The sequence below is a fragment of the Dysgonomonas gadei ATCC BAA-286 genome (assembly GCF_000213555.1).
Classification (GTDB): domain Bacteria; phylum Bacteroidota; class Bacteroidia; order Bacteroidales; family Dysgonomonadaceae; genus Dysgonomonas; species Dysgonomonas gadei.
Genome location: NZ_GL891988.1, coordinates 1 through 115,343, shown reverse-complemented (window position 1 = coordinate 115,343; position 115,343 = coordinate 1). Strand labels below are relative to the sequence as shown.

General features: G+C 38.4%; 93 protein-coding genes, 1 tRNA gene and 2 pseudogenes (1 of these 96 running past the window's edge). 40 read left to right on the top strand and 56 right to left on the bottom strand.

Translation table 11 applies throughout. The features are described from left to right. Positions 1 to 944 carry the 5' portion of a serine hydrolase domain-containing protein gene (locus HMPREF9455_RS16945; protein ID WP_006800966.1) on the bottom strand. Its footprint begins 2,131 nt before the window's first position, so 944 of the gene's 3,075 nt are visible here — the first part of the coding sequence; it begins with the start codon at positions 942 to 944; its stop codon lies beyond the left edge, outside the window. Positions 945 to 1,528: 584 nt separating this feature from the next. On the opposite strand from HMPREF9455_RS16945, the gene hisS reads away from it, so the two are divergent. The 3 genes from hisS to HMPREF9455_RS16930 all read left to right on the top strand — a co-directional run bounded on the left by hisS (position 1,529) and on the right by HMPREF9455_RS16930 (position 5,480). Next, positions 1,529 to 2,893, top strand: coding sequence for a histidine--tRNA ligase (hisS, locus tag HMPREF9455_RS16940; RefSeq protein WP_044216633.1), 1,365 nt, complete (start codon positions 1,529 to 1,531; stop codon positions 2,891 to 2,893). 316 nt (positions 2,894 to 3,209) lie between these two features. Continuing rightward, the gene (locus tag HMPREF9455_RS16935; protein ID WP_006800963.1) at positions 3,210 to 4,073 is read left to right on the top strand and encodes a helix-turn-helix domain-containing protein; all 864 of its coding nucleotides are present in this window, start codon (positions 3,210 to 3,212) and stop codon (positions 4,071 to 4,073) included. Between the two features lie 270 nt (positions 4,074 to 4,343). Then, a complete protein-coding gene (locus tag HMPREF9455_RS16930; RefSeq protein WP_006800962.1) occupies positions 4,344 to 5,480 on the top strand; it encodes a fimbrial protein in 1,137 nt (378 codons plus the stop codon). A 107-nt stretch (positions 5,481 to 5,587) separates the two neighbouring features. On the opposite strand, the gene HMPREF9455_RS16925 is transcribed toward HMPREF9455_RS16930, so the two are convergent. The 6 genes from HMPREF9455_RS16925 to HMPREF9455_RS16900 all read right to left on the bottom strand — a co-directional run bounded on the left by HMPREF9455_RS16925 (position 5,588) and on the right by HMPREF9455_RS16900 (position 15,780). After that, positions 5,588 to 6,892: an APC family permease gene (locus HMPREF9455_RS16925; RefSeq protein WP_006800961.1), complete on the bottom strand. Its 1,305-nt coding sequence runs from the start codon at positions 6,890 to 6,892 to the stop codon at positions 5,588 to 5,590. An 18-nt stretch (positions 6,893 to 6,910) separates the two neighbouring features. After that, complete coding sequence (locus HMPREF9455_RS16920; RefSeq protein ID WP_006800960.1) at positions 6,911 to 7,768, bottom strand: hypothetical protein; 858 nt, start codon at positions 7,766 to 7,768, stop codon at positions 6,911 to 6,913. 2 nt (positions 7,769 to 7,770) lie between these two features. After that, positions 7,771 to 9,975 carry a HEAT repeat domain-containing protein gene (locus HMPREF9455_RS16915; protein ID WP_006800959.1) on the bottom strand — a complete coding sequence of 735 codons (2,205 nt, stop codon included), beginning with the start codon at positions 9,973 to 9,975 and terminating at the stop codon, positions 7,771 to 7,773. 78 nt (positions 9,976 to 10,053) lie between these two features. Further along, complete coding sequence (locus HMPREF9455_RS16910; RefSeq protein WP_006800958.1) at positions 10,054 to 11,607, bottom strand: DUF6850 family outer membrane beta-barrel protein; 1,554 nt, start codon at positions 11,605 to 11,607, stop codon at positions 10,054 to 10,056. A 25-nt stretch (positions 11,608 to 11,632) separates the two neighbouring features. Then, positions 11,633 to 12,883 carry a DUF4876 domain-containing protein gene (locus HMPREF9455_RS16905; RefSeq protein ID WP_006800957.1) on the bottom strand — a complete coding sequence of 417 codons (1,251 nt, stop codon included), beginning with the start codon at positions 12,881 to 12,883 and terminating at the stop codon, positions 11,633 to 11,635. A gap of 26 nt (positions 12,884 to 12,909) precedes the next feature. Then, positions 12,910 to 15,780, bottom strand: a complete 2,871-nt coding sequence (locus HMPREF9455_RS16900; protein ID WP_006800956.1) for a TonB-dependent receptor — start codon at positions 15,778 to 15,780, stop codon at positions 12,910 to 12,912. A 292-nt stretch (positions 15,781 to 16,072) separates the two neighbouring features. Here HMPREF9455_RS16900 and HMPREF9455_RS16895 point away from each other — a divergent pair, with 292 nt between their 5' ends. From HMPREF9455_RS16895 to HMPREF9455_RS16870, 6 genes are all read left to right on the top strand, one after another. Beyond that, the gene (locus HMPREF9455_RS16895) at positions 16,073 to 16,435 is read left to right on the top strand and encodes a DUF1304 domain-containing protein (RefSeq protein ID WP_006800955.1); all 363 of its coding nucleotides are present in this window, start codon (positions 16,073 to 16,075) and stop codon (positions 16,433 to 16,435) included. Between the two features lie 103 nt (positions 16,436 to 16,538). Next, positions 16,539 to 17,018 carry a glutathione peroxidase gene (locus HMPREF9455_RS16890; RefSeq protein ID WP_006800954.1) on the top strand — a complete coding sequence of 160 codons (480 nt, stop codon included), beginning with the start codon at positions 16,539 to 16,541 and terminating at the stop codon, positions 17,016 to 17,018. Positions 17,019 to 17,021: 3 nt separating this feature from the next. Next, positions 17,022 to 17,453, top strand: coding sequence for a pyrimidine dimer DNA glycosylase/endonuclease V (locus HMPREF9455_RS16885; protein WP_006800953.1), 432 nt, complete (start codon positions 17,022 to 17,024; stop codon positions 17,451 to 17,453). Between the two features lie 30 nt (positions 17,454 to 17,483). Continuing rightward, complete coding sequence (locus HMPREF9455_RS16880) at positions 17,484 to 17,948, top strand: TspO/MBR family protein (RefSeq protein ID WP_006800952.1); 465 nt, start codon at positions 17,484 to 17,486, stop codon at positions 17,946 to 17,948. A gap of 116 nt (positions 17,949 to 18,064) precedes the next feature. Continuing rightward, positions 18,065 to 18,829, top strand: a complete 765-nt coding sequence (locus tag HMPREF9455_RS16875; protein WP_006800951.1) for an SDR family oxidoreductase — start codon at positions 18,065 to 18,067, stop codon at positions 18,827 to 18,829. Positions 18,830 to 18,860: 31 nt separating this feature from the next. After that, a complete protein-coding gene (locus tag HMPREF9455_RS16870; protein WP_006800950.1) occupies positions 18,861 to 19,769 on the top strand; it encodes a helix-turn-helix domain-containing protein in 909 nt (302 codons plus the stop codon). A 128-nt stretch (positions 19,770 to 19,897) separates the two neighbouring features. Here the strand turns inward: HMPREF9455_RS16870 and HMPREF9455_RS16865 are convergent, their stop codons facing one another. From HMPREF9455_RS16865 to HMPREF9455_RS16840, 5 genes are all read right to left on the bottom strand, one after another. After that, a complete protein-coding gene (locus HMPREF9455_RS16865) occupies positions 19,898 to 21,124 on the bottom strand; it encodes a clostripain-related cysteine peptidase (RefSeq protein WP_006800949.1) in 1,227 nt (408 codons plus the stop codon). Positions 21,125 to 21,842: 718 nt separating this feature from the next. Beyond that, entirely contained in the window at positions 21,843 to 22,877 is a 1,035-nt protein-coding gene (locus HMPREF9455_RS16855; protein WP_006800948.1) for a hypothetical protein, read from the bottom strand. 106 nt (positions 22,878 to 22,983) lie between these two features. Beyond that, positions 22,984 to 24,285: a substrate-binding domain-containing protein gene (locus HMPREF9455_RS21815; protein ID WP_148401917.1), complete on the bottom strand. Its 1,302-nt coding sequence runs from the start codon at positions 24,283 to 24,285 to the stop codon at positions 22,984 to 22,986. Between the two features lie 335 nt (positions 24,286 to 24,620). Beyond that, positions 24,621 to 27,803 (bottom strand): TonB-dependent receptor, encoded by a 3,183-nt coding sequence (locus HMPREF9455_RS16845; RefSeq protein ID WP_006800946.1) that lies wholly within the window; start codon positions 27,801 to 27,803, stop codon positions 24,621 to 24,623. Between the two features lie 177 nt (positions 27,804 to 27,980). Further along, complete coding sequence (locus HMPREF9455_RS16840) at positions 27,981 to 29,024, bottom strand: FecR family protein (RefSeq protein WP_006800945.1); 1,044 nt, start codon at positions 29,022 to 29,024, stop codon at positions 27,981 to 27,983. 265 nt (positions 29,025 to 29,289) lie between these two features. On the opposite strand from HMPREF9455_RS16840, the gene HMPREF9455_RS16835 reads away from it, so the two are divergent. The 5 genes from HMPREF9455_RS16835 (at position 29,290) to HMPREF9455_RS16815 (ending at position 36,448) form a co-directional block, all read left to right on the top strand. Then, the gene (locus HMPREF9455_RS16835) at positions 29,290 to 29,913 is read left to right on the top strand and encodes an RNA polymerase sigma factor (protein ID WP_006800944.1); all 624 of its coding nucleotides are present in this window, start codon (positions 29,290 to 29,292) and stop codon (positions 29,911 to 29,913) included. Positions 29,914 to 30,099: 186 nt separating this feature from the next. After that, complete coding sequence (locus HMPREF9455_RS16830) at positions 30,100 to 31,680, top strand: calcineurin-like phosphoesterase C-terminal domain-containing protein (RefSeq protein ID WP_006800943.1); 1,581 nt, start codon at positions 30,100 to 30,102, stop codon at positions 31,678 to 31,680. 701 nt (positions 31,681 to 32,381) lie between these two features. Then, complete coding sequence (locus tag HMPREF9455_RS16825; protein ID WP_006800942.1) at positions 32,382 to 33,467, top strand: phosphotransferase enzyme family protein; 1,086 nt, start codon at positions 32,382 to 32,384, stop codon at positions 33,465 to 33,467. Positions 33,468 to 33,506: 39 nt separating this feature from the next. Then, entirely contained in the window at positions 33,507 to 35,513 is a 2,007-nt protein-coding gene (locus HMPREF9455_RS16820) for a retaining alpha-galactosidase (protein ID WP_006800941.1), read from the top strand. A gap of 590 nt (positions 35,514 to 36,103) precedes the next feature. Next, positions 36,104 to 36,448, top strand: a complete 345-nt coding sequence (locus HMPREF9455_RS16815) for an MGMT family protein (protein WP_006800940.1) — start codon at positions 36,104 to 36,106, stop codon at positions 36,446 to 36,448. Here HMPREF9455_RS16815 and HMPREF9455_RS16810 read toward each other — a convergent pair. From HMPREF9455_RS16810 to HMPREF9455_RS16790, 5 genes are all read right to left on the bottom strand, one after another. Then, positions 36,445 to 37,686: a sugar MFS transporter gene (locus HMPREF9455_RS16810; protein WP_006800939.1), complete on the bottom strand. Its 1,242-nt coding sequence runs from the start codon at positions 37,684 to 37,686 to the stop codon at positions 36,445 to 36,447. The two genes, HMPREF9455_RS16815 and HMPREF9455_RS16810, sit on opposite strands and share 4 nt — an antisense overlap. A gap of 126 nt (positions 37,687 to 37,812) precedes the next feature. Beyond that, positions 37,813 to 39,276 (bottom strand): rhamnulokinase, encoded by a 1,464-nt coding sequence (locus HMPREF9455_RS16805; RefSeq protein ID WP_006800938.1) that lies wholly within the window; start codon positions 39,274 to 39,276, stop codon positions 37,813 to 37,815. Positions 39,277 to 39,344: 68 nt separating this feature from the next. Beyond that, complete coding sequence (locus tag HMPREF9455_RS16800) at positions 39,345 to 39,989, bottom strand: class II aldolase/adducin family protein (protein ID WP_006800937.1); 645 nt, start codon at positions 39,987 to 39,989, stop codon at positions 39,345 to 39,347. 20 nt (positions 39,990 to 40,009) lie between these two features. Then, the gene (locus HMPREF9455_RS16795; RefSeq protein ID WP_006800936.1) at positions 40,010 to 40,399 is read right to left on the bottom strand and encodes an L-rhamnose mutarotase; all 390 of its coding nucleotides are present in this window, start codon (positions 40,397 to 40,399) and stop codon (positions 40,010 to 40,012) included. 5 nt (positions 40,400 to 40,404) lie between these two features. Then, complete coding sequence (locus HMPREF9455_RS16790; RefSeq protein WP_006800935.1) at positions 40,405 to 42,195, bottom strand: L-fucose isomerase; 1,791 nt, start codon at positions 42,193 to 42,195, stop codon at positions 40,405 to 40,407. Positions 42,196 to 42,426: 231 nt separating this feature from the next. On the opposite strand from HMPREF9455_RS16790, the gene HMPREF9455_RS16785 reads away from it, so the two are divergent. Beyond that, positions 42,427 to 43,314 (top strand): AraC family transcriptional regulator, encoded by an 888-nt coding sequence (locus HMPREF9455_RS16785; protein ID WP_006800934.1) that lies wholly within the window; start codon positions 42,427 to 42,429, stop codon positions 43,312 to 43,314. Positions 43,315 to 43,351: 37 nt separating this feature from the next. Here the strand turns inward: HMPREF9455_RS16785 and arsB are convergent, their stop codons facing one another. The 4 genes from arsB to HMPREF9455_RS16765 form a co-directional block, all read right to left on the bottom strand. Next, complete coding sequence (gene arsB / locus HMPREF9455_RS16780; protein WP_044216602.1) at positions 43,352 to 44,386, bottom strand: ACR3 family arsenite efflux transporter; 1,035 nt, start codon at positions 44,384 to 44,386, stop codon at positions 43,352 to 43,354. After that, the gene (locus HMPREF9455_RS16775) at positions 44,379 to 44,804 is read right to left on the bottom strand and encodes an arsenate reductase ArsC (RefSeq protein WP_006800932.1); all 426 of its coding nucleotides are present in this window, start codon (positions 44,802 to 44,804) and stop codon (positions 44,379 to 44,381) included. Before HMPREF9455_RS16775 ends, arsB begins: the two co-directional genes overlap by 8 nt. 73 nt (positions 44,805 to 44,877) lie before the next feature. Beyond that, the gene (locus tag HMPREF9455_RS16770; RefSeq protein ID WP_199343246.1) at positions 44,878 to 45,339 is read right to left on the bottom strand and encodes a GNAT family N-acetyltransferase; all 462 of its coding nucleotides are present in this window, start codon (positions 45,337 to 45,339) and stop codon (positions 44,878 to 44,880) included. A 4-nt stretch (positions 45,340 to 45,343) separates the two neighbouring features. After that, positions 45,344 to 45,664 (bottom strand): ArsR/SmtB family transcription factor, encoded by a 321-nt coding sequence (locus tag HMPREF9455_RS16765; RefSeq protein WP_006800930.1) that lies wholly within the window; start codon positions 45,662 to 45,664, stop codon positions 45,344 to 45,346. Between the two features lie 213 nt (positions 45,665 to 45,877). On the opposite strand from HMPREF9455_RS16765, the gene cysK reads away from it, so the two are divergent. Together cysK and HMPREF9455_RS16755 are read left to right on the top strand one after the other, a co-directional pair. Beyond that, positions 45,878 to 46,825: a cysteine synthase A gene (gene cysK / locus HMPREF9455_RS16760; RefSeq protein ID WP_006800929.1), complete on the top strand. Its 948-nt coding sequence runs from the start codon at positions 45,878 to 45,880 to the stop codon at positions 46,823 to 46,825. Between the two features lie 274 nt (positions 46,826 to 47,099). Next, positions 47,100 to 48,395 carry an O-acetylhomoserine aminocarboxypropyltransferase/cysteine synthase family protein gene (locus HMPREF9455_RS16755; RefSeq protein WP_006800928.1) on the top strand — a complete coding sequence of 432 codons (1,296 nt, stop codon included), beginning with the start codon at positions 47,100 to 47,102 and terminating at the stop codon, positions 48,393 to 48,395. Positions 48,396 to 48,472: 77 nt separating this feature from the next. Here HMPREF9455_RS16755 and HMPREF9455_RS16750 read toward each other — a convergent pair whose 3' ends face one another. The 16 genes from HMPREF9455_RS16750 to dut form a co-directional block, all read right to left on the bottom strand. Then, the gene (locus tag HMPREF9455_RS16750) at positions 48,473 to 48,973 is read right to left on the bottom strand and encodes an OmpH/Skp family outer membrane protein (protein WP_006800927.1); all 501 of its coding nucleotides are present in this window, start codon (positions 48,971 to 48,973) and stop codon (positions 48,473 to 48,475) included. A gap of 56 nt (positions 48,974 to 49,029) precedes the next feature. After that, positions 49,030 to 49,545, bottom strand: a complete 516-nt coding sequence (locus tag HMPREF9455_RS16745; RefSeq protein ID WP_006800926.1) for an OmpH/Skp family outer membrane protein — start codon at positions 49,543 to 49,545, stop codon at positions 49,030 to 49,032. An 89-nt stretch (positions 49,546 to 49,634) separates the two neighbouring features. Next, positions 49,635 to 52,313, bottom strand: coding sequence for an outer membrane protein assembly factor BamA (gene bamA, locus HMPREF9455_RS16740; protein WP_006800925.1), 2,679 nt, complete (start codon positions 52,311 to 52,313; stop codon positions 49,635 to 49,637). A 74-nt stretch (positions 52,314 to 52,387) separates the two neighbouring features. Beyond that, entirely contained in the window at positions 52,388 to 53,137 is a 750-nt protein-coding gene (locus HMPREF9455_RS16735) for an undecaprenyl pyrophosphate synthase (protein ID WP_006800924.1), read from the bottom strand. A 19-nt stretch (positions 53,138 to 53,156) separates the two neighbouring features. After that, entirely contained in the window at positions 53,157 to 53,867 is a 711-nt protein-coding gene (gene porG / locus HMPREF9455_RS16730) for a type IX secretion system protein PorG (protein WP_006800923.1), read from the bottom strand. 76 nt (positions 53,868 to 53,943) lie between these two features. Further along, positions 53,944 to 55,323: a DUF6242 domain-containing protein gene (locus HMPREF9455_RS16725; RefSeq protein ID WP_006800922.1), complete on the bottom strand. Its 1,380-nt coding sequence runs from the start codon at positions 55,321 to 55,323 to the stop codon at positions 53,944 to 53,946. A gap of 77 nt (positions 55,324 to 55,400) precedes the next feature. Then, positions 55,401 to 56,468, bottom strand: a complete 1,068-nt coding sequence (gene ribD, locus HMPREF9455_RS16720) for a bifunctional diaminohydroxyphosphoribosylaminopyrimidine deaminase/5-amino-6-(5-phosphoribosylamino)uracil reductase RibD (RefSeq protein WP_006800921.1) — start codon at positions 56,466 to 56,468, stop codon at positions 55,401 to 55,403. Positions 56,469 to 56,543: 75 nt separating this feature from the next. Beyond that, positions 56,544 to 56,921: a RidA family protein gene (locus HMPREF9455_RS16715; protein WP_006800920.1), complete on the bottom strand. Its 378-nt coding sequence runs from the start codon at positions 56,919 to 56,921 to the stop codon at positions 56,544 to 56,546. 25 nt (positions 56,922 to 56,946) lie between these two features. Then, positions 56,947 to 57,687 carry a 23S rRNA (guanosine(2251)-2'-O)-methyltransferase RlmB gene (gene rlmB / locus HMPREF9455_RS16710; RefSeq protein WP_006800919.1) on the bottom strand — a complete coding sequence of 247 codons (741 nt, stop codon included), beginning with the start codon at positions 57,685 to 57,687 and terminating at the stop codon, positions 56,947 to 56,949. A gap of 5 nt (positions 57,688 to 57,692) precedes the next feature. Beyond that, a complete protein-coding gene (locus tag HMPREF9455_RS16705) occupies positions 57,693 to 59,372 on the bottom strand; it encodes an amino acid permease (RefSeq protein ID WP_006800918.1) in 1,680 nt (559 codons plus the stop codon). A gap of 366 nt (positions 59,373 to 59,738) precedes the next feature. Further along, entirely contained in the window at positions 59,739 to 60,683 is a 945-nt protein-coding gene (locus tag HMPREF9455_RS16700) for a hypothetical protein (protein WP_006800917.1), read from the bottom strand. Continuing rightward, a complete protein-coding gene (locus HMPREF9455_RS21160) occupies positions 60,673 to 61,440 on the bottom strand; it encodes a WxcM-like domain-containing protein (protein WP_006800916.1) in 768 nt (255 codons plus the stop codon). The genes HMPREF9455_RS16700 and HMPREF9455_RS21160 overlap by 11 nt, the downstream gene beginning before the upstream one ends. A 15-nt stretch (positions 61,441 to 61,455) precedes the next feature. Beyond that, positions 61,456 to 62,739, bottom strand: coding sequence for a murein hydrolase activator EnvC family protein (locus tag HMPREF9455_RS16690; protein ID WP_006800915.1), 1,284 nt, complete (start codon positions 62,737 to 62,739; stop codon positions 61,456 to 61,458). Continuing rightward, positions 62,736 to 63,584 (bottom strand): lipoprotein insertase outer membrane protein LolB1, encoded by an 849-nt coding sequence (lolB1, locus tag HMPREF9455_RS16685; protein ID WP_006800914.1) that lies wholly within the window; start codon positions 63,582 to 63,584, stop codon positions 62,736 to 62,738. Before lolB1 ends, HMPREF9455_RS16690 begins: the two co-directional genes overlap by 4 nt. Beyond that, positions 63,584 to 65,338 carry a tetratricopeptide repeat protein gene (locus HMPREF9455_RS16680; RefSeq protein WP_006800913.1) on the bottom strand — a complete coding sequence of 585 codons (1,755 nt, stop codon included), beginning with the start codon at positions 65,336 to 65,338 and terminating at the stop codon, positions 63,584 to 63,586. Before HMPREF9455_RS16680 ends, lolB1 begins: the two co-directional genes overlap by 1 nt. Before the next feature lie 23 nt (positions 65,339 to 65,361). Continuing rightward, entirely contained in the window at positions 65,362 to 65,796 is a 435-nt protein-coding gene (dut, locus tag HMPREF9455_RS16675) for a dUTP diphosphatase (protein ID WP_006800912.1), read from the bottom strand. 205 nt (positions 65,797 to 66,001) lie between these two features. On the opposite strand from dut, the gene HMPREF9455_RS16670 reads away from it, so the two are divergent. From HMPREF9455_RS16670 to HMPREF9455_RS16660, 3 genes are all read left to right on the top strand, one after another. Next, positions 66,002 to 66,076: transfer RNA gene (locus tag HMPREF9455_RS16670), tRNA-Val, on the top strand. 290 nt (positions 66,077 to 66,366) lie between these two features. After that, entirely contained in the window at positions 66,367 to 67,233 is an 867-nt protein-coding gene (locus HMPREF9455_RS16665) for a site-specific integrase (RefSeq protein ID WP_006800911.1), read from the top strand. A 375-nt stretch (positions 67,234 to 67,608) separates the two neighbouring features. Further along, complete coding sequence (locus HMPREF9455_RS16660; RefSeq protein WP_006800910.1) at positions 67,609 to 68,955, top strand: site-specific integrase; 1,347 nt, start codon at positions 67,609 to 67,611, stop codon at positions 68,953 to 68,955. 93 nt (positions 68,956 to 69,048) lie between these two features. Here the strand turns inward: HMPREF9455_RS16660 and HMPREF9455_RS16655 are convergent, their stop codons facing one another. The 6 genes from HMPREF9455_RS16655 to HMPREF9455_RS16630 all read right to left on the bottom strand — a co-directional run bounded on the left by HMPREF9455_RS16655 (position 69,049) and on the right by HMPREF9455_RS16630 (position 72,777). Continuing rightward, entirely contained in the window at positions 69,049 to 69,705 is a 657-nt protein-coding gene (locus HMPREF9455_RS16655; RefSeq protein WP_052303105.1) for a nucleotidyl transferase AbiEii/AbiGii toxin family protein, read from the bottom strand. Between the two features lie 8 nt (positions 69,706 to 69,713). After that, on the bottom strand, positions 69,714 to 70,040 hold the full coding sequence (locus HMPREF9455_RS16650) for a DUF6922 domain-containing protein (protein ID WP_006800908.1): 327 nt from the start codon (positions 70,038 to 70,040) through the stop codon (positions 69,714 to 69,716). Positions 70,041 to 70,363: 323 nt separating this feature from the next. After that, positions 70,364 to 70,663 carry a helix-turn-helix domain-containing protein gene (locus HMPREF9455_RS16645; RefSeq protein ID WP_006800907.1) on the bottom strand — a complete coding sequence of 100 codons (300 nt, stop codon included), beginning with the start codon at positions 70,661 to 70,663 and terminating at the stop codon, positions 70,364 to 70,366. Between the two features lie 4 nt (positions 70,664 to 70,667). Next, the gene (locus tag HMPREF9455_RS21155; protein WP_006800906.1) at positions 70,668 to 70,835 is read right to left on the bottom strand and encodes a helix-turn-helix domain-containing protein; all 168 of its coding nucleotides are present in this window, start codon (positions 70,833 to 70,835) and stop codon (positions 70,668 to 70,670) included. Between the two features lie 155 nt (positions 70,836 to 70,990). Further along, on the bottom strand, positions 70,991 to 71,299 hold the full coding sequence (locus HMPREF9455_RS16635; protein ID WP_006800904.1) for a DUF3408 domain-containing protein: 309 nt from the start codon (positions 71,297 to 71,299) through the stop codon (positions 70,991 to 70,993). 521 nt (positions 71,300 to 71,820) lie between these two features. Next, positions 71,821 to 72,777: a hypothetical protein gene (locus HMPREF9455_RS16630; RefSeq protein WP_006800903.1), complete on the bottom strand. Its 957-nt coding sequence runs from the start codon at positions 72,775 to 72,777 to the stop codon at positions 71,821 to 71,823. Positions 72,778 to 73,162: 385 nt separating this feature from the next. Here HMPREF9455_RS16630 and HMPREF9455_RS21445 point away from each other — a divergent pair, with 385 nt between their 5' ends. The 3 genes from HMPREF9455_RS21445 to HMPREF9455_RS20820 are packed head-to-tail and all read left to right on the top strand — an operon-like array spanning position 73,163 to position 75,004. Further along, positions 73,163 to 73,399, top strand: coding sequence for a hypothetical protein (locus HMPREF9455_RS21445; protein WP_148401916.1), 237 nt, complete (start codon positions 73,163 to 73,165; stop codon positions 73,397 to 73,399). A gap of 5 nt (positions 73,400 to 73,404) precedes the next feature. Further along, the gene (locus tag HMPREF9455_RS16625) at positions 73,405 to 73,755 is read left to right on the top strand and encodes a MobC family plasmid mobilization relaxosome protein (protein ID WP_006800902.1); all 351 of its coding nucleotides are present in this window, start codon (positions 73,405 to 73,407) and stop codon (positions 73,753 to 73,755) included. Next, entirely contained in the window at positions 73,745 to 75,004 is a 1,260-nt protein-coding gene (locus HMPREF9455_RS20820) for a relaxase/mobilization nuclease domain-containing protein (protein ID WP_006800901.1), read from the top strand. The genes HMPREF9455_RS16625 and HMPREF9455_RS20820 overlap by 11 nt, the downstream gene beginning before the upstream one ends. Positions 75,005 to 75,166: 162 nt before the next feature. Here the strand turns inward: HMPREF9455_RS20820 and HMPREF9455_RS16615 are convergent, their stop codons facing one another. The 11 genes from HMPREF9455_RS16615 to HMPREF9455_RS16565 all read right to left on the bottom strand — a co-directional run bounded on the left by HMPREF9455_RS16615 (position 75,167) and on the right by HMPREF9455_RS16565 (position 96,231). After that, complete coding sequence (locus tag HMPREF9455_RS16615; RefSeq protein ID WP_006800900.1) at positions 75,167 to 78,757, bottom strand: glycoside hydrolase family 2 TIM barrel-domain containing protein; 3,591 nt, start codon at positions 78,755 to 78,757, stop codon at positions 75,167 to 75,169. Between the two features lie 45 nt (positions 78,758 to 78,802). Further along, the gene (locus HMPREF9455_RS16610; RefSeq protein WP_006800899.1) at positions 78,803 to 80,341 is read right to left on the bottom strand and encodes a glycoside hydrolase family 76 protein; all 1,539 of its coding nucleotides are present in this window, start codon (positions 80,339 to 80,341) and stop codon (positions 78,803 to 78,805) included. Between the two features lie 100 nt (positions 80,342 to 80,441). Beyond that, a complete protein-coding gene (locus HMPREF9455_RS16605) occupies positions 80,442 to 81,407 on the bottom strand; it encodes a BT_3044 domain-containing protein (protein ID WP_006800898.1) in 966 nt (321 codons plus the stop codon). A gap of 13 nt (positions 81,408 to 81,420) precedes the next feature. Beyond that, positions 81,421 to 83,409, bottom strand: coding sequence for a RagB/SusD family nutrient uptake outer membrane protein (locus HMPREF9455_RS16600; protein WP_006800897.1), 1,989 nt, complete (start codon positions 83,407 to 83,409; stop codon positions 81,421 to 81,423). 11 nt (positions 83,410 to 83,420) lie between these two features. After that, the gene (locus HMPREF9455_RS16595; RefSeq protein WP_006800896.1) at positions 83,421 to 86,546 is read right to left on the bottom strand and encodes a SusC/RagA family TonB-linked outer membrane protein; all 3,126 of its coding nucleotides are present in this window, start codon (positions 86,544 to 86,546) and stop codon (positions 83,421 to 83,423) included. Positions 86,547 to 86,573: 27 nt separating this feature from the next. Next, positions 86,574 to 87,878 carry an IPT/TIG domain-containing protein gene (locus HMPREF9455_RS16590; protein WP_006800895.1) on the bottom strand — a complete coding sequence of 435 codons (1,305 nt, stop codon included), beginning with the start codon at positions 87,876 to 87,878 and terminating at the stop codon, positions 86,574 to 86,576. A gap of 29 nt (positions 87,879 to 87,907) precedes the next feature. Next, positions 87,908 to 89,215 carry an Ig-like domain-containing protein gene (locus HMPREF9455_RS16585; protein ID WP_006800894.1) on the bottom strand — a complete coding sequence of 436 codons (1,308 nt, stop codon included), beginning with the start codon at positions 89,213 to 89,215 and terminating at the stop codon, positions 87,908 to 87,910. 32 nt (positions 89,216 to 89,247) lie between these two features. Then, complete coding sequence (locus tag HMPREF9455_RS16580) at positions 89,248 to 91,194, bottom strand: glycoside hydrolase family 97 protein (protein ID WP_006800893.1); 1,947 nt, start codon at positions 91,192 to 91,194, stop codon at positions 89,248 to 89,250. Between the two features lie 14 nt (positions 91,195 to 91,208). Beyond that, positions 91,209 to 93,503: a GH92 family glycosyl hydrolase gene (locus HMPREF9455_RS16575; protein ID WP_006800892.1), complete on the bottom strand. Its 2,295-nt coding sequence runs from the start codon at positions 93,501 to 93,503 to the stop codon at positions 91,209 to 91,211. A gap of 30 nt (positions 93,504 to 93,533) precedes the next feature. Beyond that, entirely contained in the window at positions 93,534 to 95,015 is a 1,482-nt protein-coding gene (locus tag HMPREF9455_RS16570) for a glycoside hydrolase family 125 protein (protein WP_006800891.1), read from the bottom strand. Positions 95,016 to 95,028: 13 nt separating this feature from the next. Further along, entirely contained in the window at positions 95,029 to 96,231 is a 1,203-nt protein-coding gene (locus tag HMPREF9455_RS16565; RefSeq protein ID WP_006800890.1) for a glycoside hydrolase family 76 protein, read from the bottom strand. Between the two features lie 535 nt (positions 96,232 to 96,766). Here HMPREF9455_RS16565 and HMPREF9455_RS16560 point away from each other — a divergent pair. The 5 genes and pseudogenes from HMPREF9455_RS16560 to ribB all read left to right on the top strand — a co-directional run bounded on the left by HMPREF9455_RS16560 (position 96,767) and on the right by ribB (position 104,781). Further along, positions 96,767 to 100,777 carry a hybrid sensor histidine kinase/response regulator transcription factor gene (locus HMPREF9455_RS16560; protein WP_006800889.1) on the top strand — a complete coding sequence of 1,337 codons (4,011 nt, stop codon included), beginning with the start codon at positions 96,767 to 96,769 and terminating at the stop codon, positions 100,775 to 100,777. Positions 100,778 to 101,031: 254 nt separating this feature from the next. Then, positions 101,032 to 101,289: pseudogene (locus HMPREF9455_RS16555) on the top strand (tyrosine-type recombinase/integrase); the annotation flags it as partial. A 581-nt stretch (positions 101,290 to 101,870) separates the two neighbouring features. After that, positions 101,871 to 102,929 (top strand): aldo/keto reductase, encoded by a 1,059-nt coding sequence (locus tag HMPREF9455_RS16550; protein ID WP_006800888.1) that lies wholly within the window; start codon positions 101,871 to 101,873, stop codon positions 102,927 to 102,929. Positions 102,930 to 102,980: 51 nt separating this feature from the next. Continuing rightward, positions 102,981 to 103,871 (top strand): AraC family transcriptional regulator, encoded by an 891-nt coding sequence (locus tag HMPREF9455_RS16545; protein ID WP_006800887.1) that lies wholly within the window; start codon positions 102,981 to 102,983, stop codon positions 103,869 to 103,871. Positions 103,872 to 104,136: 265 nt separating this feature from the next. Then, a complete protein-coding gene (gene ribB / locus HMPREF9455_RS16540) occupies positions 104,137 to 104,781 on the top strand; it encodes a 3,4-dihydroxy-2-butanone-4-phosphate synthase (protein ID WP_006800886.1) in 645 nt (214 codons plus the stop codon). Positions 104,782 to 104,967: 186 nt separating this feature from the next. Here ribB and HMPREF9455_RS16535 read toward each other — a convergent pair whose 3' ends face one another. Beyond that, positions 104,968 to 105,786 carry an SDR family oxidoreductase gene (locus HMPREF9455_RS16535; RefSeq protein ID WP_006800885.1) on the bottom strand — a complete coding sequence of 273 codons (819 nt, stop codon included), beginning with the start codon at positions 105,784 to 105,786 and terminating at the stop codon, positions 104,968 to 104,970. 91 nt (positions 105,787 to 105,877) lie between these two features. Between HMPREF9455_RS16535 and HMPREF9455_RS16530 the strand changes: the two genes are divergently transcribed. Next, positions 105,878 to 106,210 (top strand): winged helix-turn-helix transcriptional regulator, encoded by a 333-nt coding sequence (locus HMPREF9455_RS16530; protein WP_044216592.1) that lies wholly within the window; start codon positions 105,878 to 105,880, stop codon positions 106,208 to 106,210. A 16-nt stretch (positions 106,211 to 106,226) separates the two neighbouring features. On the opposite strand, the gene HMPREF9455_RS16525 is transcribed toward HMPREF9455_RS16530, so the two are convergent. After that, entirely contained in the window at positions 106,227 to 106,808 is a 582-nt protein-coding gene (locus tag HMPREF9455_RS16525; RefSeq protein WP_006800884.1) for a TetR/AcrR family transcriptional regulator, read from the bottom strand. A 115-nt stretch (positions 106,809 to 106,923) separates the two neighbouring features. Here HMPREF9455_RS16525 and HMPREF9455_RS16520 point away from each other — a divergent pair, with 115 nt between their 5' ends. From HMPREF9455_RS16520 to HMPREF9455_RS16470, 11 genes and pseudogenes are all read left to right on the top strand, one after another. Beyond that, positions 106,924 to 108,027: a Gfo/Idh/MocA family protein gene (locus tag HMPREF9455_RS16520; protein WP_006800883.1), complete on the top strand. Its 1,104-nt coding sequence runs from the start codon at positions 106,924 to 106,926 to the stop codon at positions 108,025 to 108,027. 17 nt (positions 108,028 to 108,044) lie between these two features. Further along, positions 108,045 to 108,989 carry an NADP-dependent oxidoreductase gene (locus HMPREF9455_RS16515; protein WP_006800882.1) on the top strand — a complete coding sequence of 315 codons (945 nt, stop codon included), beginning with the start codon at positions 108,045 to 108,047 and terminating at the stop codon, positions 108,987 to 108,989. A 43-nt stretch (positions 108,990 to 109,032) separates the two neighbouring features. Continuing rightward, on the top strand, positions 109,033 to 110,040 hold the full coding sequence (locus HMPREF9455_RS16510) for a zinc-dependent alcohol dehydrogenase family protein (RefSeq protein WP_006800881.1): 1,008 nt from the start codon (positions 109,033 to 109,035) through the stop codon (positions 110,038 to 110,040). A gap of 18 nt (positions 110,041 to 110,058) precedes the next feature. Continuing rightward, positions 110,059 to 110,499 (top strand): nuclear transport factor 2 family protein, encoded by a 441-nt coding sequence (locus HMPREF9455_RS16505; protein WP_006800880.1) that lies wholly within the window; start codon positions 110,059 to 110,061, stop codon positions 110,497 to 110,499. A 13-nt stretch (positions 110,500 to 110,512) separates the two neighbouring features. After that, positions 110,513 to 111,661, top strand: coding sequence for an epoxide hydrolase family protein (locus HMPREF9455_RS16500; RefSeq protein ID WP_006800879.1), 1,149 nt, complete (start codon positions 110,513 to 110,515; stop codon positions 111,659 to 111,661). Positions 111,662 to 111,825: 164 nt separating this feature from the next. Then, positions 111,826 to 112,956 (top strand): SMP-30/gluconolactonase/LRE family protein, encoded by a 1,131-nt coding sequence (locus HMPREF9455_RS16495; RefSeq protein WP_006800878.1) that lies wholly within the window; start codon positions 111,826 to 111,828, stop codon positions 112,954 to 112,956. Positions 112,957 to 113,066: 110 nt separating this feature from the next. Further along, a complete protein-coding gene (locus HMPREF9455_RS21590; protein ID WP_006800877.1) occupies positions 113,067 to 113,351 on the top strand; it encodes a hypothetical protein in 285 nt (94 codons plus the stop codon). Positions 113,352 to 113,455: 104 nt separating this feature from the next. Then, positions 113,456 to 113,713 carry a hypothetical protein gene (locus tag HMPREF9455_RS20815; RefSeq protein ID WP_006800876.1) on the top strand — a complete coding sequence of 86 codons (258 nt, stop codon included), beginning with the start codon at positions 113,456 to 113,458 and terminating at the stop codon, positions 113,711 to 113,713. A gap of 131 nt (positions 113,714 to 113,844) precedes the next feature. Further along, a complete protein-coding gene (locus tag HMPREF9455_RS16480) occupies positions 113,845 to 114,201 on the top strand; it encodes a helix-turn-helix domain-containing protein (RefSeq protein ID WP_006800875.1) in 357 nt (118 codons plus the stop codon). 303 nt (positions 114,202 to 114,504) lie between these two features. Beyond that, a pseudogene (locus tag HMPREF9455_RS16475) lies at positions 114,505 to 114,861 on the top strand (BfmA/BtgA family mobilization protein); the annotation flags it as partial. 163 nt (positions 114,862 to 115,024) lie between these two features. Then, positions 115,025 to 115,343 (top strand): helix-turn-helix domain-containing protein (locus tag HMPREF9455_RS16470; protein WP_006800873.1); only part of this gene is annotated, 319 nt, incomplete at its 3' end.

Here is a 115,343-nt window from a genome sequence, read left to right as displayed (position 1 = left end):
TCTTCGCCGGAAACCCCTTTCATCTGTAACCCGTCGGTAAATATAAGTCCGGAGAAACCGAGTTCCTCCTGAAGCAGGCCGGTAACTATTGATTCTGACAAAGAACTCGGCTGTTTTTTATCGTCCAACGCCGGAATATTCAGATGAGCGATCATCATTCCCGAAAGGCCGTTTTGTATATACTCCCTGAACGGCTTAAATTCTACATCTTCCAACCGATCCTTGTCATGTGTTATCAAGGGCAGTACTTTGTGCGAATCAGTAGATGTATCACCATGCCCGGGAAAGTGTTTCGCTACGGCCATTACTCCTCCCGCCTCCAATCCTTTTGCATACATCACTCCAAGTTTGGACACATTGCCCGGATCTTCCCCAAACGAGCGATTGCCTATAACCGGGTTTGCCGGATTACTGTTTACATCCATAGCCGGAGCAAAATTCACATGAATTCCCATCAATCTGCACTGGCGGGCAACCTCCAACCCGTAATAGTAAAGCAGGGAATCGTTTTGTATTGCGCCCAGCATCATATTCCGGGGAAAACGGATTGTATTGGACAAGCGCATGGATAATCCCCATTCTCCGTCGAGAGAAATCATAAGAGGGACTTTCGCGCTACCTTGTGCCTGATTGGTCAGTTCCGCCTGATTGACGGGAGTACCTTTCGAAAAGAGGATACCTCCTACATGTTGGTCGTTCACCAATGAAAGCATCCTTCTTTTGTTAGCATCTGTATTATCGCCTGCTACGACAGGCATAAACAATTGCCCTATACGCTCCTCCGTCGACATTTGATTATATACAGAGTCTACCCATCTGTTCATCTTTACAGGGTCGGCTGTTTTGTAGAGTGTCGGGGTCTTTTTTTTATTTTCGGTGACTGGTCCGAATGAGCAAAGAACTGTAAATGATACAGCCAGTGCTGTTATATATTTGATGTTCATTCTATTTCTTGTCTAAGGATATTGTGCAGTTGTCTGCTACCTATATGCAAAAATATAACGAATATGCTTTACGGAAAGATTTAGCCCCATTAATTAAACATAGATTAACAAGTAGAATATTACCGGACAATGATTGACAAAAAAAAATCCTAAATCGACATTCAATAGTAAAAAAGGTAACACTTGCGTCAGTTATCAGTTAACAATGCCTTTCTAGTAACTTGTAACTTTCAAAAAAAGGTAACAAAAGTAACAGTCTTTTCAGCCTTTGTGCCCTTTGTGATTCCCTTCGTGTAGTTAGTAGTTGAAAACTCTTTACCACAAGGGGCACAAAGATTTACACAAAGAACACTATATAAAAAGTAACAAAGGTGACAACTTTTACGCATTTTAATTATTGAATTCTTAAACATTAAATTTTAAATACTAAATCCAACACTTCAAAGAACTTTTGGCTAACAGCTTATTGTATAGATAAACTTCTTTTGAAAAAACAAAATCCCGCTTATCCTGATGCATGACTGATTACTAAAAAAATCCTATCTTTGCAACTTAATAATATAATGCATATCAACAGTAAAACTATGTCACAACCGTCTATCCCGAAAGGAACAAGAGATTTTTCGCCGGAAGAAATGGCAAAACGCAACTATATCTTCAATACCATCCGTGAAGTGTTTAAACTGTATGGTTTCCGTCAGATAGAAACCCCGGCCATGGAGAACCTGTCTACATTACTGGGCAAATATGGAGAAGAGGGCGACAAACTACTGTTTAAGATACTGAACTCAGGCGATTACCTGAAAGATATTTCTGATGAAGAACTGTCGGAAAGAAACGTAAACCGTCTTGCAACCAGACTGAGTGAGAAAGGACTTCGTTACGACCTCACCGTACCCTTTGCCCGCTATGTGGTGATGCACCGCAACGAGATAACTTTTCCTTTCAGGCGTTATCAGATACAGCCTGTATGGCGCGCCGACCGGCCGCAAAAAGGACGCTATCGCGAATTTTTCCAGTGCGATGCCGACATTATCGGTTCTGATTCGCTTATCAATGAAGTGGAGCTGATACAAATTATAGATGAAGTATTCAACCGCTTTGGTATCAGGGTATGCATAAAGCTGAACAACCGCAAAATACTGTCGGGCATAGCCGAAATTATAGGTGAGTCGGATAAGATCACAGATATTACAGTTGCCATAGATAAACTGGACAAAATCGGTCTGCAAAAGGTAAATGAAGAACTGGCTTCGAAGGGTATTCCTCAGAAAGCTATTGAGCAGCTTCAGCCGATTATCTTGCTACAGGGCAGTAATGGGGAAAAGCTCGATACACTAAAAACAGTACTTAAAGACTCTGATACAGGAATAAAGGGTGTTGATGAACTAGGCTTTATTCTCAACAGACTAAAAATTATAGGCATTCGCTCCGAACTGGATTTGGATTTAACCCTTGCCCGCGGATTAAACTATTATACAGGAGCGATCATTGAAGTAAAAGCGCTGGATGTACAAATGGGAAGCATCACAGGCGGAGGACGTTACGATAACCTGACCGGAATATTCGGTTTGCCCGGTGTATCCGGGGTGGGTTTCTCTTTCGGAGCAGACCGTATCTTCGATGTATTGAACCAATTGGATTTGTATCCGAAAGATTCAATCCAGAATACACAGGTACTTTTTGTTAACTTCGGAGAAAAGGAGGAAACTTATATATTACCTCTAATCACCAAAATGCGTCAGGCAAATATATCTACCGAAATTTATCCGGAGCAGTCTAAAATGAAAAAACAAATGTCATACGCTGATTCCAATAAAATCCCTTATGTAGCCATTATCGGGGAAAACGAAATGAACGAAGGTAAAATAACACTTAAAAATATGGTGACCGGAGAGCAAGATTTATTGAGCCTCGAGGAATGTATATTAAGTATATCACGGATATAAGAAAAAGCTGACAATAAAATTATACGATTTAGATAATCATCCGTATTCTTAAATTAAGAATACGGATGATTTTGTTTTTTCTAGTATACATTCTCTTACCAGGATAAAAAGAAATTCTGTATCAAAATTAGAGGAATAAAGGATGGCAGACATTCTAAAACGAAACTCCCTCCAAAAATATATACAACTGATAATCAGAACACAAGCAATCTGCCAGATCACAAATAAGATAAAAATAGCCAAGGAACCTAATCCTGAACCAGAACATTCCATATTTATCGATTGTTAAAGAAGTAAATACGTTCAAATTACATATATGACCATACCAACTCCTAATCTAGAAAAAGCCTTGACCGAATATGAGAATACTCAACAAAACTATATTTTACCTTTAGAAAAAGATGATTCATTTAAGGTACATTATATAGATAATGAAAAAGAATTCACAATAGGCATACCCGGCGAAAACAGTATCATCTTTGTGATGAAAGGCAAGATACTGGTTCAGAAAGACGATTCTGAGCATAAGTTATTCGATGACAACAGTATGTTTTTTATATCCAAAGTATTCGGTCCATACAAAAGTGTCACTAAAGAAAGTACCATATATATCGAGTTAAAATCAGACAACCTTCTCCCGTTTATCGACCAGGTTTTACTGAATCAGATAGTGTCACTATATGCCCCCGATCCTATAGAATTAAATAAATTACTCATAAAAAAGACCTTACGTTATTTCTTATCGGGAATTATCTATTACAGACGAAATAAGATATTCTCAAAATATGTATATGATATCAAGAAAAAAGAGTTTGTCTTCCTGATGCGCACATTATATGACAAGCAGACTCTTGCTGCTTTCTTCTCTCCAGTACTACTTAGCCAGAATCATTTCAGGATAGGTGTACTAACTAATTACACACATAACAGCACGGTAAAAAGCCTGGCTGAGAACTGCTTTATGACTACCAAAACATTTACGAGAAAATTTAAATCCGAATTCGGGACCACCCCTCATAAATGGATTGTACTTCAGAAAGTAAAAGGGCTGGAATATTATCTGGCTCATCAAACCGTATCGATAGATACTATCCTGTCTGAATTCCACTTCTCTAATATGGCAGAGCTTCTTCAGTTTTGCGACAAACATAACTTAAAGGCTAAATTACTAAGCAAATAGACGTTTCTATCTTTGTCCCTTTTAATAGATATTTTGTCCCTTTTTCTTATTATGTGGCATAAGTATTCGCATTACTTTTGTGCTGTAATGTAAGTATAAGCACATTGATTTTTGCGGACAAACTGTAACCCTCTTTACAAATTATAAAAGAGAATATTTTCCGAATCCGTTAAAAAAGGAGCAGAGAAGAACCGGCCATTCATCTCAGGAAAGTCATTGTCTCAAAACTCACAAGGAAAATCAAAAAAGTATCTATTAAACCTATTCAAAATGAATTCAAAAAAACTATTTCTATTTGCAATTATTATTGCACTTCTCTCTGTGTCATGCGATAAAATAGAAGAAAGCGATGCGCCTGTTGTAGTAGCAGGACAAAAAGCAAGCATAAGTTTACAAATTTCAGGAACATCACAAACCAAAGCTTCAGGCAATCCTACTCAGGAAGATAAAGTGCTCAAATTAGATGCGTTTGTTTTTAATGCCGACGGGACACTCGAAGCTCTAAAAAGCCTTACAAGCCAAAACAACAGTATAACAAAGCTGGACAACATCGCTGTAACAAGTGGGTCTAAGAAAGTATTCGTCCTGGCTAACTACGCAGGAGATGTATCATCTGTAAAAACTCTTAGCGAACTGCAAAAAATAACATCGGATCTTAAAAATGAAAAAGAAAACGGCCAACTGACAATGTCGACAGATGTGACTGAAATCTCCGTTGTTCCGGGTAAAAATTATTTAGGTTACTCTACAAATCCGTCCGATGGTACTTCTCTGGAGCCTCATACATTTGTCCTTAGCAGATTAGCTGCAAGAGTAAAAATAGAAGATATGCAATGGCAAAGTTCCGAATATACTTTCGAAGAGCCAACTGCTTTCATCCTGAATGCTGTGCGTAACTCCAATGTTACCAGCCCTTCTCTTTCATCTTTACCTGTTGATTATTATCAGGGATTTTCAGGAAACGGGGACTTATATCCTTCAACAAGCACAATATTATCCGGTGCTGAAAACTTCTTAACTTCAACGGCGTCGAATAATAACACATATTTCTATCTTTACGAAAATCAGCCGGTAGAAAGTAAGATATACCCTACAATGATCGTATTGAGAACTAAAGTTAAACAAAGCAACAAATACATCAATAATGTACCCGGACGTGTCGATGCTAACGGCTACACATACTTCCCTGTAATTATAAACCTGGAAGGAACTAACTCTTCTGTATCAGGCGGAGGTTCTAACAGCCACCAATATGTAAAACGAAACAATACATATAACATCAAGACTGTAGTAAAAGGTTTAGGTACAAGTAATCCATTCAGTTCCGAAGCTCCTTCATCATTGAATGTACAGATTACAGTTGCACCCTGGGCTTTGACTATTTCACAGACCAGAGTATTCGAATAAGATTATTTTTTCAATATCAGAAGGAGGCCCAATACAAATGTATTGGGCCTCCTTTTTTATAACTCATAATCTTACAATCCGACAATACTATTAGGAGGAACTCCCGATTATATTTTATTCGGGCATTTCTTAGGTTTAATAAAATAAGTTGCCAATCCCAATATAACATTTATTAATCCGGCTAAGCTCTCATAAGTGTTATTAAGGAAAGCGAATACAATCATCCAGATAGCCACTATTGCAAATATAATTTGAAAAAAAGGGAAAAATGGACTCTTATAGCCTTCTATAACCTTCCCTCTATTCCGATATCTTAAGATAAACACTCCCACAATAACCAATAAAGAAGAGAAGGTGAGCAATATACCGCAATAAATCATTATTTGATTAAATGTTCCGGTAATAATTAATATAGAACTAATAGTGAACTGCAACCATAGCGCTTTTACAGGAATTCCTTTTGAGTTATTTTTAAAATACCGCCATAGATGATGTCTTTCAGATATACTTGCTGTAACTCTGGGGCCAACCCATACCATAGCACTAATACCGGAAATAAGCAAAAGTGAAATTCCGGTGCTGAATATTTTCGCAAATCCGGGTCCTAGCATATATTCACTGGTAATGGTTCCAATATTCAATTTCCCCACTAATTCTGATAAGGGCACATGACTAAGGAAAGTAATCTGTAGCAACGTATATAAGATTGTAACAATTAAAGTTCCTCCAATCAATGCAATAGGTAGAGATCTTTGAGGGGTTTTAAATTCTTCAGTTATATATGCAGCAGCATTCCACCCTGAATAAGAATAAGTAACATATATAAATGAAACAGCAAATGTCGCTGATGTAATTTCATTCACATATGACGATTCAAAACTAATTGCATTATTAGGTTCGGTTGGGACTATTACTCCTACCAGTATAATAACCAGAATTAAGAATACTTTAAAAAAAGTAGTTATATTCTGAAACTTAGAACTTGAATTCAGATTACGACTATGTATTAATGTTATTATTGCAATGAGAGCAATACAGATTATTTGGGGATACCCGGTTTTGACAGGAAAATATTCAGTAAAAGCTAAAGCTGACAATGCTATGGGAGCAGCAAAACCTACAGTTAACGATATCCACCCGGACAAATATCCTATTACGGGATGATATATTCCGGAAAGAAAGGTATACTCACCTCCCGATTTCTTAAAGAAAGTTCCAACCTCGGCATAGCTAAATGCTCCACATAATGCCAATATGCCGCCAAGTATCCATAGGGTAATAATTGAGGCTGTATTTGTGATACTTTCGAGTTGAAACCCGAGACTTGTGAAAGCCCCGGTTCCAATCATATTCGCAACAACAATCGATATGCCAGTATAAGCACTGATCTTAGTTATCTTTTCTTTGCTCATCAAAAATCAAACTTCTATTTATTTTGATGATCTATAAAAATCCTGAAGTAATTTGTAAGATTGTACAGTGCTGTCTGCATTCATATATTTATTACGCAATGTCCTATAATTATCCAGAATATGCACACCTTTATAGTAAATAGCCGAATCTACTTCTGCTGTAGGAGTGTGTTCTTTGGGATAAGTATAGACAAAATTCCCCATTTCGGGCATAGAATATGTAGGTATTCTGAATGCGTTTCTTTCCACAAATTTACCAGTGGATTCAGTTTCCAAAAATGCATTAATAAAGAAGTCTACAGCATAATCGGGATAGCCAAAAAGATAGCCGTATCCTCTCCACCTCTCAAATTTATCACTACATTCAATTGTACTGACAACTACATTAGGATCGGTCCCCGGTACTAATCCAAACTGGCCAAAAAATTCTTCTTTAGCTTTCAATAAGCTGTCCAGCGAACTTTTTCTAACAACACTTAATTGTAAGATTCTGTTTTTCTTTTGAGGGGTTTGATATGGAATAAGCACTAATTGAAGATCAGGAATGCTCGATTTGTTTATAGCTTTCACAATCGCGTACAACCGATCCAGATATTTCCCATGAATAGATCTGTCCAATATTTTAGAACTTGAAACCTTTGTACTATCATTATTCGCTATCGGATAATTGAATGTAACTAACGAGCTCATTGGCTTTAGATCTCCTAACAATGTAAACAAAGCCTCATTGTCAAGACCAATCTGTAAGACTGAATCTATAAAATGTTGCTCGTAAGAATCGAAAACTATATTTGCAGATGGCTTTACTCTTTGTGAACTACATCCTACAAATATGACAATAAGCAATGTCAATAAAGATATTGTGATATATTTCATTTTTATTTAGATTTTAGTCTGTTTATACTTTTAGTTGTTTCATTGATTAAATCGCTGTCTTTTTCAATAGACAAAATTTCGTTTAACTTTTCAATAAGATATCCTTTTCTATATGAATAGTTGAACCATCCCAGCGCTTCTATCGTTACAGAACGGATTGCCTTTTCGTTCGCAGTATCAGCAGCAATTGACAATAACGTATCTATACCATCCGATGCGGGCTGGTTACGGAATCTTGTTATATCAAATATTCTGTTCTTCGCCTTTTCCTCCGTGTTGGTAATCAATGAAAGGCTACTATCCTTACTTTTCTGAACAGATTCTATCTCTTTCAGCGTTTTGTCCAGCATATCACTGCTGTAAAATGGTCTTCCTGCAGCTTGTAATTCTAATTCTGCTTTCAGTTTCTCGAGATTGACCATTCTTAGCCCCGATGAGATTTTAAAGTTTATACGTTTTGAGGTATTATCGTTCAATATAGCCTTCGCAAGAGATGAAATTAGCTTTTCCGATCCGTTCTTTACAATATATTCTGCTGCATAGCGGCGGGTTAGTTCGTAGCTGTCTGACATGGCTGCAGCTAAAACCTCAATGAAATCATCATTATCCATTCTCGACAATAACTGTAAGGCTTCAAGTCTTATAACCATATCCTGAGATTGGAAATAGGTCTGTTTCAACAGATCTGAGATGTTTTTATAATCGTTATCAAAAAGTACACGTAGCGCTATTGTTTTTATATCTGCATCTGCTTCCGATAATGCTTCCTTCCAGTATGCGATATCATTCTTATGAATTGTAAGCGCTTCATTAATATTGATATTCGAATTCAGATTCTTCGCAAAATGATACGTTGGATCTCCGATGATATGCGTTTCAAGAAAATGGACATATTTCCCCCATAATCCGATGCGAATACCACTGTTTAGTAAGCCCAAAAATTCATCAGGCCATTTATCCTGAATAGTATTAACTGTATTTCCTTGTGTAACGATGGTTTTACCACTATTAAATAAATATGCGCCGGCAATGTATTCATCTTCATAGAACGACCCGTTGTAGCAGGCATCAAACATCACAAAACGCGCATTAGGTGTTATTGTGTAAATGTCCCTTACCAGAATATCCAGAGAATCATTCAATATGGAGTCCTGGGCAAGTATGGCCGGATCAAATGCCTCCTCGCACCAAGACCTGGGAACATCTAACGATTTCATATAATACTCAATTGTCTCTTCTTTATCCTTTCCTTTTTTTACAGCACCGGAGATTTTACTTCGTAGATACAGCTTTATGTTTTCTTTAGATGTATTTACATCGCTTCCCTCTTTATATCCGTTTATATACTGATAATCATTCGATCCATGATGATGGAATAGCATTACATCCAAATCAGGGCGTTGGACCTCGTTCAGCCAATAAGCTTTCATTGGCCAATAAGAATCGAACTCCATAAATTTCACAAAATTATTTGCAGCAAATAAATTAGGAAATTGCTCCTTTAACGCAAGTTGTTCTCCCGACCATGCTACTCTCGACTCTGAGTTGTATCCATGTCCTCGTGCTACAGTCAGATTATCGATAATATTACTTTTTTCAGAAGAACGTATATCTACTACTTTTTGCAGATAGGCTCGCAGCTGGCTGTATTTATCCGTTTTACCGTTTTCAAGAGGTCTTATTCGTGCTGAATAAATATTAGAAGAAAGGACTTGTTCCGAGTCTGGCCGAAGTGAGTAATAAAAGTATAAAGATTTTATCGAGTCTTGTTTTAGATAATCGAATTTTAAACCAAAATCATCGTAAAACCTGTCAGAAGGCACGCTTGACTGTTGCCAGTTTCGTTTCTGGTCCATTTTGAATGCTGAGGTTAAATGCTGGGCATCGCGTAGCATCGGAATTGGAATATCCCCAACGAGAACAGTACCCTCCAGTGGTGCTTCTTTATCATTATATAGTTTGATTAATATCTCGCGTATCTCATCAGGCTTGGTCCATGTATGAGATATTATATATGTACCTAATCCATCATTCTCGATGATCTTCTTATATTCGTCTACTTCTTTTTTAGCTTCTGCATAGCTTTTACTATCAATTATTATTGCAAAAGTTGTCTTCGTATTAATTGATGGCTTCACAATGCTTTGCCCGCATACTATGCTGGATAATAGCAAACTAATGGCCAATAACAAATAAGTTTTTTTCATCTCTATTTTAGTTTTTTTGATCTTTATAAATGAAGTAAAGGAAATGAAGTGATTTCTTCATTTCCTTTACTGAATTATTTAGAAATTACATCCTATTGATATTTGTAATCGATTTCGATTACCAAACTCATAAGAAGTAGCTTTCGTATATCTAAACTCAGCCTTAGCAAACAGATTGGCCAGTATATCTTTTTTTATCTTTTGAGAATATGTTAGATTTGCGCCCAAGGAATAAAAGTTGGAATTAAGATAATCTGTATCAGTCTGTTCAAATTGGGTAACAACTATATATTCAGGATGGCTGCCATTGTAACTGTATCCTCCCGACAGATTGTTATTATAACTATAGTCGGCTCCCAATAACACTCTTCTCTTTAATACATCATCTGAAAGAATAAAATTCTTTTTTATTCTGAATTGAGCAATAAGATTTTCGGCATTTTTTTCAGATCGCGGAGTAAGATAGACATCTTCTTTGTTTGTATATTTCACTCCAATTCCGAATTTCCAATTATATTCCAAGTCTCTGTCAATTGTAAAATCATAATCGAGTGATGCTTGTTGAAACTTATACTTTGAGCGTATATCTTTATATATAGTTACATATCCACTCTGATTCTCTGTATTATCATATTGTGTTATAGCTTCAATTCCGTCTATTTTCTTATCTGCATAATTCAGGGTTAAATAGTGAGTGGTTTTATTGAGCCGTTTATTCAATTGCAACTTACCACTCCATATTTTACTCTTGACTGTTGCATTTTCTTCAGGCGATGTAAATGATATTTTTACATCCTCTACTTTATAATTATAATTTGATGAAAATAGCAAATTGAAGAATCCCTGATAATTATACTGAAATCCTCCTCCAATACCATTTCCTTCATAATTTGTCGTACGCCCGGATCCCAGTCCCCTGGTAGCTGTCCCCAATCCATACAAAGCATAGTAGTTCTGATCTACATAGACATTCACATTGGACATATTCGATTCTTCCTTTAATGTTTGGAAATCAAAATTTGCACCTATGTGATGGTTATTATTGATAGAGTATACAATTCCCGGTTTTACCTGTAATATATAGAAGTAGTTTTCGGTGCGAATATCCCGTTGCTTAGCTCCACTAGCAGCATTGTAGCTACCTTCTAACCCCAGGGACAATTTATTCCATATTTTAGGTGTCACCACTTTGAACTGTAAATCGTAGATCTGATTGTTCCACTTACTCATATTGGTATCTGCAACCATATATGGCATATCCCGGTACGGATCAATAATAGAAGCATTAAATTGGGTATCTTTAATATTAGAACGAGTATAGTTAAACTTACCCCAAGCATATACATTTCCCACAAATACAGCTCCTTCAACATCAAACTTGAGATCATTGATTTTCTCTCCTGTTTGTGGACGATGGAAACTACCCGAATGAGAATCGTATGAGAATTTTACCTCCGCGTAATCTATCGGTTTATCCAGTAACAAACCGGCAGCATTATTTGTGTACATCCATTGGCTTCTATCTTTGAATGTTTCAAATGCAGCAGGAGTGTTTATTTTATCTTGTCCATACGCAACCATTGAGAATACAAATAGGATAATTGCCGAAACAAGTTGTTTAATATTCTTCATCTTTTTCTTTTTTAGTCTTCAATCTTTATTTATTGGACAACGTATGATTCCAACTTGGCATCTTTGATCCATAACGTCTGAATTCAGGGACAACTCCTCTATCAAAGTCCTCTGTACTATTATTGAGGTCTTGCAAAATAGGTGTCCCATCTTTATGCTCTCCTATTTTTTTACGAGCCACTCCCTGTGAATTATACGTAGCCCCAACATATGTCATACCTTTGTCTAACGCTGCCGGAACACGTTTAGCTGTAAGCATACTCTCATTATGCCCTGCTTCTACTGCATCTATAACATAGGTTATCGGAATTTTGGCATACAATTTGGTCGCCGTGACAGATAAATCCTTGGTTCGCATAGACAGATCATTTACAGGGTCGTAAACATCCCCCGCAAGAGGTTTAAAAATAACGTATGCTCCTCCAAAGACAGATGTCAAATATTGAGGTAAACTTCCTTTTGTCTCTAATCCGTCATAGAATACATGCGTCATATCTATGGCTGGCTGATCCGGATAATTAGCATTATCCATATTGAACTCAAATTCAGAGGAAAATCCATTTATCGGGGAGTTCGGATTATATTGAGGTAATTGGTGGTTAGCAGCGAACTGAGAAATAACACACGATTCTCCCGGTGCCAGAGGGTAATCTGTCCCATTTCCGGGAAATTTCCATACACGTTCTGCATACACGTATCTATCTCCATCTTCTTCCGGCCATAGGGGAAGTTTTGTTGTAGCTGTAAGCGGGGCTAAATTGGCAAAGTGAACTCCATCGAGATATATTATCTGATCTTCAGAGTTGTTATATATTTCGTAAAATTGATTCCTAAAATAAAAATTCGCAGTACCTGCATAGAATATTTCCTTAAACATTAAATCATTCTTACGCAATCCATTTACAGTTATATCTATCGTAGCTCCGTCTTCAACAACCGGGAAGTTTACTTTATTTCCATTCAATAAATAAGTATCATGAGAATCATCGATAAACTCTCCGCTTACGTCAATCTGATAAATGCCCGGAATAACTTTCAATTGCGTTATTGAACTTTCATTAAGTTCGGAGGTATAGACAGTACCGTATTTTACATTTTTAAATGTAATAGTAAAACCTTCGTATGAAGTTACTCCGGGAACTAAGGACTGTACACTAATTTTTACATCTATTTCGCTAACTTCCCCAGCATCGGATGCTTCTTCAAAAGAATTGCAAGCCATAAATAAGAGCGAGCTAAATAACAGGATATATGCTAGTATGTTTTTTGTTTTCATTTTCTTATTACTGGTTTATATTACTTTTACAATGTCAGAGATAGTTCCATCCCAAAAAAGAACTGTTGCTGTTGTTTCCTATTCCTGTAAGTACTAGGTTCCCGGTTAGATCTAATTTTATAATAAGTTCGAAACATATTATTGGCAAAAAATGAAACCCGCATATAATTGCCTAATTCCTTCGTTACATTTATATTAAATGTATATGCAGGAGGATAATTCTCTCTGATATAGTATTTATCATTAACCTGTCGGATTAATGGCTTAAATTCAGCTTCATCTTTCCTACCCGGGTCAAAATCATATACTAATCCATCATTCTTCGATATATATTTTACAGGAATAGAGTCGTTTCCGTAATTGTACCATTGCGATTCGTTCCAGATAGCCTGCGCTGTCAGAGTAACAACAAAACCTATTTCAGGAATATTGTGCGTGGCTCTCAATGTAGTAGTAAATCGCTGGTAGTTATTCTTTTCCATTCCTTTCTCATACAATGCTATATGAGTCCGGTTTTTCTCACCCGTTCCGCTATTACCATCAAAAAAGGTATAATCGCTCGAATAACTTTGATTCCTGATCCACATCCCATTTATAGAAAATGCAGTTCTGATAGCATCAAAACGTCCCAAGTTGAGATCAAATTCAACTCCTTTAGCTTTAGATTGTATATTATTAGTCGGTGTATAATATTTTGCTAAAACAGGTAAGGCCTCTGTTTGTACAATCTCGTCATTAATCCTTTGGTAAGCATAATAGGTGACCGGCCTGAAACTATTTATTGTAGGAGACATGGAGTAACCATCCTGTAATCTGTCAATGAAGCCGGTTACTGATAAGGTAGCTTGCTTTATATTCAAGTCAAAACCTACCTCAGCTTTTTTACTTTTGGCTATTTTCAGGTTTTTATTCTGCGTATCGAATACGCGCGTAGTTGTAATATACAATCTTTCACTTTCAGGGATAGCCTCGTTGCTTAACTCATCTATATTTACATATTCAAAATATGCTAATTCGGGATATAGAAACAGGGTGCTCGGGGCTTTTGCCGTTACCCCATACCCTCCCCGGATAGAGAGTTTTTGAGGAATTATTTCGAAAGAAGCATTTACCCGGGGAGAGAAAACATCTTTTACTACCGATATTTTATCATATCTAAGCCCTCCGGTTATCTGAAGTTTGTGGTCTCCAAAGCTGTATCTAAAATTTTCTTCGGCAAATAATCCCAATTGCTTAACATAGGGGATATCTTTATAGCTTCTTGGTCGGAAAGAGGCGTTTGGAGCACTTAGATCTCTATAAGGAGGTTCTGTCTGGCTAAAAGTTTTACCAGCTCCTTCATTTCCGTCAGTTTTGAAATCAGCCCCGACTAAAATAGTATGGTTTGTATTTCCCAATCGCTTAAACAGAGTACCCATCAGTTTAGCAAACACATTCACTTCTTTTCCTTCTATATCATATCTACCTTCATAACTAGCAGGCAGTTGGACTGCATATAAATTTGCATCTGCATCACTGAAGTTTGTAATTTTATTACCATTATTGTCAAAAATATCGACTCCGGGTCTGTTGGATAAAACAGTTCCATCATTTGTCGTCATCGAATAGGGAGATGTCGCATTTGTATACAATTGAGACATATAACTCTTTTTGGATGTATAAGAAGCAGAGGCAACATACCGTATATTCGACAACCACGGGGTAGCGATCCGTAAAATACCATTCGTATTAAGGGTTCCGCCAATGTTATCTCCTTTTTGATGCAGCTTGGTTATTTCATCATCGGGATTCTGCCTTCTTCTATCAGCACCATAAACTAAATCAATCGATGTATTTGTAGATAACCGATCAAAAAACCGGTTAGAATAAAGAACCTTAATATTACTACGTTCGTAAGTTTTATATGACTCTGTAGGATCATTGGTATTATGCGCATAATCTCCACTTACATTTAAAGCACCTTTATTACCTCCCAGATTGAATCCTGATGCAGCTGAAAACTGATAAACATTTGAATTTGTCTTGGCTGCGACACGTAGAGGGTGCTGACCTGCTCTCGAGTTTATAATAATAGCTCCAGAGGTGAGGTCCCCATATTGTACAGAAGGAATGCCTCTTATAATCTCTACCGATTCTATATTATCAGTAGAAATCAGCCGAAGATCTGTTCCGCCGGTTGGAGGAGTACCACCCGCTAAAGTTGTTGTTGCTCCGGCAACAGAAGGACTCATTAGCTGCAAATTAGCATTATTAGAGATAGGTGAGCCATCTTTGATAATAGATAAACCAAAAGTATTCATCATTGAAACTCCCAAGTTATCGGCCGAGACTTCTCTAATTTTAATCTGCTTAGCATTCGTCAGGTTAGGATTAGATGTTAGACCTCCCGGCAGTAATGATGCAATATCTGATAAGTTAGTTGCCTGGAGGTGATCAATCGCATTACGGGATATGAAAGATGCCGTAGATTGTCCGGCCTTATTATTCGTCGCTGTAATAACTACTGTCGATAGCCTGAAGTTCTCTTTTTTCAATGTAAATGATAATGAGATATCTTTATTGACTTCAAGCAATGTGTCAATCTCAAGCATGCCTACATACTTGGCTTTAAATCTTACTTTTCCGGAAGGAATATTTTGCATGGCAAAATATCCATCCTCATTAGTTACTGTCCCCATCGCATATTCAGGAATAGAAACCGTTACATATTCCATCCCTACCAATTGTTTTTGATCACTTTCCTCAAGGATTTTTCCGGAAATACTATATTTAGGACTTTGAGCGTTAGCAAAAGATATGCAAGAAAAAAAGAGGATGAGAATGGAAGCTATGATTTTGAATGGAGAGTTTAATTTTATCCAAATATTTTGGATATTCTTAATCTTTATCTTATTCATTTTTTTATTGTTATTTTCACAAAAATTAAAATACAATGCAAAATTCGTTCTTTCTTTTATCTATATAAATACCTAGAAATTGCGATTTATAATATAGAATCTCATTATTTATAGTTATTCGATCGATGGCATTTTTACTATTTAACATAAAATGAAAAGAAAAATCAGAAAAAAGAAATGAAAAAAGACAAAGAATGTAAGAATCGTCTTGTAAAATAAATCTTTTGGGGAAACACTGTATTCTTTAAATATATAACTTCGTACAGTAAATACTATTATAAAGGTTAGGCAGATGGAAATATTATCTAAAATATTAATAGGGCTTGTAGCTCTTGAGCATATTTATATCCTTTGGCTTGAAATGTTTGCATGGACGACAAAGGGACGTAAGACATTCAAAAGTATACCGGATGAGTTATTCGAGAAGACCAAAGGACTGGCTGCTAATCAAGGTTTGTACAATGGATTTCTGGCAGCCGGACTCATCTGGTCTTTGTTGATTGACAGTCCGGACTGGAGCCAGAATATAGCATTATTCTTTCTTAGCTGTGTCGCTATTGCCGGAATTTATGGAGCTATCACTGCTCAGAAATCAATCTTCTTCAAGCAGGCTTTGCCCGCTCTGATTGCAATTGTCATCTTACTATTGAAATAATCAATGTCTATTTATAAAGCGAGTAAAGGATATTTCAATAAAAATTACCACCGTCTAATCTAAAATCGTTTGAGATTGTTGTATATCGTAAAACAAGTATATTATGAGTATATATGATTTTACCGTAAAGAGTAGCAAAGGCAATGATGTCCCGTTATCCAACTATAAGGGAAAGGTGCTGCTGATTGTTAATACAGCTACGGCATGTGGCTTCACCCCACAGTATAAGGATTTACAGGATTTATATCTTAAATATAAGGATCAGGGCTTTGAAATATTGGATTTTCCGTGCAATCAGTTTGGAAAACAGGCCCCCGGAACCAATGATGAAATTACCTCTTTCTGCGAAATGAAGTATAAAACTACATTTACCACATTTGGCAAGATTGAGGTAAACGGAGATAATGCAGATCCTCTTTATAAATACCTGAAGCAAAATAGCAAAGGAATCCTAGGGGATTCTATAAAATGGAACTTTACTAAGTTCCTGATCGACAGAGAAGGAAATGTCATTGACCGATATGCTCCGATAACTAATCCGTCAAAGATTGCGGGGACTATCGAAAAACTCTTAGCAAAATAATACATGCGGTTATGGTCTTTACATCCTCAGTATCTTGACTCGGCAGGGCTTAATGCCTCGTGGCGTGAAGGGTTATTGGCTAAGAATGTGCTTTTAGGAAAGACCAAGGGATATATGAATCACCCTCAATTGATTCGTTTTAAGAATAGTCCTGATCCAAATCTCTACATCGATGCTTTCCTTACCGAAGTATACAAAGAAGCTATGAGAAGGAATTTTTCATATAGCAAAGAAAAGATCCGGATGATTGAGTATATTTCTCCCATCCCTGTAACCAAAGGGCAATTGGAATATGAGTATGAGCATCTGAGGCGAAAACTTCAAAAACGAAGCCCGGAACTTTTTATAAAGCTACCTGCATTGACTGAGTTAAAACCGCATCCTTTATTTGAAACAATAGAAGGAGGGATTGAGGATTGGGAGATCATAGCATAACAGCGATAACAAGAACTAACATTCATCCATATGAGAAAATTTTTATACATATTACTTCCTGTAATAATTTGTTTTTTAGTCGGATTCACAGCCAGTTATTTTCAATCGGAATCTATACAAACATGGTATCCGACATTGAATAAACCGGAAATAACTCCGCCCAATATAGCTTTTCCTATTGCTTGGAGTATAATATACCTATGTATGGGCATTTCTATTGGGCTGATATTGAACTCAAAAGAACGGAACAAGAAATTTCTCACCTCATTATTTGCGGTTCAGTTGTTCCTTAATTTTACATGGAGCATTTCATTCTTTTATCTGCAAAACCCTCTTTTAGGTTTTATCAATATTATCTTGTTGGATCTGGGTGTATTATATTATGCTTTTAAATGTTATCCGGCGCAAAAAGTGAGTGGGATCTTATTTATTCCCTATATTCTTTGGCTGTTTTTAGCAACATATCTAAATGCTTATATTCTGATATACAACTAAAGTCTTTCGAAGAGAAGCTAGCCAATTATTTGATTTTTACCATAAGCGGATTGAATCATACAGTATCAATGAGCTATATACCAGTATCTTTGTGTTGTAATTAAAACTATTGAATTATGTCACAACAATCAAAAATCGCATTAGTAACAGGCGGCAGCCGTGGGCTAGGTAAAAATATGGCTTTAAATATAGCCCGTAAAGGGCTGGATGTAGTCCTTACCTACAACAGCAAAAAGGAAAGTGCTTTAGGAACAATCGCAGAGATAGAGCAACTCGGACAAAAAGCCATTGCTCTCCAACTCAATACTGCCGATGTAAAAAGCTTCGATTCTTTTTTCGAATTACTTAAGCAGGAGTTGTCTGTGAAATTTGGTACTCAGAAAATAAACTATCTGGTAAATAACGCAGGCATCGGAATTAATTCTCTTTTTGCCGAAACAACCGAAGAGGATTTCGACAGTCTTTTCAATATCCATTTCAAGGGTGTTTATTTCTTTACCCAAAAAGCATTGAACATACTCGAAGACGGAGGTGGTATCATCAATATCTCAACAGGTCTGGCACGTTTCTCCCGGCCCGGATATTCCGCTTATGCATCTATGAAAGGAGCTATTGAGGTATTAACAAGATATCAGGCAAAAGAACTTGGAGCCAGAGGTATTCGGTCTAACGCTGTTGCTCCTGGTGCTATAGCCACTGATTTTGGCGGAGGTATTGTCAGAGATAACGAACAGGTCAATAAAATAACCGCCAGTACGATCCCATTAGGAAGAGTCGGTTTGCCCGAGGATATTGGCGGAGTAGTTGCATTTTTATGTACTGATGACGCACGATGGGTGAATGCCCAGCGGATTGAGGTTTCAGGAGGACAAAATATTTAAAAAGGAAAAGAGTATTTAAGCTTGTATTATAATGGAAAAGGCATTGTCATTAGCAGATTTTTATCGCATTAAATTAGGGATCTTACCTAGTGAGATTATCGGAAAGATAGGCCAGTTCAATGTCTTTTCTCTGGATGATTATATACAACCGGATCATACGATCCCATACAGCCGTAAGGATTACTATAAAATAAGCCTGATATCCGGTAGTAATACCGTTCATTATGCCGACAAAACGCTGGTTGTGGAAAATAACATGCTGTTGTTTGCAAATCCTCAGGTTCCCTATAACTGGGAACCTTTGAGTCTGGATAAGACAGGCGCATTTTGTGTTTTCACGGAAGATTTTTTCAAAGGATATGGCGATTTTAAAGCCTATCCTTTGTTTCAGCCTCATGGAATACCTATCTTGGATCTGAATGATGAAGAATTCAGGCAGGTACGTATAATTTATGACAAGATGTTTTCGGAGATTAATTCCGATTATGTCTATAAATACGATGTCCTTCGAAATCTGGTTACAGAACTTATTCACACCGCATTAAAGATGCGTCCTGCTATAATGCAGCCTGTTGGACATAAAGAATCTCATGCCTCTGACAGAATCACATCTTTATTCCTCGAACTACTGGAAAGACAGTTTCCGATAGAGTCGACCATACAAAGTATTCGCCTTCATTCTCCCGGTGACTATGCACAGCAGCTAAATATCCATGTCAATCACCTGAACAAGGTACTGAAAGAAGTCACAGGAAAAACTACAAAGCTATTAATCTCAGAGCGGATAGCCTTAGAAGCAAGAGCCTTGCTGAAACATACCAACTGGACGATCAATGAGATAGCTTTCTGTCTGGGATTCGAAGATCCGTCACATTTTATTAAGTTCTTTAAAAAGAGTGAGCAGGCTACTCCGAAAGTCTTTAGAAAGAATGAAATATAAACTATTTTCTCATTTGCTGCCAGATCAAATTTATGAAAGAATGCAGTCTCAACTTTACCGATACATCCTGATAAATATTATCGTATGCATCTCTGGAAGAAGTAATTTAGTTTCAATTTAAAGATTACTTATTCTCCATATACTTCACTCCATTCCATCCGTGAGAAATAATACCGGTAATCATTCGTCCCTTTCCACCTCAGCAAAGGGATATATACACTCAACCCGCTAAATTTTGCCGGATCGATGCTAAACTTATTATCCGCGCTGACCATAAAAGTAGCTGTGGCCGCTTTATAAAGGACAACCCGGGAAAGCTGTTTTTCGAATGAACTGTATTGCTCTGTTGTACTGCTTACTTTGATAAAGTTTGCGAAATCGAAAAATATCTGCGGGATATTTTTAGTATGATATGTCTGAATACCTTCGGTTGTCATATTTTCAATATCCAATAATTTCCCCGAAAGAATTTTCTCTGTTTCCGCGTATAACCCATCCAACTCTTTGGCATCTATCAACGTAATGCTTGCCGAACGAAGAATTTCATATTTCATTTCGTTATAATGCCTGTAATAGATTTTACAGGCATCCGTCAATTCGTTCTTACCCCCAAACAGTAATGGCAGAACCTTAGCATAAGGAACACCCGAGGCATCGTAATCTGCTGCAAACAATACCTCTGTCGGTGAAGCCACAAGGTAATCCGCCTTACTGCGAAACTCATACAAGCCCTCCACTGTCCCCATCAGGCAGACATCGAACCAGATATATTCGGCTACTTTGTCCGGCAATGCTTTTGCCATGTCATCCACTTCCATAAAAGAAATGGAGCTTTCCGGTATATCGGGATTTTCATCGATGGCTACATATTTCAACCTGATATTTTCATTACTCTCTTCTTCGATATAAGTGGCAGGGTACCAGCCCATAGAATGCGACCAGATTACCAGCCCGAATGTTTCGGAAGGCACCAATTGCTTTGTTTCCTGAATGACACGTACCAATGTTTCAGCATCCGCGGAATTTTCTTCTTCATAGCTTTTCAGGACGGTTTCTGTCCCGTCCCTATTGACTTTGAAAAGCCGTGGGGAAGCGTCTTTCCTGTCTACATATATCACTGCTGTTCCTGCACTTTTCTTAGCTCCTTCTTTTATTTTCGCGATAGTATAATCCACATCACTGTCCAATGAATTATCTGCGGCCATATAAATCAATGTCGTGTATGAAATCGCAACAGGAACAGTATCATCATCGTCAGAAGAGCATCCTGTCATAAACAATAATGCAAAAAGGGATATGACAAGATAACTTCCCCGTTTTTGAAACCAAATATGTAAAAGACTCTTATCTTTCATAATATACAGGAGATTATACAATGTATTACAAAGCCATTAGTTCTATCAGGGTAGTGCACAAAATCAATAGTTATAACTATTAATTAGTTTTACATTAATTAACTATATAGCGTTAAAACCTGACACATCTGACACTTTATTTACTGTTTTTATACTATTATTTTTACATATATTAACCATATATGGTTAAAAAGTAACAGAAGTAACACGAAATCAGTGAACAGTTAGCAGTCATCAGTAACAGAATTAGCTATTAGCGGATAGCTTTTAGCCGTTAGCCTTTTGAGGACTCTTATACCCTGTCATGCTGAGTGAAGCGAAGCATCCCGTTTATTAAAAACTCCGTGTTACTCCTTTGACTCCGTGGTTAAAATGAAAAAGGTAACAAAGGTAACACATTTTGCATTCTTTGTAGGTGCCCCCTTGTGGTCGCCCGTTATTGCTATTAGCGGGTACCCACAAGGGGCACCCCTACAATTCCAAAAAGGTAACAAAGGTTACAAAAGTTACATATTTTCCCTCTCTTTTCTCCTGCTACTTTTTCCCTCTCTGTAAGTCCCCCTTGGGGGATTGAGGGGGCTTATTCATTCCTTCAAAGAGCTATCAGCTACCAGCTAAAGGCTACCAGCTTACCTACATAGATAAACTTTTCCGGAAAAATTCAGCTTCACTTGCTCTAAAATCCTGTTAATCAACATTAATGATAGAATAAAAATAATTATTCCCATTTTTCTTCTAAGACTAAGGTTCCAGCTCCAATAAAATTTATATTGTAAGTCTCAAACTTATTTAAATATTTGTAATAATCTCCTCCGCCCCAATCCGGATCATTAAAGGTTATTCCTGTTTGGTTTGGATCATGTTCCCTTACTACAGTCCCGTCTTTTGCAATCAGATCGTATGTAAGGAAAGCCGGCCCGCCATCACCATTTTCGTTTTCAAAAGTACGTCCGTACACTAAAATATAAGGAGATAATTCCCCTGCTTTAATTTCAAATTCATAGCCAATATCTACCACCTGTTCTTTATCGTATAACCATGAATCGAAGGTATAGAATTTAATTGTATAAGATTCTTCCCTTAAGTCGTCTGTTATGGTGTAGTATACTCTTATCTTTTTATAATCATTTGACTCAGGGTCTTCTTCATCTCCCGGAGGCATAGCTAAAAATTCAGTAGATGACAACTGTAAGAATGTAAACGTTCCATTTGGTTCCACAGTTATTTCCCTGTCGAGTACTAAATTTCCGTCATCTATCTTTTTCAGTTGCAATGAGCCCGTTAGCGCTTCTGTCAATACATAATTGATATTCCCCTGCTCTGTATTTAATTCAGAACCATTAAAAGTTGCTTTATATTTGTCCCGGTCTTCATTTGTAGCCCATTTTATATCCAGGCTGAATTTCGTGTATTTATCATCGGAATAGGTATCTATTTTGTCTCCAAGTTTGATGAATTGAACATTCATATTGCTTGCCAGCTTCAACTCTTCCGTATAAACCGGCTCTTTGCTTCCTTTTTCAAAGACCGTCAATATTCCGGAGGGATTGGCCCTGCCTACATAGTATGTATTCTTTATTGTATCATTATTAAACAATATAGCGTAATTGTTTCTGATATTGGAAGGGGAGACAAAGTCAGCATTTAATGTATAAAATCCATCAACTGTGTCATTTAATTCTTCATCTGTACTACAACTCGTTATTGAAAGAAGGAAGAGGCAGATAATACCCATCCATATTTTTTGTCTCATTTGTTTATATTTATTTTCAAACAGGGTACATAACCGATAGGTACCCACCGGTATGTACTCCTGTTTATTTGTTTATTTAATCAGAATTTGATCTTTTCATTATCCGTTATCTCACCCAGCTTCCTTGTGTTAACCAGTTAGCACCGCTACTACCTAAAGCACCTTTATATTGTGTATTGGTAAACCAGGTATCTGTATGTGAATAGTAACTTCCATCTATTGCTGCGCCACCGGTAGGTTGCAGAGCGCTTGATTTGTATGCGCCAAATGGACTAGAGAGAATCAGATTATTCCAGGCTCTGGCAAGATTGCTTACATCAGGAGTAAACGCGTTGAATTCCTGATTAGCAACTGTAGAAGAAACCACATTATTCAATAATGTGAACGAGTTGGTTGTTTCTTTGAGCACGCCTGAAGGGAATCCATAAAGTACACTGTTTACTAAAGTGAACTGTGCATTTCTACGGAAGTTAGCTGCAGACTTTAAAGCATTGGCTGCCGAACCTGATTGTGTACCGCTGATTGTAAGGTTACTTAATGTAGGATGCGTAAAAGGTTCTGCCGCTGATCCGGTTCCGTCATTATCACACTCGATACCATTAGGATCGCTGGAATAGCTCAATGAAGGATCAATAGTGGAAACGGCAAACTGGATACGCCCCCGGTAACCGAAATCGAAGTCAAAAGCATCATCGTCTGTCGCGGTAGAAACCAGATATTTAGCATCTGCAGTCCCTCCGAAAAATTCAAATGCATCATCAGCTCCGCGGTAAGCTTGTAAATGGTCTAATGTTGTTCCGCGGCCTACTCCTCCGAAAGTAAAGGCATTTAATTCATTCGCTTCTGAGATTTTAGCCCCGGCGTATTCCACACGTACATAGCGTAATGTTCCTGAATTGTCGTCAGCATCACCTAGTCCGGCTCCGCCTCCTCCGTAATACACGTCAACGCCTGAAGGCACAACGGAAGGATTAATACCTTCTATCAACTGATCGACTCTGTTAAGAGGAGCTTTCCCAAGAAGAACAAGTCCTCCCCAACCGCCTTCCTGTCCATTTTGGGCAGTCAGGATTACCGGACTGGTTAAAGTACCGATAGCGCTGATTTTTGCTCCGCGTGTTACGACTAAGGCAGAGGCCAGTTCCGGATCGGCATTATATACACCTTTCACTGTAGTTCCTGCCTGAATAGTCAGTGTGGCAGGTGCCTTTACATAGACTTTCCCGTTCAGGATATACTCATTCGTATTACTCCACGTAACATCTGAAGTGATGATTGTATTGTGAGGGATGGTTACCGTCGCTTTCGTTGCCACATTTGCAGGGCCTTCATCCGTTATCTCATTAGAGCATCCTGTAAATAAAACAGATACTACTGTTACAGCCAAGAAAAAAATAAGCTTTTTCATTTTTTTTACTTTTAAGTGTTTTAAATTTCCCCTTTTAATTAACATTTTCGGTTTTTACTTCTAGCTGGGAAAAACGGATACGCTTTCATTTCCGGTGTAAAATGTCCGTAAAACGACCCTCTGGAAAACGTTGTTTTGTTGCTTTGCGGAAAACGATGAACATGCTTTTTTATGCATTGGTCTTTTCCTTCTTAAAGGTAAAAGCCTCTTATTTCTTCCATTGTATATTCCAGGTTTCGGCAAACGTCAAAACGGTTGATCTATTCTCCCTGCACACGCGATAAGTACCCATCTATTCTTACACCGGTGACGTCTCACCTGATGATTATTATTTACTAAAATTTATAACTTGCGCTTATTGACAGATTTATACCTTTCTTTATCCGGCTCATTATGTAATCGCCTTTGTTGTAATCCATATCACCTGTCAGATCGAGGTAGTAAGTACCGGCGGTTCCGGTATCCGGATTGGGATTCTCTGCGGTATAATCTACTACCCGTGTGTTACGGTACACAATAAAATCCTGATTGAAGATGTCGGATATATTGAACTTTAATTCCAGACGCTGATCTTTCATCAAACGTGCTGAAAGTTGCAGGTCTAATACATCCCGTGAATTTTCATACTGGTCATACTTTGTCTCTTCCCCTGCATACACCAGTTTACGCCCGTTGCGGTTGTAGTTGACAGCAGCGCCGATTATGCTTCCCTCATAAGCAATTCCCAGATTGAGGGTATAGGGACTTAATCCCTGTAAGGGGCGGTCACGGTCGAAGTCCGGATTAGAATCTTCTATATTCGGATTTAATAGTTTCTCCTGATTATACTTTACATTGGCTTCCATCCATGTATAGTTTCCCGTGAAATAGAGGTCATGCAGCAACGGGGAAATAAATCCTAATTCTTTACGCCAGTTGAGCTCAAAACCTTTGGCCGTAGAGTTATCAAGGTTCATACTATACATTTCAAAGTTCTGCGCATCGCTTAGCATACGCATAACCATTTCCACCGGCTTGATAAATTTCTTCCGGAAATAGCTGACAGATAATACTTCCCCCGGACGTGGATACCATTCTACCCGGACATCGTAATTATGGATGCGGCTTTGTTCGAGGCCGGAACCGTTAATTACCCATACGCGGTCATCCACGTTATAATACTTTGACTGGGACAATTCCCTGAAATCCGGACGGGCAAGGGTTTTACTGTATGAGGCGCGGGCATTCAGTTCGGGTGTTATGCTGTATATGAGGGTCGCAGCCGGCAGCCAGTCTGTTTTTTTGATGATTACAGTACTGTCTTTGGGGGTCGCCCCTACTATTTTTTCTAATATCTCGGTAGTTACGGTCATATCTGTTTTCTCCATGCGTACACCTCCGATCAACCGTAATTTTTTAAAGAAACTGAGATCACCCATCAGATAGCCGGCATGGATATCCTGGCTCCCTGTATAATAATCCGCTCTTGTCGCTTGCATACCGGAAAGCTCATATACTAAAGGATTGCCGCCGAAGCGCTCCGGAGCATAATACTCTTCTATAGGTAGTCCTATCGCCCTGGGAGCATTGTCTTCTATCATCGCTTTCAGGTATTGTTGCTCAAAACCGGCTCTGCGGAATGCGCCCAGGTATCCGGCTTTGATACTCTGACGGTTGCCATCTATCGTAAAAGGATATTCCAGATTGGCTCCGATATTCTTTTTAGTCTCATGCAACCTGCTGTACATAATGTGTCCACTCCCCACATTAAAGCTATTTCCATAACCGGTAGCCCAGTTCCAATCGGCAAAACTGGCTCCTTCATGCGATTCCCCGACAATAGCGCCCTGAGCCATACGGTCGTCGGGGTTTGTCCGGATGATGTCATTATAAGAAGCATTCCATGAGGCAACCAACTTTCCTCCGAAGAGGTCGTGCTTACCGTCTAACTGAGTTTGCCACAGGCTACTTATCAAGGGTACGCTGTATTGTTCCACAAGCTTTTGACCTTCATAATATTTATAAATAAACCGTTGCTGGTTGGTATGATTAAACCGGTTATTGAACAGGTTGCGCCAAGTAATACTGTGTCCGGACATTCGCCAGCCGGTATTCAGCACAGCCCCTATGCTTGTGGTTGCTTTATAGCGGTATGAACCTTTACCCGATGGCTTAAAAATGCTGTCGCGGGTAATCATATGCGCTTCAAGGATTTCTTCCGTGTTTTCTTCGTGACGATAGGTCAGAGCAGCCACAACGCCCAAAGAGCTTTTTCCCAGGTCTACAGGAAGCCCCGCCGTCAGGCTATAGTTCTGAAGCGGCTGCGCTGTATATTTACTCAAACCATATGTGTTTTTCTGTCCTGCATTGATGATATTCTGTGCGGTAGCCGCTTCATCTTTACCGGAATACCATTTCCGCTTATCGATTTCCCCCAGGAACCAGTCGGCTCCGAAACGTTTATTGCTGTAAAAATCTTTTCCGGTACTGATCGTATTCATCCCTGTTCCGATACCAAGGTTCAGAAATTTCTCATCCGGAACGGCCAAAGTATTTACTTCCACCAATCCTCCGGTAAATTCACCCGGCATATCGGGACTGAAAGTTTTGCTGATAGTCACATTATCCACCAAACCTGAAGGGATTACGTCAAAAGCAAAGTTGCGGCGGTTAGGCTCGGTACTGGGTAATGAAGCCCCGTTGAGCTGCACATTATTGTAACGCTCACTCATACCGCGTACAGTCACATACTTTCCGTTGTCGATGGTAACTCCCGATACACGCTTGAGCACCTGAGCCACATTATTGTCGCTGGTCTTTTTAATCATATCGGCACTGACACCATCGCTCATGGCTGCCATGTTCTTTTGTCTGGCATACAGTCCTGTTGCTGACGCTTCATTGTATGTTGCTGTTACCACAACCTCCCCCAGTTGGGTTGTAGCTTCCTTGAGTACGACGTCCAAAGGAGTTATTTTATTTGCTGTTATCTTCACGTCTTTTACCACTAATGTTTCAAAAGACATAAAGCTGATCTGAATATCCGTAGTCCCGGAAGATATATTCGATAATTTATACTTACCGTCAGCATCTGTAGCCGTACCGATAGTCGTTCCCGGAACGCCGACTGTGGCTCCGATAACAGGTGCGCCTTTTTCATCGAGGACTGTACCTTGCAGGCTGCCTCTTGCCTTGGGTGTCGCAGTCTCAGTTGTTGCATCCTGTCGCTTTTTTATAACAATCGAATTATCCGGCATATTTTTAAATGTGAATCCGGTTGAAACCAGGCTTTTAGTCAATAGTAAATTAATATCCTTGCTGTCTCCGTCTATTGCCGGAACCTGAATATTGCTGAATGATTTGTCGTCATAAATAATATTTTTACCACTATTCGCTGCAATCCTCTCTATACGGGCTTTTAATGATTCTTCCGGTAACCGGATTTTATTATTCTGGGCGTTCAGCCATACTGGTAACCCCGTTGCTACGACCAGTAGTATTATGTACCGGAAAACTTTTACTGTTAGATACTCTTTCATTTGTTATTTTCTCTTCTTTTTTTTGTTACTTAGCTATATATTAGATATTCAAATTGATTCATTCTTGTATAAAATAAGACAAGGAAATGGCCGTTCTTCTTCTTAGAAAAACTCTGTTTGTAAAAAAATCCAATAATCAAAAGGGGACTATCAACTGTTATATCCCTATTGTGTGTACTATTTGTAAATGATAACTCTTTGTGGGTTTTCGAACTTATATTTCACATCGTATACTTCAGAAATGTTTTGTAAAACATTCCCAATCTGTGCATCTCTTGGATAAGATGCATTAAAATGATTTTGTTCCAGAATTCCTCCTGTAATGACCAGATCTATACCATAAACCTGTTTCAGCCTCAGTCTCAGTTCATCTACATTTGCCTGCTTCAGTACCAGCCGATTTTGCATCCAGGCAGCTGCGTCCTGCCAGTTACCGGAGCTTTCATTGTATTCTCCGGTCTGTGTATCATAGGTAATTTGTTGATTGGCAACCAATGTCCCTATTTTTTTATCACCGCAAATCACTTCGACCTTGCCGGAACGTACCGAAACCTCATTTTTCCTGATTCCCTTATATGCTTTTACATTAAAAGATGTGCCTTTAACAGTGGTTTGTATATCTCCGGAATGTATAATAAAGGGTTTTTCAGGGTTCTTAGCGACCTCAAAGAAGGCTTCTCCGTCCTCAATCCATATTTCACGTTTGCTAAGGTTATATTCTTGTTCGATATATAATATCCTGCTGTTGCGGTTAGCATGCAGGATTGTTCCGTCAGGTAATGTTATTTGTTTTATTTCATAGCTGTCTGTCTGGCAAAGCAGGCTACTAAAGTTATTATTTGAAAGGAGATTACTCTTTTGATTTGAGAATTTATCAATTGTATATATTCCTGAAAAGATAGCAATAATCAGAATAGCCGCAACTACTGCATATTTATGCAAGTATATAAAAAAGACTGGTGTTTTTTTCTTTTTATCCGGATTATGGATACCAAGTATTGAAAATATGTTTTCTTTAGCTTGTTTACGCCCCTCTGCCAACAATTCTTCGTTTCCTTTATAATATTCGGTGGTATCTTCCGGATTCCAGTCTTCGACCAACTTTTCACTATCCCGGTCCAATTTACCCTGAGTAAAAAGTTCGAATATGCGAGATATCAGGAGCAGTTTTTTTAAATACTCCAGATGCGATTGCTTCTTTCTGTGATCTATTTTATTCATTTCTTTATTTTGTGGGGCTATATTTTCTTTGCAGGAATTCACCCCCTTCTATAAAGATAAACGAGTCAAGCGTTGTCAGATCGGGCAACAAAACTGTTAAGTGATTGTTTCAAATTTGCAACAACAGCATATCATACTATATTACAATATTTTACCAAACACGTTCTTATCAAAAAAATATTTATTTATAATTTTTGTTTTCTTAACAGTCCCGTAATATATAAGAAATACATTTACATCCGGAATATACCAAATCATTATGACTATGTCTGATAGAGAATTGTTAGAGGCTATCGCTTTAAAAGATGAGCAAGCCTTTAATATATTTTATGATAGGTATGAGCATTTACTTTATAAATGGGCATATAACCGTACTGGGGATATTAATCTGACAAATGAAATCACACAGAATTTTTGGATAAATGTGTGGTCGGAGCCAGCTTTGATAAAAACGAATGATAAGGGATCTGCCCGCAATTTTCTGTTACATCATTATACTTACAGAATGCTTGACTATTTGAAATCTTCTTATTTTAAGCTAACTGGAAGTGAAAACCGAAAAGATATGGACGAAATAGAAACCGTCGTACATTATACACACGTGGAAGAAGAATTTGATTTTAAGGAGGTCAATAAATTGATAAACAACATACTTGAGGTATTACCCGAGATTGATCAGAAAGTTATAACCCTTATTTGGCAGGAAGAATTGTCTATCAAAGAAATTTCCGAATGCTTGAATATTGATGAAAGAACTGTCAATTATAAATCTAAAGCAGCGAATTCATTTATAAAAAAGAGCCTTAGTAAACTATATAATATAAGGTATCAACAAAAAAATGAGAATAAAGATCCAGGCTTATTTAATGAAATTTCATCTGGACAATAAATGAAAACCTAAATATGACTATTAAATATAAGGATAGGATGTAATTTTTTTTACGATTACCCTCATCCGTGAAAGGTTAGAAGTACTACAGTCTGACAATAATAAAAATCCAGATAAGTTAGAATCTTTCACGTTCTTTTTAATACTACTATCATTATTAATATAATAAAAATAAATAGTTTTTTTATGAAAAGTATATTACTTATTACATTATCTCTAGCCAGTTTATTAAATTTATCGGCACAGCAAATAGCAAAAGGCTATGTATTTGAAGACGGAAATAACAATGAAAAAAAAGAGAAAAAAGAAAAAGGGATTGCAAATGTTGCCGTGTCAAACGGAATTGATGTCGTGTTAACTGATTCCGAAGGTCAGTATAATTTACCTGTAGGCGATGATAATATCATCTTTGTAATAAAGCCAACCGGATATAAAATTCCTGTCAATGAATATAATTTCCCGAAATCTTATTATATGCATAAACCTAAAGGATCACCCGCCTCATTTTATAAAGGAGTAGAACCAACCGGAGAACTGCCAAAATCAATAGACTTCGGCCTTATCAAATACGATGAGCCCGAAATCTATTCTTCATTTATCTTTGGGGATTCTCAGACCTACTCAGAACAAGAAGTTGAATATTTCACAAAAGGTATTGTGGACGAAGCTAAAAACAGGAATGGACTCAGTTTTGGGATTACATTAGGCGATCTTGTCGGAGACAATCTGAGCCTCCATCTGTCATATAAAAAGGCCATACAACAAATGAGATTGCCTTGGTATAACGTCATTGGTAATCATGATATGAATTATGATGCCAAGGAAGATATACTCTCTGACGAAACATTTGAATCTAATTTTGGCCCGGCGAACTATTCTTTCAATTATGGGAAAGCGCATTACATTGTGCTGGATGATATTCTTTATCCTAACCCTGTCACAGGCAAAGGATATCTTGGAGGATTAAGAGAGGATCAACTGAAATTTGTAGAAAATGATCTGAAATTTGTACAGCCGGATCATCTCATTATAATCAGTATGCATATTCCTTTGTTTGATAGGAAAGATAAAGATGCTTTTAGAGAAGCAGACAGGCTACGATTTTACGCATTGTTAAATAATTATCCAAATGTATTGGTTTTATCTGCCCATACACATATTCAGTCTCATAATTTTATAGGAAAAGAAGATGGGCTGAATAGAGTAAAACCAATCCACGAATATAATGTAGGAACCACTTGTGGCGATTGGTATTCGGGGATACTCAATGCTAAAGGTCTGCCAACATCCACAATGCGTGATGGAACTCCCCAAGGATATGCAATTATAAATGTAAAGGGTGATAGATATACATTAGATTATAAGGTAGCCGGACAATCTGACGATTACCAGATATCCATATATAACCCTAAAGTGGTACCTTACAAAGGTAGATGGATTACATCGGGAATATATGCCAATTTCTTTATGGGATCAGATAATGATATCGTCGAATATCGTGTTGATGAAGGGACCTGGACTAAAATGACAAAAATAGAAGATTATGATCCGGCGTATTATCGTTATATGCAAGACTGGGACTACTCAAATGAAGTGAAACCTGTAAGAAGACCATCGAATCCACAGATATGCCGCCATTTATGGCGCGCTAATATCCCAAGCTCTCTTTCTGTGGGAGAACATCGTATAGAGGTTCGGGCAACTGATATGTTTGGACGGGTATTTACTCAAAACAGCAGTTATCAGATAAAAGAGCTTCCTAAATAAAAAACACTATTTAATCCGGAATAAGCGACTAATATTTAGTCGCTTATTTGTTGTATATATAAACATAGTTTATGCTAAATGATTCGACATACTTGCAATTGATATCTAATATCATGTTAAGTTTTTTTGTGTATCAGCAATGTATATTTACTTGGCTGAACTCAAAACGCCGATATTGCTTGATATTAATAATTTAACAACAATTGAATCTATGGTACTATTATTCGTGAATGAAAATTTAAATTCTAGTTTCAAAGCCGAGTTTCTTCTAAAAGAAGCTTGTATAACTCTTTGTAATGTTTTGCTATAATTTTCCAAATGTAGGAGGTACAACCGACCGGAATGACTGTTGTAAATATATTTCTATTTCTTTGTTATTGCCTCTGTCATCCTGGTTGTTACATCTAGAGAAAGATGTAATCGACAATAATCCAATTAGTAATAAGAAAATGTAAATGGAAGCCTGCCGTTTTCTTTTACTTTATATTCTGCATTATCTTTAAAGGTTGTATCTACACTCTTTTTGAGACAGTGTCAAATTTTATAGAAGCCCTTTAATTTTTTCTCAATTAATTTTTAAATAGGGCCTAAGAAAAATATAAAAAAATAGATGTTAATATAAATGAAACCTCTATCTTCGTTCTGTTCTTTAGTTTAAAATGCATCCAGCATTATATATCTTAAATTAACGCCACTAGCCGATGAATGTAGGAGAACACTTTGCTTTCGACGGGGTTGTACAGGACATACGCTCTATAGGCGAAGGACTTATCAACGATACTTTTTTTGTAGAAACTATAGGAAATAGCCCTAACTATATACTGCAGAAGAAAAACAAGAATATCTTCAAAGATATTCCTGCCATGATGGATAACATACATAAAGTTACCAACCACCTCAAAGAAAAGATTATCAAACAAGGTGGAAATCCCTTGCGTGAGGCTCTTACAATAATACCTACGCTGGATAATAAGCTATACTATCTCGATGAAGACGGAGAATATTGGGCTGCATGTTTATTCATTGATAATACAATTGCTTATGACTACGCAGATTCCCCGGCATTAGCTGCACAAGGGGGACGAGGAATCGGTAAGTTTCAAGCCATGCTGGCCGATATGAAGGATCCGTTAGTCGATATATTACCTGGTTTTCACAATATGAAGTTCCGTTTTCAGCAATGGGATGAGGTGTTGGCAAAAGACCCGGTAGGGCGCAAAAAACATGTGCTAAAAGAGATTGGATGGATAGAGAGCCGTCGCGACGAAATGCTTGCTTTATGGAACAAATTCGAAGCTGGTGAACTCCCGGTACGGGTTACGCACAATGATACCAAGATCAGTAATATATTGTTTGACAAACAAGGTAATGTATTATGTGTAATAGACCTGGATACAGTACTTAGCAGTATGTGCCTCAATGACTATGGTGATGCGATCCGTTCATATACCAATGCCGGTAAAGAAGATGATGAAAATCCGGATAATGTGTATATCAAGATGGATATCTTTGAAGGATACACGGCAGGCTACCTATCCGAGGCAATCACCTTCCTTACCCCGGCTGAAATAGAGAATTTAGCCTTTTCTGCTAAATACATTACCTTCGAGCAGGTTCTCCGCTTCCTCATGGATTACATTGACGGTGATAACTATTACAGAGTGAAGAACGACACTCATAACCTGATACGCACACATGCGCAATATAAACTACTGCGGTCGATGGACGAGAACTACGGTAAGATGTGTGAAATCGTGAATAGACTTGTTGCTAATCTGAAAAGATAGCTTGTAAATTGGATAATAAACCTTCAAATATAACTAATAATGAGAAAAAACAATCCGGTAATCCTGTCTTTATTCTGTCTTTTATTCTGTTATACAATGACAGTCACTGCCCAAAAGCAGTTCGCCCTGAAATCTCCTGATGGCAAGCTGGAAGCCAGTATCAGCGTGGGCAAAACAGTCGGATATTCAGTGTCTCATGATGGAGATATAATGCTGGCTAAATCGCCGGTGTCTATGACCTTAACTGATGGCAGCACCTTTGGTATTAATACCAAGCTATCCGGCTCATCCGTAAAGACTGTAAATCAAATTATTGACGCTTCTATTTATAAACGAAATAAAATTGAGGATAACTATAATGAACTGACTCTAAAGTTCAAAGGTGATTATAATATTATATTTCGCGCCTATAATGATGGTATTGCTTATCGCTTTGTCTCTACCTCAAAGAAACCGTTTGTTATAGAAAATGAACAAGCTGAGTTTAACTTTCCTGCCGATCAGAAAGTATTTGTTGCTTATGCAAACAAACCGGAAACCACACCTCTTGAGGGCCAGTTCTCCAACTCGTTCGAGCAGCCATATCACAATATAGCTCTATCTGTATGGAACAAGAAGCGCCTCGGTATTTCACCGTTGGTAGTTGAAGGAGCGAAAGGAAAAAAGGTTTGCATTACAGAGGCTGACCTGATGAATTATCCGGGAATGTTTTTGTATCCGGCTGAAACAGCGAACGGCCTGAAAGGTGTATTCGCCCCTTACCCCAAAGATACGCGTCAGGGAGGACATAACGAACTCCAGATATTGGTCGATTCACGTGAATCATTTATAGCAAAATCCGATGGTCCTACGAACTTCCCATGGAGAGCGGTTATTGTTGCTGAAAAAGATTCGGAACTCGCCGACAGTGATATGGTATACAAACTTGCGACTCCCTCCCAAGGGGATTATTCCTGGGTAAAACCCGGAAAAGTAGCCTGGGACTGGTGGAACGACTGGAATCTGTATGGTGTTGACTTCCGTGCAGGTATAAACAACGAGACATATAAATACTATATCGATTTTGCATCTGAATATGGCATTGAATATGTAATCCTCGATGAGGGGTGGGCTGTCAACAAAAAAGCCGATCTGTTTCAGGTAATACCGGAGATCAATCTTCCAGAGCTGGTAAGTTATGCCAAAGCTAAAAATGTAGACCTTATCCTATGGGCCGGATATCATGCTTTCGACAGGGACTTGGAAAAGGTTTGCAAGCATTATAGCGAGATGGGTATCAAAGGATTTAAAGTCGATTTCATGGATAGGGATGACCAGATCATGGTAGACTTTCACCGCCGTGCAGCTGAAATGGGAGCTAAATACAAAGTACTTATAGATTTCCACGGTACATACAAGCCAACCGGATTGCAACGTACCTATCCGAATGTCATCAACTTTGAAGGAGTAAATGGTCTGGAGCAATTGAAATGGTCCGGTCCCGAACTCGATCAGGTTACCTATGATGTTACTATTCCATTTATACGTCAGGTAGCAGGTCCGATGGACTATACACAAGGCGCAATGCGTAATGCGACAAAAGGAAATTACAAAAATGTGTATAATGAAGCCATGAGTCAGGGCACGCGCTGCCGTCAACTGGCCGAATACATCATCTTCGAATCCCCTCTGAACATGTTATGTGATAGTCCATCTAACTACATGTCGGAACCGGAATGTACAGAGTTTATCGCCACCGTACCCACAGTGTGGGATAATACCATCTCATTGAATGGGGAAATAGGAAAATATCTATCTATTGCCCGCCAAAAAGGTGACACCTGGTATGTAGGTGTTATGACTAACTGGGATGCCCGCAACATGGAACTAGACCTTTCTTTCTTAGGGGAAGGCAGTTTCAAAGGTGAAGTATTCAAAGACGGGATAAATGCCGACCGTGCCGCCCGCGACTACAAGAAAGAAACAATAGATATTCCGTCAAATAAAAAGCTGCCGGTATCTATGGCTCCGGGTGGAGGTTATGTAATCAAAATAACAAGGAAATAATTACACAATATACTTTGTTGCAGGGGTAGTCATAATATGGCGCCCCTGTTTTCATTAGGGCTCAAGAAATGTTTCGAAAAGCCGTGTTATCTTATACCTCAAAAGGTAACAAAAGTAACACATTTTTAGCTATTAGCTGATAGCTGTTAGCCGATAGCTAATGTACAAAACCTGACAAACCTGACAGTTTTCACTCAATTTTTATTGTCACTTTTTCTTCTAAAAACTCTGTAACTTCATATTAATCAGGGATGAGAGATAACGCTCGCAAAGATGCAAAGGCGCAAAAAGGTAACAAAGGTTACAGATATATCAGTTAACAGTCATCAACTCATAAGCAGGTGAAGCGAAGCATCCCGTAAATAAAAAAACTCCGTGCTACTCCTTTTACTCCGTGTTTAAAAATAAAAGGTAACAAAGGTTACACTATTTCACTCATTTGCTAATATGCTAATTTACTAATTAATTATTTCAAAGAACTGTCAGCTAATAGCTAAAGGCTATTGACTCTATGTATAGATAAACCTCTTATAAAAACATCATCATTTATCCATCCGAATTTAATCTTATATTTGTATAAACATTAAACCATGTCTAAACTCGATAAAGAAGATTTTACCGAAGCCGTCTATGAGATTGTCAGAATGATACCTTACGGGCGGGCAACCAGTTATGGAGCCATAGCTAAAGCCATCAGCTATCCTAATATGTCGAGGATGGTAGGGCGTGTTATGGGTGAATGCGATTCCGTTAAAAGCAGTATTCCTGCCCACCGTGTAGTCAATAGCAGCGGGATATTGTCTGCAAAAGAAGCTTTCGGTAATTCCGGGGAAATGCAAAAGCTGCTTGAAGCCGAAGGTGTCATTGTAGTCAACGACAGGATAAAGAACTGGAAATCCGTATTCTGGAACCCGATGAAAGAAATAAATCTTTAATTCTTCAGTTTACTCACCCCGAAAGCGAATATCACCGTAAAGCAAACCAACGGAATTATAAATCCGGCAGCCATAGAATATAAATCTGCTATACGCCCCATCAGCATAGGGATAACTGCACCTCCGGCTACAGCCATCACGATAAGGGAAGAGCCCTTCTCTGTATTCTCTTTCAATCCGCTTATGCCTATCGCAAATATTGTAGGGTACATGATCGACATAAAGAAATATGATGCAAACAGGCATACTACCGACATCATACCCAATCCCATAACCACAACAATCATCAGCAAGATATTCATTACAGAATATACAGCCAGTAATTTCTTAGGATTAAAAAATTTCATCATATAACTTCCCGATATTCGACCGACCATAAACATACCCATCCCTCCGAATGCGAGTATCTGGGAAGCCTCCAGATGCGATATATCGGGACGTACCTCAATTACATAATTGATAAAGAAGCTGCCTATACCGGTCTGCCCGGCCACATAAAAGAACTGCGCCACAACAGCGAATATAAAAAGGGGATATTTCAACAAGTCTTTATAACAGCTTTTGGCTTTTGTTGTCACCGTATTTTCAGAAATTTCCGTTTCTCCTGCGGCTATTTGCGGCAAAGGAGTGCGTATAAACAGTACGGCGATAAGCAATACAACCACCCCGATACCGATATAAGGTGTCGCCAATGCCGCAAAAGGGTCGCCTTTATCCGAAAAGATAAGTAATCCTCCCACCAAAGGGCCTAATATCCAGCCCAGGCCATTAAAGGATTGAGCCAGATTGATACGCCTTGCCCCCGATTGGGCAGGGCCTAAAACCGTTGTATAAGGATTGGCTGCCGTTTCAAGGCAGGTCAGCCCACAGGCAATGACAAACAGGGCTATAAGAAAAGGAAGGAATGTCTTGATCAATGTTGCCGGATAAAAGAGAAATGCTCCGACAGCGAAGACCAGTAACCCGAAAACAATTCCTTTCTTATACCCATATTTTTTTATTATCAGTCCGGCGGGAATACCCATCACAAAATAACCGCCATAGAGAGCAAATTGTACCAATGCAGAGCGGGCTTTAGAGATTTGCAATATTTCCTGAAAATGGGCATTCAGCACATCCAGTAAGGCATGAGCGAATCCCCATAAGAAAAACAGACTGGTGACAAGTATAAACGGAAACAGATAGTTTTGTCCATCCTTCCCCGTGAACAAGGAATTATTTTTTACGTTATTTTGCATGGTATCTATAGGTATTTAAAAGGTTAAGGTCTCAGACCTATTTATTACTTTTTTATCTGCAACAGTAATAGACCATTACGACCAAATAACATTGCATAAATACTTTCTATTACTTAAATTCCAAATTTATTGGAACAGATGTTTTACTTTAACTATTGTATCAGCCCATCTTTTTGTGTTTCCGGGATAATATATTTTTTGTTCAAAACTGTTTTTTACAATGTTGTGTCCTTCTTCTAAGTTCTGTATTTGTTTGTCGGCAATAGCCTGCTGAATAATGTTACCTACTGCTGTTGCTTCGGTAAGGCCTGTTACCACCTCCATATCCAATGCGTCAGCTATATATTGGTTAAGCAACTCATTACGGCTACCGCCGCCCACCACAAAAATATATTTTAGTTCCAAACCTGTACTTTCCTGCAACTTGGCCATTACAAAATAATATTTAATGGCAAGAGATTCCAGTACACAGCGAACTAATTCACCTTTCGATACGGGAATCGGTTGATTGGTGTGTTGGCAATACTCCTGAATGGCTTTTTCCATAGAAGCAGGATGAGTAAATGCAGGATTATCACTGTCTACAATGCTGCGAAAAGAAGCAGCTTTGCCACATTCGCAAAACAAATGATCATACCCACATTCTTCCCCGGCCTTCTCCCATTCGTCGATCAGTCTTTGCAAAAGCCAAAGCCCAGTAATATTTCGCATAAAGAGAATCTTATCATCTACACCTCCCTCATTGGTAAAGTCATTTTTTCGGGCTTCTTCTGTAAGGACAGGTTTATCTGTTGTCACACCCAACAGGGACCATGTCCCCGAACTCAGGAATGCCCAATCTTTTCCATTTGCCGGAATAGCGGCTATAGCGCTGGCTGTATCGTGCGAGCCGACAGAAAACACATTGATGTTATCAGCCCCTGTCTCTTCCGCAATTTCATTCTTTAATTTGCCAATGAGATTGCAGGGGTATATGATATTTTGCATCAAGGGGTATGGCAATTGCAGTTTATCAAAGACAACTTTACTCCAGTGTCGCGTCTGCGCGTCTAATAATTGGGATGTAGAAGCGATAGTATATTCATTACAGGCGACTCCCGTAAGGAAATAATTGATAAGATCGGGCGTAAACAGCAATTTATCGGCGATTGACAATACCGGGTCTTCTTTCTGTTTAAGACTTAAAAGCTGGAAAACGGTATTTATTTCCATCTGCTGAATTCCTGTAATTGCATATAGTTCTTCTACAGAGATAGATATGGATGCCATGGCAGACATACCTTCGGTACGGCGATCACGATAGCAAACGGGATTGGATAGTAAATGTCCCGATTTGTCTATCAATCCGAAATCGACGCCCCATGTATCTATTGCAATACCTTTTAATGAATAGCCTTTTTTTACCGCTAGCCGGATACCCTCCTTTATATTCGAGAACAGCGACAGGAAATCCCAATAAAGCGTATCGCCTAACTGAATGGGAGGATTACTGAAGCGATGGACTTCATCTAACCGGACTTTTCCGTTTTCAATGAAGCCGACAATTGCCCTGCCGCTTCCTGCGCCGAGGTCTAAAGCCAGATATGCCATGGTAATGATCTAATTGATTAATATGCCAATTAATTAGCAAGTAGTATAACACTTATAACTCAGAACTATTATTTCCCGGATTTTCCCAGGATATAGACCTCCAGATCACGGATTTCTTCATCGCTCAAAGTCTGATAATTGCCTTCACCTGCACGCACAATTATACCGCAGGCAAATTCAAAAAAGACCGCTTTCTGGAAGGCATCATCAAAATCTTTTCCGCAAACTGCCTGACCATGCTTACTCATCAATACACAATCATGTTCTCTCAGAGCGTTTGTCACAGCATCCGCCAATTCTTTAGAGCCGGGACGGAAATAGGGTATTACCGGAATTTCACGACCGCAATAGCAGGGAACTTCGGCTACGACATTGAAATTCTCAGGCTTGTTTTTCATACATGAAATAATTGTGGCATATTCCGATTGGAAATGCAGCACCACATTCATATCTTTCCGCTCGCGCAATACTCCAAGATGGAAAACACTTTCCATTGAGGGTTTCGGGCCATCTATCCGCAGGCCTGTCGATATATCACATACGGCCACATTTTCTTCCGCCAGACGTGGAAGCCACGAGCCTGTACCCGATACCAGTGCTGTATTCCCTTCCACACGCCACGAAAGATTACCGCTGCTGCAAAGCTGCAATCGCTCTTTTCCGACACGATGAGCCTGTTCTATAAATTTTGCAATATGTTCTTTTGTTATCATTTTTATGTTTTATATATGAGTTACTTCAGGGCGTCTGTAAGGGAAAATATACGCTCTACAAGCTGCCATTTCTCTTCCGAACGTTGTCCTTCTCCTACGATCTGAAACTGAGATACAAATTCTTCCCATTCGGCCTGTCTTTCGTATGTAGCCAGTTTACCGAAAGAAGTATCCCAGTCGAAGTCGGGAGCTGCTTCTATTAGCATGAAAGCCATATCGTTTATCACATATATCTCCATATCCAGAATGCCGGCCTTACGGATGCCCAAAGGTATTTCCTTCCATATATTATGGCTGTTATGCCAATATTTATATTGTTCTAAAGTGTCAGGATTCAGTTTGAGAAACTGGCAGAAGCGTTTTGTCGCCCCTGCCGGTTGTTTTTTATACCCTTCTTTCAGGTCTTTCATTGCTTTTATTTTTTATAAAGAGGGCCGTATGTCTGGCATGCACGGTAATCTGCATTTTCTTTATCCATACCAAACGCGTTCCATGAAGACGGACGGTAAATATCATCAACGTTTACATTATGCATGCAAACAGGGATGCGAAGCATAGAAGCTAATGTAATAAGGTCGGCTCCGATATGCCCGCAGCTGATAGATCCATGATTAGCCCCCCAGTTATTCATCACCGAATATACATCTTTAAAATTAGGATCATCTGTCAGGCGAGGAACAAACCATGTTGTAGGCCAGCCCTTATCAGTACGTTCATCGAGTATTTTGTGCACTGCCGGATCGAGGTCTACCGTCCAGCCTTCGGCAATTTGCAATACAGGACCCAGACCCTTTACCAGATTCAGGCGAACCATTGTACAGGGCATTCCCCCACATGTCAGAAATTTGGAAGAGAAGCCTCCGCCTCTGAAATATTCACGATTAGCCGGCATCCATGTTGTCGCATTCAGACAGGCTTTTGCTTCCGCCTCTGTAATATCCCAGAATGGTTTCATCGTAGGTTTGCCATCCTTATCATTCTGGCGGCCGCTGCCATCGAGAGTTGCCGCACCCGAATTAATCAGGTGGATCATTCCTCCGGAAGCTAAACCGTCTAATTTCTTACCTGTTACACGCTCCACGGATTCAGGACTCCAGTATGTGCGTACGTCTGCAAAAATCTGTGCCGTATTGGTCAGTAAATAGCCGAACAACATAGCAGTACCGTTCAGTGCATCATTTTCGGTAGCTAATATATAAGGGGAGCGTATGCCAGTCCAGTCGAAAGATGAATTCAGTATTGCTTCGGTAAAATCACCGTTTGCATAAAAGTCCGTCCATTGGCGTTGCCCCTGAAATCCTGCGGCAATCGCGTTGTGCCCCAGAGCCTCTTCGCCGAATCCCATTTCTTTCAACTTCGGATTGCCTATCATCAGGTCGCGGACTATCAATGTCATTTTTACGATGAATTCCCAGTCTTTATCCCTTCCGGCCTGATCTTTTTTCAGATCGGTACGGTTGATATTATCTTCGCCTTCTTTGCAGTTAGCTTTAGCCCAGACTAATGCTTTTCCATATTCTTCTTTATCGTATATACCTTCGGTCATACGGCGGATAATTTCCACTTCGTCGACCCCTTCGCAACGCATACCCAAATAATCTTCGAAGAAATCGGTATTCACAATAGAGCCTGCGATACCCATACAAACCGCTCCGATAGATAAATATGATTTTCCACGCATAGTAGCCACAGCCAGACCTGCTTTAGCGAAGCGAAGCAATTTTTCTTTCACATCAGCAGGGATTTCCGTTGTTCCTGCATCCTGGACGTCACGTCCGTAGATTCCGAATGCGGGCAATCCTTTTTGTGCGTGTCCGGCTAATACCGCCGCAAGGTATACGGCTCCGGGGCGTTCCGTGCCATTGAATCCCCAAACAGCTTTTACGGTGTGTTGTTCCATATCCATCGTTTCACTACCATAGCACCAGCACGGAGTAACGGTAATGGTAACGCCTACACCTTCTTTCCGAAATTTTTCGGCACAAGCAGCGCTTTCGGCGACACGCCCGATAGTTGAATCTGCGATAGTGCATTCTACCGGAGAGCCATCGGGATATTTCAGCGTTGAAGTCAATAAGGAGACTACGCTTTTCGCCATATTCATTGTCTGGGTTTCGAGTGATTCACGTACACCACCCATACGGCCGTCGATAGTGGGACGGATACCAATTTTTGGCCATTGGCCCTGAAATCTTTCTGTTGTCATGATATCGATTTAGATTTTAAATTATTTGTCCGGTATATCTTAGGTTTCTTCTTGCTAAGAAGGCTGATTCAGGTTATAATGCGAATTTATAAATAAATTATAAGAATGACTTTCACTTTTTCGATAGATGGATAGTATTATATCGACATATTTTATTTAAAATAATATGTTATGTATTATAAATAAGTATATTTATGATTTACTTGAATGACATTAAAGCGACACATATTTATGTACGATATTGGTGATAACCTTGATTTTATACTCCTGAACATTGGCTATTCGGAGCTCAATGCAAACTGGAACTGGAAAAATATCTATAGCCCTTTCGCCAGAATATATTATGTGAAAGAAGGAGAGGCACGTACAAAGATTGGAGGCAAATTATATACACTAAAGCCCGGTCATATCTACCTGACACCGCCTTTTACCCTGCATAATGATGAATGCGACGGCTATTTCTCACTGTACTATATCCATTTCTATGAAAGGGCGATGAATAAGGAATCGGTATTCGACAAATATGATTTTCCGGTAGGGATAAAAGCTGAATCTTTAGATTTATTATTAACAGAGAGGTTGCTAAAAATTAATCCTGAACGCCATTTAAGCAACATCGACCCCGAGTTATATGACAATCTTCCGAATTTTTCACAATATATTGCCGATAATAATAAGATACCCCGTCATTCCATCATTGAAACGCAAGGTATATTATACCAGCTGATAGCTAAGTTTTTTGCGACGGCCAAGGTTAAATCGGATAATAAGGATAGCCGGATAACCAGCGGATTAAAATATATCCATGAAAATACGGATAAGGATATATCTATAGACCAATTGGCTGATATAGCCTGTATAACCAAGGATCATTTTATCAGGATATTCAAGAAAGAAATGGAATGCACTCCGTTGAAATATATAAATCTGAAAAAGATAGAAAAGGCGCAACTGTTGTTACTTACTACTGATATCTCCATCAGGGATATTGCTCTCGAGTTGGCAATGGATAACATTTCATATTTCAACCGGATGTTTAAACTGCATATAGGTAAAACTCCAACCGAATATAGAGCTGAATATAATAAGCAGCAGACTTTTGTAAATATCGGAGATTAACAACAATCCATATATAAATATTGACGTTAATTTCTTCTTATTTATAATATTTTCTTTTCAACCAAAAGGCAATATTTACCAACAGTATAAGTACAGGCACTTCGACAAGCGGACCGACTACGCCTGCAAAAGCCTGCCCGCTATGCAAGCCGAAGACTCCTATTGCAACTGCAATAGCCAGTTCAAAGTTATTACCTGTGGCTGTAAAAGCTATCGAAGCATTTTTATCGTAAGACGCCCCCATTAATTTTCCTGCAAAGAAGCTGAGGAAGAACATCACTACGAAATAGATAAGTAGCGGTATGGCAATATGTACCACATCTAGCGGTATTTGTACGATCAGTTCCCCTTTGAGGCTAAACATTAATACTATGGTAAATAGTAAGGCGATTAAAGTAATTGGAGAGATTGTAGGAATAAATTTTTCTTTATACCATTGTTCACCTTTGATTTTAACCAATATCAATCGACTTAGAATACCCATCAGGAAAGGAATACCCAAATAGATAGCGACTGTTTCGGCTATTGTACCTATGGATATATCCACGATCGTACCCTCAAAACCGAACAAGGGAGGAAGTTTTGTTACAAATATCCACGCATAAAAACTGTAAAAAAATACCTGAAAAATACTATTCAGGGCAACCAATCCTGCGCCGTATTCTGTATTACCTTCTGCCAAATCGTTCCATACAAGTACCATTGCAATACACCGCGCAAGACCTATAAGAATAACCCCAACCATGTATTCGGGGTAATCGTGTAAAAAGAGAATGGCAAGTAAAAACATTAAAAGAGGTCCGACAATCCAATTCAGGATTAACGAAATAGATAATATCTTTACGTTAGAAAATACTTTCGGCAGTTGTTTGTAATCTACTTTTGCCAATGGCGGATACATCATCAGGATCAGACCTATTGCCAGAGGAATATTTGTTGTCCCGCTCGACATGGAATCTATGTAGCTGCTGAAAGACGGGATAAAATACCCCAATCCTACACCGATAGCCATTGCAAGGAATATCCAAAGTGTTAAGTTCTTATCTAAGAAACTCATTTTCTTTTTACTCATGACCTTTTATCTTATCGGTGTATAATTTATAAAATGCTGTTTTGATTTCATCCCTTACCCTGATATACTCGGATTGAATAAACTCGGGTGTTCCCGTAGCTTCGGACGGATCATCAAAACCGATATGCAGACGGTTCTTTACTTTTCCCGAGAATGCAGGACAGCTTTCATTTGCACCACCGCAAACGGTTATCACATAATCCCATTCATCATTCATATATTGCTCTACACTATCGGATGTATGGTGCGAAATATCCACCCCTGCATCCTGCATGACTTCTATTGCCTTTGGATTTACTTTTCCGCTTGCTTTTGTCCCTGCCGAATAAACAGACAATGAAGGATCGAATGATTGTAAAAATCCGTGTGCCATCTGGCTACGGCAACTATTTCCTGTACACAGAATTAAAATTCTCATATTGTTTATAATTTCGTGTTTATACTAACAGTTTCTATTTCGTCGAATAACGAATGCTTATCTTAAAAAAATATCAGGATAAAACTTTTGACATTTTATAGTTTGTCATGGAAATACCAATGCAAACGGTCTGTTGTTCCAAAATAACATAGCCTTTTTTTGAGAAGAAAGGTTGGGCTGTAATACTGACATCAGCAGTTATTTCTGAAATATCTTTTAACCGTGCATATTCTTCAATCTTTTTAAGTAAGAATGTTGCAATGCCCTTCCCCTGATAGTCCTTATGGACAAACATAGAATTTAAATACCCTGACAATTTTAGGGCAGCAAACCCTAATATTGTATTGTTTTCCTCGGCAAGTATAAAGTATTGCTCATTTATCCGTTCCTCCCATACACTCACGTCTTCTCCCCTTGCAGCCCAGCATCCGACCTGTTCGGGTGTATAGTCTTTCAAATTGACCGCAAGGATAGTTGAACGGAATAACTCTTTAATAGCAGGGATATCCTTTTTTGTTGCAAACCTGATGTCCATAATATCAGCAAATATCGTCTGTTTTCTGTAATTGAGTAAAAAAAACACCAAATAGTTCTTTAGCTTTATTCCAGTTCTCGTTATTGATACAATATTTCACGGTGGGTAATGTAATTGTCCCCTGAATTAATCCTGCATCTTTTAGTTCATTCAAATGCTGAGACAGCGTGCTTTTGGCAATGGGCAAAACCTCTGACATATCGCCATGATAGCAGCATGATTGATTGGCAAGCATTTCAAGTATGGCAATACGAATAGGATGTCCTAATGCTTTAGCAAAACGGGCTAATTGTTCCTGATCGGCTGTTAATTCTTTCTTTGACATAGACTCGATATTTATTGTTCGTAAATATACGAATGTATTTTTAATCCGCAAATTAACCGACGAATTTTTATTCGAATATGGATCGATACAACTATTCTGACTTGAAATATACCATGTTTATGGTATGAAAATACCTTACTTTAGCGATTTCATAAATGCAGAATACCATATACCTTTGTATTATTGAAAATCAGATATTAAAATTATAATCTTATGGGAAAAATTGCTAAAAAATTAACAGACCTTATTGGTAACACTCCATTACTGGAGCTTTCAAATTATAATAAAAAACACGGGCTTGAAGCCTCTGTGATCGGAAAGCTGGAATATTTCAATCCTGCTTCGAGTGTAAAAGACCGTATTGCCAATGCGATGATAGAAGATGCTGAGGCATCGGGTGTTCTAAAATCTGACAGCGAACTAATAGAGCCAACCAGTGGCAATACAGGTATCGGGCTTGCTTTTGTCGCCGCAGCTAAAGGGTATAAGCTGACATTGACAATGCCGGAGACGATGAGTATCGAGCGTCGCAATTTACTGAAAGCATTAGGTGCTAATATTGTTTTAACACCTGGTCCTGAAGGCATGAAAGGCGCTATTGCAAAAGCTGAAGAATTGCAGAAGGAAAATCCGAAAGCAGTGATCTTGCAGCAATTTGCTAACCCCGCTAACCCCGCGATTCACAAACGTACTACAGCTGAAGAAATTTGGCGGGATACGGACGGGAAGGTCGATATTTTTGTATCCGGAGTAGGTACAGGAGGTACAGTGAGCGGAGTAGGAGAAACATTGAAAAAATACAACCCGAATGTAAAGATTATAGCAGTTGAACCTGCTGATTCTCCTGTTCTGTCGGGGGGCACACCGGGACCACACAAGATACAAGGTATCGGAGCCGGTTTTATACCCAAAACATATGATGCATCTTTTGTCGATGGAATAATTCAGGTTAGTAATGATGATGCAATACGCACAAGCCGTGAGTTGGCCAGAGAGGAAGGTCTGCTAGTCGGAATATCTTCCGGAGCGGCAGCTTATGCAGCAACTCTGTTGGCAAGGAAACCTGAAAATAAGGGTAAGAACATAGTTGTTATCTTACCTGATACAGGCGAGCGCTACTTATCTACAGTGCTGTATGCCTTTGAAGAGTATCCCCTTTAATCATGTATATAGTTAAATTGTTTGGTTATTAGATTTAGTTGAGTAATTGGCCTTATTGCCGGTTACTCATACTTATTATAGTAACTGTTATCATTGTATAAGATATTTATCTATATCTAAGTTATTAGTGCAAGGCTTTTTGATAGTTGATCATTGATTGTGAGAAGTGTTACTTTTTTAATAGTTATCGGTTACAGACTCAAAAGCTAACAGCCAATCCCGTGTTACTTTTATTACTTTTTTAATAATATATATCATATAAAAAATTATAGAGATGAGTAAATATAAATTTGAAACCCTTCAAGTACATGCCGGACAGGAAAAAGAGCCGGTGACGCGTTCGCGTGCAGTTCCTATATATCAGACAAGTTCATATACATTCGACGATGCACAGTATGGAGCCGATTTGTTCGGTCTGCGCAAGTTTGGAAATATCTATACCCGTCTGATGAATCCGACTACAGATGTTTTCGAAAAGCGTATTGCTGCTCTTGAGGGTGGAGCCTCGGCTCTGGCTACTTCTTCCGGTCAGTCTGCACAATTCATTGCGTTAAATAATATATTGTCGGCAGGAGATAATTTTGTCACTACATCTCATCTTTACGGTGGTACATATAACCAGTTCAAATCGCAATTCAAACGTTTGGGAGTAGAAGCACGCTTTACACCGGATGACGAACCTGCTTCTTTCGAAAAGCTGGTAGACAGCAATACAAAAGCGATCTATCTGGAAACAATAGGTAATCCCGATTTGAATATACCCGATTTTGAGGCTATTGCAGCTGTGGCTAATAAACACGACATTCCATTGATTGTAGATAACACTTTTGGGGCAGGAGGCTACTTGTTCCGTCCTTTGGAACATGGGGCAACCATTGTCGTAGAAAGTGCTACCAAGTGGATTGGCGGACATGGTACTTCCCTGGGAGGTGTTATTGTAGATAGTGGAAAGTTCAACTGGGGTAATGGTAAGTTCCCGGAATTTACAGCACCTTCCGAAAGCTATCATGGTTTGGTGTTCTGGGATGTCTTTGGGGCAAATGGCCCGTTCGGTAATATTGCCTTTACTATCCGCGCCCGTGTAGAGGGGCTTCGTGATTGGGGCAATACAATCAGCCCGTTCAACTCCTTCCTCTTGTTGCAAGGTTTGGAAACATTGTCTTTGCGAGTTGAGCGCCATGTAGAAAATACGTTGGCTATTGCAAAGTGGTTGGAACAGCACCCTAAAGTGGAATATGTGAACTATCCGGGACTTGAAAGCAGTCCTTATCATAGTCTGGCTAAGAAGTATTTCAAGAACGGATTTGGCGGAGTTCTTTCCTTTAAGGTAAAGGGCTCAGGCGAAAATGCCGACAAAGTGATAAACTCTCTTGAACTGATAAGCCATTTAGCGAATGTAGGGGATGCCAAATCTTTGATAATTCATCCTGCAACGACTACCCATGAGCAGTTATCAGAGGAAGAGAAAGTGGCTACGGGGGCCATACCGGGGTTACTCCGTATTTCGGTCGGCATTGAGAACGTCAATGATATAAAGGCCGATTTGGAACAAGCTTTGGCTAAGATATAAATATAGTCAGCAAGCTAAAATAAGAATAGGCTAATCCTTATCGGGTTAGCCTATTCTTATTTTATGTATGTGACTTACTAGTCTGTAATTCCTAACTTAGTTTTTACCATTTTGCTCGCATCTGTTGCATGTGAGCCTATATGTAACAACGTTGCAGCATCTAAAATATATGCATAGTTGTTCTCATCGCCAACATCTTTGATAGCTTGTCTCATTTTTTGCTGAATAGGAGTGATTAGCGTTTGTTGTTCTTTCTCAAATTCCGCTTGGCTTGTTTGAACAAAGTTTTGATACCTATCTCTTAGTCCATCCAATTGAGTTTGTCTGTCGAGAAGAATGCTTTCTGTTAAATTTGTAGTGTCCTTTTGGAACTCTTCTACTTTCTTTGTGTATTCAGCTTCTATAGCTGCTGCATTCTTTTTAATTGTTTCGCTTTTTGCTGCAAGTTTAGTTTCAACGTCTTTTAGTTCAGGCATCTTGGAAAAGATCTCATTTGCATTGATATATGCAATTTTATCCTGAGCGAACATTGACATTGGAGCTATTACTATAAGCAATAGGATTAGCTTTTTAAACATAGTTATAAGTTCTTTTAAGTGGTTAATTCTATATTATTGAGGACAAATATAAATAATTATTTTGAATATCCGAGTTTTGCCAGAACTTCATTGCTAATGTCTATTCTGGGAGAAGCAAAAATAACACTTTCTGCCGATGCCCTGTCGAGAACAAGCTGATAGCCTTTGGCTTCGGATATTTCTTTTATAGCATTATATATATCATCCTGAATGGGTTTCACCAGGGCTTCCCTCTTCTTGAAAAGTTCTCCCTCTGGTCCAAAATATTTCTTGTTCAGTTCCTGCAGGCTTTTTTCTGTCTCCACGATTTCATTTTCCCTTTTTGTCTTTTGTTCTGCAGATAGGAAAACAAGATCGGCCTGATATTTTTTGTACATGTTCTTTACGTCGAGTTGCACTTTCTCTACTTCGCCCTGCCATTTTTTAGACATTACGTCAAGTTGTTCCTGTGCGGTCTCATAACTACTTATATTTTTCAATATATATTCCATATCTATAAGAGCAAACTTTTGAGCATAGCTTCCTGCGGTTATTCCTATAAATAAAGCTAATAGTAAAAATATTCTTTTCATAACTGTTGATTTTTGATGATATATATTAGACACACAGTTTATGCATTTGTTTATTCCGGTTCCTATAAATAATGTTAATTTCCGGTTGATTAAAACTCTTGTCCGATAATAAAGTGGAATTGGCTGCCACTCTTCTCAGTTGAATTGTTGGGTGCATCAAATCCATATGCCCAGTCTATACCCATAAGTCCGATCATTGGGAGCATGATACGTGCTCCTACACCGGCAGAACGTTTAAGGTCGAATGGATTGAATTTCTTCAGGTCGTTCCATGCATTACCGGCTTCAACAAATGTCAGCAAATAGATTGTTGATGATGGTTCCAGAATAAGAGGGTATCTTAATTCAAGTGCTAAACGTGAGTATGCACTTGCCTGTGTACCTAATGATCCGTTTTCGTAACCACGTAGTCCGATCGTTTCTGTAGCATATGTGCTTGAATATCCTGACATACCATCACCTCCCATATAGAATGTTTCGAATGGAGATTTCTTATTTTTGTTGAAATATCCGACAAATCCATATTCTGTGCGGGTCATCAATACCGGTGTCTTTTGTGTGTCATATAAAGAGGTGAAAGTTTTAGCTTTAAATTTCCACTTATGATATTCTATCCATTTGAATTTTTCACCCGGTTCATAGCCATATTCATCCGATTTCATGTTAGCATAATCTTTACCGTCAAAAGCAGAGAAAGGAGGAGTTATCTGCAAGCTAAGGGATATATCCGTACCACGACGGGTATATACCGGATTGTCGATAGAGCGCCTGTTCAATGAAAGATTCACACTTAGGTTGTTACAAACCCCATCTTTTACAATAAAGTATGCCCAGTCTTTCATTCTATATAACTGATAAGATAATTCGGCTTGTACAAAGAAGTAGTCATCCGGCCAGCTCAGGCGTTTACCATATCCTACCGAGGCTCCGATCATCTGGATAGATTTATTAGGGTCGGCTGCGAAACTATAGTCGCTATATCCGCTTCCGTATCCGCTTCCATACCCATATCCGTAACCATATCCATATCCGTAACCTGAGCCGTAACTATTGTTGATATAGCGGCTATTGATGTCCGTTTGTCTTGAATAATATACTCCTACCGATAAAGAGTTTGGACGCTTGCCACCAAACCAAGGATCCATAAAGGATGCGGAGTATGATTGATAGTATTTAGCATTTGTCTGAGCACTCAATGTAAGTGTCTGACCTTCTCCCTGAGGAATAATCCCTTTATATGATTTAGGATTTAACATATTCTTTAATGAGAAGTTCGAGAATTTCAAACTTAATTTTCCTATAATACCAGTCTGTCCCCATCCGGCAGAAAATTCTACCTGGTCATTTGCTTTAGATACTAATGGCAGGTTGATATCCACTGTTCCTGATTCGGGATCCGGTACAATACCCGGATTTAAGTTTTCAGGATCGAAGTGCCCTGTCTGCGCGATTTCACGCAGTGAACGCACAATGTCGTCGCGGCTATAAAGTGCTCCCGGCTTAACCCGTAATTCGCGACGTACAACATCTTCATATACACGGTCATTACCAGCTATAGTTACTTTCCGAATCGAAGCTTTCGGGCCTTCAGAGATACGTATTTCCAAATCAATAGAGTCATTGGTTATATTTACTTCCACTGGATCGGCATTCGAGAATATATAACCGTGGTTTTGATAGAAGTAGTTCATCACAGACTCTTCATTAGCAGATAATTGCTCTGTCAATTTCTTTTGATTATATACATCACCCGGCTTCATATTTAGCAATTGCTGTAACTGCCATGTAGGATAAACAGTGTTTCCAACCCATTTTACATCTTTAAGGAAGTATTGTTTCCCTTCATCCACCTTGATTTCTATATCCACTTTGTCCGGTTTCTGGGCATCAGCATAGACGGTGTCCCATGTGATCACAGCGTCCCGGTAACCAAGTTCGTTATATTTTTCTATGAGGAGTTCTTTATCTTCTTCATAGCTTTCGGATACGAATTTGGTAGAACGAAGGAAGTTTGCTATCCAAGCCTGAAAATTACTCTTGTGGCGAGTCTTTTTCATTGCTTTCTCCAGCGTTCTGGCCTTTACTTCAGTATTACCTTCTATCGTGATCTTGTTGACTTTTGTCTTGTTCTTCTTAACTACATCAATATTAAGGATAACGTGATTTTCTTTAGATAAGTCAGGCTTGTCACTTAATGTGATTTCGGCTTTGGTAAACCCTTTTTCATCGAAATATTTCTTTATGATAGTTTTAGCCCGGTCCATTTGGTTTGGTGTGATTTGCAGGTTCTTCACCATACCTATCTTGGCTTCAATATCCTGCCGCTCACTTTTTTTCATTCCGGTATATACTATGTCTGATATACGAGGACGTTCTTTCAGGTTTATCTCTAACCATATCTTATTTCCTTCAATCTTTGTAGCCAGAATTTTTACATCAGAGAATAATCCTTGTCTCCAGAAGCGTTTTACCGCATTTGTTATTTCCGGTCCCGGGATCTCAATCTTGTCTCCAACTTGTAGCTGGGCAAATCCGAATAATGTGAAGTCTTCGTACATAGGATTTACGATGCCGGAAAGCTTCATGTCTGCTATTTCGTATTTCTTACTGGTATTGTATGAGATAACGGGCAGGCTGTCCACATTCACCTGAAGGGCTTTATTCACATTTTTAATTTCTGCACTGTCTGTAATTCCCTGAGCTTTTACGGCTGTTGAAATTGAGCAGAAGAAGATAATGAATAGAAAAAATAAACTTTTTTTGAACATATTTTGTTTCGTAGTTACTTTCTAATATTTAAACCTGTTTTTATTATCTATAGTATAGAGTTGACATAAAATGATCATGATTTTCCTGAAATTTGTTCACTCGTCTTTCCGAATCGTCTTTCTCTGTTCTGGAAATCAACAATCGCTTTATATAAGGATTCTTCATTAAAATCAGGCCATAATTCATCGGAGAAAAAGAGCTCGGAATAAGCAATCTGCCAAAGAAGGAAATTACTTATGCGTAACTCTCCTCCGGTCCTTACCAATATATCAGGATCTGGAATACCTTTTGTTTCCAGATAAGATGAGACAAGGTCTTCTGTTATTGCATCTGGTTCTATCTTTCCGGACTTAACGTCAATCACTATATTTTTCATTGCTCTGGTCAACTCCCATTTAGAAGAATAGCTTAAAGCTAAGATAACGGTTGTGCCAGTACATACAGATGTGGTCTCAAGGCAATAGTCCAATGCTTTTTTAGTATCTTCAGGTAACCGGTCAATGTCTCCGATAACTTTTACCCGGACATTATTCTTAACCAACTCCGGTGTTTCATTTGCTACAGCCTGTACCATCAGGCTCATCAGTGCTTTCACTTCTTCTTCCGGACGTTTCCAGTTTTCGGTAGAAAATGTATAAAGCGTAAGATAACGGACCTCTGCTCTTGATGCGCCTTCAATAGCTCTGCGTACGGCGGAAATTCCTTCCTTGTGACCGAATGTACGGTCCAAGTCCTGCCGTTTAGCCCATCGCCCGTTACCGTCCATTATGACAGCAATGTGCTTAGGTACCCGCGTTTTATCTATTTGGTCAAGATATGACATCTGTATTTTGGTTTAATAATTAATCAATATTCAGGCAAGGACATATTCTTGCTCCAAAATCCCATGTTAAACTTATCATAGTAAGAGAATACCAGTCGTTGTTCTTAAAGGCACCTCCATTTATTTTGTAAGGTGCATCCAGACTCAGTCCATCTCCATCCTTTGTAACATCGAACGAATCACTGAATAGTTTTCTGAAAGAGAATTCAAATCCAAGATTCAGTCTGTCCTTCAATTTATATTTTACTCCAATCCCGATTGGAATATTAGCGTCAAAAAAAGTTTTGCTACCCGAGCCTAATGTAAACCCTATTCCCGTAAATATATAAGGAGATATGCGTTTAGCTCCCAAGTAACCGAATTTATCACTGTAATTGAAGAAGTTGAACTCTATCTGACTGCCCAGTTCATAAAACATACGGCTAAAAGATATTTCTTGCCCGAATGGATATTTATTCCCCGAATCACGGGTGTCACCCGAAACTTTTCCAATTACAAAATTACTCTTTACAGACCATCTCAGATCTTTGTTATATCTGAAGACAACTCCTGCCGACAGTCCCGGGTTCTGATACAATTTACTCTTATTGGCATCCCCCATATAAAAGGATGTACCGGCCATTCCTCCTATCTCATACTTATAATCATCTTGCGCTTTCAGTTCGATGAATGAGAGGGAAGAATAGATAATAATCAATAGTAAAGTAAATAATATCTTTCTTTTACCCATTTATTAATCTGTATCTGTTCTTATTTATCTAACGCAGAAAGCAGGACTAAAAGTATATCACTCAAATCTCAGAGATCTAGAGTTTTGTTCTAAGTTTATTTATTCTGCCTATCCAAACCTTTTGTATAGGGCTTGTTCCCGAATCCGGTACTCCGCCGAATACCCAGATATAATTTTCGTCATCTACAATAACCGATTGTCCCGAAGCTTTAGGTATCCTTGTGTCTAAGATCTCCTTGTTAGGAGCTGTAGTCCATTTATAACCATAGCTTAGCGTTTTGTAAAAACTATTTCCTGTCAGGGCATACATATACCCGTTGTATAAGAAAGTTACAACTCCGTCTTTTTTAGGGATTACCGGATTAGACTGATTAGATGCAACCTGAAGGCTATTGCCACTTGCTATCTTTATAGACCATGTCTTCACATAGCCCGGACTGATATTTTTCGTAACAGCTAATATGCAATTATTCAGATTACTTCTATCGTTATGAGTCAGTGATGAATATCCTGTTGTTGGGAAATCGCTATCTATCGTACCCTTAGCTACCAATGTTTTCAAATCCGTAGTTGTCGCGAACTGGTCTCCGGTGACAACAAGGAGTAAGTCAGTTGCAGCATCCAATGTAGGTATTACACCAACAATGTTTGTCACATTATTGCTTATTCCCTCTTTGCTCCATGACTTGCCGTTTATATCAGCAACATAGCCTTGTTTGTTCTGATCTACAGCATAGAATTTATTGTTGAAGAATGTTATACTTTCGAGAACAAGCGTAGAAGCATCGAGTGTAGAAACAGCCTCTTTATTACCATAAGACAGGGCGTCTTCTGCTTTTTCAGGCTTGTCTGCTTTGGATAGATATACTTTATTATCAGAGCCGGTAGTGAATGTATAGAAAACAGTGTCGCCTATAAGTATCGTTTTTTGTTTATTGAAAGAAGCAGGGTAGTTAGTTACAACTTTTTCTTTCCAAACCAATGTATCCGGATCAACCTTATGTACCAATATTTTTACTGTATATTCTCTTGGATCTTGACCATTATAAGGAGTTATCCTGAATTTAGGATAGAGATAAGTAGAGAAATCTACCGAATCGGTAGTATTCCAATCAACTACGGAGTCCTTAGGGTATACCAACTCCACTTTTCCAATACCCCCGGCAGCATACGAAAGAGTAACTGCACATTTCCTCAAAGTAGTCTGGTAGGGTAGTGAGTCGGCATTGTATATCAGCCGGCTGAACTGGTCTATAGAGAACCTTGTTGTTGCCAGTGACGGATAGTTTACCGTATCTATAGCAGTATAGGGCAATGCCGCTATTTTGAAGCTCGAAATCTGTGAGTCTCCCGATAATGCGGAAGTATCGTATTCAGATGAACTGTCATTACATGAACTTAGTGCAAAGACAGATAAAAAGATGAATAATAATTTAGTAATTTGCTTCAATCTCATTAGTTTAAACAGATTTATTCAGTATCAATGTGCAAAAATAGAAAGAATTTCGGCTTACGCGTCAATAAATCTAATATTTATATAATTTTATAAGTATCTGTAGTGCTTAAATGCACATATTCAGACGTCCCCCAATGCCCTTTGTTTAAGACATATCCCCTGATGTCGGGCGCCTTTACTCCTTTGCCAAAACAGGCATTTGAGGTCTCGATATATGCCTCGTCCCACATTTGTATATCTATCAGGCTTTGCAAGAGTTCACGTCCGCCTTCGACAAGGACCGAGTCTATTTTGTGACTTTTCAATATGGAGAATATATTTTCAAAGAGGCTTTCGTTAAAGTCCGTCCGGATATAAATAACGCTGTCGGATTGTTTTTCGTATAAATCCTTCTCTGTAAATATGATTGTTTTTACTTTTCCATCAAATAATTGGTAACCGGAAGGTATTCTGCCCTGTCTGTCTATGATGATCCGCACAGGGTTTTTCCCGTACCAGAAACGTGTTGTCAGAGATGGATTGTCGTTTACTGCAGTATTAGTTCCTATCATAATACCTGCTGTCTCCGCTCTTTTCTTATGAACAAGCATCCGTGAAAATTCATTCGAAATAGGGGTCGGCTGTGGCTTTTCACCATCACATCGTTCTTTATCTATAAAGCCGTCCTGGGTCTGTGCCCATTTCAGGTATATGTAGGGGCGGTTTCGGGTTTGCGCGGTAAAAAACACTCTATTGAGAGCCTGCGCTTCTTTCTCCAATACTCCTACAGAAACCTCTATTCCTCTATCTTGCAGCATTTTTATCCCTCGTCCCGATACGGCAGGGTAAGGATCGAGGCATGCAACAACAACCTTAGGTATCTGATTGTCTATAATTAGTTGGGCACAGGGAGGTGTCTTTCCATGATGAGAGCATGGCTCAAGGGAGACATAAATTGTAGAATCTTTTAGCAAAGCCTTATCTTTAACGCTGTTTACCGCATTTACCTCAGCATGAGCCTTGCCATACTGACGATGATAACCTTCGCCAATAATTTTGCCCTGATGGACTATAACCGCGCCTACCATCGGATTGGGGCTTGTAAAGCCTCTCCCGTTCTGAGCCAATTGCAGGCAGCGGTACATATATTTCTCTTCAACAGTCATTTTTCTGAGTTTCTACAAAATGAGAAACGCAATAATCAAAAGTATATTTTATTTCAACTATCTTTTATTCCACGATCACCGCGCAGCAATTACTTCTATCTCTACCAAAGCACCTTTAGGCAGATCCTTTACAGCAAACGCCGAACGGGCAGGAAATGTTCCGGTAAACTGTGCGTTATACACCTCGTTCATCCCGGCAAAGTTTGCTATATCATTCAACAATACAGTTGTTTTTACTATATTATCTGTTGTAAGCCCTGCTTCGGCAAGTATAGCTTTGATATTCTCGAAGGACTGTGCTGTCTGCTCTTTAATGTCTTCGGATGGAAAATCCCCGGTAGCCGGATTGATCGGTAGCTGCCCCGAAATAAATATCAAACCATTCGTTTCTATCGCCTGGCTATATGGGCCTATTGCTGCAGGAGCCTTATCTGTGGCTATTACTTTTTTCATCACTTTATATTTTAAGATTTTGTTTTTATTTCAGTCCTTTCTGGCGGATAACTTCATAGATGAGTACTCCCGCAGCCACCGAGACATTCAGTGAGCCGATAGTGCCGAATTGAGGGATTTTTACCAGATTATCGGCTATGCGAAGATTTTCGTTCGCTACACCGACATCCTCAGCACCCATCACAAATGCTATAGGGCCTGTATAATCTATCTCGGTGTAGATATCTGCTCCTCTTTCGCTGGCTGCCACAACTTTTATTCCGCTGTTTCTCAGGAATTGAATTGCTGAAGTAAGATTTGGTTCTTTGCAAACCGGGATTTTGAGCAAGGCTCCTGCCGATGTTTTCACCGCATCCGCATTTACGGTCACACTCCCTTTTGCGGGAATAACAATCGCATTAACGCCTGCCACTTCGCAGGTGCGGGCAATGGCTCCGAAGTTACGGACATCGGTGATACCGTCCAGTACGAGAATGAAAGGATCTTTTCCGTTTTCGTAAAGGAAAGGAACGATATCTTCAATCTTTTCGTAAGTGATAGCCGAAAGGAATGCGATAACACCCTGATGGTTTTTGCGTGTAAATCTGTCTAGTCGTTCGTTCGGTACACGTTGTACGGCGACATCATGCGATTTCAGCAGGGCAAGAAGTTCTTTCGACAAGTCGCCTTGTAGTTCACGCCTGATTATTACTTTATCTATTTCTTTTCCGGCTTCGATCGCTTCTATTACAGCACGTATGCCGAAAATCATTTCCTTTTCCTTCATTCTTCTTATTCTTTTATATGTGTTGCCTCTGTTTTAACAGTGGCCAGTTTACTCTTATGATATCCGTATCCCAGATATATGACTAATCCTATTGCCAGCCAGATGATGAACATGACCCAGTTGGACCAGCCAAGCTCTGTCATCAGGTATAAGTTGGTAAGAATCCCCATTACAGGCAGTAGCGAAAACTTATACTTGAATGCCGCCACCGATAAACCCAGCCATACAGCCCAGAAAACGATCAATAGCGGTTTTTCGCTTATGACTGTCCCGAAATCGGTCTTACTGACGAACAAATATACTGCAACTATGAGTAATATGAAAATGATATACTGTCCATTTATATAAGGCACCTTGAATTTCGCCTTTTTACTGTCCCCTTTATGATCGAGGAACAACACTCCGGCGCATACAAGGATGAAAGCAAAGAATGTGCCCACACTGGTAAGGTCTACAACAAACTGCATATCCAGAAATAGGGACGGCACACAAACAACTATTCCTGTAATAATAGTAGAGAAAGCAGGAGTCTTGTATTTCGGATGAATTTTTCCAAACTTAGGCCAAAGGAGCCCGTCTCGGCTCATATTCATCCATATGCGCGGTTGCCCTATCTGAAAGACAAGGATAGCGCTTGTGATCGCAATAATTGCAGTAGCGGAAATTACACCTGCAACAAAGTCCATATTCACTACCTGAAATACATATGCCAGAGGATCGTCCACCCCTAACTCTTTGTAGTTGACCATTCCGGTCAGTACCAGTGCTATTGTTACATAAAGTATGGTGCAGATACCCAGGCAGTAGAGCATGGCACGTGGCATATCTCGTTGCGGATTTTTACTTTCTTCGGCAGTGGTAGATATAGAATCGAATCCGATAAAGGCAAAGAATACAGCAGCTACTCCTCCCAGCACTCCTTGCAGACCGTTAGGTGCGAATGGCGACCAGTTTTCAGGCTTTACGAAGAAAACCCCTACTCCAATGACTAATAGTATGATGCCGATTTTGAGGTACACCAACAGGTTATTCACAAACCTGGATTCCTTAATGCCTATGAAAACAAGGAATGTGAGGGCTGTAACTACTAATCCGGCAGGTAAATTTATTAGTATTTTTGTGCCGAAAAGCTCGGGCGCATTCTGGTATGTCTGCGCTGCTTTGATGGTGTGATATGGTAAATCTGTTACACCTTGCGATACTATATTATATGCTTTATAGGCTGTGGAATACCCAATACCAAGCCAGTCGGGCCACATGATGCCAAAACCTTCGAGCAGGGTAGTGAAATATTCCGACCAGGAAATGGCAATTACCATATTAGATACGGCATATTCCAGTATCAACGCCCACCCGATCACCCATGCGAATATTTCTCCCAATGATACATATGTGTAGGTATAGGCACTGCCGCTGACCGAGATCATGGACGCAAATTGTGCGTAACACAAGGCTGTAAAAACACAGGCGATAGCTACAAATACAAAGAGAAGCGATACCGCCGGTCCTCCATGAAATGCCGCCCGCCCGATAGTACTGAAAATACCTGCGCCAACAATGGCGGCTATACCGAAAAGAGTAAGATCCCTTACGCCCAATACTCTTTTCATTCCTGACCCGATAGAGTCTCCATCTCCGGATATACTATCGATACTTTTCTTTCTAAAAAAAGAATTTAAACTCATTCTGTTTATGTGATAATTCTAAAGAGAGTTTTCTATTCATTATAAAAGTTGACAAACTTGACACTTTTTACATAATTTCTTATTATTACTATTTTTCTGAAAACTCTGTATTACTCTTTTTTGTGTGTTTAAAAATCTCTCCCAAAACGCAAAGACACAAAAAGGTAACAAAGGTAACACATGATTCAGTTAACAGTCAACAATTAGAGTTTTACTTATTAACTCAATACTTACTACTTTAAAAAGTAACAAAGATTACACTTTTACTTTACTTTTCTAATCAATCTTTAAATCCTTAAACATTGAATCTTAAATGTAAATACAAAATATCAAAGAGCCGGCTATCGGCTAAAAACGATAGCTACACTATATAGATAAATCAATCGTATAAATATTATATACAGTTCCCCGTGTCCCAAATCCTTCCTTTTGGTGTATCAGATTTTCGTTCAGGTGCCAGCCTCCGTTTTCTGTCGATGTGCCATAATCGAAGTATGTTTTGTGAGCGAATGCTGTATTTATTATATGGTCGATAACCAAATCTATGGCTCCGAGTCTTTTACCTTCCTCTGTTGCTGCTACATACTGGACGTGTGCTACTCTTTCTGTCTCGAAGACAAGGCAGCCGCCTATTATGCTGCTACTATCTGTATTCCCGATAGTGAACAGATGTATGTTACGCGGAAATTTACTTTTCAGATAATTTATTTCAGCTAAAGAATGAACAGGCTCTGTTTCGTATTTATCTTTCAGATTCCGGGAAAGTATTTGCCAGAAACCGGAATAATCTGTAGTTTTTTTTACGGCCAAATTGTTCTTTTGGGCTTTTTTTACACCCCGTTTACGCAAGTCCGAAAATTTTGTTCTGTCCGCAAGTAATAGGGTAGAAGATATATTACACGATGTGAGTGTCGCCTTATATCTGAACAACGCGTATAAATCCTCTTCGGCAGGACGAATATGATAGATATGCGGAACAGCCTTATATATAATCTTCCTGATTCCCTGATGGCGGAATGTCGTTGTAAGATACTCGAATATGGAAAGTACATTTGCAGCAGTAGTCTTATCACCCATAATAAGACCTCCGTAGGTAAGTCCTTTGTGCGAATAAAATATCCTATCCTCCATATGTCCTGGCATTAAAGCCACCAAAACATCGTTCAGATAAAACATCAGGGAGTAATCTCTAAAACGGTCGGCATGGTATTCAATAAAGTCGCGATAGAAAAGAAATGTACCATTTTTAGAGGTGCGTACAAATTTATCCCATGCGTCCTTATATTCCGAACTATAAAGCTTAATTTTCATGCTGCCGGTATTTTTTAAATTCCGAATAGGTATGTATATAATTTTCCGCGTCATATACATCAGAGGCCAGAACAAGACAAACAACTCCGGACGAATATTCTGTTTCCGTTGCCCATATACCGGGTGGTATATACAGGCCATAGTCTGGCCGGTCGAGCACTACGTTTTTTTTAGTTGTCCCGTCATCCAGTTCTACCCGAAAACTTCCGTTTGTAGCAACCAGTACTTCGTGACAATACTTATGGGTATGCATACCCCTTGTCTGCCCCGGCGGAATATTGTATATATAAAATATGCGGTTTATACTGAACGAAATATTTTCGGCGCGATTTTGTGCTAGTGGGAGCTTAACGAGTGTACAATCTTCTACAGAGAACGTCTTTAACTGATTTTTCTCTGTTTCACCGGATAATCCGGCAGGAGAAGACGCCGATGAAATAACCAGATATACCGAGTCAGGTGAAAAGCCTTCAAACCTGCAACTCACTAGGGCTGGAATATAAAGGCCCTGAGATGGATTGTTTAGGATGTAACTTCGTTCATCGTTTCCATTATCAAGCAAGATGGTAAACTTTCCCGAGAAAGCCACTATTATCTTATCCTGGACTTTGTGTATATCGCTGTCACTGTGCTGACTGCCATATTTCCAACAGATAGATGCAATAGGAAAAGGAATATGATCTCCGGCTTGGATGAAAGAGAGACTTCCCCTCTGATCCGTGACTCCCGGTAATTCTATAAATTGTTCTCTTTTCATAGCAGTCCGGTTACGTTATCTCAACCAAGGTTCAGGATTGAGCTTGTTGGTCCCCTGCCACAACTGGAAATGCAGCTGAGAAAAGCCTGTATCCGCATCTGTATATACTTTGCCGAGCGACTGGCCTGTTTTTACCTTGTCACCTTGCTTTACATATATACTTTGTATATTTCCGTAGAATGTATAATAGTTTCCGTGACGCACAATAATACAGGTGTTGTATCCCGGTATGGCCGCGACATAAGTCACTTCGCCATTGAAGACGGATTTGGCCTCGGCTCCCGATTGCGACTGAATATCTATCCCGCTGCTCGATGTGGTAACGAAACGGCTGTGCTGATGAGAACCGAATCGTGTGGTTATGGTATAATTGCCTGTTATCGGATAAGGGAGTCTTCCCCTGTTCGAAGCGAAGTTGTTTGACAAAGCTATGTTTTCGGGTGTTGCTACGACTTTAGCTGCATCCTCTTTAGGCGGTGTCACAGTGGTTGTGGTAGATCCGCTTTTCTTCGAGGTTCTTTTTGCAGCTTCAGCGCGGGCTTTTTCAGCGGCTATACGTTTTGCTTCCCGCTCCTGACGGGCAACCTCTTCGGCTATCAATTTAGCTATCTGCCTGTCGAGGGCCTCTGCCTGCTGGCGTTTTTGAGTCAGTATTTTTTGCAGGTCTTTTTGCTTTTTCTGTGCTTCACTGACTTCTGTCTGGTAGTTTGTTTCTTCCTTCTTTAAGTTTTCCTGCTCCGTATTGCGCTGTCCTAATAAGGCTGTTTTTTCCTGTTTCGTTTTTATTAGCGCTTCTTTTCGCTCTTTTAATTTTGCACTTTTATCTTTAATTTCTGTGGCCTGTTCTTTTCTCCATTCCGAGTAGTCGCGCAGGTAACGGAGCCTCCGGTACGATTCTGTCAAAGATTTTCCGGAAAGAACAAAAAGCATTTTATTCTCGCTTTGGCGGTTTTGAAGCATTCCATCAATAGCTTTCGAGTAGTTTTTCTGCTTGTCTTTAAGCTCGGCTTCAAGTATCGTTATTTCGGATTCGATCCGTTTTTCTTCTGCATTTATACCTGTTATTTCCTGCCCCAGAAGGTCTAATACTTTTTGCCGTGAGAATATCTGGTTGGATATAAGCTGTATTCTGTCCAGTAAGGTAGTAGTGCTTCTTTTAGTCTCTTTCAGCAGTTTGTCGGTGTTCGATATTTCACGCAGGGCGTTCTTCCTTTGCTGCTCGAGTTCTTTTATTTTCGAATTTTGAGCGAAAGAACAAATGCTGATAAGGAGAATAAAGAGAAAAGCTGCTACTCTCATTTCTTTTTGATATATGTGCCTATAAGATCAGAGAAATCCACTTTGGTATATTTAGGCGATATGGAATTATCTATACTGAAACTCTTGTCTATTTCCAATTTGTCATATGTGATATTAATGTCGACACGCCTTTTTGCAACATCGACCTTAGCCTGCATGTTAGTCGGATATACCAGATTGTTGTCTTTGATGAAATCATTGTAAGACCATTGCAGGGTTATCTTTTTCTTTTCATTGTAGATCAATGTTGAAGCCACATGGTTGGTGGCATCTACAGCAAAGTTGTATAACAAATCGCCTTTTCCTTTTGTCTTCAGCATGTATACATCGTTTGCCGACGATATATCATACTTCTGAAAGTCTTTTTCAGTTACCTCCCGATTGCCCGGAATAAATAATTTGTTGGTGAATAAAGCCTGTAAATTATAAAAGTTGAAGTCGAAACCGGCTATAGCTTTCGAATCTTTGAAACGTTCTGCAATATATTGTTTTTTCATCCTGTCTACCATAAAGATACTATCAGGAGTGATGGTCAATCTCATGGCTTCTCCACCGAGTATAGGAATCCGGATCGACACCTGTAATATACTGTCCTTTACCATTTTGAATACGGCAGGTACTTTTTGGGAAGAATTACCGGCTTTGAATTCGACATTTCCTTTGGTGGTTAGCGTTTTGAACTTAACTTCCGAGAATAATGCGTCTTCAATTATACGGTTATGCGACTTTTCTTCCAGAGTTCCACCTGTGGTAATTATTTTTTTCGATTTACAACTGCTTCCTGCAAATAATGCGGATATGATGAACAGTAGTACAGCTATTTTATTTAATCCGTTTAGTCTCATTATTCAGCAATAAAAGTTTTTGTTTCTATTTTCTTCTCAAGGGTTTTAGACTTGCTATCCCCTTTTTCCTTTGCTTTTTCCCAATATTCCAAGGCTTTATCGGGTTCATTCGTTTTGTATAATACATCGCCATAGTGTTCCAGAACTTCGGCGCTAACCTCTTCCTTCTTTTCCTGGCTGTACTTTATGGCATTCTCGATATAAATTTTAGCGATGGTATAAGCTCCCTGCTCAAATAATACCCAGCCGTATGTATCCAGATATGTTGGGTTCGAAGGTTCGGCTTTTACAGTGATACTACTCATTCGTTCCGCTTTGTCGAGATCTTTTTTTACTAAAGACAAATAATAACTATAATTGTTCAGCACACCCAGGTTATTCGGATCGTAGGAAAGAGCCTTATCGTAGATAACAAATGCACTGTCGCGTTTTTCCATCTGATAATAAAGGTCTCCTATCTGTCCGTAGAAATCAGCCAAAAGCTTTGTATTGTTCTCATCTACATATACTACTCCTTTTTGCAGAGCCGCGAGCGCGTCCTTATAATTCTCTTTCATATATTGGGAGACTCCTAAATAGAAATAGAACTGTGGCTGGTCGGTGATATAGGTGAGTGCTTGTTCGCATACCTTTATGGATAAATCGATGCTGTCAGGGAAAGTGGTATATAGCATCTGTTCCCATCCAACAGGGTTGGTCGGGTTGGCTTCTGCAAACAGCTGATATTGAAAACGGGATTCCTCCTTTTTATTTTGCATCATCAAAAGATTGCCGTACATCAGGTTGAGTTTCGGTTCTTGCGGATGCTGTATCATCAGTGTATCGAACAAGGCGTTAGCTGCCTGCGTATCTTTTTGCGTCCTTTGCAGCGTACCTACATACTGCGCTAGGATTGACAGTTTAGTATCGATGTCCATTTTAGGACTAACAAGAGCTATATGTAATTCGTTTTCTGCAGCATCCTTGTTGCCCATCTGCTGGTAGTATTCGGCCATAGACGAAATGAGGTAGGGGTCGTCAGGGTCGATTGATTTGGCACGGCTGTATACCATGTACGCTTCCTGCGTTTTCCCTGCCTGTAAATATAAATCTCCGAGAAGTATTTGATACTTGATTTCGTGAGGATATTTGTCTATATACTTCTGTATTTCAGCAAAAGCTTGTTTTTCCTGCTTCATCATTGTATATAGCTGATATTTCTGGAGGCTTATTTTTTCGTTCATTCCTACTATCTGCTCCAGTTTGTCCAGTGTCGATATGGCGTTTTTCAAATTGCCGTCCATACGGTACGACTCAGATAGGTAGATATATAAATCCGTATTGTCGGGGTCTTTGGCTACTAATTTTTCGAATTGTTCTATGGCATCGCTATATTGCTTAAACTCGAGACACATGCTTCCATATGCCATATTGTAGTAATAGTTGTCGCTATCATATACTGTGGCCCTACGATAATAATCGATAGCTTTATTCTTACTTTCAATAGAATTATAGTAATTGCCGAGTTCATACAATACATTGGCATTTGTAGAATCGATAGCCATACAGTATTTGAGATAGTCAAAAACCGCATCGTATTGATTGGTCGCTTTGGCATTCATTGCCTCATAAAAGAAATAGTCGAATTTACGACTGTTGTCGACAGAAAGTTTCTCTGCAATCGGGCTGGGTATTTGACTGTTTTGAGCAAAAGAGGTAAGATTGCCTGCGATGACAAGTAAGATTAAATAAAAAACACGTACTTTTTTATGCATATCAAAAATGACGTTTCTGAATATTACTGTTTTCCTGTATGGCCAAAGCCTCCGGCTCCGCGCTCCGTTTCGTTAATTGCCTCCACCTCTTCCCAGAGTACTTGCTCATGCGAAGCTATAACCATTTGGCAAATGCGCTCACCATCGTTTATAACAAACTCATCATTTGATAAGTTGACAAGGATGACACAAATCTCGCCACGGTAGTCTGCATCGATAGTGCCAGGGGAATTTAATACCGTGAGTCCGTGCTTGAAAGCCAGCCCGCTGCGGGGACGTATCTGAGCTTCGTATCCTTGCGGTAATTCCAAATACAGGCCGGTTGGAATAAGAGTGCGTTCCAACGGCTTCAATGTTACAGGTTCCGTAATGTTTGCTCTCAAATCTACTCCGGCAGAATAAGGTGTTGCATATTCGGGTAGCGGATGGTGTGATTTATTTATAATTTTTACGTTCATCGTTTTAAAGTCATATATTTATAGTTGCTGCGAAATTAGTTAAATCTTTGCAATCTACTTAGCTAATTGATAAAAATTAAGATTTTAAAATGCTTGAAGTCATTTCGTTTCAAAATATTTTTCAAAAAAAGATTTCAAATGTTTTGTAATATTGAAAAAAGCTATATCTTTGCATCGCATTTGGGAGAAAATGCATCCCCAATAGGGGCGTTTAGCTCAGCTGGTTCAGAGCATCTGCCTTACAAGCAGAGGGTCGGCGGTTCGAATCCGTCAACGCCCACAAAATGGCAAAAAGGTCAAAAGCCACAAAATGCCAATTAAAGACATAAAGTCTGTTAGTCAGTAGATTAGCAGACTTTTTTTATTCTACCCTCAGACAGTAAAAGCCAGTTTAGGACAGCGGTTGAGTGAGTAAAACGTGAGTAAACCTAAGACTCAAATTTTACTCACGATTAAGCAAATTAATCGCTGGTATATAATGACTTACAATGACCTAACTTGGCTTTTTAGAGAGCTTCATTCTTTAAGTGATAGTGAATAATTTTGTCAAATCATTTAAAAGAATGAGTTATGAAGAGTACGTATCGAATCCTTTTTTTAATCAGAAAGAGAGACTTAAACAAAGATGGACTAGCCAATATTATGGTTAGGATCACTATTAGCAGAGAAACTGCAGAGTTTAGTTCCAAGATGTTTGTTGATCCTGAAATGTGGAGCCCGTTGGGCAAGGCTATTGGTAGAACCAAAGAAGCAAAAAAGATCAATGATGCTTTAGATCAAATCAAGATCGCTTTGGATAATCAGTATAAAGCAATTTTGGAAAAAGACGGTTATGTTACACCGGATAAACTTCGTAACACATATCTTGGTAAAGATATACGCAAAAACACAGTACTTTCTCTCTATGATATTAAAGTAGAACAGAAACGGAATCTTGTCGGAAAGACAATTCGGGATACTACCCTTTCCAAATATCTGGCAACCAGAAAACGTGTCGGGGATTTTATGGTATATAAATATAAGAAAGAAGATATGCCGATCCGGGATGTCGATTTCCAGTTTGTAACGGACTATGAGGTTTATCTGAAATCCATTTGCAAGTGTGGACATAATTCTACTGTCAAACATTTACGCTATCTTAAACAGATTATCACCAACGCGCTTAAGAACAGATATATTACTGTTGACCCTTTTGATGATTACACGTTGGGATACAAACCTGTAAAAAAAGAATTTCTTATTGAACCTGAAATAAAGAGATTGATGAACAAGAAATTTGATGTGCCACGACTGGAAGAAGTTCGAGATGTATTTTTATTCCAGATTTTTACCGGATTGGCTTACATTGATGCAGCAAATCTAATAGAAGAAAATATTATCGAAGACGGTTTCGGGCAGAAGTGGATACAACTAACTCGACAGAAATCTTCTGTTTAGGCAAATATTCCATTACTGGATGTTCCTTTATCCATTCTGAAAAAGTATGAAGGATTAGAGAATGGAAAATTGTTACCTATCCATACGAATCAAAAAATGAACGAGTACTTGAAAGAAACAGCAGACATTTGAGAGAGGCAAAGCAAAAGAAGGTAACAAGAACTTAATCAGCGGATTATAATAACGGTTCTTTTTGATATTTTGGGAATAAACGCATAAAAAAGCAAAGATGACGGCGAGTTCAGTTACCAAATCGTTACCTGAGCACAATTTTGATTATTGACTTTAATGTGCTTTTATACAACAGTTTGCATAATTTTGCATAGCACCGGATAACTCTAAATAAACTAAATTTGTAATTAAAAAATTAGAGTTATGGCAAGAAGTACATTCAAGGTTCTGTTCTACCTGAAAAAGAACAATCTGAAAGAAGGAAAAGCACCCGTTATGGGAAGAATTACCGTTAATGGAAGTGTATCCCAGTTTAGCTGTAAGCTAAACATAAAACCCTCGTTGTGGGATACCAAAGCAAACAAAGCCTCAGGCAAAAGCCTCGAAGCCCAAAAAATCAATCAGAAGTTAGACAACATCAAAACCCAGATCGGCAAGCAGTACCAACATATCTGTGACAAAGATAATTTTGTCTCCGCTGAAAAAGTCAAGAACGCTTATCTGGGTTTCGGAGATGATTACCGCACCTTTTTCTCTATTGCAGATGAATTTTACGAAAGCTATGCCAAGCGTGTCGGTAAAGACCGTACCGAGGGCTCATACGAACAGCTAATTATTAATCGCAGACGCATAGAGATGTTCCTTCGTGACAGGTACAATCTATCCGATATTCCAATCAAAGAAATAGAGCCCCAGTTTATCGAAGATTATTATGCTTACCTATTGGAAGAACGCAAGCTGGCAGGAAGTACGTTACTTACCGCTGTAACCAAGCTCAAGCAGATAATGCTCATTGCCCAACGTAAAGGATATATACACGTTAATCCATTTGCCGGATTCCGGTTCAAAGCCAAGACCCGTGACAGAGGTTATTTAACAGAAGATGAACTCAAAAGATTTATGTCTGTGGAACTTCGCCGATACAAGCAACGGCAAGTCCGGGATATTTTCGTGTTCCAAGCCTTTACAGGATTGGCATACTCCGATATCAAGAAACTGACTTTCGATGATATACAAACCTCTTTCGACGGAGAATTATGGCTGATTGCCAAACGCAAGAAAACCAATGCCACTTTCTATGTAAAGCTACTTCCTGTAGCCAAAAAATTGATTGAACAGTACCGTCTTGTAGCCAGGAGTAATTATATATTTCCTGTTCCCACTTTTGGCGATAGTATGAACCGATGCCTGCAACGTATTGCTAAATTATGTGGAATTACTAAGCGGATTACCACGCACATGGCCAGACACTCGTTTGCTACAACCGTCTGTTTATCAAAGGGAGTGCCGATTGAAACCGTCTCTCAGATGCTGGGGCATTCTTGTATTACCACCACACAAATATACGCCAAAATAACCAACGAAAAGATCAGTAAGGATATGGCAGCGCTGACAGACAAGATTGGAGATACATATCAGCTTGATACCGACAGAGATGAATCGGACTATAGGAATATTAAGCGTATCGGTAAAAAGCAGAAAGCAATGTTTATTCGTAAAAAGAGGGAAAACAATCCGGTTGATCCCTCAAAATACATCATACGAAAATAAGTAAACTGTTTATGTATAGTAAAATGAAACGGATTGACTATAAAAAATCAATCCGTTTCATTATTATACTTTGTGCAATGTGCAATGTGCAATTTACATTCTCCTCCCTCTTTTCCTGGGCTGTATAACCGGTTGCTGTAGTTTCTTTTCTTTACCTGCAGCTTCTTCTTTCAGATGCGGGAAACGTTTGTTTTCCTCCCGGGTCATGTCTGTCAAGCGAGCCGCTATGTCTTCCCAACGGAAGTCTTTTCCCAACAAATTGATCCTTTCCGAGAAACGGATATCATCGTAATAGTTGAGCCCTTTAAGTGCCCGGTACGGATTTGTCTGCGGGTATTTCGCTTCGAATGCCGTCAGCATCTCTTTCAGCGAAAGATAGCCGGACAGGTAAGCCACATCGATAAAATCTTTCAGCCGGGTCCCGTTATCGCCAATAGCGGATAACTTCATGGCGGCAATATCTTTCAGGCCGTACAGTCGTACGCCGTCTTCCTGTATTCTTGGCTCCACATCCGGATAATCATGCCGAATGAAATCTAACTTTATGCCATTAACTTCTCCTTTCAGGCTATAGCCTTCCAGAAAATCACCTTTAAAAGTATAGTTCTTCTGAAGATATTGTTCCAGCTGTACCGGATTAAATTCTTTTGTGGTGAATAAATCCAGATCGATACTTTTCCGGTGCCCGATCAATAAAGATAAAGCTGTACCTCCGGCCAGTGCAAAACCACTGAATGTACTGTCATTCATTATTGATTTTAAGAGTGCATAAGTGCCTGCCTCGACTGTTTGCGTATGTAACATTTGAGTTCCTCCTTCTTTAAATTAAAAGCAGTACAAACAAAAGCAATATCTTTATCGGAAAGGTTCAATACTTCATCCTGTATGATCTGTTTTACTCCCTCTATGCCTCCATAAAGAGCAAACATGGCATAATAATCCTCATCCCGGCCTCTTTCAATAACACGTTCGACAACCAGAGCCCGCATATATTGCCAGTCGAAACCGGTAAGATCATATTCCCACAGCAGGCTGTGCCTTACTTTCGGTTCAAGTTTGATTCGTTCTTTCCAATCGGACCACATAGGTATATCTTAAATATGAATATCACAATGACATAACAAAAATAAGTATTTATATCCAATTTGCCGGTTTTGACCGACTTAAATATAAAAAAATTGATTGCTATTGTTTTGTCCTGCAATGTGTAAATAAAAATATGATTCCTTACTAATAGTTTCTTATTTATCTGCCCACAAAATAACAGGAAGAGAATAAAACGCCAAACCCTATGCCCTGACGGGTTTTCCTTTCAGGAAAAGGTTTGTCTGATTTATCCTTCTTCCTGTAAAAAGAATGTTTAGCAGGTAAAAAAGAAAAAAATGTTTTGTTTCCCTCCATTCCCGCCTTAGAATGGCAATTCGGGTGAGCGGTAGTTATCATACAAAACTTGCTGTAATTCCTTCTCGGGATAGAGTATCTTACCACCGATAGTTGTATGACAAATCATCCGCTTATCCCGCAGGGTTTGAAGTGTCCGGGGTGAGATATGGAGATACTCCATCACTTCTTCCCCACTCAGATAACGGTTGTCCGACAATGTCGGGCGATGCCTATCGTGAACACTCTGCGCATCCTCCAAAGCCTGCTCTATCTGCCCTTGGAGTTCCTTGAACTCCTCGGAGTCAAAATTGATATACTTATCCATAAGGCTATTCCTTTGCAGGTTTTATCTCTGCCAAAAGCAAGTCATTAATATCCGACTCTTTAAAATACACCTTGCCGCCCAACATAGCATACGGAATCTTTCCATTATTACGCCATGTTTGCAAGGTACGTTTGGATATACCCAGAGCACGACAGACATCTGCCGAGTCCATTCAGCCGTCACGGGGATTGGAACAATATAGTTCTTTCAATGCACTTACTTCAAATTTCAATCTGCCTATCTGTTGCTTGAGCCTCTCCCATGCTAACAGGTCAATACATACAATCTCCATAGTTTTAAGCTTTAGCCATTTTTAAGTTTTACTTTTTACTTCTGTTCCTTATCACTGTTAAACGTACTTGCCAGCGAACGCTTTAAGCCTTCATTGGCGGCACGGGTAATTAATTCTCTGTTTACCGATAGATGGTCAGCAAGAATATTCGACAACAGGATAGTCGGGGTAATATCCGGAACGATATGCTGTAAGGAGGCAACAAGTGTCTGTAGCTTTTCTTTCATTCGCACATCAATATATACCGGGGTATAGTCCTTAACTTTCTGTGCTGTCAGAAAACGTCGGGCATAGTCTTCCTCATCTTTCTTACGGCCAGCTTTTGCCTTGGCAGAAGTTGGCATTCATGTACTATCTTCAATTATTTCGGATATATCATTTTTTTCTGTTTCTGATTTAGTATTTTCAAGTCCGTCACTCATACTGGGTTTATTTTTAAATGTGAATAATAATGTTTAGTGATTTAATAAATGTAAGTGTGTTAATAGTGCATACTAACACTTACAAACATAAACTCACTCAAACATCCCTGATACGATTGGATTTATTGGCTCTATACATAACTATGCACTCCCGGAGAATAATAGATATACGACATAGTATATCGATGCTTCCGAAATCAGGAACAAAATTATCGACTTACTGATGCCCACGCTGTTTGCATAACAGCTTTACCTAACAGGTTAGGGCAGTATGGTATTGATTGTCAATACATATCGGTTGAGGTATATAATCAAGAAAGGCAAATTTGATTGAAATTATCAAATCGCATATAAATATCAATCAGCTGATATTCAGATAATCATGCAAGATTGGTAAGTAATAGGAATATTTATGGTTAAAAATGGCAAATAATATTTTTTAACTATTCAGGGTTGTACTCCCTTAATTCTTCTATCAGGTCGTCTATATTTTCAAGTCCGGTAATACGCTCTTTCTTATTTCGATTACGACAATTGAGCAGTTGTTGCATATTGATGTAGTGTGTATTATCTCCGTATCTTTCTTTATTGCCCTCAGTCCGGAAAGATATAAAGTCTTTATTACCATCGGCAACAGATACCCATGTATATTTGATATAACCGGAATCCATCAGCTGGTCAAAAAGATAAACTAATGATTTTTGGTTGGTAACCTGTAGTGGCTCTGATAATTTACCGGATAATAACTTCTTTAATTCAGAAACTTTTATTTTTAGGCGAAACAACCTAATCTTTTCTATGCAGTCTGCTAATAATGTATATTGTTCTTTATTCAGTTTGGGTTGGTAAGAACGTTTGGTAACTTTGGGTTTAACTTTAGTCTCCTTGACTATATTGCTTTTAGGGGTTGGCAACTTTTCCTGAGTAATATTCTCTTTGGGAGTATCTTTTGAGGGAGTTGGAAATAATTTCTCATATTTTATACACAAGCGTTCCAAACTTACAAGGTCTACCAACTCTTTAAAGTAAGGTAAATCTATTTTTGTTAGTTCTTCGGTATAGTTGCCAGATGTTATATTATTCGCAGGTTTAACAAATCCTCTGTACTTCCGATAGACATCTTTTGTAATATCATCATAGAAATCACTGTACCAAAGATAGTCTTCCCGTCCGTCACGCAAATATCTTGGAATACTTACCAATGGAGGATTATTGCGGATAATGTCCAATATCTTTCCCCGATAATGAATAATATCATCATTGGTAGGCTTCATACCTATGACCAAACCCAGAGCCGTTTCATAGTTTATTTCCACAAAACTATCTAAACATATCTGTACCTCCCGAAATGCTTCGGGAATATTGCTGTCATAATCCAACTGTTCTTCAAACTCATACATAGTCTAAAGATAATTATTTCCGAAGTAATATTACCCATATTACTAACAGAAGTAGCTAAAGTTGCTTTAGATTGGTAATGTGGGTAGCAAATAAATGTAAGGTAAAGCAAAGTTATACCTATCAAATTATCAATGATATAACTACAATAATTATAATATATATTTGTGTCTGTATCCATGTTGGATGCCCCTAAATATATAGTAAAATGAGAATATTTATTAAACCCATTCAACCAAACTGCTCTACCTACCCATGAAGAGCAATAGGCAATATATTGATAGTATTGCAAGTTTCGAAGCTTTCGATAAGGCACTCACTTCGGAGTGAAAATGTTGCCACCGGATCAAAAAACAAAGAGACTACCGCCTCTTTATTTTTTTCTCGTTGTCAAAGGAGCAAGGTAATCTTTCGGGTAACCCAAAACTCGCTGCGCATCCTTTTGAATTACTTCCGAAACTACCTTGCCCTTGCAGGGGGCTCAGCCCCATACAGTATGCTCCCGATGGTCACATGACTGATGGAGCTGTGGAGCGAGACTATACTTCATCTCCCGATGGTCGCTTTCGTTTCGTCTCGCCCGAGTGTCCAAATACACTCGAATTTTCCAAACCCAAAATGTAAAGGCTATGGAAAATAAGAGAAAGAATAAACCGAAAGGCGGAAGACCTGTAAAGGGAGAAAACAAATTGAGCGTTCCGATCAATCTAAAACTGACCCCAAAGGATTATAATTCGGTGAAGGAAAAAGCTGAGATATTGGGGATGAGTCCGACTCAATATGCCCGTGAATTAACATTAAATGGCAGTATCAGATCTCGTTTTACTCTGGAAGAATTAGACCTGATCCGACAATTGGCAGGTATGGCAAATAATCTGAATCAGATTGCAAGACGAGCCAATATAGCAGGGTTTAGAGATGTCTATTCAGAAACGATGGGAATGGTTGAATACTTTAAACAATTGGTAGATGATCGCTAAAAACATTAAGGGAAAGTCATTTAAAGGCTGTGTCAATTATGTAATGAATGATACAGCCGAACTGCTCGAAGCCGAAGGTGTATTTGCGAATAGTACCCAAAGCATGATCCGAAGCTTTGCCATGCAACGCTCAGGCAGAAAGGAGATAAAACAGCCTGTCGGGCATATTCCGATATCCTTTTCTCCCGAAGATAAACACAGGATGACTGATGATTTTATGGTGCAATTAGCCAAAGAATATATGCAGGAAATGGGAATCAAAAATACCCAATATATCATTGTCCGACATCACAATACGGATAATGACCACTTGCATATTGTGTATAACCGTATCGATAACGACTTGAAATTAATTTCTGTCAATCACGATTACAAGCGGAATATCAAGACCTGTAAGAAGCTAAAAGACAAATACGATCTGACTTATGGCAAGGGAAAAGAGAATGTCAAACGGGAGAAGCTCAACAATCCGGACAGGGCAAAATACTATATTTATGATGCGATAAAATCAGTTTTGCCTGATTGCAAACATCCGGCTGATTTGCGATTTGCCCTCCAAAAGTTCGGGATTGAGCTCGAATATAAACTAAAGCGGACAACCAGAGAGGTTGAAGGTGTGTCATTCCGATACGACAATGTGTGCTTTAAAGGCTCGGAGATTGATAGGAAATTCAGCTTCGGAAATCTAAAAAAAGCATTTGACAGGAATGTTGAAGAAGCAAAAAAACGAGGATTAGAGGAACAATTGAGAGAACAGGAAGAGCAGAAAGCCAAACTGGAAACGGACAATAAAGCGAGACAGGAAGTCGAACAAAAACTGAAAAACCCATCTATCAGAGGTGTGGAATTGTCATCGGAACAATGGCAAACATTGCAAGAAGGAGGCTTTATTTATCTCGAAAATATGATGCAGAAAGATAATAGTAGTCAATTCTCGGCTTATATATTTTTGAACGATGAAAAGAATAAGGTCTTTTTTAGCAGCAAAAATCCGGATGAGTTTATCAAATATGGAAAGTATGAAATGCGTATCCGAGATAAAATTCTTGTCGAAAGTGGCTTTATAGCAAAAGCCAAAGTTAAATGGTATGGTGGTGGGTTTGCATATCCGTTTCTCTGGAAAACCAATAAAACGGACACAGAATATAAGGAGTCATTTAGAGATCCGCGATTGCCAAAGGAGGAAAAAGCGGAAGTCAAAAAGCAGATTATCATTCCGAAAGTGAAGAAAGCGAGGGGGCTTAAATAATTCAAATAACCAAGGAGCTGTCTCAAAAATATTTTTATCTCCCTGAGAATTGATATTTGAAACTAGTCTCAGATACAGACCCAAAGAAAAAGCATAGAAAAAGGGGCTTGTCCAACATTTTGGACAGCCCCTTGGTTATCAAATGAAAGCAGTTTCTCAATATTATTTTATTACTTCAATTCTAAAAGAGTAATTTAACGGTGCATTGATAGGGATCATATATTCATCCAATGGGTTAGGGCCACAAGTAGCATTGCCCAGCCCTTGTTGTATGCAATCGAGATTTAGATAAATCTGCGGCTGACGAATCTTCTCCAGATTAAAATCATGCTTAGCCTCCCAAACGGCTTTGTCCGTAAAATGTAAAGCACTGAAGGCTAACCTATCTTTCGAGGTAATCTTTAACCCATGGTTATTATTATCCTTTATCTCAATCCAGCGTATGCCTTCTCTATTACCCATACTTTGAGCTCTCATATAATGCTCGCTTTCCATATCCAATGCCGTTGTTGCATACAATCCCACATCGGCCGATTTAATTCGATCTGTATAATTCTCATGAGGGCCTTTTCCGTAATATTTAATTTGGTCAAATCCTTCGGGCAATTGCATCTGGAGTCCCAAACGACGTATAATAGAACCATCGGACGGCTTTGTGAAACTGGATTCCACATCTATTGTTCCATTTCCATAAACGATATATTTAATAAGATATGGCATCTTTATCGGATTTTGGCTCTCAATTTGTGTCACATAGTCACTTATAATAGTTACCGATTTATTGTTGTCGGCAACCGCAAAGTTGAATATCGGTTTATCAGTAGTTGTTTGGTAGTAATTTTGGTCCGTAAACTGGTCATTATTCACACTTCGATACCAATTTAAGTCCAATCCTTTTTTATTATGTATGTACTCTGTGTTTTTATAGTTCATCAAAATCATCTTTCCCGTTGAAGTATCGAATACGATATTGAAATCTCGGCCAGATATAGTCAATTCTCCTACCGAAATTGTAGCCGTCAATTCGGGCAGCGATTCCGCAGCAACGAGCGATATATTGGGACGTTGGGTTAATGCAAACTGTGTTGAAGCTATGGAATGCCCCTTGTCAGCCCATGAAGTTTTGTCTTTCAGAACGGCTTTTATATTCAAAAAATATTCCTTACCGGGGATATAGTTTCGCTTGAAAGGTATATCTATGACTGTTTTTGCATTAGGAGCAAGATTTATTGTTGGCATAGCTGCCGATTCAATAACAATTCCGTCTTCTAAAACTTCCCATAAAACATCAAATTCGTTAAGATCAAGGAAATCATATTTGTTTTCAATCTCTACCTTTCCCGCATCAAGGGCAATAGGTTTAAATTTGATATATTGATAAATTCTTTTCAACTCTATTAGCTTTGCTGTTATCCGGCGATCGGCAGTCGTCAGTCCATTACAAGAGAAATCACCATCGTTCGGTTTATCTCCAAAGTCACCTCCATAGTAATAACGATTATCGGGCTCACCAATTTTGTTATGGACCTGATCGGCCCAGTCCCATACACAAGCTCCAATCATACGCTGTGAGTTGTTTTCTATGTATTCCCAATACTCGGACAGATTACCCATTGCATTACCCATCGAATGAACATATTCGCACAAAAAGTAGGGCTTTTCCGAGTTTTCCATATCAAAGGTTCTCATCCTGTCAATAGACGGATACATATGAGAATCAATATCTGCTACCTCGTTTTTTCCTTCATAATGAATAGGTCTGGATGGATCTAGTTCTTTTGCTCGTTCACGCATTGCCCAGAAATTGTTGCCTCCTCCAGCTTCATTACCCAACGACCAGAATACGACAGAAGGATGATTTTTGTCTCGCTCTATAACTCGCTCTATTCTATCTACATATGCATCTACCCAAGAAGCTTTGTTGCTTATGGACATATCACCATGATTTTCGAGATCGGCTTCATCCATCACGTATAAACCATAAAAATCGAACATGGCATACATCTTAGAACTGTTAGGGTAATGACTTGTTCGTATTGTGTTTATGTTATTCTGCTTCATCATCAGAACGTCTTTCTCCATTAATTCTACCGGAATGGTCTTTCCAAACTTTGGATGAGTATCGTGCCTGTTAACACCTTTAAAGAAGACCTGCTCTCCGTTTATATAGACACGTTTGTTCTTGATTTCAACTTTTCGGAATCCGAATTTAGAGGACATGGCTTCCAGTTCTTTGCCCGTCTCGTCTTTTAACGATAATATAACACTATAAAGATTTGGTTTTTCGGCCGACCATAAGACAGGTTTCTTTATATCCGTAGCAAGGTCTATTTTTACTTCCTGAACTTTGTTGATGGGCTGAATTTTCTTTGTTAATGATGACACTATTTTACCTTTATTGTCAAGGAGGTCTATACCGAGTGTGAGCGGAATAGATGTCTTATTATCATAGTTGCGAATGACAGCTTCTACTTTAAAAATAGATGTATTAAAATCGTCTCCATTAAATTCCGATTTCAAGAAATAATCCCTTATATGCGTTTTGGGAGTAGCATATAAATATACACTGCGATGAATACCTCCAAAACGAAACATATCTTGATCTTCGATATAGCTACCGTCTGTCCATTTATATACTTCCACGGCAAGGGTATTTTTACCATTTGCTATATATGGAGTAATATTAAACTCGGCATCGTTGTTTGCACCTTCGCTATATCCAACTTTCTGCCCGTTTATCCACACATACATGCCACTATACACACCATCGAAATGGAGTATTACCTCTTTATTGTTCCAATTGTCGGGAATAATAAATTCTTTTCGATACGATCCCACAGGATTTGGCTCCTTTTCGATAGTATATCCTTTTACAGTCTGAATAAGTGGAGGATTCTTTTTAAAGGGGTATGTATAATTTGTATATAAGATGGTTCCGTATCCAAGACTTTCCCAACAAGATGGAACTTGTATTTCTTTCCACGATGACACATCATAACTTGTTTTATAAAAGTTTATCGGCCTATCGGAAGGCTGTTTAACCCAGTTAAATTTCCACAAACCGTCTAACGATTGATAGTATTCCGAAGTTGGTTCTAGCCACGGAGTTTCGTAATATTTATCGGCTTTCAGGCTTGTAGTATTCGGATAAACAATGTACGTGCTATGACCTTTTTCTTTATTTACGGCAAATATCAGTTCGTTCTCCCATTCTGTTTTCCCTCTTACTATTTTTTCTTTTGGTGCATTTACGGATGTTTCTACAATTGTCCACAGCTGAGATGTATTAGGCATCTGGAAAAGTTTAGCGGCAGATTTTTCTTCTCCATTCAAAGCCAGATTCATTTTACTTTTGTGTTGTGTTATAGTAAAACTACCCATTCCTGAAGCTGTTATTTGCCATTGTTGATTGGGATTGCCCATATCTGTCTCCCATTGTATGACTTCATTGCCATGTTCTGTAGCTATATTGTTAAAATTGTCTATACTCTTTTTTGCAAACGGATTTTCTATTATATAGCTCCCATTGGGTAGACGCACTATTCTCCATAGCTGTCCCTTATTATCTTTTTGTCTTTTGGAAAGATAGATACGAGACTCGTTTTCGTCACTTTGCATATTGTCTACGGCCAATCCAGATGGACTGATTATTTGATACAGTTTTTTAGGATTGAAACTTTGAGAAAATATTTTTGCAGGAAAAATCAGTAATATTATTAATAGTAATGAAAAATGGTTCGCTATTTTTGTCATAATTTATATTCCGTTAGAAGTTACAAGATTGATTGTGTAATATATTTATAATAGTCCTTGACGCTCTAACTGTCCTAATACCGATAGTATTTCAACAAAAGCACCTTGTTGTAATATATCCCAGGACGATTGGCCATTTCCGTCACAATAGTCCTCATTCAACAAATTAGTGTTGGTATTGCGGCTTGTTTTCCAAACGTGTTGCATTGTCTTAGCATATGATGTTACATATTTGTTATTATTATCTATTTTATATAACTCAACAAAACCTCGAAATAGTATTGCATTAAACCAAACATGAGACGATTCTACTATTTTAAAGTTTTGACCAAGCGCAGCCGAATAGTAATCCTTGAAAAATCTATTGTAAGAAGCTTCAGCTATGTTCTGCGCATCTGTAAGATACTGTGGATCTTTGGTTATTTTATATAATAATGCTGCTGCTTGCATAGGTTGTCCGGAGTTGTATGAATATTTTGATGTTTCGACTTGCAAGCCCGAATTTGGATCATTCGGATCATTCAGCCTCGCATTATCCCAATACAAATAGTCAGACGGATCTTGTAAAACCGTTTTACACCAGCTATATAATTCTTTTGCGCTTTTCAGATAAGATTCGTCATTTGTCTGCAAATATAATCTTGCAGCCATTACTGCTGCCGGAGCAGTAGAGCAGGTATGCTTGGATTGAGAATCTTCTTTCCAATATATTCCTCCACCCATTATATTGTCTGTTCCTTGTAGTAAAAAACGCCATACCATTTCGGCATTGTCTAGATATTCTTTTTTACCGGTTTGTTCATATAAATTTACCATATCTATACCTATCCAAACATTGTCGTCATAAAAACGTTCATCATTATCGCCTATATAAGTCCCGTAAGCTTCGGCACGACCTCCTTTTTTATTGCGGAATTTATTGATAGAATAGAGGAACCTATCATCATAGTTTGTATACTTTTGCTCTATAGCTGAGTTTAATGACGCCTCCCTTATATTCGTATAACCCGAGAAAGCGGATCCTTGTCCCCACACAGCTGCTATTCCGTCCCAATATGGACCGTTGACGTTTGGATAGCTGCTATTCCATGCATCGTACTTTCCGCCAAAATAGAGTTTTATAACAGAGGTCATCAAAGTATCTGCCATGTTTAGGAAGAGAGGAATGTCTTTTGGATCGTAAAAGGCTCCAATGTCTGTGATTCGTGCTTCGGAACGGGCTCCTATCTCATTGATGGCCACAAGTGATACTATGTAATCATCTCCGGCGGGAATTTTTATTGTATCGCGACATACGACAGATGGTAATGCATCAATCTGAATCGAAGTGTTGCTTGATTCGGGCGCATCTTTTAATCGATAAGAAATCTCTATTTTAGACAAATGTTTATCTTCAGGATTCAGCCATGTGACAAGAGCGTCATTATTGACGTTTATAAATTGGGCTGATAAATTTATCACAGGATTTATTTCGTCTTTGACTACTTCTTCGGGAATGTATCTGTCTGCAATCTTGGGTATATCATTATCATCATTGCACGAATATAAGAAGATAAGTGTGAGAACCAATAATATATTTTTCATTTTATATAAAATTTATAGGTTGAGAATGTTTACAAGTAGTATATATTACAAGATACATACTACTTGTAGAATAATTTCAGAATAGAATATTTATTCAATTTTACGATTCAGTACTGAGACGTTTTGTTGCCTCTTTTATTGTAATCCATTCAGACCATGCGGCAGTGTTGTTGTCGCGTGTTCTGTATTTGTAATACAATAGAAAACGCTTCGTTTTGCTCTCGTATATATTCTGATACAAGAAATCGTCCTGAGTACTGTTTGGTGGTGTCAACAGTTGAACTTCCAGTGTCCCTAAATCAGGCATATATGGCTCAATCCGTACCGTGTTATCACTTTGCACTTCAACCGTCATTGCATACCTTGCAATAGTCTTAAGATCGGCAACAAATTTGGTATTTGACACAAGCATCCTCACTTTGTTATGGTTTAGCGGTTCTACATTCTTTGATCCGCTAATGCTGGCCGTATTACCATTATTCAACACCTGATAACCCTTCATTGTGTACAATGTCGTCTCTTGCGTATTGGCGTATTTATTATATTTATAGATACGACACAAAACATTATTTTTAGCCTCGTTTATTTGATAATGGGATACATCCCTTATTTTGAGCGGAATGAAATAAATAGAATCGGGAGAAAGTTTATCCAACACTTCTTGTTTGATAATTATAGGCAATGTTGTATAAGGATCAATATCATTTTTATGTAAAAAAGCGGTCATTGATGGCATTGTAAAAGAATTACCATCCATGTCTTTAGCATATTTATCCTCATTGATGTCAAAATTACTATAATTATATTTTGTTAATATATCATGATCTTTTTCAAGTGTTATCCGAGTGTCAGTATCTATGTACTTTGTACCGCTACAAGCTATGGAAACACTGCATGTATCTGTTTGCTTATTCAAATCAAACAACAGGTTGTGTATCTGATCATTATCACTCACTATGTAAAAATATTTTTCATATAGTTCTTTTTCGAATTTTTCGTCACTGTCGCAGCTTCCAACCGAAACTATCAGTAAGGAAATTATTATATATTTTATTGTTGTTCTCATTCTCATTTATTTTTTAATTTGGCCATCCGGGATTTTGATCTAAGTCTCGTACCTTTCTTATTTCAGTCCTCGGAATAGGCAGGTACACTAATCTTTTATTTACAACGCGGGTCCTTACACGCGAATGATTAACGATTACCTTGTTATAATATCCCGGCTCGGTAGATTCTACATCCATGCCGGTAATAGGTTCGCGCTCGGTTTCTTCATATATACCCCATCGGCGAACATCATAATATCTACGGTTTTCGAAAAGAAATTCAACCATGAGTTCATCTTCTATCAAGCTTTGTATTGTATTTCGGTCAGAAAGCTCTCCGGTAGTCAGTCCTGGTAACCCCGCTCTATAACGTACTTGATTGAAAGCTTCGGCTATCTCGTTTGTATTCCGAGAAGCAATATATTCAAATCCATCAGGTAACGTTATATTATAAGTACCTTGCAAATTATTTAAGGCTTCGGCATGTGCCAAAAGTATCTCGGCATAACGGATAATCGGAAATGGTTTATCTACCCGCTGCGATCCATCTCCTTTCCATGCATCAGACTCGTGAATAAATTTTGTAATTACATATCCGGTACTTGGATAGTCGTTGGCTATATTTTCGCCACTGTATCGTCCCGAATTTCCCGCTCTATCATACGTTATGGTAAGATTTTTACGGTTGCTTTCACTTGTTGAATTGGCAGTCCAAAAGCGTCTCGAAAATCCAACAGATGCATAAAATCTCATCTCTCTATTAGCATACATATTACTTATTCCGTTGTTGAGGATATAGCCCGAAAATGTTTTGCGGCCGGTACTCGTCATTCCATCTTCCGAATATGGATATTGTGCACTGGAGTTTGATATTGTTCTTCCGTCTACCATACGGTATTTATCTACAACCTTCTGAGTAATACACATACCATTCCATCCTCCCATAATTTCGATATTAAAGGAATGGCGAGTAACTTCTTTTACCCCATCGGACATTCTGCCCCAAATAAACTCGGGATTCGTTTGAGGAATAGCTTCCCCGGTAAACATGTCCGAATATGACTTAAAATGGTCTATACCTCCTGCTCCTAAAGGGAATTCGGCATTTGGAACATTAGCCGGAAGTTGAGGTGTATTGGCATCTTTCTTTATGGTATATAACTCGTACTTAGGATGTGTCATTTTTATTATTCGTGCTGTTGCAGCGGCAGCCAATGCCCATCGGTCTTCATGATATTCTTGCGATACGTAGTGCGCTCCATCGACTTTTCTTGTCCAAGATCCAAAATATGTTTTAGCCGCAGTACCTCCATTATATAATGGGCTGGCATGTTGCAGGCGTAGCCTAGCTATAAGTCCATAGGCAGCACCTTTAGTAGGTCTTCCGAATTGACTGATGGCAACTGTAGGAGGAAGATGTACTGCCGCTGCTTCAAGTTCGTTACAAACATACTCAATCGACTCATCGTATGTCGAACGGTGTGTATTGTAATACTCGGCTGACTCGTTGCTGTCAAGTACCTTATCGCCAAGTATGACAAGAGGCCCGTAATCCATCAACAAATTGTAATAGGCATAGGCTCTCATAAAACGGTTGTAAGCCAATATCTCGAACTTGTCTGTGGTGTTCATATCCTTAGCCTCATCAATGCGATTAAATATAATATTGGCCTTTCTAATTATCTTATACATCTCAGACCATTTTCCGAGGCCTTGTAGATTGTCGGGGGTTACCTCGCCCAATACAAAGGCCATTCCTTTAAACTGGTCGGATTTAAATGTTGTGAAAGCTTCATCTGTCGCAACGGGTCCGGGGGTATATCCGTAGAATAATATTTTTCCTTCGTCGGGAAACTCGGCGGCTGTAGCCCAGAGATAACGCTCTATGTTCCTTTTGCTTACAAATACCGAATCGTAAGACAGCGTATCTTTAAAGTTGTCTTCTACATTAAGAAAATCGCAAGAGCTCATCAATGATATGATGAATAGATTTACAGCTAAAATCTTTATCTTATTTTTCATGTTTGCCATATTTAGAAGTTTATATACATCTGAAATGAATATCTGGCAGGAATTGGATATGCCCGTCCATTTTTAGTTGTCTGTTCAGGATCCCACAATCCACCTATCTTATCCCAAACATAAAGGTCTTGGCCTACCAATTGTAAATCGATTGAGCTTACACCTATTTTACTTAATTCTTTCAGTTTAAGGTTATAATTGATACTAATTTCCTGAAGTCTGATATATTGTCCGTTGGCTTTCCAGAACGTAGATTTTTTTGTATTGTTGGCACTTCCACCATAACTAAGTCGTGGAAATCTAGCATTAGGGTTCTCTGTTGATGGGTCGCCTGAATATGAGGCAGGAGTCCATCTGTTTTTTTGATCTGCTACAATAGACAGTACATTTCCTGTCTCGCCGTACAAAAATGGATAATAGCCAAATCCGTCAGACTCTGATGTATAGAAAAAGTCTTTTTTTCCAATTCCTTTAAACAGGAACCCGAACGTAAGATTTTTATACCTGAACTCGCCTCCAAAACCGTACATCAATCTTGGATAATTATCATACGCTAGAGGGACCTCGTCATCCGAATCTATTCGTCCATCTCCATTCACATCTTTATATTTTATATCTCCGGGTTCATAATTTCCAAAGGTTTGTATGGGACTGTTATTAATATCGTCTTGGTCGCGGAATAACCCCAAAGCTATATATCCTCTTTGTATTTGATATGGCCATCCGCTATAATTTTGATATTGATACTTCTGTTCAACCTGTTCCCAATTGCTTATATTATTTTTGGACAGGGTATAATTACCTCTGATAACAAATGACATATTTTCATTCAGTTTTTGAGTGAAAGAGATATTTCCATCAGACCCCCAACTTTTCATCTTTCCCACATTTCCATAGGGTAAATTTACCAGACCTACAAAATCAGGTATCTGACTTCTTTGTTGGAATATTCCATCACGTCTATCTACAAAGTAGTCAATCACGAAATCAATCTTATTATTGAATAATTTTCCTTCGATACCTATATCCATTTTTTTTGATTTTTCCCACTTCAGGTTATCGGCACCTACAATAAACTCCGTAATTCCACCCCCTACTATATTTCCCCACGAGCTTGAATTCCATCCAATATTGGCTCCACTATTCATTATAGTGAGATATGGAAATCTCTTGTTGGAAATTCTGTCATTCCCCACAAGACCATATGATCCTCTAATTTTGAGGAAGTTTAACCATTTAAGGTTATCTTTTATGAGTGAATAATTCGTCGGAATCCATCCTAAGGCAATGGAAGGGAAGAACCCGAATTGGCGTCCCGGCTGAAAGTTTTCGGAGCCGGTGTATCCAAAATTCAGGTCTACCATATAAGTATCCTCAAAGCCATAGGTCAACCTGCTCGATATCCCTTGATAGCGTTTTGGTATAGATGCCATTGTTTTGAAGTTGTCATCGGCAGCTCCAATATCGTAAAGATTTTTTTCAGAGCTCATGTAATAGTAAATCAGAGCCGATGTACGATGCTTCTCTCCAAACAGTTTCTCATAATTCAGATTTGCCTCAAAATGATATTTTGTATATTGATTCTGATAATTTGAGAATTGAGCTTTTACTTCCTCTTGTTTTTTTACTAGCTGCAACTGGCCATTAGTATACCGTCCTGTAGCATAATACATTTCGGGAAGTACATGCCGGCGCTCCCAATATTCTGTATTTCGGGTATAAGCACCCTGCGCCCGAGCTTTTAATCCATCGGTTATAAATGATAGATCTTGACTCAAAGCTAGAGTAATTTGGTTATTACTATTTTCGGTTTCTTTTTTCCCTGTATGGTTTATCATCACATACGGCGAGTAGGCATTGCCTGTACCGTATGCCGGCAATTGGCCTGTCGAATATTTGGTTGGTATTGTAAGTGGAGTGAGTAATGCTTGTGCATCCCATATTGCATCGGTAGCATTACTGTCGGAGTTTCCCGGTTCGGTCTTATTGCTAAACCAACCATCTACGCCAAAGTAAAGGCTGGTAGTTGACGTCAAATTCATATCTATATTAGCACGGTAGTTGTAAGTATTGTATCCCAGGCCATTATTGTATTTACTATTCTTATCAATTTTGTATGCTGCCGACTCGTCGGACATTCCAAGGCTAAGAAAATATTTAGCCAGACTGCCACCGCCTCTTGCGCTTATATAATATGTTTGCTGAAATGATGTATTGTTCAATGTTTCTTTTCGCCAGTCTACATTTGGGTAGATATCCGGATCGAGGTTGTGCTTGATGGCATACATGGCCATATCATCATACAGAGGCAGGTCTCCTCTTACAACTTTGGCCTCGTTTGCAAGTTGAGCATATTCATAAGCTGGCAAATAATTGGGCATTCTTGTCAATCGAGACACAGTAAAATTGGCTCGTGCCGTTATATTCAGTTTATCAACAGTACCTCGTTTAGTCGTAACCAGAATAACTCCGTTTGCACCTCTAACTCCGTATACTGCAGTGGCTGATGCATCTTTAAGGATAGAGAAACTTTCTATATCGGACGGGTCTATATTGGAAAGATTCCCTTCTAATCCATCAATTAGTACCAACGCACTGCTGCTGGCACCGAATGTACCTATCCCACGCACCCAAAATTCTGATGTATTTTTACCCGGTTCACCACTGGTTTGTTGTGATATTATACCGGCAACACGTCCTCCCAGCATATTGTTGATTGATGTTGCAGGCGCTTTCAACTGATCAACGTCTACGTTTGTAACAGCACCAACAATACTTATTTTTCGTTGCGACGCCCCCATCCCTGTAACAACAACTTCGGTCAGATCCGAAGATTTTACTTTCAGTTTTACGACAAGATTTTTTTCACTTTTGGTTACCAAATGTTCATAAATGTTGTATCCGATATATGAAATTTGGAGAACATCACCGACTGATGCCTTTATTGAAAATTGTCCATTTGTATCAGTTGTTGTGCCTATTCCGGGACGATCCTTTAGGAAGACAGTTGCACTCGGAACCGTTTCGTCAAACTCATCATATACTACTCCTTTTATTTCCAATGTATTTTGAGCGCATACAGCAGATAATAGCGATGATAGCATTATTGACATCATGATTATTAATATTTTCTTCATTTCCGATGTATTAGGTTAAAGATTAAGTTATTGTAGTGTTAATTTGCGTAGACATCTGTTGCCATAGTCTGCAATATAAACATCTCCATTTTTATCGACTGCAACTCCTCTCGGTTTTTTAAATAGAGCTATTTCAGGACTTCCATCCATATATCCTTCTTGTCCGGGCTGACCGATAGGTGTGGTAACAATACCATCTTTGTCAATCATTCTTATACAATGATTACCTTCATCGGCTATATATAAGTTTCCCTCCAAGTCTAAGGTCATCTGGCGCGGAAGGTTAAATTCGGCATCGCTCACACGTCCATCACTCCATCCGGGTTGACCCGGTGCTCCAGCAAATAATAAATGTTCGTTCGTTGCTAAATTATAGGTATATATACAGTGACGTTGAGTGTATGCGATGTATAATATTTCGGGGCGTAGTGGATGGGCAACCAAATAGCTGTCGCCACTTTCGAGGTTAGATGCGACTAATTGTCCTACACGTGTTTCGGGATCAATCTTTATCAAGTCACCCCTATATGCACGGGTATATATCATATTATCATAGTCGCTGAATGCAAAAGAGTGCTTCCAGTCTATGCTTCTAAAGTCTACCATTCCTGCCGCCTGTTGCTCTGACGATGGGTGTTGTATGAGACGCGTTTTAGCAATCCATTGGTTGGCGGGATTTAGTTCATAGAATGTATCGCCGGCATCTAAAGGAACATACACTACTTGTGTTTGAGTGTTTACGGTAGGTACATTCAGGTTATCTGTTCCGGTGAAAAGGTAGGTTACTAAGCCCGTAGCTTCGTTAAGTACGGCGCAAACAGCAGGACCAGCATCTTTACGTTGTGCCAAAAACACATTGTTCTCTTTATCTACAGATACATATTGTAAATCTCCGAATTGGGCTGTTGCCAATGTTCCTTCTTTAAATTCGGAGGTTCCGGGTTGGCCGGCAATAGTTGTCACAGCGTATTTTTCTATATAACTGAACGTGTCTTCAAATTCGACTTCTTGTGTGCCAATCTGAACTTTAATAACACAATCTTTTCCTGGTAATCGGGGAACAAGCAAGTAGATTCTTTCATTTTCGACGCTGACAACGGCAGCCTCTTTTTGATTGAAGAACACTTTTATCGACGAAGGATCTGAGCCGAAGTTATTACCTTCTATTACTAATTTGCTTGCCATCCCTCCGGTTTGAGGGAAAAACTTGCTGACGGTAACAGGCTTGTTTGGATCATATTCATCTTTTTTGTTGCTATCGCTGGAACATGAGAATATAGCTACTGCAATTGAGATAGCTATGAATAATCGGATTATTTTATTTATTTTCATACGTATTATAATTTAGTAATACATGGTGTTTATTCTAATACATAGGGCTGAAATAAAGCCAGATTAGCAAAAGGAGGACGGTTGCTTTCGGTAATAGTCAGCTTTATATATTTAAATACTTGAGGGTAGAACTCTATAGACATATCCTGCACATGGTTGTTGTTATCTCCAAAATTTATTGTGCCCAATGCTGTATATTTTATTCCATCCAAACTACCTTCTATTTCTACAACTTTGGTGTCTGTGTTCACACTTCCACTATTACGTCTTCCTATTTTTATTTTAGATATTGTTTTATTGTCGTCCATTGTTATCAGTAACCAATGAGGCAACCCGGCATCGGGTCCCCATTCGCTATGCCAATATTTGGCATAGTCATCGTTGAGAATCATATTCTTTCCACCGCCATCCGATTCCTTTTCGCTGGAACATGCCACGGTAAAGTTTGTTCGGTCTATTGGAGTAAATCCATCACCAACAGCTATCTTACAGGTACCACTCACATCGCTTCCGTCTGTTGCTTTAATGGTTATTGTAACTTCTCCGGGTGAAATTCCGGTAACTATGCCATTTGTATCAATTGTGGCAACATTTGTATCGGAAGAGCTGAAAACAACGCCTTCGAGACTTGCTGTGCTTGGTGTGAACGAGAGACCTGCCGATATGTCTACTTGCGAACCTTTTAGTACAATCATATCGGTACCTCCAATATAATTTACTTTTGCTCTCTTCACCTTCACTATATAGTTTTGCGAGATAGAACTACCATCTGTTGTACTAACTGTGAGTGTGGCACAGCCTTTTGCGAGACCCAATATCAAGCCATTATCGCTAACCGAAAATATAGTACTGTTTCCACTTTGGTAATTAAGCGTTTTAACTGTGGCGTTTTCGGGCAACACATCCACCTTCAACTGATATTTCGTGTTAGCTTCTAATTCGATGGTGTCATTGGCCAGGTTATTAATCTGAATAGATTCTATCGGCACATTGGGTACAACAACAGTAGCTGTAATAAATACACTAAAGTCTTTTGCCGATTTAATAGTCAAGGTTGCTTCACCTTCTTTCAATGCTGTTACAACTCCGTTATGGTCTACGGAAAACACATCGGTATATCCGCTTTCGTAAACAAGAGCAGCATCGTTTACAGGCGGATTTGTTGTTACCTCCAATTGTAATGTTGTACCTTTTTTTACCGATATAGCATTATTGGAATCTACATTTTCGATCGTTATAGAGGAAACTCCTATGTCCTCATCTTCATTTTCTTTATCGCTACAACCAAATAGGAATAACGATAAAAAGATCGCATTTAAAAAGAATTTCTTTTTCATAATATAATTCAGTTAAAAATTAGACAGGTTATTTATTCTATGATAGCCGCCCAACCTCCGTTACGTGCCATTTTTATTTTAATCTTGCCTCCGGAGTTAATCTCGGATATTGTTTTCTTATAATCGGACCCATATCTTCCTGCATTTACACCATCTTCAAAATAGGTTATTTTGTAACTACTGTTGGAAGGTAAGAAGTCGAACTCAAGGTCTATTGTGCGCTCCTTATCATTTGTTATACCACCTATAAACCATGTTGAACCTTTACGCTTTGCCACAATGGCAACTTCTCCAACTTCGGCCGCCAAAGCCTTCGTCTCGTCCCATGTTACTGGTACACGAGTAATAAAATCGCAACAATCCTGATTTTGATAATACAAAGAAGGCGTATCACTTAACATTTGAAGTCCTGATTCGAAAACGATATATGCCGCTAATTGAAAACATCGGGTACCCACGCTGGCCGAATGTGGCCTTTCTGCATAATAGGTGTCGGGTTGCATATTAATCATAGCTCCGGGAGTAAAGTCCATAGCTCCAACAGCATTTCTCATAAAAGGTAAATAAATAGAGTTTCTTGGCTGACATCCATGCATTTGTTCTAAGCCTCTCACGCCCTCATAAGTGAGAATGTTGGGATATTTATACTCAAGACCGGCTGGTTTGAATGAGCCATGGTAAGATATCAGTATTTTGTGTTTTGCTGCTTCCTGGGCTACACGTTCGTAATAGTTTACCATCCACTGGTCGCTGCGATCCATAAAATCTATTTTTACTCCGGCAACTCCCCATTCTTCAAATTTGGCGAAAAGTTCCATGTTGTTTTCTACTGTCAACCATGTCAACCAGAGAATAACTCCTACATTTCTTTCTTTACCATATTTAATCACTTTGTGAACATTAATATTAGGGTTAGGGGTGTAGGGATCACGGGTAGATTTTGCCCAACCTTCGTCCATAATAATATATTCAATACCATTTTTTGACGCAAAGTCGATAAAATATTTATAGGTATTTTCATTAAATCCTGATTGAAAATTTACATCCGGACCATATGCTATAGCTCCATTAAACCACTCCCAACTTACTTGCCCGGGGTTAATCCAAGAGGTGTCTTCTACCTTTGATTTTGAAGCCAATTGATAAGCTAATGTATTTTCGAGAATCTTCTTATCATCGTTTGTTATTACAAAAAAACGCCAAGGAAAAGTTCTTGTACCTGATGTTTTACATATATAGTCGGCTTCCCTCAGTATTTTGAGACTCCGATCACCATTTTCGCCAAATTCTAAAGGCACTTTTGGAAATGTAGAAAAAATGCCTTTACGATTGCCTTTCAGAAACATACATGGATAATCGGTAAGGTCGGACTCAGAGATTAGTACTCGATGATTTGCCGCCTCTATCAATACGGGAAGAGTCGACATTCTGTCGTTTGAATTCCAATCTTTTGCATATTTATGTGAGTATTCTTCCTCATATGCGGTTTTGAAACTGCCAGATTCTTGTAGATGAAGAAGATAGTCTTGAGGAAAGTTCAGCTCAAAATCTTCACTCAAAACTTCTATATCTTTATTTATTTTACTTACAAATCGATAGGCTATACCATTATCATAGGCTCTGAATTCTATTGAATAGTTGTCCTTAAATTCAAGAATTAGCTCATTGTAATGATCTGTAACTGTCGAAAATTTTAATGGTACAACAGGTTTTAATTCATTCGAAACTGTTTTTCGTTTTTCGTTTTTCAGCTGAGGTTTTTCGCCTAATGAAATACCATTCAGGTTTAGTTGCATTGTATTATTTTCTAATAACAATTCGTTATCTGCAAATACAGAGTAACAAATTTTGTCACCAATATCAATGCTTATTCTAATTTGATTTTTAGGAGACTTGAGGTCAATTCTTTTCTGTGCCATATTTTCTTCAGTGTAACAGAAAAGAAATATTAAAGTCAAGATATAAAATCGTGTTTTCATTTGTCTATTTGGTATTAATGTGATGTTTTATTGACCTTTTCATTTGAAAATGAATATGGAAAATCGGTCTCATCAATTCCTCTGTTGGTATTTGGTGTTGACGACATATCGAAAATGATGTTCGCTCCTTTTCTCAGATCACTGTGTGTGAAATAGTTTTTAGTGTGATTTTTACCATTCAGTTTCACCGTTTTCACATAGCGGTTCTTCTTCGAATTATTAGCCGATTTTATATTTATGGTTTTTCCGTTTTCCAATTTTACGGTTACTTTATCAAATAGAGGTGATCCAAGTATATATTCATCAGTTCCCGGGCATACAGTATAAAATCCCATTGCCGAAAATACATACCATGCCGATGTTTGGCCATTATCCTCATCTCCACAGTAAGCATCGGGATTCGGATTATATAGCTTATCCATAATTTCACGAGCCCAATATTGAGTCTTCCAAGGTTGCCCCGACCAATTATACATATAAATCATGTGTTGGATGGGTTGGTTACCGTGTGCATATTGCCCCATGTCTACTACCTGCATTTCGCGCATTTCGTGTATTATACCTCTGCTGCGTATACCTAGATGGCTGGGTACATTAAACACCGAATCCATCATTATGTTGAACTCTTTCTTACCTCCCATCACATCTATCAAACCTTGTGGATCATGAAACACACAAAAGCTCCAGTGCCAACTGTTTCCTTCACAAAACTCGCCACTCCAGTCTTCGGGCTTGAAGTTTGGATTGAAATTTCCTTTGCTGTCTTTACCACACATTAGCTTGTTTTTAGGATTATACACGTTTTTGTAATTGAATGCATTTTCCTTATATTGTTTCAGATCGCTTTCGGGTTTACCCATTGCTTGACCCAATTTATATATGCACCAGTCGTTGTAAGCATATTCAAGTGTGCGAGCTACATTTTGCCCAATATTCACATCGTAAGGGATATAACCATATTTATTATAGTACTCGTAGCCAACCCTACCCGATGCGGTATGCTGAAGATGGCTGTTGGCCCCATTAGTTACAGCTTTCCATAATAGGTCTGTTTCATATTCTTTCAGTCCTTTGATGTATGCATCGGCAACCACCGATGCCGAATTTTGACCAATCATAATATCTCTGTGTCCAGGGCTACCCCATTCGGGTAAGTAACCACTTTCTTTGTAAGCATTTACCAACCCGGCCTGCATCTTCTCGTTCATCGACGGATAAACCAGATTGAGGAAAGGAAAGAGGCAACGGAATGTGTCCCAAAAGCCTGTATCTGTAAACATATATCCTAGTTGTACTTGTCCGTTAAACGGGCTGTAATGAACCGTTTGTCCCTGTGCATCTATTTCGTAAAAAGTGCGTGGAAAATGGAGTGAACGATAAAGGCAGGAATAGAATGTCCGTAGATTGTCGATATTTTCATCTTCAACCACTATTTTTCCTAATACCTGATTCCATTCATCCCTGCCTTTTTGAGTTATTTGATCGAAACTATCTCCGGCTAATTCTTTCAAATTTATTTCTGCTTGTTCGTGACTAATAAATGAAGAGGCTACCTTGGCATGTACAATCTCTCCTTTACGAGTTTTGAATCCGATAATGGCTCCTGTATGATTTTCTTTGGCTTCGTATTCGTTTTTTCGAATCTCGTTATTGCCCACCACGGCTTTGTAGCTAAATGGTTTGTCGAAAGTTATTACAAAATAATTTTTGAAATTGTCGGGTACACCTCCGCTATTGCGGGTTGTGTAGCCTATTATTTTGTTTTCTTCAGAAATGATTTTCACATACGATCCTCTGTCGAATGCATCGATTACAACATATGAATCGTCGTCGGGGAACGTAAATCGAAACATGGCAGCGCGTGAGGTTGGGGCTATTTCGGTGGTTATATCCCAGTCGGCCAGATAGACGGAATAATAATAGGGTTTAGCTACTTCGGCCTTATGCGAAAACCAACTGGCGCGCTTGTCCTGGTCGAAAGTTGCTTTACCGGTAATAGGCATAATGGAAAATTGTCCATAGTCGTTCATCCACGGGCTTGGTTGATGGGTTTGTTTAAAACCGCGTATTTTGTCGGCAGTGTATGTGTACATCCATCCATCTCCCATACCACCTGTTTGGGGCGACCAAAAGTTCATACCCCACGGACGGGCTATTACAGGATAGTTATTCCCTGTCGATAATTCAAACTTGGAAAGCGTACCTGTAAGAGGATTTACATAATCTACGGGGTCAAATTTGGTCTGTGCTGTCGATATCAGAAAAGACAAAGAGAACACAAACAAAAGAATTTTTCTTTTGTTTCTCATGATTTTTTTAATTAAAAAGAGTGAGTTATATTAATTTATACTATTCAGCAATTCTGTTTTATTTTCGTGTATCAGTTTGAGTATTAATTCTCCAAAAAGTGTGTTTTGCCATGCAAACCAAGGACGGGTAAAATTAGATGGATCGTCTTTGTGAAACGATTCGTGAATAAACCCGGTTCCAGCATCGGTGTCCATCAACATTTTTATGCAGGTTTTTATTTCTTCATCATCCTGACTGGTGAATGCTTTCATCATAATACTCATTGGCCATACCATATCGTATCCTATATGTGGGCCGCCGATTCCTTCGCCTGCTACTCCTTTGAAAAAATAGGGATTGTCGTTACTCCATACAAAGCGACGGGTATTTTGATAGATGAGATCGTTTACATCCACATCGCCCAAGTAAGCCAATGATAGCAGACTAGGAGCATTAGAGTCATCCATCAGATATTGGTTACCAAAACCATCTACTTCGAATGCGTAGATAGTTCCATATTTCGGATGATTGTATGTTGCATATTTTTTTAATGCTGTTTCTACTTCTTGCGCTAAGTTGCGACACTCTAATGCTTGAGCAGTATTACCATTTACTTGTTCGAGTATTTCGGCTGCTTTGCGCAACGAGGTAACAGCAAAAAAGTTTGAAGGAACAAGGAACTGATACGTTGTGGCATCGTCGGATGGGCGAAAAGCCGAAACGATAAGACCTACCGGATTGACAGGATTTCCCAATCCGTTATTGTTAAGGGTATCTAACTGGCGTTCGGTTTTCCGTTGAAATTTATAGGGTCCTGAGCTTTCTTTTCGTTGTTGTTCTTTGAATGTTTTTAGTATATTTTCTATCGCCTGAAGCCATTCTTCATCGAAAATACTGGCATCACCGGTGGTTTTCCAATAGTGATAAGCTAAACGAAGTGGATAACATAACGAATCTATTTCCCACTTGCGTTCGTGCAACTCCTTTTTCATGTCAGTCATATCACTCATCCATTGATGATCTGGATTAGGATCATGCGGATCAAGAAATGCATTGGCATACGGATCGATATTAATACACATAAACTGACGGCGGATTACTCCTGCCAGCATCGCTTTAAGCTGAGGATCACTATTTGCTAATTGTACATAAGGCCATACTTGAGCACCCGAGTCGCGCAGCCACATAGCATGTATGTCTCCCGTGTAAACCACTGTATCATCTTTCCCATTAGTCTTGCGATGACGTACAGTAGTATCGAGGGTGTTAGGGAAACAATTTTCGAACATCCATGCCAATTTGGGGTTCTTCAATAGATTTTTCACCCTTATTATTTCATTATCTACTGCTTGTGATCGAAACAGTCGATCTTTTTTCAATGGTCGATTTGTTTTATCATAGTTTGGGCTACCAACCACCCGGGTGTTATCCATCGGCATTGCATATCGGGTGTCTGATGCAATTGAATGCGTTGCCCCCCAAAATGCGATAACGGAGACACCTAATGTCAATAATTTTCTTTTATTATTCATTTTCGTTGGTCGATTATTTATTGGTTAAATTTGATATTCGTGCATACATCTCTATCATACCGGCTTGTGTAAGCAGCCATTTTTTATCATTTTTTTGTATACCGGTCCAATCGGTATTGAATAGGCCGTTATTATCGCGCATATGTTCCCATGCATAGTTCAAATTCTTCTCGAAGGCTTCAATATAAGTTTTATTATTGTCAGCATGGTACAGTTCTATGTAGCCACGCAACATAACTGTGGTAAACCATATATCGCCTTTTTTGAGAATTTTAAACTGCTCTCCATTTGCGGTTTTGAAATCTTCGAAAAAGAAACTATATGACGATAGAGCGATATTCTGGGCATCAATCAAATACGATTTGTTTCCTGTGAGTTGATAGAGTAAAACGGCAGCTTGCATAACTTGTCCACTGTTATAGCTATATTTTGTCTTATCTATTTTTCCATTCAGGTTTATGTTGTCAAAGATTAGATAGTCAGTTGTATCTTGCAGGTGTTCTTTTGTCCATATATATAATTTTTCTGCCTCATAAAAGTAACTACTGTCTTGTGTGGCTTTAAATAGTTTGAGAGCAAGCACAGTTCCCGGAGCATTGGAGCAGGCATGCTTTGATTCTTTGTTCTGTTCTACCCAATATATTCCACCACCCAGCTTGTCATCCATGCCACTTAGAATGAATTCCCAAATAAGTTTTGCTTTGTCCAGATACTCGGAATTGTTAGTCATCAGATAGGTGTCGGTAAAATCTATTCCTATCCAGATATTATCATCATAGAAGCGATCGGATTGGGCTGCGGAGTTGATATAAGATGCATAAGCATATGGTTTGTGGCGGATATCGAAATATTCGTCAAGACCTTTCAGTATTTTAGAGTCGAGAAGTTGTTTGTACTTCCCGTCTTTTGTCACTTCTAATAGTGCATTTACGGCAGAAAATGTCCCAGAATAAGGCCACAAATAAGAATATTGATTCGATTGACCGACTTGTTCTTCACTCGCTTGATAGGTCGTTTTATGTACAGAATCGAATGGATAAGTTTCGAGCAACAAATAAGAATCGGGACAACCATAGTATTTATATAACGAGTCCAGCGTTGTCTCTGCTCTATACATATTTAAGTCCCAACCTGTATCAACGACATTATTTTGCTTACAGGAAAGCATTAACAAAAATGCTACTGGTAAAATTGTTAAATAATATTTGTTTTTCATAGTGTATTTAAGCGAAATTAAGACATTGTGAGGCAAAACTACAATTTAGTAACGAAGATAAAAAAGCATAAGCTGACTCATTTTGGGTATGTCACAAATATTAACCATATTGTCGCAGATCTTAACTATTTGCATTGCCTCGGAAGCACAATTATCTGAATTAAAACTTGTAATTTTACAAATATATAAGAGCTAGTAGCTGAATTTATTATATTATTAATGCAAATCAGCACTAAAACTGTTGATCAAAAATGTTCATTAAATTGTTGCGGCCATACTTTCTGCGAAAGCTTGCCTTCCATCCTTTTTACATTGCCAAAAAGTGTGGCAATATGCATTTTGGGTTCTTTTTGTAGTTATGGGAAATTAACAATCGAGGAGCACAGGCGACTTAAAAGGAGGCAAGTAATCTTTGATTACGCGCAGCCTATTCAAGAGAGATGATCCCTCACAATCGTTCGGGATGACAAAATAACAGAACACTTTATATATACAATTCAACTACTGATTGGCATTATTAAGAAAATGGTATTTCATGAAAAAACGAGCTATATATACAATCATACTATTATTGACTACACATTGTAATATTCTTTACAGTTATAATATTCGTAAGATAAATGATGCTGAAAATTTATCGAACAGTTCTGTTACAGCTTTGTGCCAAGACTCTAAAGGAATACTCTGGATAGGAACATGTGATGGATTAAATATTTACAATGGCAATAAAGTAACTTTGTTTCAGTCAGTAGACAAGAATCAGGTATTGTCTGGTACATTGATAGACAAAATAACAGAGGTCGAAAAAAAATCGTTATGGGTACAGACGTATTATGGTATAGATCGACTAAGTGAGGATGAGAGAACTTTACAGAATTTTAAAGGCTTCAATAAAATATTGCATACTGCTAAAGATAATCATAATAACTTTTTCATTATAAAAAAAGACAGTTGTATATTTCATTACAACAAACAAAACAATCAATTTGACTCCATAAACCTTCCCCAAATCAAATTTAAGAATATAGCAGCATTCTTTATCGACAACAACAATACAATTTACATTATCGACCAAAATGGCACAATAATGAGTTATACCATAAACTACCAGATCGATGGTAAAATTGTGTTGAAAGAGGGAAAGTCATTCAAGCATCAGCATAAAATTATATTTAACTCACAATCTGGAAACTATTTATCCTTCGTCGATGAGAACTACGGTCTGTATGAGTTCAATATGGAAAAACAAAAAGTGAGTTTTATTATCAACGTCCGCGATTTATACCTGAAGAATGGTCTTATTTCATCCATTTTAAAATATCAGGATGATTTTTTCATCGGATTCAAAACTACAGGTTTGTTCAGGCTGAAACATGATGTATATAGCTACACCGTAGAAAAACTTCCCATAAATAGTGGTGTTTTTTGTCTGCTCAAAGATAGGTTTCAGGATATTATATGGATAGGCACCGATGGGCAAGGTGTATATTCTTATTCAAACAGTGATCTGTATTCAATACATTCAACACTACTCAACGAATTCACGTTCAGCGTAAGACGCCCCATCAGAGCCATGTATATAGATAATGAGAGAACGTTATGGTTGGGAAGCAAAGGAGACGGTATTGTCAAAATTAATGAATACGATCTGAACAAAAATCTGGCGAATTGTAAAATCGAATATATATCTATGGATAATAGTTCTTTATGGGATAACTCGGTGTATTGTATCCGGAAGAGCAAAAAAAATATATTATGGATAGGAACCGAGGAAGGGCTTAATTATTATTCATTTAAAGACAAGAAAATAAAACGAATAAATCTCTTGCAAAATGGTATAAATATTAAATACATACATGATGTATATGAACAAGATTCGATATTATGGATTGCAAGCGTAGGGATGGGTATAATAAAGACCGAGATAAACCTAAATGGCGATGTTGTAAATTTGAAAATTGCAGATAAATATTTGATAAATAACGGAGATATATCATCCAACTATTTCTTCTCTTTTTTTGCCGATGGTCAGAACTTATGGGCTGCGAATAGAGGTTCGGGGGTATTTAAAATAAATACTCAAACAGGGCAGATGAAAAATATCAGCTTCAATAGCAACACGTTGGACGAGATATATTCAATTGCAAGAGCCAAAGATTATAATTACCTTATAGGTACAGGCTCAGGTTTGATAAAGTATAAAAACTCTGATGAATATAAGGTGATGAATAAAAATTCAGGCCTCTCCAACAACGTTATTCATTGCATATTACCCGAGGAGGATACAACTTTTTGGTTAAGCACCAACAACGGAATTATCAACTATGACAGCCAGAATGATTTCTTTCGTCGTTTCAATTACCATGATGGCCTTGAGGTTATTGAGTTCAGTGATGGAGCTTCATTTGCTGATGAAAAGACGGGATGCCTTTTTTTTGGTGGGATAAACGGCTTTGTTTCAATTAGTAAAAACAAAAGTTATAGTCCGAATGAATATATGCCCGATTTGGATTTTGACGGACTAAGCATTATGGGTAAACCATGTAATATAATTGATTACCTGTCAGAAAAGAAAGGGGAGAATATTCTGACATTGAGCCATGACCAAAACTTTTTCTCCATATCATATAATGCCATAGATTACATCAACGGAAACAACTACACTTACCATTATAAATTTGAAAATATCAATTCGGACTGGGTTGACAATGGCAATTCAAATTCAATATCTCTTACAAACTTTGCTGCCGGCGAATACACACTTTCTGTAAAATACAATAACCCTATTATAGGAAAAGAAAGTCCTGTTTATCAATTGAAATTGATAATATTACCTCCTTGGTACAAAACTTTTTGGGCCTATATTTTATATAGTATAACAATCTTGATGTTTTTCGGATTGATAGTCAGATCAATAATAATACGCAGCAAAAAAAGGAAGAAGAAAGCTCTTATCATTCTCAAACAAAAACATAAAGAAAATGTTTACGAATCGAAACTGAAGTTTTTTACTAATATTGCCCATGAGTTCTGTACACCACTTACCCTTATTTATGGGCCTTGCAACCGCATCCTTAATCAGGAGAATACAGACACAACAATTATAAAATATGCGAAAATCATACAACAAAATGCCGAAAGATTAAATTCGCTCATCCAAGATTTGATAGATTTTAGAAGAATAGAATCGGGACACAAAAACATTTGTATTGAAAGAATTAACATTTCATCGCTAATAAATTATATCAGCAGTAGTTTCTCTGATTTAGCCGAATCTAAAAATGTCACCTTCGAAAGAGATGTACCTCTGAATATTGAATGGAATTCAGACAAAGAGTTTCTTATTACAATAATCATAAATCTTTTATCCAATGCTTTTAAATACACGACTAATGAGGGATATGTAAAAATAGAGATAGAGATAATAGAAGGTATTCTTCATATAACCATTGCAAATTCAGGTAAGGGTATAAAACCCGAAAATATATCTAAAATATTTGACCGATACAGTATACTTGACGACTTCGAAAATCAAACCGAAGCAATGCCATTTTCGCGCAATGGACTGGGATTAGCTATATCTAACAGCATGGCGGCTTTGTTGGGTGGCAAAATAGATATTGAGAGTAGTCTCAACCAGCTAACATGCTTTATTCTGAAGCTGCCATTTATAGAAAACCCGAAAGGTATTGTAGCAAAACAAGGGTATCCTGAAATCAAAAACGCAGTATTGGAAAATAAGGAAGCCATTATTGAGCCGTCAACATACAACGACTTGAAACCGATTTTGCTTGCAATAGATGATGAACCTGAAATATTGTGGTTGATAAAAGATACTTTCAATGACGAATTTAATGTCATTATGACTGCAAATTCTAACCAAGCATTTGAAATTCTTAAAGAGATGCACCCACATATAATATTGTGCGATATACTGATGCCCAGTACTGATGGGATAGGTTTTACGCAACAAATAAAAAGCAATCCTCAAACAGCTCACATACCTCTGGTTCTGATATCGGCCGGGCATGAGATAGAAAAACAAATAGAAGGGATGAAAGCTGGAGCAGAATTATATATAACCAAACCTTTCAATACCGATTATCTGAAAACGTCTATAAAGCAACTACTCTCGCGAAAAGAAACCCTGAAAGATTATTTTTCTTCTCCTCAGAGTGCTTTTGAGCTTGCACAGGGTAAATTCAGACACAAAGAACACAAGAAGTTTATGAAAGATATTCTGGCTATCATTGATAAAAATATAGACAACAAAGACCTATCTGTACCATTTATAGCTGATAAAGTGGGAATGAGCAACCGCAATCTATACCGTAAGATAAATGAAATAAACGATAATATTAGCATTGCCGATATTATTCGCGAAAAACGACTGCATATTGCGCAAGACCTTTTATTGAGATCGAAGTATACAATTGGCGAAATTGCCTTCAAATCTGGTTTTGCCAATAAGGTAAGCTTTTTCAAGGCCTTCTCGAAAAGATATGGATGCACTCCGAATGAGTATAAAAAGCAAAATAGGCTGTAATGATTCATCCAAATTTCTCTTACAAGAAAAAGCATATAAAATCAATATAATTAGCTGTTTATATTATGTAAAACAGCATCAAATATAACTGTCTTGTTTTTAGAAAATCAAAATTATTTCTATCTTTGTGTCATGAGATTATCCGAAGTTTGCAAAACCAAGCAAACTAAAGTCAAAAGAACCATTACCAAATCGTTACCTCGCCAAATTAAGCCCTCTATAATCTGCTGATAAAGAGTTGAGAAAATCAATTGAACTACTATTTGAAAGAAATTGCAGCCTTGTGCGGTATTAAAAAGAAACTGACCACGCACGTAGCCAGGCACAGTTTCGGAACGATTATGCTGACCAAAGGGGTTTCCATAGAAAGCGTTTCTAAAATGTTAGGTCATACAAATATCACTACGACCCAGATTTACGCAAAAGTTTTAAATCAGAAAATCTTTACGGAAGTCAATAAAGTTCGTGGAGAATTTGATGATATGATGAAGTATTATAAGCAACAAAAATGATTTTTTGATGCTGGATAATAACAAGTTCTGTTCTCTAAATCGAAGGATTAGACTTTAGCCTATAATATCGCTCACTTGGCACCGTGCGCGACACTTTAGTATCTGTAAAATCTGTCTTAGTCGTAACATTTGGTTTACTTTTAGACGTTAATAATATTATTAATTGAGGGCAAAGCCCAACAACAATATAATACCATTGCTAATTTCACAAATAACAGTACCAAAAAGGTGATGTGATCGTAGTTGAACATTGAAAATGAAAAAACAAATACCAGCAGTACCAAACGAGTGATACAAGACCAATCAATACGATAAATTACGGTACCATAACACCGCTATGGACGGTACCACAGGAGCGATATTATCACATGAGTAATGCTTTTGGATTTGGAGGGCATAACGCTATTGTTATTTTCAGAGGATTTTAACTGACAGACTCCTCCATGTATGGTAGAAGGCGAAAATTCTATAAAAAAAATTACATCTGACACTTTTAGTCAATATATTTGGAACTTTAAGAAAAATATGTGTGGCCCAGAATATACTAATTTTGCATTAACAACAATAATAAAAATCATTTTATGGAATACAGGCAATTAGGAAATTCAGGATTAAAGGTATCTACGATAACCTTAGGAACAATGACTTTTGGAGGGGAAGGTGAATTTGCCAAAATCGGTAATGCAGGGGTGAAAGAAGCCAAAGAGATTATAGATTTTGCTCTTGACAAAGGAGTAAACTTATTGGATACTGCCAATATGTATTCTGCCGGAAGATCGGAAGAGATTATTGGCGAGATATTAAACGGCAAACGTCCTAACGGGTTGTTAATCTCGTCTAAAGCAAGAATGCCTGTCGGAAACGGGATAAATGACGAGGGTTTTTCCCGGCATCATTTAATCAGAGAAGTTGAGAAAAGTCTCAAACGTCTTCGAACTGATGTAATAGACATCTATTATATGCATGAATGGGACGGCATTACTCCGGTTGAGGAAATGTTAGAGACTTTGGATACATTGATTAAGCAAGGGAAAATCCGTTATATCGGTTGTTCCAATTTTTCAGGTTGGCATATAATGAAATCTTTGCATGCAAGTAAAGAAAATGGCTACCAGAAATTCATTACACAACAAATCCATTATACTTTGGAGGCAAGAGAAGCCGAATACGAATTACTTCCGATTGGGGCAGACCAAGGATTAGGTGCATTGATTTGGAGTCCATTAGCAGGTGGATTACTATCAGGTAAATATACGCGAGATAAAAAAACACAAACGGGAAGTCGTTTTGCCAATGGATGGAACGAACCGCCTATCCGTGATTTTAACAGGCTGTGGAATATTGTTGACTTACTTAATATCATCGCAGAGGAAAAACAGGTTCCAACTGCTCAAGTAGCTTTAGCTTGGATATTGACACGTCCGTCTGTAAGCTCGTTAGTTATCGGTGCAAGAAAATTGGAACAATTGGAAATAAATATTTCTGCTGCAGATTTGCAACTGACAACAGATGAGATCGAAAGACTGAACAAGATAAGTCAACTTCCACTTATCTACCCATACTGGCATCAAGCTAATTTTGCGAAAAATCGACTGGGTAAAGCAGATTTGGCTTTACTTGAAGATCATATCAAAGATTGACAGCTATTATATTCAACTTAATTATTTTGTGTTACAATAAAAAACAGACAAATGAAAGTCGTCAAGATACCGGGTGATTTATCGAAAGCACCGCATTATGAAAGCATCCTGGAATTGCAGGATGTTTCCGTCGTGGAATCCTGTACTAAAGCGCATAATATTAAGAAAGTGATGTTTCTGCAGGGACACTTACTTCTTTTTGTACTGGAAGGAACTTTTAAGATAAAACTGGGAGAAGAACATTTTGAGGTAAACAAAAATGAAATGATCCTGCTGCCCAAATTTCGCAGCATTGAGGCCTGGAAGTTTGGAAATCCTGAAAACAACTATGCCTTCGAAAGTATGATGTTTTTTATCAAAGATGATTTTCTGCTTGACTTTTTAAAATCAGAAAATTTAAGGCTTTTTAAAGACAGGGAACCCGCCCCCGTTTTTGTCCGTCCATTCAAAGAACGATTGTTGAAGTTTTTAGAATCCATAAAGCCTTATTTTCATGACAAAGAGGAAATTAATATCAATCTATATCGCATCAAAATGATGGAATTACTCTACGATCTTGCCCAAACGGATAAAAAACTGCTACTGCAGTTGATTCAATTGAAAAGTCGACAACCGACTGACATTCCCAAAGTGATAGAAGAAAACTATCTTAACCCTATTTCCTTAAGGGAATTGGCCTATTTGTCAGGACGGAGTTTGTCAAGTTTTCGGCGTGATTTTGAAGCAATATACCATGTATCGCCGGGAAAATGGATACAGGAGAAGAGAATGGAGAAGGCAAAAGAATTGCTTTCTGTTACAGAGATGACGATAGCAGACATTTGCTATGCTATTGGTTATGAAAATATTTCTCATTTTTCAAGGTTGTTTAAAAGTTTCTGGGGGCATAATCCCAGTGAAAAAAGAACCGCCCCCTTATACAAATCGTCAATTTCACATTGAATTTTTATATACGAGAAACTGATGTCAATGACGGATAGATACAATTTTAAGCTTATCTCATAAACATATTGATTGTCAAATAATAACATCTTATTTAAATAGAAAAATCTTTTCCGGTAGCAAAGTGCATTTTTTTACTGATGGTAAAAATCAACAATTAAGTCTGGGTGAAAAAATCACCAATTACTTGTTTTGATTTGGGAATAATCAGTTTATGATATACGCTTTGTGCCGAAGATTTCATTAAGCATAAAAAGGGGATAAAATGATCAATTTAGACATTTTTGGAAAAAACAGCAAAGAAAGGGTTGAGAATGCTGTGGGAAAATTACGACAAGGTTCGGGCATTTTGCTTGTTGATGATGAAAACAGAGAAAATGAAGGCGATATGATTTTTTCAGCCGAGAAAATGACAGAAAAAGATATGGCTCTGATGATTCGGGAATGTAGCGGGATTGTTTGCTTGTGTTTAACCGAAACCAAATGCAAAAGTCTCGGATTGAGACAGATGGTTGAGCACAATACAAGTAAATATCAGACAGCATTTACTATATCCATTGAAGCTAAAAACGGTGTAACAACAGGTGTTTCAGCTAAAGATAGGATAACGACGATAAAAACAGCAATCTCCGAAAAAGCGACACCCGAGAGTTTGGCTTATCCGGGGCACGTATTTCCGTTGGTATCCCAACCTGATGGTGTTTTTGCCAGAAGAGGGCATACCGAAGGGAGCATTGATTTGATGAAAATATCAGGTTTAGGAGAATATGCCGTTTTATGTGAATTGACAAATGAGGATGGGACAATGGCAAAACTTCCTGAAATTATTGAATTTGCTCAAAGATACGATATGCCGGTCGTTTCTATTGAGGATATATATCAATATCGGAAAATGACGATAAAATACTAAGTTGATAAATAGTTCAATCGTCATAGGATTTTTATTTGGCGGACAAGATAACAACCGATTTTGGAAGTTTCATGCCCGCCATGATTAGATTGAATAAAACTATACTTCGTCAATACGCATACATTGAATTACCAGACAAACATTTTTTGCGATGTTCAGTTTGGGTGTAAATAATATTGAAAGTATTTATTTATAAGAAGCATATATGGTTTCTAAATATTGTTCAATAGGGACACTGTTTCTCAAATTCATCAAATCATTACCCGATTTACCGATTACGGTTCTGAATTGGTTACTTTCACCCTCAGCCAACTTCTCAACTTCCCTAACGAGAATCAGGGTATCATCTAATACGGCAGAGTCTATATGCCCAAACATATTTTTAAGTTTAGCAGTAATTGTATCGTAAGCAGTTATTTCGCTATTCTCGTTCCAGATCGTGTTATTCATAAAATTATTATCGGTCGAACCACCCGGTTCAATCAAATGTAATGAAATATTATGCGGCATCAATTCGTAATAAAGTCCTTCGCTCAGTCCTTCCAGAGCAAATTTAGACATATTATACAAAGAGCCCAATGGAAGTGCCGTAGTGATTCCCATGTATGAACTTACATTAATAAACCGGCCACCGTTATTTTCCCTGAAATGAGGAAGAAACGCCCTGATAACATTAATCACTCCACGGACATTGACAGCAAAGATCCAATCAATATCTTTTTCTTTTGCCAGTTCCAATGCTCCGTAAACACCGATACCCGCATTATTTACAACCACGTCTATCTTTCCGAATGCCTTGATCGCTTCATCCGTCGCATCCTTTACCTGTTGCAAATCGGTAACATCCAATCTGATTAACCGGATATTTTCGTACTGTGTGAGTTCGGTTTCTTTTTCAGGCCGGCGTAATGCTGCTACAACATTCCATCCTTTATTTGCGAAATATTTGGCCGTTGCCTTTCCTAATCCCGAACTTGTTCCTGTAATAAAAATTGTTTTAGCCATTTATTCATATTTTAATTGTGATATGCAAATTTACGCATAGAATGATATAACTTTGTAACCAGTATCATATAGTATACCAATATTTGTATAGATGGAAAGAAATCCGGCAGAAGAAATTCAGGCGTTACAAGACACTATTTATGTTATCGGGGGTAAATGGAGACTTCCCATCATTAATTCTATTTGCAATGGAAACAAGCGTTTCCGGGAAATTCAACGAAGCATTCCGGGCATAACATCACGAATGTTATCGAGGGAACTGCGAGAAATGGAATTAAATAAATTGATCAAAAGAACCGTACATGACGACTATCCTGTCAGGGTAGAATATGAATCTACAGATTATTGTAAAAGTTTTGGGAGCATTATCTTGGAGATGATCAAATGGGGGAAGGATCACAGAAGGTTCATTACCGAAAAGTAATAGGGAGAATAGAATTTTAATCTAATATCGAGAGAGTTGTGTCAATTATTTGTTCACAGGTTTCTCTGCTCACTCTATATTTGGCGGATATTGTAAGGCCATTAATTGCATTCATAAAATATTCCGAGATCCTGAGAGTATCTACGTCTTGGAATATTTGACCACTAGCTTGACCCTTTTTCAACAGTTTTATTATGTACTGTTTGTTTTTTTCCCTTGCCTCAGAAATAATTTTAATAATTTCTGTTTCAGCAGCAGGGAGTTCTGCTACGGAATTTACTAAAAGGCATCCACTTTGTACATCTTTTCCGAAACACCCGTCCAAGGCAACCTGAAAAATATTTCTAATGCCCTCCTTCGCATCAGTACAATGATTAACTATTTGATTAAATTTCTCATCCGTTTGCTCATTGTAGCGATACAAAGATTTGATATACAGGCTTCTTTTATCCCCATAAGTTCCATACATGCTGGATCTGCTAATGCCTAAATATTCCACTAACTGAGCAGGTGTTGTCGCCTGATATCCTTGCTTCCTGAATAAAGTAACGGCTTTGTCCAACGTTACATTTTCATCAAAATTTTTATTTCTACCCATGACTATCTATAGTTTGAAGTACAAATGTAGTGAAATGAATTTAATCATCATTTTATTTGGAACTTAAATTCCAAAACGATATTTTTGTGGAATTATAATTCCAAAATAAAAAGATATGCAAAAGATCAGAGTCGGTATTACCGGAGTAAATGCAAACAAAGGGTTTGCCTCACTGGCACATATTCCTGCCATTAAAAGTTTATCCCAGTACAAACTACAAGCAATAAGCAATAGATCGGTAGCTGTAGCAGAGGAAGCCGGAAAGCTATATAATGCTCCTCTCGTATTTGACGATAATAAAAAGTTGATAGATAACCCGGAAGTAGATTTAGTCTCTATTACAGTCCGGGTTACTGAACATCGAAAATTAGTCGAACTTGCAATAGATGCCGGAAAAAGTATTTATTGCGAATGGCCTTTAGGTAATGGATTACAGGAGGCTGAAGAATTACTCCAAAAAGCAAGAGATAAGGAAATTCATGGTTTTGTTGGGTTACAAAGTAGATCAGTACCGGTATTTAGATACATAAAAGATATCATTAAAAAGGGTAAACTGGGAAAAATCCAATCAACTACCTTATTAGGTTCCGGTATCATATATGGAGCCCAGATGCCTCAATCTCTTCTATATTCCACAGCTATAGAAAATGGAGCAGGCATGATCTATTCCACTTTCGGAAATGCGGTGGATGTATTATGCCATTGTCTTGGTGAATTTCGGGAACTGAATGCAACGGCTATCAATCGTCGCAAAACAACTACCGTTATTGAAACAGGGGAACAGGTTCCTGTTACAGCATATGACCAAATAGCCGTAAACGGTCTGTTAACAGATGGAACCGTTGCTTCGATTCACTATCGGGGAGGTACATTAAGGGATAATAACTTCATGTGGGAAATTAATGGTTCAGAAGGATATATAATAGTGACAGGAGATGGTGGAAATCCGGGAACATTCGGTGTGAAGCTTAAAATGTCTTTGGGGAGAGATGAGACTCTTTCTGAAGTTGAAATTCCTGAAGAATATCGTTTACCTCAAGTGGATGTATTAAGTATTCCGGCTGCGAATGTCGCATATAATTATGAAAGGATATTTCAGGACTTGCAGCACCATACACATACTGCTGCGACTTTTTATGATGCAGTTGTCAGACAGCGTATGATCCAAGCTATTGAGATTTCCGCGCAAACCGGGGAGAAACAATCCTATCAATTCTAAGACATAAAAAGAAGAATATGAAAGCTATGGTTCTGAAGGAACAAGGAGGTGTTGAAAATTTCTATTTAGAAGAACTTCCGCTTCCGTCAGTCAATAAGAATGAAATACTGATACGATCAAGAGCAATCGGCATTAATCCCGCAGATGCAATAGTTCGGGCAAACAAAAGACTTGATTCGCTGTTTCTCAATGAGAAATATAAAATATTAGGTTGGGATATCTCAGGTATTATAGTAGCTAAGGGTAGTGAGGTTAATGAATTCAATATTGGAGATGAGATTTTTGGAACCATTCATCATCCGGATTCCTCCGGTAAAGCTTATGCGGAATATGTTGCTGCCCCAAAAGATCAGATAACAATCAAACCGGCCAATATTACCCATCAACAAGCTGTGGCCTCAACACTTGCCGCACTCACTATTTTACAGCCTTTCCGGAAAGTCGGTATAAAAAGCGGCGATAAAGTTTTAATTACTGCTGCCGGCGATGGAGTTGGTCATTTTGCAGTTCAGCTTGCTAAATATTTCGGAGCCTACGTTATAGCTGTGGCTTCGGAAAATAAAAAAGAATTTGTCATGGGATTAGGAGTTGATCAATTTATCGACTATCGAAAAGAACGTTTTGAAGATATTGTCCAGAATATTGATATTGTAGTTGACGCTGTTCGATCAGATCAACATATTTCACGTAGTCTTAAGGTTATAAAGCCAGGCGGAAAATTAATAAGCCTTTGGTCGCATATCACAACTGAAAACGCGATGAAGGCTCAAGAAAAACAGATTAATGCATTTTACAATGCTGTTCGCTCAAGTGGAAATGATATGAGATTTATCGCTGAATTATTAGAAACCGGAAAGTTACGACCCTATATTTCAAAAGAATATACTTTTGAAGAAATTCCATTGGCTCATAAGGAAATTGAGAAGAATAGTACAAAGGGGAAAATAATTATATCCTTATAATTAGCTAACATTCATTTGAATATCAATATATTAAAAAGTAAATATGAGACAATGGATAATTGCAGATTATGGAGTAGAGAATCTAAGAATTAATTCCGTATCTACACCGATACCACAACCTGGGGAGGTTCTGGTGAAAGTTGAAGCTGTTTCCCTTAATTATAGAGACTATTTGGTCGTTAACTCAGGTATGGGTATGGATTTGACTTTACCAATAGTACCATGCTCGGATCTATCAGGAATAATTGTTGACATTGGGGAAAATGTTACAAGGTTTAAGATTGGTGACCGGGTTATTTCTACAAATATTGCCGGATGGATAAATGGCATAGCCCCTGATCCAAAAGTTGCTCCATCGTTAGGAGGCCCCGGCCCCGGAGTTTTAAGTGAATATGTTTCTTTTTCACAAGACTGGTTTTCATCAGCTCCACTGTCACTTACAACGCTGGAATCAAGCACGCTGCCTTGTGCTGCCCTAACGGCATGGATCGCTGTAGTTGAACGGGGAAAAGTTCAAAATGGAGATTTTGTTGTAGTTCAGGGCACTGGTGGTGTTTCTTTATTTGCTAGCCAGTTTGCAAACGCCTTTGGCGCAAATGTTATCATAACGAGTTCCGACAATAATAAAATTCAAAAAGCATTGAGCAATGGGGCTAAATATGGTATAAATAGATTGATCAATCCATATTGGGATAAAGACGTTATGCAAATAACAGGTGGAAAAGGAGCCAACTTAATATTGGAAATGGCAGGTGGTGAGAACTTCCAAAAATCTTTAAATTCAATAGCTCAGGAAGGCAAGATTGCAATTGTCGGATTACTCGATTCACCACAATTGAATGCATCTGTTTTTAGGTTATTTTCAACCAGATCCACTCTTATAGGAATCGGTGTCGGCTCTAGAAAAAGTCTTGAAGAAATGATTCGCCAGATAGATATTCTAAAAATAAGACCTGTTATAGATAGAGTATACAAGTTTGATGAAGTTCCAGAGGCTTTTAAACATTTGGGCAAAGGAGCCTTTGGAAAGATTGTGATTCAGATAGACTGATAAATTAAAAAAACAATTATGGATAAAACAATTATTTTCAATGACTATATAGTAATTCAAAATACGATGGCAGCATATTGCCGCGATATAGACACGAAACAATGGGAATCTTTAAAAGAAATTGTGGATGCAGATGCCAAAATAATATTCCGGGATATTGATGGACAAATAACAAATTCGTATAACCGCTTATCGGATTTAGTCGCCTCTTGTGTCAACACAATACAAAATGCAGTAACAATCCATCACCTCCATAATCTGGAAATTATTGACATAGATAAACACAAAGCAGAGGTCGTCTGGGCAATGGAAGATCGATGGTATATGGATAAGAATGTGAGTAATGAGTTCGAGTTTTTTCATGGATACGGGTATTATCACGTGAAATTCCATTATCGATCGGAAAAATGGCTGATCAATTCCTTAGAATTGCAAAGACTGAAATTAGAGATAGAATAATAATAAAAACAAAATGAGCATAGAAGTAAATAAGGAAACATTTCTCCCTTTCAGAATAAATGTTTCACAAGCAGAAATCGACGACCTGAAACAGAGACTTTCAACTATTCGTTGGCCGGAGAAGGAAACCGTTTCGGATTGGCAACAAGGAGTGCCATTAGCTAAGGCACAGGAACTGGCTGATTATTGGCGAAACAAATACGACTGGAAACGATTTGAAAAACAGGCAAATACATATTCTCAATTCATCACAAACATTGACGGTATCGATATTCATTTTTTTCATGTCAAGTCAAAATATGAAAATGCACTTCCGTTGATACTGCTTCACGGATGGCCAGGTTCTATCGTTGAATTTATTAAACTTATCGAACCTCTGACAAACCCGGTTGCTCATGGAGGAAAAGCGGAAGATGCTTTCCATGTGATTATTCCTTCAATTCCAGGTTGGGGATTTAGCGAACTTCCTAAAGAAGTCGGCTGGGATATGTCCAAAAGTGCACAAGCATTTATTATCCTTATGCAAAGATTGGGTTACTCTCGATGGGCAGTACAAGGAGGCGATTTAGGGGGGGCTATTGCCACCTCAATGGGGCAAATTGCACCTGATGGCCTTATAGGTATCCATCTCAACATCTTGTATATTATGCCAAATCCTTTTCCAGAGAACCTCACTGAGGAAGAGCGGGCAGCTATTGATGCATTTGTCTGGACACAGGGTGAGGATGGTGGTTATTCTCACATGCAAAGGACACGTCCACAGACATTGGCTTATGGGTTAATCGATTCTCCAATCGCCCAGGCAACATGGATTTATGAGAAGTTTTATCGTTGGACAGATCATAGTGGAGATCCTACCGAAGCTATTAGCCTTGATCAAATACTTGATAATATTTCTCTTCATTGGTTTACAAAAAGTATGTCGGCAAGAACTTTCTGGGAGAATCGGAATTTTAGGTTTGATGGAGCAGAACTGAAATTGCCTGTTGCCGCAACAATATTTAAAAATGATATATTCAAGTATCCCCGAAATTGGGCTGAACAGTCTTATCCGAACCTGATATTTTGGAACGAAGTGGACAATGGGGCCCATTTTGGTTCGTTAGAACAACCTCAACAACTTGTTGATGACATAAGAAGATCGTTTGCTCTAATTCGATAACAGATAGATGGGGTTCTTTTATTAGACATCTTATTTTTTAGCATGAGATATTAATGTGACACATTCAATTTGGAGCTATAGTGCAAACATCTTGAATTTTGTAGCAAACGAATTATAGTACAATTTCCTCAATTTTGCATTGTTATAATAAAAAATGAGATAAAATGAAGAGAATAAATTTCAGTCTGTGTTTAATTGTTTGTCAATTAACAATATGTAGCACTCTTGTTACAAGTCAAAATGTTACTAATCAGAAAAGTCCTGCTAAAAAATCCGAACGGTTTATTAATCTCCCTCCAGAATATAATACACCTGATGGTTTGGCAAAGTCCGATAATGGAGATCTGATATTATCAGTCCCGAATTTCAACAACCGGTATTTACTTGAAAAGGAATTGATAAAAGAGCCTTCCAACCCTTTTATGGCAATTATACATAAGGATAATCGTATCTCTCATTGGTATGATTTCAAACCGGAGGATATGCATCCGGAAACAGGTACGGTAGGCCCGATGGATTGTGCTTTTGGCCCTGATGGAAATTTGTATATTGCCGATATGCAAGTCTTTTTTTCCAAAGAGCATAAATCCCGAATCCTTAGAATCAATGTAATTGACGGTAAGCCTCAAAACGTGGATGTTTTAGTAGAAGGATTTATTGCTTCGAATGGAATGTACTGGAAAGAAGACCAATTATTTGTAACCGAATCCGTATTGCAGGCAGATAAAAACACCCTGATTAGTGGTGTTTATTCCTTCTCGCTAAATGAGTTGCAAGGACCAAGCCCTTTAAAACTAACTCCTTATGACAATGGTGTCGGTGATAAACACTTAGTTGTTACTTTTCAATCGGATAATCATATGGGATTTGGTGCAGATGGTATCACTTTCGATGATGAGGGTTTTATGTACACAACCGTAATAGAAAAAAGTCAAATATATCGTTCTAAGTTAGACAATCGCAATAAGGCAATAGAGACCGAATTGTTTGCTGAGAGTCCGAATATGAAAGGGCCTGACGGATTAATATTTAGTAAGGAAAGAAATGCATTTTATGTAGCGGATTTTTTGAATAATGCTGTTCACCAAATAGATCGTAATGGCAAAGTAACAACTCTGCAAATTAATGGAGATACCGATGGGGCTGATGGTAACTTGGATCAACCTGCCGAAGTAGAGTTGAGAGGTAATGAGTTGATCATTGTGAATATGGATATGGCTTGGGCAACAAAAGGAATATCAGTAAATACAGAAGTAGATTTAAAACATAATTTGAGTAAGATTGATTTGAAATAACAGCGTTTTTTATAAAAGCTTCTCAATTATTCAAAGAATTCATTCAACAAACAAGGTCATAACCTTGAAATATAGTCCGACTTATTAATTAATAACTAAAGATTGTGCCTATGAATGATTTAAAACAATTGAGATTATTCACTTTACTATGTGAGTCCTCACTAAAAGTTGAAAAACAAGAAATGAAATGTGCCTATGACAGTTTTTTAGCAGAGATTGAAAAGCTTAATCAATCCGAATCAGATTATTCAAAAATCTTTCGGATATTGAATCTTACTCGTATTGAGTTTGATTCATTAGGATCATCATCTTTTTACGGGCAGGGGGGAAAAATGCGCTTAAAAAAATCTATCTTAGAAAAACAATTCTACTTCTTGAATCAGAAATTGAATTAGTTAAACTTCAATTCTTTCAATCAAATCCAACTTCTTATAACTTCCCAACAAATAAACCGGAAGTCTATTTTATCCCTAAGTCAAACGGCTTGGGGATTGATAGTATGGGAGAACTGGCTAGTTCTTTTGAATTATCTGAGCAATTTGTTAATGAAGAAGGGAATCCTGCCCCATTTATCCATATTACTAAAATGTTGGAAAGTGCTTTCAATTTTACTTTTGGAGATGCGTATAAATCCAAAGGCAGAATATTTAACAGGAAACCTTATAACCTGACAAAAGCATTGGATTATCTGAAAAATCTTATCGTGCGTGAAAGTCGAAAAAACAAGATGAAAAAAGATGAATTTATAAGTGGCTGAATTTTAGAATTATGAGAGATGGTTTTAGGGGAGTCCATAGGGATTCCCCTATTTTGTTTTCTCCGTTCTTCCGTCCTTTGCTTCATCAATCGATTGAAAACAAGAATGTTTAATTTGAAAAATGAAGTAATATGTATATCAATAACGATGATTTTGAAACTTGGATGCAAAAACTATCCAAAAAATTGAGTGAAATCGGTCAGGATTTAAAATCGCTGATTAACACCAACGAAGTATTTGAGCCTGATGAAAAATTGCTTGACAACCAAGATTTAGCCTTTCTGTTGAAAGTATCGTATCGAACCCTCCAACGATATCGGACAAGTAAAAAACTCCCTTTCTTTATGGTGGGTCATAAGACTTATTACCGTACTTCGGATGTGCGGGAATTTGTGCGTTCTCACATGGATTTTCAAACCTATCAGGATTTTGAAAAGAAACATCCGAAAGCAAAAGACAAGAATAAAACCAAGGAAAGCGAGGAATGATTCTGCTTTTTGCGATTTAAGCAAAACAGAGCAAATGAAGGAGGTCTGTTTGTAGTTAATGCCTCCAGTTAATGGCTCCGCATTCAGCTGAAACAACATCGCCTACCGGCTCTGTTTGTTTCACTGAGTTAAGCAAGAGGGAACTGGACTGCGTCCTGTTCTTCCTCTTGCCCTTCGGGGCAAAGCCTTCGGCTTTAACGGTTTATACTAAACCGTTGTAATTAGTCTGGTAATTAGCCTCTCATATTTATAGCTAATTATCAGACTTTTAATAAAATGATTTTCCATTAAATAGTAATTACTATGCAAAATCAGAGTAGAAATATAGTCTTTACCACTGTTTCCATAGACAAGGAAGCGGCAAAGTTGGTAGAGAAAATATGTAAACGCTATTCGCTGAAAAAGAGTGAAGTAGTGAAATTGGCTTTTAGGTATATTGACAAGGCTTCCATCAACCCTGCCGATGCTCCCGAATCTGTAAAATCGGAGCTTGCCAAGATTAACAAACGCCAAGATGATATTATCCGTTTCATTCGGAGTTATGAAGAAGATAAGCTAAACCCGATGGTACGGACAAGCCATTCCATTGCCACCCGATTCGAGAAAATAGTAAAAGAACTTTGTGAATTGGTCAATTCGCAAATAAGCACCTCACAGGATGTATAATATAATTGAAAAGTAGTCCACTAAAATAATTTAAAAGTATACCACCAGTTAAGTAAAATGTGTGAGAGCATCTAATAAAGCTCTACATTTTACTAACAAATATTAACATTATAAATTCCTTTGTGTATTAACCAACACAGAGGCTAAAATGATAACAATGGTGGAAAAACAAACAATTATTCACATGTACCGCACGGTTGGGTACAGTAAACGGGCTATAGCCAGGGAGTTGGATGTCAGCCGTAAGACCGTTCATAAAGTCATAGCCGAGTATGAAGCCGCATTAAACTGTGATGATCCTGAATCCTCTCTGGAATCGGTATTAACAATCCCCCCCCATTATAACAGTTCCCGGCGAGGCCGCCGTGTTATTGTCGGTAGCCTGAAAGATTTAATAGACGACTGTTTAGAGAAGAACGCTCGTAAACGTGCTATGGGCCTGAAGAAGCAGTGTATGCGGGGTAAGGATATCTACG

What these genes read in the sequence shown, in the direction of transcription:
- HMPREF9455_RS16735 (WP_006800924.1), bottom strand. Translation starts at nt 53,137, where the DNA reads ATGTCATATCTTGACCAAATAGATAAAACGCGGGTACCTAAGCACATT.
- HMPREF9455_RS16650 (WP_006800908.1), bottom strand. Translation starts at nt 70,040, where the DNA reads ATGTGGTCCGATTGGAAAGAACGAATCAAACTTGAACCGAAAGTAAGG.
- HMPREF9455_RS16810 (WP_006800939.1), bottom strand. Translation starts at nt 37,686, where the DNA reads ATGCAAAATAACGTAAAAAATAATTCCTTGTTCACGGGGAAGGATGGA.
- HMPREF9455_RS16835 (WP_006800944.1), top strand. Translation starts at nt 29,290, where the DNA reads ATGTCTGATAGAGAATTGTTAGAGGCTATCGCTTTAAAAGATGAGCAA.
- HMPREF9455_RS21815 (WP_148401917.1), bottom strand. Translation starts at nt 24,285, where the DNA reads ATGAAAAAGCTTATTTTTTTCTTGGCTGTAACAGTAGTATCTGTTTTA.
- HMPREF9455_RS16515 (WP_006800882.1), top strand. Translation starts at nt 108,045, where the DNA reads ATGAAAGCTATGGTTCTGAAGGAACAAGGAGGTGTTGAAAATTTCTAT.
- HMPREF9455_RS16525 (WP_006800884.1), bottom strand. Translation starts at nt 106,808, where the DNA reads ATGGGTAGAAATAAAAATTTTGATGAAAATGTAACGTTGGACAAAGCC.
- HMPREF9455_RS16865 (WP_006800949.1), bottom strand. Translation starts at nt 21,124, where the DNA reads ATGAAAGATAAGAGTCTTTTACATATTTGGTTTCAAAAACGGGGAAGT.
- HMPREF9455_RS16845 (WP_006800946.1), bottom strand. Translation starts at nt 27,803, where the DNA reads ATGAAAGAGTATCTAACAGTAAAAGTTTTCCGGTACATAATACTACTG.
- HMPREF9455_RS16600 (WP_006800897.1), bottom strand. Translation starts at nt 83,409, where the DNA reads ATGAAAAATAAGATAAAGATTTTAGCTGTAAATCTATTCATCATATCA.
- hisS (WP_044216633.1), top strand. Translation starts at nt 1,529, where the DNA reads ATGTCACAACCGTCTATCCCGAAAGGAACAAGAGATTTTTCGCCGGAA.
- HMPREF9455_RS16855 (WP_006800948.1), bottom strand. Translation starts at nt 22,877, where the DNA reads ATGAGACAAAAAATATGGATGGGTATTATCTGCCTCTTCCTTCTTTCA.
- HMPREF9455_RS16815 (WP_006800940.1), top strand. Translation starts at nt 36,104, where the DNA reads ATGTCTAAACTCGATAAAGAAGATTTTACCGAAGCCGTCTATGAGATT.
- porG (WP_006800923.1), bottom strand. Translation starts at nt 53,867, where the DNA reads ATGGGTAAAAGAAAGATATTATTTACTTTACTATTGATTATTATCTAT.
- arsB (WP_044216602.1), bottom strand. Translation starts at nt 44,386, where the DNA reads ATGAGTAAAAAGAAAATGAGTTTCTTAGATAAGAACTTAACACTTTGG.
- bamA (WP_006800925.1), bottom strand. Translation starts at nt 52,313, where the DNA reads ATGTTCAAAAAAAGTTTATTTTTTCTATTCATTATCTTCTTCTGCTCA.
- HMPREF9455_RS20815 (WP_006800876.1), top strand. Translation starts at nt 113,456, where the DNA reads ATGGGAGAACTGGCTAGTTCTTTTGAATTATCTGAGCAATTTGTTAAT.
- HMPREF9455_RS16535 (WP_006800885.1), bottom strand. Translation starts at nt 105,786, where the DNA reads ATGGCTAAAACAATTTTTATTACAGGAACAAGTTCGGGATTAGGAAAG.
- HMPREF9455_RS16615 (WP_006800900.1), bottom strand. Translation starts at nt 78,757, where the DNA reads ATGACAAAAATAGCGAACCATTTTTCATTACTATTAATAATATTACTG.
- HMPREF9455_RS16840 (WP_006800945.1), bottom strand. Translation starts at nt 29,024, where the DNA reads ATGAATAAAATAGATCACAGAAAGAAGCAATCGCATCTGGAGTATTTA.
- HMPREF9455_RS16900 (WP_006800956.1), bottom strand. Translation starts at nt 15,780, where the DNA reads ATGAATAAGATAAAGATTAAGAATATCCAAAATATTTGGATAAAATTA.
- HMPREF9455_RS16580 (WP_006800893.1), bottom strand. Translation starts at nt 91,194, where the DNA reads ATGAAAACACGATTTTATATCTTGACTTTAATATTTCTTTTCTGTTAC.
- HMPREF9455_RS16700 (WP_006800917.1), bottom strand. Translation starts at nt 60,683, where the DNA reads ATGAAAATTAAGCTTTATAGTTCGGAATATAAGGACGCATGGGATAAA.
- HMPREF9455_RS16545 (WP_006800887.1), top strand. Translation starts at nt 102,981, where the DNA reads ATGAAAGTCGTCAAGATACCGGGTGATTTATCGAAAGCACCGCATTAT.
- HMPREF9455_RS16605 (WP_006800898.1), bottom strand. Translation starts at nt 81,407, where the DNA reads ATGAGAACAACAATAAAATATATAATAATTTCCTTACTGATAGTTTCG.
- HMPREF9455_RS16930 (WP_006800962.1), top strand. Translation starts at nt 4,344, where the DNA reads ATGAATTCAAAAAAACTATTTCTATTTGCAATTATTATTGCACTTCTC.
- HMPREF9455_RS16880 (WP_006800952.1), top strand. Translation starts at nt 17,484, where the DNA reads ATGAGAAAATTTTTATACATATTACTTCCTGTAATAATTTGTTTTTTA.
- HMPREF9455_RS16690 (WP_006800915.1), bottom strand. Translation starts at nt 62,739, where the DNA reads ATGAGAGTAGCAGCTTTTCTCTTTATTCTCCTTATCAGCATTTGTTCT.
- HMPREF9455_RS21160 (WP_006800916.1), bottom strand. Translation starts at nt 61,440, where the DNA reads ATGAAAAGAGAACAATTTATAGAATTACCGGGAGTCACGGATCAGAGG.
- lolB1 (WP_006800914.1), bottom strand. Translation starts at nt 63,584, where the DNA reads ATGAGACTAAACGGATTAAATAAAATAGCTGTACTACTGTTCATCATA.
- HMPREF9455_RS16910 (WP_006800958.1), bottom strand. Translation starts at nt 11,607, where the DNA reads ATGAAGAATATTAAACAACTTGTTTCGGCAATTATCCTATTTGTATTC.
- HMPREF9455_RS16820 (WP_006800941.1), top strand. Translation starts at nt 33,507, where the DNA reads ATGAGAAAAAACAATCCGGTAATCCTGTCTTTATTCTGTCTTTTATTC.
- HMPREF9455_RS16665 (WP_006800911.1), top strand. Translation starts at nt 66,367, where the DNA reads ATGAAGAGTACGTATCGAATCCTTTTTTTAATCAGAAAGAGAGACTTA.
- HMPREF9455_RS16830 (WP_006800943.1), top strand. Translation starts at nt 30,100, where the DNA reads ATGAAAAGTATATTACTTATTACATTATCTCTAGCCAGTTTATTAAAT.
- HMPREF9455_RS16590 (WP_006800895.1), bottom strand. Translation starts at nt 87,878, where the DNA reads ATGAAAATAAATAAAATAATCCGATTATTCATAGCTATCTCAATTGCA.
- HMPREF9455_RS16565 (WP_006800890.1), bottom strand. Translation starts at nt 96,231, where the DNA reads ATGAAAAACAAATATTATTTAACAATTTTACCAGTAGCATTTTTGTTA.
- HMPREF9455_RS21155 (WP_006800906.1), bottom strand. Translation starts at nt 70,835, where the DNA reads ATGGACTCGGCAGATGTCTGTCGTGCTCTGGGTATATCCAAACGTACC.
- HMPREF9455_RS16775 (WP_006800932.1), bottom strand. Translation starts at nt 44,804, where the DNA reads ATGAGAATTTTAATTCTGTGTACAGGAAATAGTTGCCGTAGCCAGATG.
- HMPREF9455_RS16660 (WP_006800910.1), top strand. Translation starts at nt 67,609, where the DNA reads ATGGCAAGAAGTACATTCAAGGTTCTGTTCTACCTGAAAAAGAACAAT.
- HMPREF9455_RS16915 (WP_006800959.1), bottom strand. Translation starts at nt 9,975, where the DNA reads ATGAAAAAAACTTATTTGTTATTGGCCATTAGTTTGCTATTATCCAGC.
- ribB (WP_006800886.1), top strand. Translation starts at nt 104,137, where the DNA reads ATGATCAATTTAGACATTTTTGGAAAAAACAGCAAAGAAAGGGTTGAG.
- HMPREF9455_RS16890 (WP_006800954.1), top strand. Translation starts at nt 16,539, where the DNA reads ATGAGTATATATGATTTTACCGTAAAGAGTAGCAAAGGCAATGATGTC.
- HMPREF9455_RS16585 (WP_006800894.1), bottom strand. Translation starts at nt 89,215, where the DNA reads ATGAAAAAGAAATTCTTTTTAAATGCGATCTTTTTATCGTTATTCCTA.
- HMPREF9455_RS16870 (WP_006800950.1), top strand. Translation starts at nt 18,861, where the DNA reads ATGGAAAAGGCATTGTCATTAGCAGATTTTTATCGCATTAAATTAGGG.
- HMPREF9455_RS16610 (WP_006800899.1), bottom strand. Translation starts at nt 80,341, where the DNA reads ATGAAAAATATATTATTGGTTCTCACACTTATCTTCTTATATTCGTGC.
- HMPREF9455_RS16790 (WP_006800935.1), bottom strand. Translation starts at nt 42,195, where the DNA reads ATGACAACAGAAAGATTTCAGGGCCAATGGCCAAAAATTGGTATCCGT.
- HMPREF9455_RS16560 (WP_006800889.1), top strand. Translation starts at nt 96,767, where the DNA reads ATGAAAAAACGAGCTATATATACAATCATACTATTATTGACTACACAT.
- HMPREF9455_RS16805 (WP_006800938.1), bottom strand. Translation starts at nt 39,276, where the DNA reads ATGGCATATCTGGCTTTAGACCTCGGCGCAGGAAGCGGCAGGGCAATT.
- HMPREF9455_RS16800 (WP_006800937.1), bottom strand. Translation starts at nt 39,989, where the DNA reads ATGATAACAAAAGAACATATTGCAAAATTTATAGAACAGGCTCATCGT.
- cysK (WP_006800929.1), top strand. Translation starts at nt 45,878, where the DNA reads ATGGGAAAAATTGCTAAAAAATTAACAGACCTTATTGGTAACACTCCA.
- HMPREF9455_RS16505 (WP_006800880.1), top strand. Translation starts at nt 110,059, where the DNA reads ATGGATAAAACAATTATTTTCAATGACTATATAGTAATTCAAAATACG.
- HMPREF9455_RS16480 (WP_006800875.1), top strand. Translation starts at nt 113,845, where the DNA reads ATGTATATCAATAACGATGATTTTGAAACTTGGATGCAAAAACTATCC.
- HMPREF9455_RS16935 (WP_006800963.1), top strand. Translation starts at nt 3,210, where the DNA reads ATGACCATACCAACTCCTAATCTAGAAAAAGCCTTGACCGAATATGAG.
- HMPREF9455_RS16625 (WP_006800902.1), top strand. Translation starts at nt 73,405, where the DNA reads ATGGAAAATAAGAGAAAGAATAAACCGAAAGGCGGAAGACCTGTAAAG.
- HMPREF9455_RS16705 (WP_006800918.1), bottom strand. Translation starts at nt 59,372, where the DNA reads ATGAGTTTAAATTCTTTTTTTAGAAAGAAAAGTATCGATAGTATATCC.
- HMPREF9455_RS16765 (WP_006800930.1), bottom strand. Translation starts at nt 45,664, where the DNA reads ATGTCAAAGAAAGAATTAACAGCCGATCAGGAACAATTAGCCCGTTTT.
- HMPREF9455_RS16875 (WP_006800951.1), top strand. Translation starts at nt 18,065, where the DNA reads ATGTCACAACAATCAAAAATCGCATTAGTAACAGGCGGCAGCCGTGGG.
- HMPREF9455_RS16510 (WP_006800881.1), top strand. Translation starts at nt 109,033, where the DNA reads ATGAGACAATGGATAATTGCAGATTATGGAGTAGAGAATCTAAGAATT.
- HMPREF9455_RS16630 (WP_006800903.1), bottom strand. Translation starts at nt 72,777, where the DNA reads ATGTATGAGTTTGAAGAACAGTTGGATTATGACAGCAATATTCCCGAA.
- HMPREF9455_RS16895 (WP_006800955.1), top strand. Translation starts at nt 16,073, where the DNA reads ATGGAAATATTATCTAAAATATTAATAGGGCTTGTAGCTCTTGAGCAT.
- rlmB (WP_006800919.1), bottom strand. Translation starts at nt 57,687, where the DNA reads ATGAAGGAAAAGGAAATGATTTTCGGCATACGTGCTGTAATAGAAGCG.
- HMPREF9455_RS16495 (WP_006800878.1), top strand. Translation starts at nt 111,826, where the DNA reads ATGAAGAGAATAAATTTCAGTCTGTGTTTAATTGTTTGTCAATTAACA.
- HMPREF9455_RS16885 (WP_006800953.1), top strand. Translation starts at nt 17,022, where the DNA reads ATGCGGTTATGGTCTTTACATCCTCAGTATCTTGACTCGGCAGGGCTT.
- HMPREF9455_RS16595 (WP_006800896.1), bottom strand. Translation starts at nt 86,546, where the DNA reads ATGAAGAAAATATTAATAATCATGATGTCAATAATGCTATCATCGCTA.
- HMPREF9455_RS16795 (WP_006800936.1), bottom strand. Translation starts at nt 40,399, where the DNA reads ATGAAAGACCTGAAAGAAGGGTATAAAAAACAACCGGCAGGGGCGACA.
- HMPREF9455_RS16550 (WP_006800888.1), top strand. Translation starts at nt 101,871, where the DNA reads ATGGAATACAGGCAATTAGGAAATTCAGGATTAAAGGTATCTACGATA.
- HMPREF9455_RS16655 (WP_052303105.1), bottom strand. Translation starts at nt 69,705, where the DNA reads ATGAATGACAGTACATTCAGTGGTTTTGCACTGGCCGGAGGTACAGCT.
- HMPREF9455_RS16725 (WP_006800922.1), bottom strand. Translation starts at nt 55,323, where the DNA reads ATGAGATTGAAGCAAATTACTAAATTATTATTCATCTTTTTATCTGTC.
- HMPREF9455_RS21590 (WP_006800877.1), top strand. Translation starts at nt 113,067, where the DNA reads ATGAATGATTTAAAACAATTGAGATTATTCACTTTACTATGTGAGTCC.
- HMPREF9455_RS16770 (WP_199343246.1), bottom strand. Translation starts at nt 45,339, where the DNA reads ATGGACATCAGGTTTGCAACAAAAAAGGATATCCCTGCTATTAAAGAG.
- HMPREF9455_RS20820 (WP_006800901.1), top strand. Translation starts at nt 73,745, where the DNA reads ATGATCGCTAAAAACATTAAGGGAAAGTCATTTAAAGGCTGTGTCAAT.
- HMPREF9455_RS16645 (WP_006800907.1), bottom strand. Translation starts at nt 70,663, where the DNA reads ATGGATAAGTATATCAATTTTGACTCCGAGGAGTTCAAGGAACTCCAA.
- dut (WP_006800912.1), bottom strand. Translation starts at nt 65,796, where the DNA reads ATGAACGTAAAAATTATAAATAAATCACACCATCCGCTACCCGAATAT.
- HMPREF9455_RS16635 (WP_006800904.1), bottom strand. Translation starts at nt 71,299, where the DNA reads ATGCCAACTTCTGCCAAGGCAAAAGCTGGCCGTAAGAAAGATGAGGAA.
- HMPREF9455_RS16825 (WP_006800942.1), top strand. Translation starts at nt 32,382, where the DNA reads ATGAATGTAGGAGAACACTTTGCTTTCGACGGGGTTGTACAGGACATA.
- HMPREF9455_RS16500 (WP_006800879.1), top strand. Translation starts at nt 110,513, where the DNA reads ATGAGCATAGAAGTAAATAAGGAAACATTTCTCCCTTTCAGAATAAAT.
- HMPREF9455_RS16680 (WP_006800913.1), bottom strand. Translation starts at nt 65,338, where the DNA reads ATGCATAAAAAAGTACGTGTTTTTTATTTAATCTTACTTGTCATCGCA.
- HMPREF9455_RS16715 (WP_006800920.1), bottom strand. Translation starts at nt 56,921, where the DNA reads ATGAAAAAAGTAATAGCCACAGATAAGGCTCCTGCAGCAATAGGCCCA.
- HMPREF9455_RS16925 (WP_006800961.1), bottom strand. Translation starts at nt 6,892, where the DNA reads ATGAGCAAAGAAAAGATAACTAAGATCAGTGCTTATACTGGCATATCG.
- HMPREF9455_RS16570 (WP_006800891.1), bottom strand. Translation starts at nt 95,015, where the DNA reads ATGAATAATAAAAGAAAATTATTGACATTAGGTGTCTCCGTTATCGCA.
- HMPREF9455_RS16575 (WP_006800892.1), bottom strand. Translation starts at nt 93,503, where the DNA reads ATGAGAAACAAAAGAAAAATTCTTTTGTTTGTGTTCTCTTTGTCTTTT.
- HMPREF9455_RS16905 (WP_006800957.1), bottom strand. Translation starts at nt 12,883, where the DNA reads ATGAAAACAAAAAACATACTAGCATATATCCTGTTATTTAGCTCGCTC.
- HMPREF9455_RS16530 (WP_044216592.1), top strand. Translation starts at nt 105,878, where the DNA reads ATGGAAAGAAATCCGGCAGAAGAAATTCAGGCGTTACAAGACACTATT.
- ribD (WP_006800921.1), bottom strand. Translation starts at nt 56,468, where the DNA reads ATGACTGTTGAAGAGAAATATATGTACCGCTGCCTGCAATTGGCTCAG.
- HMPREF9455_RS16750 (WP_006800927.1), bottom strand. Translation starts at nt 48,973, where the DNA reads ATGTTTAAAAAGCTAATCCTATTGCTTATAGTAATAGCTCCAATGTCA.
- HMPREF9455_RS16755 (WP_006800928.1), top strand. Translation starts at nt 47,100, where the DNA reads ATGAGTAAATATAAATTTGAAACCCTTCAAGTACATGCCGGACAGGAA.
- HMPREF9455_RS16785 (WP_006800934.1), top strand. Translation starts at nt 42,427, where the DNA reads ATGTACGATATTGGTGATAACCTTGATTTTATACTCCTGAACATTGGC.
- HMPREF9455_RS16745 (WP_006800926.1), bottom strand. Translation starts at nt 49,545, where the DNA reads ATGAAAAGAATATTTTTACTATTAGCTTTATTTATAGGAATAACCGCA.
- HMPREF9455_RS16520 (WP_006800883.1), top strand. Translation starts at nt 106,924, where the DNA reads ATGCAAAAGATCAGAGTCGGTATTACCGGAGTAAATGCAAACAAAGGG.
- HMPREF9455_RS16920 (WP_006800960.1), bottom strand. Translation starts at nt 7,768, where the DNA reads ATGAAATATATCACAATATCTTTATTGACATTGCTTATTGTCATATTT.